At 67.3% G+C, this 112,562-nt stretch carries 117 protein-coding genes and 1 pseudogene (1 of these 118 running past the window's edge); 83 read left to right on the top strand and 35 right to left on the bottom strand.

Features of this window, described 5'->3' with window-relative positions:
* From rplC to VXD91_RS29830, 17 genes and pseudogenes are all read left to right on the top strand, one after another.
* Positions 1-351 carry the 3' portion of a 50S ribosomal protein L3 gene (gene rplC, locus VXD91_RS29910; protein WP_064858253.1) on the top strand. Its footprint begins 303 nt before the window's first position, so only the last 351 of its 654 coding nucleotides appear in the window; its start codon lies beyond the left edge, outside the window; it ends in the stop codon at positions 349-351.
* Positions 351-1,004, top strand: a complete 654-nt coding sequence (gene rplD / locus VXD91_RS29905) for a 50S ribosomal protein L4 (protein ID WP_064858252.1) — start codon at positions 351-353, stop codon at positions 1,002-1,004. Before rplC ends, rplD begins: the two co-directional genes overlap by 1 nt.
* Positions 1,004-1,306, top strand: a complete 303-nt coding sequence (rplW, locus tag VXD91_RS29900) for a 50S ribosomal protein L23 (RefSeq protein ID WP_029119743.1) — start codon at positions 1,004-1,006, stop codon at positions 1,304-1,306. Before rplD ends, rplW begins: the two co-directional genes overlap by 1 nt.
* Positions 1,307-1,335: 29 nt before the next feature.
* Positions 1,336-2,172, top strand: coding sequence for a 50S ribosomal protein L2 (gene rplB, locus VXD91_RS29895; protein WP_061002785.1), 837 nt, complete (start codon positions 1,336-1,338; stop codon positions 2,170-2,172).
* Between the two features lie 18 nt (positions 2,173-2,190).
* Entirely contained in the window at positions 2,191-2,472 is a 282-nt protein-coding gene (gene rpsS, locus VXD91_RS29890) for a 30S ribosomal protein S19 (protein WP_020101403.1), read from the top strand.
* Positions 2,472-2,936, top strand: a complete 465-nt coding sequence (gene rplV / locus VXD91_RS29885; RefSeq protein WP_293017231.1) for a 50S ribosomal protein L22 — start codon at positions 2,472-2,474, stop codon at positions 2,934-2,936. The genes rpsS and rplV overlap by 1 nt, the downstream gene beginning before the upstream one ends.
* Positions 2,936-3,751, top strand: coding sequence for a 30S ribosomal protein S3 (gene rpsC / locus VXD91_RS29880; RefSeq protein ID WP_061002779.1), 816 nt, complete (start codon positions 2,936-2,938; stop codon positions 3,749-3,751). Before rplV ends, rpsC begins: the two co-directional genes overlap by 1 nt.
* 2 nt (positions 3,752-3,753) lie before the next feature.
* Complete coding sequence (gene rplP, locus VXD91_RS29875) at positions 3,754-4,170, top strand: 50S ribosomal protein L16 (protein WP_020101406.1); 417 nt, start codon at positions 3,754-3,756, stop codon at positions 4,168-4,170.
* Entirely contained in the window at positions 4,170-4,400 is a 231-nt protein-coding gene (gene rpmC / locus VXD91_RS29870) for a 50S ribosomal protein L29 (protein WP_020101407.1), read from the top strand. Before rplP ends, rpmC begins: the two co-directional genes overlap by 1 nt.
* A 2-nt stretch (positions 4,401-4,402) precedes the next feature.
* Positions 4,403-4,699, top strand: coding sequence for a 30S ribosomal protein S17 (rpsQ, locus tag VXD91_RS29865; RefSeq protein ID WP_212806911.1), 297 nt, complete (start codon positions 4,403-4,405; stop codon positions 4,697-4,699).
* Positions 4,700-4,828: 129 nt separating this feature from the next.
* A pseudogene (locus VXD91_RS29860) lies at positions 4,829-6,001 on the top strand (cytochrome c biogenesis protein/redoxin); the annotation flags it as partial.
* Positions 6,002-6,031: 30 nt separating this feature from the next.
* Positions 6,032-6,595, top strand: a complete 564-nt coding sequence (sigK, locus tag VXD91_RS29855; RefSeq protein WP_346417090.1) for an ECF RNA polymerase sigma factor SigK — start codon at positions 6,032-6,034, stop codon at positions 6,593-6,595.
* Positions 6,592-7,278, top strand: a complete 687-nt coding sequence (locus VXD91_RS29850; protein ID WP_346417089.1) for an anti-sigma factor — start codon at positions 6,592-6,594, stop codon at positions 7,276-7,278. Before sigK ends, VXD91_RS29850 begins: the two co-directional genes overlap by 4 nt.
* 313 nt (positions 7,279-7,591) lie before the next feature.
* Positions 7,592-9,439 (top strand): hypothetical protein, encoded by a 1,848-nt coding sequence (locus VXD91_RS29845; protein WP_346417088.1) that lies wholly within the window; start codon positions 7,592-7,594, stop codon positions 9,437-9,439.
* 1 nt (position 9,440) lies between these two features.
* Positions 9,441-10,943: a hypothetical protein gene (locus VXD91_RS29840; RefSeq protein ID WP_346417087.1), complete on the top strand. Its 1,503-nt coding sequence runs from the start codon at positions 9,441-9,443 to the stop codon at positions 10,941-10,943.
* Entirely contained in the window at positions 10,940-12,421 is a 1,482-nt protein-coding gene (locus VXD91_RS29835) for a glycosyltransferase (RefSeq protein WP_346417086.1), read from the top strand. The genes VXD91_RS29840 and VXD91_RS29835 overlap by 4 nt, the downstream gene beginning before the upstream one ends.
* On the top strand, positions 12,418-14,097 hold the full coding sequence (locus VXD91_RS29830; protein WP_346417085.1) for an ABC transporter: 1,680 nt from the start codon (positions 12,418-12,420) through the stop codon (positions 14,095-14,097). Before VXD91_RS29835 ends, VXD91_RS29830 begins: the two co-directional genes overlap by 4 nt.
* A gap of 4 nt (positions 14,098-14,101) precedes the next feature.
* Here the strand turns inward: VXD91_RS29830 and VXD91_RS29825 are convergent, their stop codons facing one another.
* Genes VXD91_RS29825 through VXD91_RS29815 form a run of 3 tightly spaced genes read right to left on the bottom strand, consistent with a single transcriptional unit; the run spans position 14,102 to position 17,531 of the window.
* On the bottom strand, positions 14,102-14,998 hold the full coding sequence (locus tag VXD91_RS29825; RefSeq protein WP_293017224.1) for a DMT family transporter: 897 nt from the start codon (positions 14,996-14,998) through the stop codon (positions 14,102-14,104).
* A 2-nt stretch (positions 14,999-15,000) separates the two neighbouring features.
* Positions 15,001-16,356 carry an alpha/beta hydrolase-fold protein gene (locus VXD91_RS29820; protein WP_346417084.1) on the bottom strand — a complete coding sequence of 452 codons (1,356 nt, stop codon included), beginning with the start codon at positions 16,354-16,356 and terminating at the stop codon, positions 15,001-15,003.
* Positions 16,356-17,531, bottom strand: a complete 1,176-nt coding sequence (locus VXD91_RS29815) for a lipase family protein (protein ID WP_346417083.1) — start codon at positions 17,529-17,531, stop codon at positions 16,356-16,358. The genes VXD91_RS29820 and VXD91_RS29815 overlap by 1 nt, the downstream gene beginning before the upstream one ends.
* Before the next feature lie 320 nt (positions 17,532-17,851).
* Between VXD91_RS29815 and VXD91_RS29810 the strand changes: the two genes are divergently transcribed.
* On the top strand, positions 17,852-19,399 hold the full coding sequence (locus VXD91_RS29810) for a DUF1254 domain-containing protein (RefSeq protein WP_346417082.1): 1,548 nt from the start codon (positions 17,852-17,854) through the stop codon (positions 19,397-19,399).
* 46 nt (positions 19,400-19,445) lie between these two features.
* Entirely contained in the window at positions 19,446-20,981 is a 1,536-nt protein-coding gene (locus tag VXD91_RS29805) for a DUF1254 domain-containing protein (RefSeq protein ID WP_346417081.1), read from the top strand.
* Between the two features lie 48 nt (positions 20,982-21,029).
* Here VXD91_RS29805 and VXD91_RS29800 read toward each other — a convergent pair whose 3' ends face one another.
* A complete protein-coding gene (locus VXD91_RS29800) occupies positions 21,030-23,540 on the bottom strand; it encodes an arylsulfatase (protein ID WP_346417080.1) in 2,511 nt (836 codons plus the stop codon).
* A gap of 238 nt (positions 23,541-23,778) precedes the next feature.
* Between VXD91_RS29800 and VXD91_RS29795 the strand changes: the two genes are divergently transcribed.
* The 16 genes from VXD91_RS29795 to rplO all read left to right on the top strand — a co-directional run bounded on the left by VXD91_RS29795 (position 23,779) and on the right by rplO (position 35,957).
* Entirely contained in the window at positions 23,779-26,355 is a 2,577-nt protein-coding gene (locus VXD91_RS29795; protein WP_346417079.1) for a LuxR C-terminal-related transcriptional regulator, read from the top strand.
* Between the two features lie 119 nt (positions 26,356-26,474).
* Positions 26,475-28,826, top strand: coding sequence for an arylsulfatase (locus VXD91_RS29790; protein WP_346417078.1), 2,352 nt, complete (start codon positions 26,475-26,477; stop codon positions 28,824-28,826).
* 9 nt (positions 28,827-28,835) lie between these two features.
* Complete coding sequence (locus VXD91_RS29785; RefSeq protein ID WP_346417077.1) at positions 28,836-29,075, top strand: hypothetical protein; 240 nt, start codon at positions 28,836-28,838, stop codon at positions 29,073-29,075.
* Between the two features lie 36 nt (positions 29,076-29,111).
* Positions 29,112-29,558 (top strand): hypothetical protein, encoded by a 447-nt coding sequence (locus VXD91_RS29780; protein ID WP_346417076.1) that lies wholly within the window; start codon positions 29,112-29,114, stop codon positions 29,556-29,558.
* A gap of 214 nt (positions 29,559-29,772) precedes the next feature.
* Complete coding sequence (locus VXD91_RS29775) at positions 29,773-29,898, top strand: hypothetical protein (protein ID WP_346417075.1); 126 nt, start codon at positions 29,773-29,775, stop codon at positions 29,896-29,898.
* Between the two features lie 4 nt (positions 29,899-29,902).
* Entirely contained in the window at positions 29,903-31,030 is a 1,128-nt protein-coding gene (locus tag VXD91_RS29770; protein ID WP_346417074.1) for a YeiH family protein, read from the top strand.
* 293 nt (positions 31,031-31,323) lie between these two features.
* Positions 31,324-31,692: a 50S ribosomal protein L14 gene (gene rplN / locus VXD91_RS29765; protein ID WP_020101420.1), complete on the top strand. Its 369-nt coding sequence runs from the start codon at positions 31,324-31,326 to the stop codon at positions 31,690-31,692.
* A complete protein-coding gene (gene rplX / locus VXD91_RS29760) occupies positions 31,692-32,009 on the top strand; it encodes a 50S ribosomal protein L24 (RefSeq protein ID WP_020101421.1) in 318 nt (105 codons plus the stop codon). The genes rplN and rplX overlap by 1 nt, the downstream gene beginning before the upstream one ends.
* 1 nt (position 32,010) lies before the next feature.
* A complete protein-coding gene (gene rplE, locus VXD91_RS29755; protein ID WP_020101422.1) occupies positions 32,011-32,574 on the top strand; it encodes a 50S ribosomal protein L5 in 564 nt (187 codons plus the stop codon).
* A 2-nt stretch (positions 32,575-32,576) separates the two neighbouring features.
* Entirely contained in the window at positions 32,577-32,762 is a 186-nt protein-coding gene (locus VXD91_RS29750; protein ID WP_005197641.1) for a type Z 30S ribosomal protein S14, read from the top strand.
* A 511-nt stretch (positions 32,763-33,273) separates the two neighbouring features.
* Positions 33,274-33,672 carry a 30S ribosomal protein S8 gene (rpsH, locus tag VXD91_RS29745; protein WP_020101424.1) on the top strand — a complete coding sequence of 133 codons (399 nt, stop codon included), beginning with the start codon at positions 33,274-33,276 and terminating at the stop codon, positions 33,670-33,672.
* A 12-nt stretch (positions 33,673-33,684) separates the two neighbouring features.
* Positions 33,685-34,224 (top strand): 50S ribosomal protein L6, encoded by a 540-nt coding sequence (gene rplF, locus VXD91_RS29740; protein ID WP_138250446.1) that lies wholly within the window; start codon positions 33,685-33,687, stop codon positions 34,222-34,224.
* A gap of 35 nt (positions 34,225-34,259) precedes the next feature.
* Complete coding sequence (gene rplR, locus VXD91_RS29735) at positions 34,260-34,628, top strand: 50S ribosomal protein L18 (RefSeq protein ID WP_177127377.1); 369 nt, start codon at positions 34,260-34,262, stop codon at positions 34,626-34,628.
* A gap of 34 nt (positions 34,629-34,662) precedes the next feature.
* Positions 34,663-35,331 carry a 30S ribosomal protein S5 gene (rpsE, locus tag VXD91_RS29730; protein ID WP_029105211.1) on the top strand — a complete coding sequence of 223 codons (669 nt, stop codon included), beginning with the start codon at positions 34,663-34,665 and terminating at the stop codon, positions 35,329-35,331.
* 2 nt (positions 35,332-35,333) lie between these two features.
* Positions 35,334-35,513, top strand: a complete 180-nt coding sequence (gene rpmD, locus VXD91_RS29725; RefSeq protein WP_020101428.1) for a 50S ribosomal protein L30 — start codon at positions 35,334-35,336, stop codon at positions 35,511-35,513.
* Positions 35,514-35,957, top strand: a complete 444-nt coding sequence (rplO, locus tag VXD91_RS29720; protein WP_020101429.1) for a 50S ribosomal protein L15 — start codon at positions 35,514-35,516, stop codon at positions 35,955-35,957.
* 132 nt (positions 35,958-36,089) lie between these two features.
* Here rplO and VXD91_RS29715 read toward each other — a convergent pair whose 3' ends face one another.
* On the bottom strand, positions 36,090-37,316 hold the full coding sequence (locus VXD91_RS29715; protein ID WP_346417168.1) for a serine hydrolase domain-containing protein: 1,227 nt from the start codon (positions 37,314-37,316) through the stop codon (positions 36,090-36,092).
* Positions 37,317-37,423: 107 nt separating this feature from the next.
* Between VXD91_RS29715 and sppA the strand changes: the two genes are divergently transcribed.
* Positions 37,424-39,211: a signal peptide peptidase SppA gene (gene sppA, locus VXD91_RS29710; RefSeq protein WP_346417073.1), complete on the top strand. Its 1,788-nt coding sequence runs from the start codon at positions 37,424-37,426 to the stop codon at positions 39,209-39,211.
* A 4-nt stretch (positions 39,212-39,215) separates the two neighbouring features.
* On the opposite strand, the gene VXD91_RS29705 is transcribed toward sppA, so the two are convergent.
* From VXD91_RS29705 to VXD91_RS29690, 4 genes are read right to left on the bottom strand one after another with little or no spacing between them, the layout of a single operon-like run.
* Positions 39,216-40,136: a class I SAM-dependent methyltransferase gene (locus VXD91_RS29705; protein ID WP_346417072.1), complete on the bottom strand. Its 921-nt coding sequence runs from the start codon at positions 40,134-40,136 to the stop codon at positions 39,216-39,218.
* A gap of 5 nt (positions 40,137-40,141) precedes the next feature.
* Positions 40,142-41,053: a class I SAM-dependent methyltransferase gene (locus VXD91_RS29700; protein ID WP_346417071.1), complete on the bottom strand. Its 912-nt coding sequence runs from the start codon at positions 41,051-41,053 to the stop codon at positions 40,142-40,144.
* Positions 41,054-41,066: 13 nt separating this feature from the next.
* Positions 41,067-41,969, bottom strand: a complete 903-nt coding sequence (locus VXD91_RS29695) for a class I SAM-dependent methyltransferase (protein WP_064858376.1) — start codon at positions 41,967-41,969, stop codon at positions 41,067-41,069.
* A 37-nt stretch (positions 41,970-42,006) separates the two neighbouring features.
* Entirely contained in the window at positions 42,007-42,933 is a 927-nt protein-coding gene (locus VXD91_RS29690; RefSeq protein WP_346417070.1) for a class I SAM-dependent methyltransferase, read from the bottom strand.
* Positions 42,934-43,260: 327 nt separating this feature from the next.
* On the opposite strand from VXD91_RS29690, the gene secY reads away from it, so the two are divergent.
* The 10 genes from secY to VXD91_RS29640 all read left to right on the top strand — a co-directional run bounded on the left by secY (position 43,261) and on the right by VXD91_RS29640 (position 52,274).
* Positions 43,261-44,586, top strand: coding sequence for a preprotein translocase subunit SecY (secY, locus tag VXD91_RS29685; RefSeq protein ID WP_346417069.1), 1,326 nt, complete (start codon positions 43,261-43,263; stop codon positions 44,584-44,586).
* Positions 44,583-45,128 carry an adenylate kinase gene (locus tag VXD91_RS29680; protein ID WP_061001786.1) on the top strand — a complete coding sequence of 182 codons (546 nt, stop codon included), beginning with the start codon at positions 44,583-44,585 and terminating at the stop codon, positions 45,126-45,128. Before secY ends, VXD91_RS29680 begins: the two co-directional genes overlap by 4 nt.
* A 28-nt stretch (positions 45,129-45,156) precedes the next feature.
* Positions 45,157-45,960 (top strand): type I methionyl aminopeptidase, encoded by an 804-nt coding sequence (gene map, locus VXD91_RS29675; RefSeq protein ID WP_061001785.1) that lies wholly within the window; start codon positions 45,157-45,159, stop codon positions 45,958-45,960.
* 51 nt (positions 45,961-46,011) lie between these two features.
* A complete protein-coding gene (locus tag VXD91_RS29670) occupies positions 46,012-46,536 on the top strand; it encodes a sigma-70 family RNA polymerase sigma factor (protein WP_061001784.1) in 525 nt (174 codons plus the stop codon).
* On the top strand, positions 46,533-47,261 hold the full coding sequence (locus VXD91_RS29665; RefSeq protein WP_110767128.1) for a zf-HC2 domain-containing protein: 729 nt from the start codon (positions 46,533-46,535) through the stop codon (positions 47,259-47,261). The genes VXD91_RS29670 and VXD91_RS29665 overlap by 4 nt, the downstream gene beginning before the upstream one ends.
* A 74-nt stretch (positions 47,262-47,335) precedes the next feature.
* Positions 47,336-49,051 carry a thiamine pyrophosphate-dependent enzyme gene (locus VXD91_RS29660; protein WP_346417068.1) on the top strand — a complete coding sequence of 572 codons (1,716 nt, stop codon included), beginning with the start codon at positions 47,336-47,338 and terminating at the stop codon, positions 49,049-49,051.
* Positions 49,032-49,679 (top strand): SRPBCC family protein, encoded by a 648-nt coding sequence (locus tag VXD91_RS29655; protein ID WP_346417067.1) that lies wholly within the window; start codon positions 49,032-49,034, stop codon positions 49,677-49,679. Before VXD91_RS29660 ends, VXD91_RS29655 begins: the two co-directional genes overlap by 20 nt.
* A 7-nt stretch (positions 49,680-49,686) precedes the next feature.
* Positions 49,687-50,706: a 3-oxoacyl-[acyl-carrier-protein] synthase III C-terminal domain-containing protein gene (locus VXD91_RS29650; protein ID WP_346417066.1), complete on the top strand. Its 1,020-nt coding sequence runs from the start codon at positions 49,687-49,689 to the stop codon at positions 50,704-50,706.
* The gene (locus VXD91_RS29645; RefSeq protein ID WP_346417065.1) at positions 50,703-51,746 is read left to right on the top strand and encodes an aminotransferase class I/II-fold pyridoxal phosphate-dependent enzyme; all 1,044 of its coding nucleotides are present in this window, start codon (positions 50,703-50,705) and stop codon (positions 51,744-51,746) included. The genes VXD91_RS29650 and VXD91_RS29645 overlap by 4 nt, the downstream gene beginning before the upstream one ends.
* Before the next feature lie 39 nt (positions 51,747-51,785).
* Entirely contained in the window at positions 51,786-52,274 is a 489-nt protein-coding gene (locus VXD91_RS29640; RefSeq protein ID WP_133425300.1) for a MarR family transcriptional regulator, read from the top strand.
* A 4-nt stretch (positions 52,275-52,278) separates the two neighbouring features.
* Here the strand turns inward: VXD91_RS29640 and VXD91_RS29635 are convergent, their stop codons facing one another.
* The 3 genes from VXD91_RS29635 to VXD91_RS29625 all read right to left on the bottom strand — a co-directional run bounded on the left by VXD91_RS29635 (position 52,279) and on the right by VXD91_RS29625 (position 56,595).
* Positions 52,279-54,603: an EAL domain-containing protein gene (locus tag VXD91_RS29635; RefSeq protein WP_346417064.1), complete on the bottom strand. Its 2,325-nt coding sequence runs from the start codon at positions 54,601-54,603 to the stop codon at positions 52,279-52,281.
* Between the two features lie 118 nt (positions 54,604-54,721).
* The gene (locus VXD91_RS29630; protein ID WP_212806903.1) at positions 54,722-55,918 is read right to left on the bottom strand and encodes a GAF domain-containing sensor histidine kinase; all 1,197 of its coding nucleotides are present in this window, start codon (positions 55,916-55,918) and stop codon (positions 54,722-54,724) included.
* Entirely contained in the window at positions 55,915-56,595 is a 681-nt protein-coding gene (locus VXD91_RS29625; protein WP_346417063.1) for a response regulator transcription factor, read from the bottom strand. Before VXD91_RS29625 ends, VXD91_RS29630 begins: the two co-directional genes overlap by 4 nt.
* A gap of 164 nt (positions 56,596-56,759) precedes the next feature.
* Between VXD91_RS29625 and VXD91_RS29620 the strand changes: the two genes are divergently transcribed.
* Complete coding sequence (locus VXD91_RS29620; protein ID WP_346417062.1) at positions 56,760-57,530, top strand: HAD family hydrolase; 771 nt, start codon at positions 56,760-56,762, stop codon at positions 57,528-57,530.
* Positions 57,531-57,595: 65 nt separating this feature from the next.
* On the opposite strand, the gene VXD91_RS29615 is transcribed toward VXD91_RS29620, so the two are convergent.
* From VXD91_RS29615 to VXD91_RS29600, 4 genes are all read right to left on the bottom strand, one after another.
* Positions 57,596-58,582 (bottom strand): hypothetical protein, encoded by a 987-nt coding sequence (locus VXD91_RS29615; protein ID WP_346417061.1) that lies wholly within the window; start codon positions 58,580-58,582, stop codon positions 57,596-57,598.
* A gap of 108 nt (positions 58,583-58,690) precedes the next feature.
* Positions 58,691-59,563, bottom strand: a complete 873-nt coding sequence (mmsB, locus tag VXD91_RS29610) for a 3-hydroxyisobutyrate dehydrogenase (protein WP_346417060.1) — start codon at positions 59,561-59,563, stop codon at positions 58,691-58,693.
* Positions 59,564-59,639: 76 nt separating this feature from the next.
* Positions 59,640-60,800: an acyl-CoA dehydrogenase family protein gene (locus VXD91_RS29605; protein ID WP_346417167.1), complete on the bottom strand. Its 1,161-nt coding sequence runs from the start codon at positions 60,798-60,800 to the stop codon at positions 59,640-59,642.
* A gap of 15 nt (positions 60,801-60,815) precedes the next feature.
* Positions 60,816-62,336: a CoA-acylating methylmalonate-semialdehyde dehydrogenase gene (locus VXD91_RS29600; RefSeq protein ID WP_346417059.1), complete on the bottom strand. Its 1,521-nt coding sequence runs from the start codon at positions 62,334-62,336 to the stop codon at positions 60,816-60,818.
* A 274-nt stretch (positions 62,337-62,610) separates the two neighbouring features.
* Between VXD91_RS29600 and VXD91_RS29595 the strand changes: the two genes are divergently transcribed.
* Positions 62,611-62,937, top strand: a complete 327-nt coding sequence (locus VXD91_RS29595; RefSeq protein ID WP_346417058.1) for a hypothetical protein — start codon at positions 62,611-62,613, stop codon at positions 62,935-62,937.
* A gap of 22 nt (positions 62,938-62,959) precedes the next feature.
* A complete protein-coding gene (locus VXD91_RS29590) occupies positions 62,960-64,291 on the top strand; it encodes a sigma-70 family RNA polymerase sigma factor (protein ID WP_346417057.1) in 1,332 nt (443 codons plus the stop codon).
* A gap of 217 nt (positions 64,292-64,508) precedes the next feature.
* Here the strand turns inward: VXD91_RS29590 and VXD91_RS29585 are convergent, their stop codons facing one another.
* Positions 64,509-65,222 (bottom strand): hypothetical protein, encoded by a 714-nt coding sequence (locus VXD91_RS29585; protein WP_346417056.1) that lies wholly within the window; start codon positions 65,220-65,222, stop codon positions 64,509-64,511.
* 154 nt (positions 65,223-65,376) lie between these two features.
* On the opposite strand from VXD91_RS29585, the gene VXD91_RS29580 reads away from it, so the two are divergent.
* The 3 genes from VXD91_RS29580 to VXD91_RS29570 all read left to right on the top strand — a co-directional run bounded on the left by VXD91_RS29580 (position 65,377) and on the right by VXD91_RS29570 (position 67,976).
* On the top strand, positions 65,377-65,631 hold the full coding sequence (locus tag VXD91_RS29580) for a hypothetical protein (RefSeq protein WP_073696978.1): 255 nt from the start codon (positions 65,377-65,379) through the stop codon (positions 65,629-65,631).
* Between the two features lie 190 nt (positions 65,632-65,821).
* Positions 65,822-67,276 carry a sigma-70 family RNA polymerase sigma factor gene (locus VXD91_RS29575; RefSeq protein ID WP_346417055.1) on the top strand — a complete coding sequence of 485 codons (1,455 nt, stop codon included), beginning with the start codon at positions 65,822-65,824 and terminating at the stop codon, positions 67,274-67,276.
* A 121-nt stretch (positions 67,277-67,397) separates the two neighbouring features.
* The gene (locus VXD91_RS29570; RefSeq protein WP_346417054.1) at positions 67,398-67,976 is read left to right on the top strand and encodes a hypothetical protein; all 579 of its coding nucleotides are present in this window, start codon (positions 67,398-67,400) and stop codon (positions 67,974-67,976) included.
* Between the two features lie 8 nt (positions 67,977-67,984).
* Here the strand turns inward: VXD91_RS29570 and VXD91_RS29565 are convergent, their stop codons facing one another.
* Genes VXD91_RS29565 through VXD91_RS29550 form a run of 4 tightly spaced genes read right to left on the bottom strand, consistent with a single transcriptional unit; the run spans position 67,985 to position 72,925 of the window.
* On the bottom strand, positions 67,985-68,833 hold the full coding sequence (locus VXD91_RS29565) for an LLM class F420-dependent oxidoreductase (protein WP_060998928.1): 849 nt from the start codon (positions 68,831-68,833) through the stop codon (positions 67,985-67,987).
* Positions 68,834-68,848: 15 nt separating this feature from the next.
* The gene (locus VXD91_RS29560; RefSeq protein WP_064858361.1) at positions 68,849-69,679 is read right to left on the bottom strand and encodes an LLM class F420-dependent oxidoreductase; all 831 of its coding nucleotides are present in this window, start codon (positions 69,677-69,679) and stop codon (positions 68,849-68,851) included.
* A 57-nt stretch (positions 69,680-69,736) separates the two neighbouring features.
* Entirely contained in the window at positions 69,737-71,212 is a 1,476-nt protein-coding gene (locus VXD91_RS29555) for an ATP-binding protein (RefSeq protein ID WP_060998925.1), read from the bottom strand.
* 12 nt (positions 71,213-71,224) lie between these two features.
* Positions 71,225-72,925 (bottom strand): FAD-dependent oxidoreductase, encoded by a 1,701-nt coding sequence (locus VXD91_RS29550; RefSeq protein ID WP_064858360.1) that lies wholly within the window; start codon positions 72,923-72,925, stop codon positions 71,225-71,227.
* 265 nt (positions 72,926-73,190) lie between these two features.
* Between VXD91_RS29550 and infA the strand changes: the two genes are divergently transcribed.
* The 8 genes from infA to truA all read left to right on the top strand — a co-directional run bounded on the left by infA (position 73,191) and on the right by truA (position 77,810).
* Entirely contained in the window at positions 73,191-73,412 is a 222-nt protein-coding gene (infA, locus tag VXD91_RS29545) for a translation initiation factor IF-1 (RefSeq protein ID WP_003886926.1), read from the top strand.
* A gap of 48 nt (positions 73,413-73,460) precedes the next feature.
* A complete protein-coding gene (gene rpmJ, locus VXD91_RS29540; RefSeq protein WP_003879483.1) occupies positions 73,461-73,574 on the top strand; it encodes a 50S ribosomal protein L36 in 114 nt (37 codons plus the stop codon).
* A gap of 155 nt (positions 73,575-73,729) precedes the next feature.
* Positions 73,730-74,104 carry a 30S ribosomal protein S13 gene (rpsM, locus tag VXD91_RS29535; RefSeq protein WP_060998921.1) on the top strand — a complete coding sequence of 125 codons (375 nt, stop codon included), beginning with the start codon at positions 73,730-73,732 and terminating at the stop codon, positions 74,102-74,104.
* 4 nt (positions 74,105-74,108) lie between these two features.
* Complete coding sequence (gene rpsK, locus VXD91_RS29530; RefSeq protein WP_020101461.1) at positions 74,109-74,525, top strand: 30S ribosomal protein S11; 417 nt, start codon at positions 74,109-74,111, stop codon at positions 74,523-74,525.
* A gap of 14 nt (positions 74,526-74,539) precedes the next feature.
* Positions 74,540-75,145: a 30S ribosomal protein S4 gene (gene rpsD, locus VXD91_RS29525; protein ID WP_060998918.1), complete on the top strand. Its 606-nt coding sequence runs from the start codon at positions 74,540-74,542 to the stop codon at positions 75,143-75,145.
* A gap of 85 nt (positions 75,146-75,230) precedes the next feature.
* Positions 75,231-76,283: a DNA-directed RNA polymerase subunit alpha gene (locus tag VXD91_RS29520; protein WP_060998916.1), complete on the top strand. Its 1,053-nt coding sequence runs from the start codon at positions 75,231-75,233 to the stop codon at positions 76,281-76,283.
* A 62-nt stretch (positions 76,284-76,345) separates the two neighbouring features.
* Positions 76,346-76,897 (top strand): 50S ribosomal protein L17, encoded by a 552-nt coding sequence (gene rplQ, locus VXD91_RS29515; RefSeq protein ID WP_020101464.1) that lies wholly within the window; start codon positions 76,346-76,348, stop codon positions 76,895-76,897.
* A 7-nt stretch (positions 76,898-76,904) separates the two neighbouring features.
* Positions 76,905-77,810 (top strand): tRNA pseudouridine(38-40) synthase TruA, encoded by a 906-nt coding sequence (gene truA / locus VXD91_RS29510; protein ID WP_346417053.1) that lies wholly within the window; start codon positions 76,905-76,907, stop codon positions 77,808-77,810.
* A 1-nt stretch (position 77,811) separates the two neighbouring features.
* Here truA and VXD91_RS29505 read toward each other — a convergent pair whose 3' ends face one another.
* The 5 genes from VXD91_RS29505 to VXD91_RS29485 form a co-directional block, all read right to left on the bottom strand.
* Positions 77,812-78,540 (bottom strand): cutinase family protein, encoded by a 729-nt coding sequence (locus VXD91_RS29505; RefSeq protein WP_318987021.1) that lies wholly within the window; start codon positions 78,538-78,540, stop codon positions 77,812-77,814.
* A 20-nt stretch (positions 78,541-78,560) separates the two neighbouring features.
* Complete coding sequence (locus VXD91_RS29500; protein WP_318987043.1) at positions 78,561-79,166, bottom strand: cutinase family protein; 606 nt, start codon at positions 79,164-79,166, stop codon at positions 78,561-78,563.
* Between the two features lie 114 nt (positions 79,167-79,280).
* On the bottom strand, positions 79,281-79,892 hold the full coding sequence (locus VXD91_RS29495; protein ID WP_318987044.1) for a cutinase family protein: 612 nt from the start codon (positions 79,890-79,892) through the stop codon (positions 79,281-79,283).
* Between the two features lie 110 nt (positions 79,893-80,002).
* On the bottom strand, positions 80,003-80,671 hold the full coding sequence (locus tag VXD91_RS29490; RefSeq protein WP_318987022.1) for a cutinase family protein: 669 nt from the start codon (positions 80,669-80,671) through the stop codon (positions 80,003-80,005).
* A gap of 15 nt (positions 80,672-80,686) precedes the next feature.
* On the bottom strand, positions 80,687-81,664 hold the full coding sequence (locus tag VXD91_RS29485) for an EamA family transporter (RefSeq protein ID WP_318987045.1): 978 nt from the start codon (positions 81,662-81,664) through the stop codon (positions 80,687-80,689).
* Between the two features lie 120 nt (positions 81,665-81,784).
* Here VXD91_RS29485 and VXD91_RS29480 point away from each other — a divergent pair, with 120 nt between their 5' ends.
* From VXD91_RS29480 to VXD91_RS29445, 8 genes are all read left to right on the top strand, one after another.
* Positions 81,785-82,339: a CGNR zinc finger domain-containing protein gene (locus VXD91_RS29480; RefSeq protein WP_318987023.1), complete on the top strand. Its 555-nt coding sequence runs from the start codon at positions 81,785-81,787 to the stop codon at positions 82,337-82,339.
* Positions 82,340-82,470: 131 nt separating this feature from the next.
* Positions 82,471-83,988: a glycerol kinase GlpK gene (gene glpK, locus VXD91_RS29475; protein ID WP_318987024.1), complete on the top strand. Its 1,518-nt coding sequence runs from the start codon at positions 82,471-82,473 to the stop codon at positions 83,986-83,988.
* A gap of 115 nt (positions 83,989-84,103) precedes the next feature.
* Positions 84,104-85,453, top strand: a complete 1,350-nt coding sequence (gene eccB / locus VXD91_RS29470) for a type VII secretion protein EccB (protein ID WP_318987025.1) — start codon at positions 84,104-84,106, stop codon at positions 85,451-85,453.
* A 45-nt stretch (positions 85,454-85,498) separates the two neighbouring features.
* Positions 85,499-86,605 (top strand): glutamate--cysteine ligase, encoded by a 1,107-nt coding sequence (locus VXD91_RS29465; RefSeq protein ID WP_346417052.1) that lies wholly within the window; start codon positions 85,499-85,501, stop codon positions 86,603-86,605.
* Positions 86,606-86,809: 204 nt separating this feature from the next.
* Positions 86,810-87,880 carry an oxygenase MpaB family protein gene (locus VXD91_RS29460; protein ID WP_318987027.1) on the top strand — a complete coding sequence of 357 codons (1,071 nt, stop codon included), beginning with the start codon at positions 86,810-86,812 and terminating at the stop codon, positions 87,878-87,880.
* A gap of 6 nt (positions 87,881-87,886) precedes the next feature.
* A complete protein-coding gene (locus VXD91_RS29455) occupies positions 87,887-88,099 on the top strand; it encodes a hypothetical protein (protein ID WP_318987028.1) in 213 nt (70 codons plus the stop codon).
* 10 nt (positions 88,100-88,109) lie between these two features.
* Positions 88,110-88,739, top strand: a complete 630-nt coding sequence (locus VXD91_RS29450; protein WP_318987029.1) for a TetR/AcrR family transcriptional regulator — start codon at positions 88,110-88,112, stop codon at positions 88,737-88,739.
* A 134-nt stretch (positions 88,740-88,873) separates the two neighbouring features.
* A complete protein-coding gene (locus tag VXD91_RS29445) occupies positions 88,874-89,545 on the top strand; it encodes a Crp/Fnr family transcriptional regulator (protein WP_318987046.1) in 672 nt (223 codons plus the stop codon).
* Between the two features lie 93 nt (positions 89,546-89,638).
* Here the strand turns inward: VXD91_RS29445 and VXD91_RS29440 are convergent, their stop codons facing one another.
* From VXD91_RS29440 to VXD91_RS29410, 7 genes are all read right to left on the bottom strand, one after another.
* On the bottom strand, positions 89,639-89,851 hold the full coding sequence (locus VXD91_RS29440) for a CsbD family protein (RefSeq protein ID WP_318987030.1): 213 nt from the start codon (positions 89,849-89,851) through the stop codon (positions 89,639-89,641).
* A 94-nt stretch (positions 89,852-89,945) separates the two neighbouring features.
* Positions 89,946-90,500, bottom strand: a complete 555-nt coding sequence (locus VXD91_RS29435) for a hypothetical protein (protein WP_318987031.1) — start codon at positions 90,498-90,500, stop codon at positions 89,946-89,948.
* Positions 90,497-91,279 (bottom strand): hypothetical protein, encoded by a 783-nt coding sequence (locus tag VXD91_RS29430; protein WP_318987032.1) that lies wholly within the window; start codon positions 91,277-91,279, stop codon positions 90,497-90,499. Before VXD91_RS29430 ends, VXD91_RS29435 begins: the two co-directional genes overlap by 4 nt.
* Positions 91,276-91,464 (bottom strand): DUF2273 domain-containing protein, encoded by a 189-nt coding sequence (locus tag VXD91_RS29425; protein WP_318987033.1) that lies wholly within the window; start codon positions 91,462-91,464, stop codon positions 91,276-91,278. Before VXD91_RS29425 ends, VXD91_RS29430 begins: the two co-directional genes overlap by 4 nt.
* The gene (locus VXD91_RS29420; protein WP_318987034.1) at positions 91,461-91,685 is read right to left on the bottom strand and encodes a hypothetical protein; all 225 of its coding nucleotides are present in this window, start codon (positions 91,683-91,685) and stop codon (positions 91,461-91,463) included. Before VXD91_RS29420 ends, VXD91_RS29425 begins: the two co-directional genes overlap by 4 nt.
* Positions 91,682-91,978: a hypothetical protein gene (locus VXD91_RS29415; protein WP_318987035.1), complete on the bottom strand. Its 297-nt coding sequence runs from the start codon at positions 91,976-91,978 to the stop codon at positions 91,682-91,684. The genes VXD91_RS29420 and VXD91_RS29415 overlap by 4 nt, the downstream gene beginning before the upstream one ends.
* A complete protein-coding gene (locus tag VXD91_RS29410; protein WP_318987036.1) occupies positions 91,975-92,442 on the bottom strand; it encodes an Asp23/Gls24 family envelope stress response protein in 468 nt (155 codons plus the stop codon). The genes VXD91_RS29415 and VXD91_RS29410 overlap by 4 nt, the downstream gene beginning before the upstream one ends.
* Before the next feature lie 136 nt (positions 92,443-92,578).
* Here VXD91_RS29410 and VXD91_RS29405 point away from each other — a divergent pair, with 136 nt between their 5' ends.
* Positions 92,579-93,139, top strand: a complete 561-nt coding sequence (locus tag VXD91_RS29405) for a sigma-70 family RNA polymerase sigma factor (protein ID WP_318987047.1) — start codon at positions 92,579-92,581, stop codon at positions 93,137-93,139.
* 71 nt (positions 93,140-93,210) lie between these two features.
* Positions 93,211-93,738 carry a hypothetical protein gene (locus VXD91_RS29400; RefSeq protein WP_318987037.1) on the top strand — a complete coding sequence of 176 codons (528 nt, stop codon included), beginning with the start codon at positions 93,211-93,213 and terminating at the stop codon, positions 93,736-93,738.
* A 22-nt stretch (positions 93,739-93,760) separates the two neighbouring features.
* On the opposite strand, the gene mycP is transcribed toward VXD91_RS29400, so the two are convergent.
* Together mycP and eccD are read right to left on the bottom strand one after the other, a co-directional pair.
* Positions 93,761-95,032, bottom strand: coding sequence for a type VII secretion-associated serine protease mycosin (mycP, locus tag VXD91_RS29395; RefSeq protein WP_318987048.1), 1,272 nt, complete (start codon positions 95,030-95,032; stop codon positions 93,761-93,763).
* Between the two features lie 29 nt (positions 95,033-95,061).
* Positions 95,062-96,330: a type VII secretion integral membrane protein EccD gene (gene eccD / locus VXD91_RS29390; RefSeq protein WP_318987038.1), complete on the bottom strand. Its 1,269-nt coding sequence runs from the start codon at positions 96,328-96,330 to the stop codon at positions 95,062-95,064.
* Between the two features lie 237 nt (positions 96,331-96,567).
* Between eccD and eccCb the strand changes: the two genes are divergently transcribed.
* From eccCb to glmM, 13 genes are all read left to right on the top strand, one after another.
* Complete coding sequence (gene eccCb / locus VXD91_RS29385; RefSeq protein ID WP_318987049.1) at positions 96,568-99,996, top strand: type VII secretion protein EccCb; 3,429 nt, start codon at positions 96,568-96,570, stop codon at positions 99,994-99,996.
* A complete protein-coding gene (locus tag VXD91_RS29380) occupies positions 99,993-101,135 on the top strand; it encodes a type VII secretion-associated protein (RefSeq protein ID WP_318987039.1) in 1,143 nt (380 codons plus the stop codon). The genes eccCb and VXD91_RS29380 overlap by 4 nt, the downstream gene beginning before the upstream one ends.
* Before the next feature lie 74 nt (positions 101,136-101,209).
* Entirely contained in the window at positions 101,210-101,533 is a 324-nt protein-coding gene (locus VXD91_RS29375) for a WXG100 family type VII secretion target (protein WP_318987040.1), read from the top strand.
* Positions 101,534-101,546: 13 nt separating this feature from the next.
* Complete coding sequence (locus tag VXD91_RS29370) at positions 101,547-101,843, top strand: WXG100 family type VII secretion target (RefSeq protein ID WP_020101486.1); 297 nt, start codon at positions 101,547-101,549, stop codon at positions 101,841-101,843.
* A 161-nt stretch (positions 101,844-102,004) separates the two neighbouring features.
* The gene (locus VXD91_RS29365) at positions 102,005-103,297 is read left to right on the top strand and encodes a GAF domain-containing protein (RefSeq protein WP_318987041.1); all 1,293 of its coding nucleotides are present in this window, start codon (positions 102,005-102,007) and stop codon (positions 103,295-103,297) included.
* 112 nt (positions 103,298-103,409) lie between these two features.
* Entirely contained in the window at positions 103,410-104,933 is a 1,524-nt protein-coding gene (adh, locus tag VXD91_RS29360; RefSeq protein WP_020101488.1) for an aldehyde dehydrogenase, read from the top strand.
* A gap of 203 nt (positions 104,934-105,136) precedes the next feature.
* On the top strand, positions 105,137-106,582 hold the full coding sequence (gene eat / locus VXD91_RS29355; protein ID WP_226519435.1) for an ethanolamine permease: 1,446 nt from the start codon (positions 105,137-105,139) through the stop codon (positions 106,580-106,582).
* Entirely contained in the window at positions 106,579-107,988 is a 1,410-nt protein-coding gene (locus VXD91_RS29350) for an ethanolamine ammonia-lyase subunit EutB (protein ID WP_029119809.1), read from the top strand. Before eat ends, VXD91_RS29350 begins: the two co-directional genes overlap by 4 nt.
* Positions 107,985-108,761: an ethanolamine ammonia-lyase subunit EutC gene (gene eutC, locus VXD91_RS29345; protein ID WP_226519434.1), complete on the top strand. Its 777-nt coding sequence runs from the start codon at positions 107,985-107,987 to the stop codon at positions 108,759-108,761. Before VXD91_RS29350 ends, eutC begins: the two co-directional genes overlap by 4 nt.
* A gap of 24 nt (positions 108,762-108,785) precedes the next feature.
* Entirely contained in the window at positions 108,786-110,060 is a 1,275-nt protein-coding gene (locus VXD91_RS29340; protein ID WP_226519433.1) for a haloacid dehalogenase-like hydrolase, read from the top strand.
* 177 nt (positions 110,061-110,237) lie between these two features.
* Positions 110,238-110,681 carry a 50S ribosomal protein L13 gene (gene rplM, locus VXD91_RS29335; RefSeq protein WP_061007206.1) on the top strand — a complete coding sequence of 148 codons (444 nt, stop codon included), beginning with the start codon at positions 110,238-110,240 and terminating at the stop codon, positions 110,679-110,681.
* 11 nt (positions 110,682-110,692) lie between these two features.
* Positions 110,693-111,142: a 30S ribosomal protein S9 gene (rpsI, locus tag VXD91_RS29330; RefSeq protein WP_212814639.1), complete on the top strand. Its 450-nt coding sequence runs from the start codon at positions 110,693-110,695 to the stop codon at positions 111,140-111,142.
* 89 nt (positions 111,143-111,231) lie between these two features.
* A partial coding sequence (gene glmM / locus VXD91_RS29325; RefSeq protein WP_346417051.1) for a phosphoglucosamine mutase occupies positions 111,232-112,562 on the top strand: 1,331 nt, incomplete at its 3' end.

Genomic DNA, 112,562 nt, shown 5'->3' with positions numbered 1-112,562 from the left:
ACCGCCGAGATCTTCGCCGACGGCGCGTACGTCGACGTGACCGGCACCAGCAAGGGCAAGGGCTTCGCCGGCACCATGAAGCGTCACGGCTTCAAGGGCCAGGGCGCCGCGCACGGTGCCCAGGCTGTGCACCGTCGTCCCGGTTCGATCGGTGGCTGCGCCACCCCGGGCCGTGTCTTCAAGGGCACCCGCATGTCCGGCCGTATGGGTAGCGACCGCGTCACCACCCAGAACCTGAAGGTTCACAAGGTCGACGCCGAGAACGGTGTGTTGCTCATCAAGGGCGCCATCCCGGGCCGCAACGGTGGACTGGTGGTTGTCCGCACCGCAGTTAAGCGAGGCGAGAAGTAATGACTTCTGTAAAGGCTATCGAAGTTAAGACCCCGGACGGCAAGAAGGACGGCTCTGTCGAGCTGCCCGCCGAGCTGTTCGACGTCGAGCCCAACATCGCGCTGATGCACCAGGTGGTGACGGCCCAGCTGGCAGCCGCGCGCCAGGGCACGCACGCCACCAAGACCCGGGCCATGGTGTCCGGTGGTGGCAAGAAGCCGTACCGCCAGAAGGGCACCGGCCGCGCCCGTCAGGGTTCGACCCGCGCCCCGCAGTTCACCGGTGGTGGCACCGTCCACGGCCCGCAGCCGCGTGACTACAGCCAGCGGACTCCGAAGAAGATGATCGCTGCTGCCCTGCGCAGCGCGCTGTCGGACCGGGCTCGCAACGAGCGCATCCACGCGATCACCGAACTGGTGGCCGGTCAGAACCCGTCGACCAAGAGCGCCAAGTCGTTCCTGTCGTCGCTGACCGACAACAAGAAGGTGCTCGTCGTGATCGGCCGCAGCGATGTGGTCGGCGCCAAGAGCGTCCGCAACCTGCCTGGCGTGCACGTGATCTCGCCGGATCAGCTGAACACCTACGACGTGCTCAACGCCGACGACCTGGTGTTCTCGGTGGAGGCGCTCAACGCCTACATCACCGCCAACACGAAAGAGGAGGTGTCGGCCTGATGGCTACCGTGACTGATCCTCGCGACATCATCCTGGCCCCGGTCATCTCGGAGAAGTCCTACGGACTCATCGAGGACAACACGTACACGTTCATCGTGGCGCCGGAGTCCAACAAGACGCAGATCAAGATCGCTATCGAGAAGATCTTCGACGTGAAGGTCGACTCGGTGAACACCGCGAACCGGAAGGGCAAGCGCAAGCGCACCCGCACCGGTTACGGCCAGCGCAAGAGCACCAAGCGCGCGATCGTGACCCTGTCCGCCGGCAGCAAGCCGATCGAACTGTTCGGAGCTCCGGCCTGATCGGCCGGGAGTTAAGGGATTAACTGATAATGGGAATTCGCAAGTACAAGCCGACGACCCCGGGTCGTCGCGGTTCGAGCGTCTCCGACTTCGCCGAGATCACTCGTTCGACTCCGGAGAAGTCGCTGATCCGTCCGCTGCACGGCACTGGTGGTCGTAACGCGCACGGCCGCATCACGACTCGTCACAAGGGTGGCGGTCACAAGCGTGCCTACCGCGTCATCGACTTCCGTCGCCATGACAAGGACGGCGTCAACGCCAAGGTCGCGCACATCGAGTACGACCCGAACCGCACCGCCAACATCGCGCTGCTCCACTTCGTGGACGGCGAGAAGCGCTACATCATCGCCCCCAAGGACCTCAAGCAGGGCGACGTTGTCGAGTCGGGCCCCAACGCCGACATCAAGCCGGGCAACAACCTGCCGATGCGCAATATCCCGGCCGGTACCGTCATCCACGCCGTGGAGCTGCGTCCGGGCGGCGGCGCCAAGCTGGCCCGCTCGGCCGGTGTCAGCATCCAGCTGCTCGGTAAGGAAGGCGCCTACGCCACGCTGCGTATGCCGTCGGGTGAAATCCGCCGCGTCGACGTGCGCTGCCGCGCCACCGTCGGCGAGGTCGGCAACGCCGAGCAGGCGAACATCAACTGGGGTAAGGCCGGCCGTATGCGGTGGAAGGGCAAGCGCCCGACCGTCCGTGGTGTCGTGATGAACCCGGTTGACCACCCGCACGGTGGTGGTGAGGGTAAGACCTCCGGTGGTCGTCACCCGGTGAGCCCGTGGGGCAAGCCCGAGGGCCGCACCCGCAAGCCGAACAAGCCGAGCGACAAGCTCATCGTCCGCCGCCGGCGCACCGGCAAGAAGCGCTAGGCCGGAAAGGAATAGACGATGCCTCGTAGCCTCAAGAAGGGTCCGTTCGTCGACGACCATCTGTTGAAGAAGGTCGACGCGCAGAACGAGAAGAACACCAAGCAGGTCATCAAGACCTGGTCCCGTCGGTCGACCATCATCCCCGACTTCATCGGTCACACCTTCGCCGTCCACGACGGTCGCAAGCACGTGCCGGTGTTCGTCAGCGAGGCGATGGTCGGGCACAAGCTCGGCGAGTTCGCCCCGACGCGGACCTTCAAGGGTCACATCAAGGACGACCGGAAGAGCAAGCGCCGCTAATGACTACCGTTACTGAATACCCGTCCGCGAGCGCCAAAGCGCGCTTCGTGCGTGTGTCGGCGAGCAAGGCCCGTCGGGTCATCGACCTGGTCCGTGGCAAGAGCGTCGAAGAAGCGCTCGACATCCTGCGGTGGGCACCGCAGGCTGCCAGCGAGCCGGTCGCCAAGGTGATCGCCAGCGCTGCTGCCAACGCACAGAACAACGAGGGCCTGGACCCGACGACCCTCGTGGTCGCCACGGTCTTCGCCGACGAGGGCCCGACCGCCAAGCGGATCCGGCCGCGCGCCCAGGGGCGTGCGTACCGAATCCGTAAGCGCACCAGCCACATCACCGTGGTCGTCGAGAGCCGTCCCGCGAAGGACAAGGGCTCGAAGGGCGCATCGGCCGGTGCCGCGCGCGCTCGTCGTGCGCAGGGCAGCAAGGCCGCCGCTGCCAAGACCGAGACGAAGGGAGGCTCGGAGTAGTGGGCCAGAAAATCAACCCCCACGGCTTCCGCCTCGGCATCACCACCGAATGGAAGTCCCGTTGGTACGCCGACAAGCAGTACGCGGACTACGTCAAGGAAGACGTCGCCATCCGCAAGCTGCTGGCCACCGGCCTGGAGCGCGCCGGCATCGCCGACGTGCAGATCGAGCGCACGCGTGACCGCGTCCGGGTGGACATCCACACCGCACGTCCGGGCATCGTCATCGGTCGCCGTGGCACCGAGGCCGACCGCATCCGCGCCGACCTGGAGAAGCTGACCGGCAAGCAGGTTCAGCTGAACATCCTCGAGGTCAAGAGCCCCGAGGGCGTCGCGCAGCTGGTGGCGCAGGGCGTCGCCGAGCAGCTGAGCAACCGTGTCGCGTTCCGTCGTGCCATGCGCAAGGCCATCCAGTCGGCCATGCGTCAGCCCAACGTCAAGGGCATCCGGGTGCAGTGCTCGGGCCGCCTCGGCGGTGCTGAGATGAGCCGCTCGGAGTTCTACCGCGAAGGTCGCGTGCCGCTTCACACGCTGCGCGCCGACATCGATTACGGCCTGTACGAGGCCAAGACCACATTCGGCCGTATCGGCGTGAAGGTGTGGATCTACAAGGGCGACATCGTCGGTGGCAAGCGTGAGCTCGCCGCCGCCGCTCCCGCCGCCGACCGTCCCCGTCGGGATCGTCCGTCCGGTACCCGTCCGCGTCGCAGCGGTTCGTCGGGCACCACGGCGACCAGCACCGAGGCCGGCCGCGCTGTGGACGTCGCTGTTGAGGCCCCCGCCGGCGATGCGCCGTCGGAAGCAACGGAGAGCTAAGCATGCTGATTCCCCGCAAGGTCAAGCACCGCAAGCAGCACCACCCGGAGCAGCGCGGTATCGCTAGCGGCGGCACCTCGGTCAGCTTCGGTGACTACGGCATCCAGGCCCTGGGCCACGCCTACATCACCAACCGGCAGATCGAGTCCGCTCGTATCGCCATCAACCGGCACATCAAGCGTGGCGGCAAGGTCTGGATCAACATCTTCCCGGACCGCCCGCTGACCAAGAAGCCTGCCGAAACCCGCATGGGTTCCGGTAAGGGTTCGCCGGAGTGGTGGGTCGCCAACGTCAAGCCGGGTCGCGTGCTCTTCGAGCTCAGCTACCCCGACGAGAAGATCGCCCGGGAGGCGCTGACCCGCGCCATCCACAAGCTGCCGATCAAGGCACGCATCGTGACTCGAGAGGAGCAGTTCTGATGGCAGTTGGAGTTACGCCTGGTGAACTGCGTGAGCTCACCGAGGAAGAGCTGACCACGCGTCTGCGCGAGTCGAAGGAAGAGCTGTTCAACCTTCGCTTCCAGATGGCCACCGGTCAGCTGTCGAACAACCGCCGGCTGCGTACCGTGCGGCAGGAGATCGCGCGGGTCTACACCGTCCTGCGTGAACGCGAGTTGGGCCTGGCGTCCGGGCCGGTTGGTAAGGATTAGTCATGGCAGAAACTAAGGGCCCCAAGCACACGCCGGCCACCGAGACCGAGCGCGGCAGCCGCAAGACCGCCATCGGCTACGTGGTGTCGGACAAGATGCAGAAGACCATCGTGGTCGAGCTGGAAGATCGCAAGATGCACCCGCTCTACGGGAAGATCATCCGGACCACCAAGAAGGTCAAGGCGCACGACGAGAACGGCGATGCCGGTATCGGCGACCGCGTCTCGCTGATGGAGACCCGTCCGCTGTCGGCCAGCAAGCGCTGGCGGCTGGTCGAGGTGCTCGAGAAGGCCAAGTAAGGCTTTCGACAGACATCGGAACTGCCCCTCTTCTTCGGAAGAGGGGCAGTTTTGTATTCGGTGCCCGTTCGGCGGGAAGTTTCTGCGTCGCAATCCAATCCGGATCGGCGTCGGCTCCGAATACGGGGCATGCACACACTCGTTCTCATCGGATTCCTCGGCGGACTGATCACCGGCATCTCGCCGTGCATCCTGCCGGTCCTGCCCGTGGTCCTGTTTTCCGGCACCAGTCGCCGCCCCTACCGGGTGATCGCCGGTCTGGTCCTGAGTTTCAGCGTGGTGACTCTCGTCGGCACCGTCGTGCTGCAGCAATTGCACCTGCCAGCCGACATCATCCGCTGGGTCGGCCTGGTTGCCCTCACGGCCATCGGGGTCGGTCTGATCTTCCCGCGCGTCGAACGCCTGCTGGAAGCACCGTTCGCGCGCCTGCCGCAACGTGACATCGCCGGCGGCCGTAAGGGTTTCGGCCTCGGTCTGGCGTTGGGTGTGCTGTACGCGCCCTGTGCGGGGCCCGTGCTGGCAGCGATCGTGGTTGCCGGGGCGACCGGCCGCATCGGGCTGGACACCGTCGCGCTGACCGCCTCGTTCGCAGTGGGTACCGCACTGCCGTTGCTGTTGTTCGCCGTGGGCGGGCAGCGAGTTGCCGAGCGGGTCAAGGCATTTCAGCAGCGCCAGCGGCAGGTCCGGGTGGCGGCCGGCGTGGTCATGTTGGTCGCCGCGGTGGCGTTGGCGCTGAATCTTCCTGCCACAGTGCAACGGAAGATTCCGGACTACACCGCGACGTTGCAGGCGCGTATCGCGCCGGCCGGCGTTGACTTGTCGAATTGCGCGGAGGGCGCGAGCGTCCTGCAGAGCTGCGGTACCGCGCCGGACATCGTCGGCATCGACAGCTGGTTCAACACCCCCGGCGACGCACCGCTCGACCTGAAAACCTTGCGCGGCAAGGTGGTTCTCGTCGACTTCTGGACCTATACGTGCATCAACTGCCAGCGCGCCATCGAGCACGTCACCGGTTGGTACGACCGCTACAAGGACCAGGGCTTCACCGTGATCGGCGTGCACACGCCGGAATACCAGTTCGAACACGACCGCGCCGGCGTCATCAAGGGTGCGGCAGATCTGCATATCAAGTATCCGGTCGCCCTGGACAACTCGTACGACACGTGGAACAACTACCAGAACCAGTACTGGCCGGCGAGCTATCTGATCGACGCCGCCGGCGTCGTCCGGCATATCAAGTTCGGCGAGGGCGACTACGACGTCACCGAAGGCATGATCCGTGAGCTGCTGGCGCAGGCGAAGCACTGACGGGTGAGGTTAGGCTGCTCGACGATGGCCGCGTCGTCTGAGCACACCCCCGATCTCGGTGCCTTGCTGCAGCGTGTCGCGGACGGAGATGCCGACGCGTTCGCGTCGTTCTACGACGCGACCTGCTCCCGGGTCTTCGGTCTGGTCCTACGGGTGCTGCGGGACCGCGGCTACAGCGAGGAGGCGACGCAGGAGGTGTACGCACAGGTGTGGCGCGCGGCGGCCGGTTACGACCCCGCGGAGGGCTCGGCGCTGGCCTGGGTCATGACGCTGGCGCACCGCCGGGCGGTTGATCGGGTACGCGCGGAGGCCGCGAGCCGCCGGCGTGAATGGGACTACGGGACAACGCATCTCGACCGGCCGTCGGACGAGGTGACGGAGGCGGCGGTGCGGGGTGAGGATCGTCGTCGGGTGGTGGGCTGCCTCGGCACTCTCACCGACGCGCAGCGTGCGGCAATCGAGTTGGCCTATTACGACGGGCTGACCTACGTGGAGGTCTCCGAACGCCTGGCCACCAGTCTCGGCACGGTGAAATCGCGGATGCGCGACGGGCTGCGCAAGCTGCGTGATTGTCTGGGGGAGTCATGAGCGAGCCGGCCGAGTTCGAACTGCTGGAGCTGGCGATGCCGTATGCGCTTGATGCCGTCACCGATGCCGAGCGCGCCGACATCGAGCAGCGGTTGGCCGCGGCGCCGGGGCCTGTCGCGGAGGCATTCCGCATTCAGGTGGTCGAGGCCCGCGAGACTCTCGGGACACTGGCGGACGCGACGGCCGTGCCGCCGCCTGCGGCGCTGAGAGACGCTGTTCTGCACGGCAACCGGAGTCGGATCAGCGAACACCGTTGGCGCAATGCGGTTCTCGCGGCGGCCGCCGTGCTGGCTGTCGGCGGCAGTGCCTTCGCGGCGGGCTGGCTGCTGCGGCCACCGCCCGCACCGCCGGTGGCCGAACAGGTGATGACCGCGCCCGACGTCCGCAGCGTCTCCACGTCGTTGCGGTCCGGCGGAACCGCGACCGTCGTCTACTCGCGGGAGCGCGGGGACGGATTGGTGATGTTCGACGGTGTTGCGCCGCCTCCGCCGGGGATGGCCTATCAGGTGTGGTTGATGAAGGACGGGGTCCCGGTCTCGTCGGGGCCGGCGATGCGGGATGCGCGCACCGTGATGGTGCCGGACATCGGACGTGCCACGGCACTGGGTGTGACGGTTGAGCCGGTGAGCCGCGCCAGGGATGCGCTGCCCGGCGACATGGTGGGGCGGGTCGTGCTGCCCTGAGGCGCAAGTCTCAGCCCAGTTATTTTCCCGACGGTCGCGAAACTGTCCGTCAGCTGCCGAAAATGGTCCGTATTGCGGCTGGCCGCGAAGGAAATGGATCTCTCACCCAATTCGGGTGAGTTCGTCGAATTGTTCTCGGCGAATTTCGGTTTGGGTGGCGATTACACCGGATCGTCCGTATTCGGCTGCGCCCAACGAATACTCTCCAGTCATGAATTCGTTGCGGATTCGTTTGTCGGGAGTTCTGGTAAGCGGCTTATCGGTATTGGCTCTGGGTTTCGGTGGGGTAGGAGCTGTCCAGGCTGCTCCGGACGTGGCGCCTGTCAGCACCGCGGGCTCCGGAAGTTTGAGCCTCGAGTCACTCGGTCTGGGTTCGTCACTGGGTTTCTACGGCCTGCAGGCCGAGACGACTCTGTCGATCCCGGTTCCCGTGGGATTGGCGCCCACGGCGCTGACGGCGACGGTGGACGTGCCGCCCTATATCCAGCGCGGTGCGGTCACCGTGATCCAGGACGACAGGACGATATCTCGTACCGACCTGCCGCCGGACCGGGGCACCATCACGATTCCCCTCGCCGGTGCGCAGATCGTCGACAACGCGCTGACCGTTCGGTTGCGCGTCAACCTCATCCCGGTTCTCGACAACTGCGTCTACGACCCGGCAAATCCGTTGCGGCTCAGCGCGGTCGCGGTGTCGTTCAGCGGTGTCGAATCGGCTCCTGCCACCGTGGCCGAGTTCCTGCCGCCGGTCCTGCACCGGCTGACCATCTTCCTGCCGGGGACTCCGTCGCCCACCGAGTCCGATGCCGCCGTCAAGCTGGCGACTTCCGTTGTGGCGCACTACGGCTCGCAGAATACCGCCGTCGCGGTCGCCGCACTCGACGGTGCCGCCGTTCCGCCGGCGCCCGCAGCGGCCTTCGAGCGGCAAGTGGTGATCCGGGAGAGCCAGGCTCCTGCGGTGGCGCTGCAGCCCGCGGCGGGCAGGCCGTCACTGCTGATCACCGGGCCCGCCGGAGCGATCGCCGATCAAGTGCGGCTGCTCAGCAGCAACCTCTCGCGATTGGCACTGGCCTCGAAAGCTGTTGCCGGACCGCTGGCCACGGTCGCACAACTGCCGACGAACCTCACCACCATCCGGGACCTCGGGCAGCCGGGGGTGAACGCGACAGCGCTGACCAACCCCAGGGTGACCATCCCGCTGGATCAGACTCGGCTCGGCCGCGTCGCGCGCGGCCTCCGGGTGCACTTGGAGGGCTCCTACACACCGTTGCCGTCGACGGTCGGCGGGCAGGTCACGGTGAAGGTGGGCGACGACACGTTGACGCGGTGGCCCACCGATTCCTCCGGCGCGATCGACCGCTGGGTCGACGTGCCGGACCGGTTGGTGACCAGGTTCACCAACCTCGACGTCGCCGTCGAAGCTGCCGGAAATACCGGGCGCTGTGGCGAATTCCAGCCGATCACCCTGACCATCGACGGCGCCACCGAGGTGCAGAGCCAGTTGGCCGATCCGCCGTCTCCGCTCGGGTTTCAGTCACTGCCGCAAGCGCTGATGCCGAAGGTGCTCATCGGGATGAAGGGGCCCAACGCATTTGCCGACACGGCACGCGCGGTTGGCATCATGACCGGGCTGCAGCATATGAGCCAGCGCCCGCTGGACTCCGACGTGGTGCCGTTCGACCGTGCGGCCGGCGCACAGTTGCCCGCCGTCCTGATCTCCGCCGACGGTTGGGATCGTAAGGACCTCACCTTGCCGGTCTCGGCCGGTGCGACCGGCCCACTGACCGTCGCCGGCAGCGACGGCAAGGGCGGTGCCGCCACGCTGACGCTCGACCCGGCGCAGCAGTTCGGATCGCTGCAGACGCTGTACAGCGGCGGTCGCACGGTACTCGTCGCCACGTCGAACGGTAGTGCAGCCCAACTGGATTCGTTGCTCAACTGGCTCGGCACCGATGTGCGGAACTGGCGGGACCTGGACGGTACCGCAGTGGTGGCCATGGCCGGCCACCCGCCGGTCGTGCTCAACACCGATACCGGTCCGGTGGTGACCAGATCGGATGATCTGCCGAGCTGGGTGCCGTGGCTCGGTGGCGGCGTGGTCGTCGTGCTCGTCGGTGCGGCGGCGTTGACGGTATTGCGTCGACGCCGGGCGGACCGCTGACGTGCCGGAAGGCGCGCCGTCGGTCATCGATTCGCCGGAGCCGGCACCGGCCGCACTGGTGTGGTTTCGCAGCACCACCGGGCGGTTGTTCCTGCGCTGGGGCTACATCGCGCTCTTGACCGTCGTCGCATTCCACCGCAGCCTGGCGGTCCTGGTTCAGGCGACGGTCGGCGACACGCTCAACGGCTATATCTGGATGGTGCTGGTGGCGGGCCTGCTGGCGACCATCGGCATCGCGAGCCGCGAGCGCCGCGAACTACCGATCCACGACCGGGAGACGGACATCATCGTGGGCGCGATGGTGCTGGGCGTGGCGCTGCTGCTGCACGGCGTCCTACTGGCGCGCTACACGGTCTATTTCAGCTTGTTGCGGCTCGATCTGGTGGCGATGGGCTGGTTCGTCCTCGGGTGCACCATCGTGTTGTTCGGGCTGCGCCCGGTGATCCGGTACGCGCCGGTGTGGGTCATCCTCCTGCTGCTCTTCCCGTTGCCGTATCACGTGCTGGTCGTCGCCCTCGGCAGCAACCGGGCGGCCGCCGCCTTGGCGACGCTCGTGGTGCCGGTGTGGGCGGCGGGGATATGCGTGGGCAGCACCCGCCGGCGCGCACTCATCGGCGCGGCAATGGCGTTGGGTGTGGGGCTGGGCGTGGTTGCGGTGATGGTGGCAGCCACCCCGGAGGCGCCGCTGTTTGCCTACCAGGTGGTCCCGTCGCTGACGGCTGTCCTGGTGACAGTGGCCGTCAGGTTCCGGCGCGGCTCGATTCAGAGGCCGCCCCCGCGTGAATTGGCCCCGCTGGCAACCAAACAGGTGTGGTCGGCCGTACCGATGGTCGCGGTGGTGGCGGTACTCCTGGCCTTGGTGCCGCTGCCGCGGATGTCGGTCCCGAGCGACGTCGCGGTATCCGGCGCGGGATTCTGGAAGCCGCTGCAGGTGCCGCCCGGCTGGCATGAGGAGCGGGAGACCGAATACCCGAGGGTGGCACGCCTCTATGGCGCGGATGCATCCTTCATCCGTCAACAGATCCGAGCGGATGTCGGCAACCCGAAGTGGGACAAGCTGTCTCAGCCGCGCCTCGTCGTGATCGACTCCATCTCGACGCGCAATCCGTTCGCCTTCGACGTGTATCCGAGCATCACGCTGTATCCGTTGCCCCGATCACGGGTCAGCCCGCCGCGGGCGGTCGATCTCGGCGCCGGTGTCGTCGCCCAATTGTTTTCGGCGACCGATGACCAGTTGCTGGTCACCTGGAACGTCATGGTGTGGACCTGGCACCACCGATCGGTGGCACAGCGAATCCTGATGTTCTCGGTTGATTTTCACGAAGACGGGGCGCCCATACCCGAGCCCGGACACTCGGTGCCCAGCGTGCTGAATTCGCTCCTGGTGGTGTTGTTCCGGGGCAACGCCGCGGTCTCCAATCAGGCTGCACAATTCAAGGACGCAGACATGCTGGCCGAGGTCGGCCGCAAAGTGGTTGCGGCGCAAATCGAGTCGCGCCCATGAGAGTCGAGTACGAGCACCGTGACCGGCTGCTGTCGGTGGATTCGGCCACCGAGGCCCAGAAGCAGCGGGCGCTGCACCGCGCTGTCGATGGTCTGCGCGAGGACGACCCGCTCCGTTCGGCGTCGGTGCCGGTACTCGGCTGGCAACGCGCCGCGCTGTGGGGTCTGCTGGCGGCGACCGTGGTGTGCGCGGCGCTGTGGCCGAAGATCACCGCCGTGACCTTCGTCGGGTTGTGCACGCTGGCCTACGTGGTGTCGATGGTCGACCGCATCTTGACCTTTCGGACCGGCCTGGCGGCCCGCGCGATCGTCATCTCCGACGACGCGGCGCGCGCCATCCCCGATGCCGACCTGCCGGACTACACGATTCTGGTGCCCGCGTACAACGAGCCGGAAGTCGTGGCAAATCTGGTCGGCTCGATGGCAGCCCTCGAGTACCCGCGGGAAAAGCTGCAGGTGCTGTTACTGCTGGAGGCGGACGACGATGTCACCATCGCCGCCGCAAAAGACTGCGCGAACATCGATTACGTGAGCATCCTGCTGGTGCCGCCGGCCGAGCCGCGCACCAAACCCAAGGCGTGCAACTACGGGCTGCAGTTCGCCACCGGCGAGATCGTCACCATCTACGACGCCGAGGACGTGCCCGAACCTCTGCAGCTTCGCAGGGTGGTGGCGGCGTTCCGTCAGCTGCCGGACAACACCGCATGCGTCCAGGCCAAGCTGGCCTACTACAACGGTCACCAGAATGTGCTCACCGGTTGGTTCACCGCCGAGTACGGCCTATGGTTCGGCTACCTGTTGCCCGGCCTGATGCGCAGCAATTCCCCGATTCCGTTGGGCGGCACCTCGAATCATCTGCTGCATCCGGTGCTGGACAAGATCGGCGCCTGGGACCCGCACAACGTCACCGAGGACGCCGACCTGGGCCTGCGCATCGCCGCGTCGGGATATCAGACCGCCATCGTGGACTCGGTGACGCTCGAAGAAGCGAACAGTGATCCGATCAACTGGGTGCGTCAGCGCTCGCGCTGGTTGAAGGGGTACCTGCAGACGTGGCTGGTCCAGATGCGGCGTCCGCGGCAGTTGTTGCGCACGTTGGGTTTCCGGAACTTCGTCCGGTTCAACGTGGTGTTGTTCGGGACGCCGATCATCGCGGTGATGAACCTGCTGTTCTGGCTCATCACGGTGCTGTGGTTCCTCGGGCAGCCGTCCGCCATCGAGGCCGTGTTCCCCTGGTACATCTACTTTCCCTCGCTCGCTGCGCTGTCCATCGGCAACATCGCGACCATCTACATGAGTCTCATCGCGCTGCGCGAGGACGACCGCGCCGACCTGTTGTGGCCGGCGCTGAGCGTGCCGCTCTTCTGGTTGATGATGAGCGTCGCCGCGGCGAAGGGCACCTACCAGCTGATCCACAAACCGTCATACTGGGAGAAGACATTCCACGGACTGGCGGATCAACCGGAGCCGACGACGTGAAGCTGCGCTCACTGACCGACAGCCGGGTGCGGTGGCTCGCGTTCGCGGTCGCCTTTGTGTGCTATGCGTCGGTCGGGTACTGGCTGCAGGTGCGGCACGGCTTCATCATCGGCGATGCGCTGGCCCGGGTGGCAGCCGCACAGAGTGTGCTGTTCAGCCGGTCCCCGCACGTGGCCGCCATCGGATTCATCTTCACTCCGCTGACGGCGGCGGTCCAGATCCCGCTCGTCGCCCTCGCTCCGCTGTGGCCGGACGCGGTGGCCCGGGCGTTCACCGGGTCTCTGATGTCGGCTGCTTTCATGGCGGGCGCCGTGTATCAGATTCTCGGCATCGGAATGGATCGCGGTGTGCCGCGCAGCTTCACGCTGACCATCGCCGCGTTGTTCGCGCTGAACCCGATGATCATCTTCTACGGTTCCAACGGCATGAGTGAGGCGCCGTTCATCTTCTTCATCGTGTGGTCTGCCCGGCGGCTGATCATGTGGATGGTCGACGACGACGTGCATCACCTCGTCGTGGCCGGAGGCGTCGCGATGGGGCTGGCCTATCTGACGCGGTACGACGCGGCGGCGGTGATCGCGGCGGCCGGGTTCCTGGTTGCCATCACCACTTTCGTGCGAGCCGCGAAGTCGCCGCGGTTCAAGCGAGCCCTGATGGACATGGTCTTGGTGAGTGGGCCGGGGTTCCTGTCGTTCATCGGCTGGGCGGTAGCCAGCTGGCTCATCACGGGACTGGCGTTCGCGCAATTCAGTTCGCAGTACGGCAACAGCGCGATCCTGGCGCAGGAGGGCGGTGCCCCCAAATCGTCGATGTGGGACGGGATCGTCTACTCGGTGGCATCGTTCTCGCTGCTCGCGGTGACATTGGCGCCGTTGATCGGGTGGGCGGTGGTGGCCCGCTGGCGCAGGCCCGGGTGGCCCATGCTGGTCGCCCCGCTGGCGATCTTCGGCGCCGTACTGGCCTTCCAGGTCTATACCTTTTCGAAGGGCGCGACGTTTCCATTCCTGCGGTACTACATCATCGCGATCCCGTTCGCGGCAGCGGTCACCTTCTTCTGCGTCCCCAACGGACCGCTGCGGGAGCCCACCCGACGCGGCAATTACGCTGTGCCGGAGGCTGACCCGCCGCAGCGGCCGCGGCGCTGGGCGTACGCGGTGCCCGTCCTGATCCTCGCCGTGTGCGCGCCGGTCGCGGGATTCGGCATGTCGTCACAGAAGTATGCGCCGCAGGAGTATGGGCTGGGCGCACTGCTCGCGTCTCCGGACGCGACCGGGCAACGAAACCTGGACCAGCGCAGGTTGGCCGCGGCGTTCTCGACGGAGCGGGAGATCGCCGCATACCTCGACCGGATGCAGCTGCCCGACGGGTCGATCCTGGCGGACCCGGTATACGCCTTCTCGATCATCGTCGCGTCGCGGCACCCAAGAATGTTCGTGGTGCCGTCCGACCCCGATTTCGTCGCGATCCTCAACGACCCGACGGCGAACAAGATTCGGTACATGCTGGCGGTGCCGAACAAGGGCCGCGGTACCTCGGACGCGCTCAACCTGCGTTACCCGACGCTCTACGAAACCGGCGGCAATGTTGCCACTTTGGAGTTGGAAGCGCCCAATGACGGGAAAGACCAACCGGTTTGGCGTCTCTATCGGGTCCACGAGGCGCTGCCGGCGTCCTGAACGACTACTCGGTGAGGTATTCGCGCGTGCTGTCGGCGGTCGCCAGCCCGATGATGCCTACCGCGATGATGACGGCGGAGGCGGCGATCTGGGCCAGCAGAAGCGGTTCCCTCGGGAACACCTCGAAAGCGAACAAGGCGAATGCCAAGCTGGCCACCGGATTGGTGACGCTCATCGCCGCTACCGCGGGAGGCAGGGTGCCTGACGCAAAAGCCAACTGGCCCAACACCACACCACCGAGTACCGAGATGGGAACCGCGTAAAGCGGCCAGTCGGTCAGCATGTCGGCCAGGCCGCGGTGCGCGTAGTCGCGCAGCGCCAGCTTCATGAAGCCCGCGCTCATCGCCTGGAACAGCCCGGTGCCGGTGCCGAGCAACATGCCGGCCAGCCAACTTGGGGACCGGCGGCTCACCGCCACCAGCACAACGATGACGCCCAGCACGCACACCAGGGTGAGGATGATGCGCGGGCGGTCGGGATGCCCGGCCAATCCCATCCGGCCCTCGGTGGACAGCAGCAGCGCGATTCCGCCGCATACCGCCACTGCAGACAGTCCATCGCGGACGGCAGGCCACCGGTGGCGCTGTAGCGAGGCCAGCGCCAGCACGAACAGCAACTGCGTCGCAATCAGGGGCTGCACGGTTGCGACGGTGCCGACGGCAAGCGCCGCGGCCTGGAATCCGAACGCACCGAAGTTGGCGAGGACTCCCCATTGCCAGGTCCGGTTCGCAGGCAGGCCCTGCAGCAGGTGCTTGGCGCCCGCCGATTCCTGCACCGACGTCCGGGCGCCGGCCATGACCTCCTGGGAGCCGCGCCGCTGCAGATGCGCGGCGAGCGCGAACAGGTACGCGGCGACGAGCGCCAGGGCGATGACGAGACCCATCTGCGGCAGTTCGCCCATGCTCAGCTGCCCGGCATCGATTTCGCACGGACCGCGGGCGTCCCGAGTCGGTAGGCCAGCCATGGCAGCGCTGCCGCGAAACCTGCTCCAGCGGATTGAAAGTCGTGTTGTCCGCCATATCCGACGACCGCGCATTCGATATTGTGTCCGCTCAGCAGCACGCACAACTTGTCGGCGTTGGCTTCGTGGTCATCCTTGTAAGCATCCCAGTCGGCAGCAGGAGCCGACGGAGAATTTGTGCCCGGGCGATGGACAGTCGGGATATCGCCCGATACGCCCATCCAGGCGGCCATCGTGTCGTACCGGCCGTGCGCGAGCACCACGGATCGGGGATCGAAAGCGGCCCATGCGTCCGCATCTCCGCCGAACAGTCGCCCGACGGTCTGCGGTTTGGTGCCGGCATTGGGCCCCAACTGACCGTCGAGAGCGACGAAGACGCTGAACTTGTCCGGGTTGCGTACCGCGGTGGTCAGCGCGCAGGTGCCGCCCGATGACCAACCGACCAGCCCCCAGTTGGCGGCTTTCGGGCTCACGTTGAAGTGTGAGACCAGGTACGGCAACACATCTTTGGTGAGATGGTCGGCGGCATTACCGCGGGGACCGTTGACGCACTCGGTGTCATTGTCAAATTTGCCTGTGGTGTCGGGAAACACGACGACCGGGGTGTTGCCGTAGTGCAGGGCGGCAAACCTGTCGAGAATCTTGAGCGCGTCGCCGGATTCCAGCCAGTCGTTGGGATGGCTGAACTCGGCCCCCACCATCATGACCGCGGGCAACGTCGGGGGCGGGCTGCTCCTGAACCAGGCAGGTGGCAGGTAGACCAATTCCGTGCGATGCGCGAATCCCGATTCGTCACCGGGGATGGTCACTGCAACGACGGTGCCGCGGCTGGGCTGCTCACCGCGCGCGAGCATCGCGGCGAGTTGATCTTGGTCGATCCACTGATCGGGCTGCGCTTGCGTGAAGCGGTGCCAGGCCGCCTTCACGGTGGGCAGGTAGCCGGTTGCGGTGTTGAGGGCCGCGAACGCGCATAGCACCGCAAGCGGAATGGCCAGTATGGACACGACTCGTTGCCACCATGAGCCGCTTCGCCAGCCGAAAACCAGAATCGCCGTGGCGAAGCCGACCATGAAATCCCAGAACACGGTGCCGAACGAGACGGCATCGGCGGACCAGCCCTGGTTGTTGACGACCAGTCGCACTGCGGCCGCGAGCCCGGTTCCGGTCAGCACCGCTGCCGGGACCCAGTGCCGGAGCCATGTTGCGGGCCGGTGCCGTCCGACCGCGACGGCGATCGCCGCGATGGCGAGCACCTGCAACGCTATGGGGATCAAGCCGCTGGTCAGTGACAGGTTCATCATGTGCGCCCTGCGCAATCGTTGGTGGCGGGAACAGATTTGAATCTGTCATTGATCCACGCCAGCGCGGTGGTGAGGTCGGCTTGTGGGTCGGGACGCTGCTGAATGGTGATGGTGTCTGCCATCTTGCACGCCGCGGCCAGTGCGCGATCGGTCCACTCGAACGGGGGTACCTGATCAGCGGTGTTGTAGCTGACCAGCATGGGCGCCAGCGCGGGCCCCTGCGGCAGGTTCGTTTTCCGGAGGTACCCGCGCAAGGTGGACAGTGCCTCGGGTCCGGACGGTTTGAGGTCCGCGGGCGCGATCGTCGATGCGATGACTTCCGGTTTGTCGGATCGGCAACCCATCAACGCATCCCATTGCTGTTGGGCGGTGCCACGCCTGAAGTCATCCAGTTCCACGTCGTACTGATACTCACGATGCATTGCCGCCAGATACCGGGCGAACACCACCTTCTGGCCGTCGCTGAGGGTGCCCGCCTGCGCGGCGTCGGCCAACCCCATGACGTCAGAAATCGGTGAAATACTGGCCACACCAACGAGTTTCATGCCCCATCCGTAGCCATCGGCCAGTTCGTTCGCGGCCCACGCGGCTTGTCCGCCTTCGCGCACGCCTAGTGCGGCCCATGATGTCGACGACTGCGGCACCATGGTGTGCGTGGCCCGGGCTGCATCGATCATGTTGTAGCCGGCGGTGGTTGAATCCAGGTACGGGTAGTAGTGGTTGTAGTCGTCGTCGGTGACGGCCGGCTTGCCGAGGCCCTGATAGTCCGGAACGGCCACCACGTAACCGGCTCGCAGCAATGTGGCGACGGTCGGAGCCAGGCCGAGCAACGTCGGAGACTGCGATGGTGCGCAATCAGGAGTGATGCCGGTGACCGGGTGTCCCAGCGCGGCGATGGGGAAGCCGTCAACCGGCGGTGTGCTTTTCGGCACCAACACGACCGCGCTCACATGGGTGCCGCCATCGTTGACGCCCGAACGTGAGACGTAGGTGACGGTGTCGATGGATGCGGCGACGTCGCGCAGTGTGGGGTCGACATCGGTGACCGGGACAGCTGTCGGCCGCTCGTCGGCGCTATCCGCTGTCGGTTTGCTGGCGTTGTCGGTGGCCGTGCCGCTGCAGCCGGCGAGCAAAACCATCGCGACCGACAGCGTCGCCAACGTCCGAATCATCAACCGGTCCCCTTAGCCGACATCCCAATTCGATCGTAGGCGGCGACCGTGCCCAAGCCGTGGAAACGGGCAAACGGGTCCATCCGCTCGTGCATTCACCCCGGTCGAACCGCCGTCAACTCCTCTCACCCCAAATGGGTGAGAAACAAAGCCTCAAGGGCAGCAATCCAATTCGATTCCGCTGGACCGGCCCGGAGCCGCGGGACTGGCGGTAGTTTGTGAATCAAGTGGAAATGTTTGCAGCCGAGACTTTGATGCGACGATGGGAATGCTGCACTGTGAGTGACTTGAACCGTAGGCAGCTTCTTCAGGCGACCGGCGTGACCGCGGCGACCGTCACTGCTGCAATCGGAGTGGCGGCGTGCGGAACAAAAGAGGGCGCCCCGCCACCTGCGGCGAACTCGCTCGACCGTTTCAGGACGCTGGCCGATGCTGAATTCCAGGGTGGGTACCCCACGGAGCAGGCCGCCGGTCTCCTCAGTGACGAGTTGTACTTCCAGCGGGCGGTGCAGGCCTACCTGTGGGCGCTGCCGGCCGTGAACATGTACGCCATGAAGAAGGGTCTCGGGGCGGTCGCCGGTACCGGCTACAACGTGATGTCGGTGTACGAGAAGCGACTCAAGCCCAACACCGTCATCACCACGCCGAACTCGGATGTCATCTACTGCATGGGTTTTGCGGATCTGAGTCAAACCGGGCCGTTGGTGCTGGAGGCGCCCCCGAAGATCCAGGGCCTGATGGACGACTTCTGGCACCGACCGCTGACCGGACCGAACATCAACGGTGTGCAATATCTGGGCGACATCGGTATCCCCGGCCCGGACCGGGGCAACGGTGGCAAATACCTGGTGGTTCCGGCCGGTCAGAAGGTCGAAGACCTCGGAGTCGACCTGAAGGACTACTACCTCTATGAGTGCCCGACCAACGGGGTGTTCATTTTCCAGCGCGGCTTCTTCCAATCTGTCGACGACCTGTCGCCCGGTGTCAAGGCGGTTGAAGGACTGGTTGTCCGACCGCTGAAGGGCCCCGCCGAGCCCATGAAGTTCCAGCACGTTTCCGATCTGCCGGCCGACGCGCTGTTCGCGCATGACGCCAGTTACTTCGACATGCTCAACGAGCTGATCCAGAGTGAGCGGCTGGATTCCGTCGATCCGTATATGCACGGCACTCTTGCCGCCCTGGGAATCGCCAAGGGCGGCAAGTTCGAACCCAGCGCGCGGCAGCATGAATTGCTCGATCTCGGTGCGCACACCGCGTGGAAGATGGCGAAAAACATTGCCGCGCACTTCGATCAGGAAACCAATGCACTGTGGTGGTCCGACCGGCACTGGGTGGCGCACGCCAAGACGGAACTCGACGACTTCTGGCACACCTTGCTCGATGAGCAGTTCCGCGATCGGAAGACCGGCTATACCGACGTCAATGCCAAAGCGCACATGTTCATCAACGCGTATTCCATCAGCACCGGCATGATGTCGTCGATCGTCGGTTTCGGCGCCAAATATGGTGCGGCCTACAAGGACAGCAAGGGCGAGTACCTGCGGGGCGAGAACACGTACACCATCGATCTGCCCGCCAATCCACCGGCGAACATCCTGTGGTCGGTCACGGTGTATGACGCCGACACGGCGTCCGGTGTCGACGTGCCGGGACAGACCTACCCGTCACTCAACTCGATGAACAATCTGAAGTTCAATCCGGACGGATCGGTCACTTTCCATATCGGACCCAATCCGCCCGATGGAGCCACCAACTGGCTCAAGACGGTACCCGGCAAGGGGTGGTTCAGCCTGATCCGTTGGTATGGGCCGAAACAAGAGTTCTTCGATCACAAGTACAAGCCCGGCGATTTCGTGAAGGTGTCCTGAGGGTCGTCTCTCGGCCGAATCATTTTGCAGAAAGGCATTTTTGGTCATGACCAACGAATTGTCCCGCCGATCGGCGTTGCGGGCCGCAGGCATGGCAGCAGTCTCGGTCGGTGCGGTCGCGGCTGTTGCCGCCTGCACCAAGCCGGAGCAGCAGCCGGGTCCACCGGCGCCCGGCACGTCGTCACCCACGCCAGTGCCCGGCGCGAACGGCTCTCAGCCACAGGTGACGCAGCCGGCCACGGGCATTTCGATGACGCCCGGTTACGCCAGGACCGTCGCGCAGATGGCCTACCTGTGGGGCTGGCCGATGGTCAACATGATCAACCGGCACGACAAGATCACCGCGGCACCGCAGCCGGGACTGCTGGGTGGCATTCTGCCGGTGGCGCCCCAGGGGCGATTGGCCATGCTGTCGAACTACATCGAGCCCAGTGAAACGTTCGTCACGTGTCCCAACCAGGACGTCGTGTACGGCCTGGCCTACATGTCGCTCGACGAGCAGCCGGTGATCGTTCAGGTCCCTGACTTCGGCGACCGCTTCTGGGTGTACGCCCTCAGCGACGCGCGCACCGACCAGTTCGGTGAACTGGGCAAGCCGTATTCGACCAAACCGGGCTTCTATCTACTCGCCGGCCCGAATTGGAAGGGGGACAAGCCGAACGGCGTGGAAGCGGTGATTCGCTCCTCGACTGCGCTGGCGATCGGGTTGCCGCGGATCTTCATGGACGACACGCCTGAGGACCGCGCGGCGATCCAGTCGGTGATCAACCAGGTGAACATCTATCCGTTGTCCGAATTCGACGGCAAGATGAAGACTGTCGATTGGGCGAAGCTCCCCACGATTCCCGCGCCTCCGTCAGATGCCGGTGCGGGGGAGACCAAATGGGTTGTGCCGGAGAAGTTCTTCGATCAGTTCCCGCAGGTGCTCGACACGGTTCCGCCGCTGCCTGGAGAAGAAGCGCTGTATGCCCAGTTCCGATCGCTGATGGATGCGGCCAAACAGGATCCCGCCATTCACCAGGTTCTGGTCGACACTGCGGTGGCGAGCGAGCGCGACGTCATCCTTCCGTTCTTCCAATGGGTGCACAACGGGCGGCCGGCAGGAAACGGCTGGAACCGCTCGACCAACAATGCCCAGTGGGGCATCGACTATTTCAACCGCACCGGCACCGCCAAGTCGAACATGTTCGACAACCGGCCCACCGAGACGCAGTACTTCTATACCGATAACGACGGCAGCGGCGCTCCGCTCGAGGGCGGTCGCAACTACAAGGTGACCTTCCCGGCCGGACAGGAGCCGCCGGTCGACGGCTTCTGGTCGCTGACGCTGTACAACGACAAGCACCTGTTCAATCCCAACCCGCTCAAGCGGTATTCGTTGGGAACCAAGAACAAGAACCTGGTGAAGGGACCGGACGGCTCTCTGACCATCTATGCCGGCGCGAAATCACCTGGGCCGGACAAGGAATCGAATTGGCTGCCGGCACCCGACGGACACTTCTCGCTCTACATTCGGGCTTACTGGGGCAAGCAAGCGGTCCTCGACGGCAGCTGGAAACCGCCTACGGTGGAAGCGATCTGAACATGAATCAGGGGCGCCGGCTCGGTCGACGCCCCTGATTCACCACCATCAGTCGCGGGCGAACGCGCCCTGTGCTTCCTTCTCCAGATCGATGTACGCCTTGCCGCTCACGTCCACCGCGACCACGTTGATGGTGCCGCCGGTGAACCGGCCCGGGTTCTGGTAGAGGCCCGAAACGTTGTCGCCGCTGTCGAAGCCGATGCACAGGCCGTCACCGGCGAGGGTGAACTTACCGATCTGCGCGCGCATCGGGCCCTGGGTGACGACGTTGCCATCAACGTAAAGCTTTGTGGTGCCGATGGACTCGCCATGTTCGCCGCTGCGCTCGCGGATGAACTCCATGCCGAGGTCGTGCTTGCCGGGGGCCAGGGGTGGCGAGGTGAACACCTGCTCGGGCGGGATACCGAGGAAGTTGTACACGTAGAACAGCTTGTTGTCCTTGATGAACAGCGCATGACCGCCGAACCGGGAACCGTGCGCGAAGATCACACCCTGCGCCTGCGGGGTGAGGTCGGTGTTGGCGATGATCTTGTAGGACTTCCCGCGGATATTGACCGCGACTGCCTCGGGCACCGGGGACGCGTCCGGGTAATAGAGGTACCGCTCGCGCGGTGGCTCGAACTGCGGCCGTTGCAGGGTGAGCAGCTCGGTGGCGGTGCGATCGTCCAGTGGCAGCACGAAGTTCTTCTTGGCCTCGTCGAACCAGGCGTCCTGCAGTTCCTTGAGCTTGTCCGGGTACTTGTCCGCGACATTCGTCGATTCCGAGCGATCTTCGTCGACGTGGAACAATTCCCACTTGTCCTGGTCGAAGTGCCCCTTGCCGCTGATCGGCGCGTGTAGCGCGGCGGCCTTCCACCCGTCCTGCCAGATACCACGGGTGCCGAGCATGGCGTAGTACTGGCGCTTCTTGGTGGTGGGCGCATCCTTCGTGTCGAAGGTGTACTTCATCGAAACCCCATTGACCGGGAATTGTGGTGTGCCTCGATAGGTTTCGGGCATCTTGATGCCGATGACATCAAGGATCGTCGGCACGATGTCGGTCGCGTGGTGGTACTGATGCCTGACTTCGCCCTTGGCCTTGATGCCCCTTGGCCAGTGGATGACCATTGGGTCGCAGGTGCCGCCGGAGAACTGCGAGTAACGCTTGAACATCTGGAACGGCGTGGAGAACGCAGTCGCCCAACCGGTCGGAAAGTGGTTGTAGGTAGCTGGAGTGCCGAGCTTGTCGATCATGGCCATGTTCTCGGCCAGGTCGTCAGGATATCCGTTGAAGAACTTGTTCTCGTTGACCGAGCCGTTCGGGGAACCCTCGCCGGAGGCACCGTTGTCGGCGCAGTAGAAGATCAGGGTGTTGTCCAGTTGGCCTGTCTGCTGCAGGTAGTCGACGATGCGGCCGACCTGGGCGTCGGTGTACTCGGAGAACCCGGCGTACACCTCGGCCATCCGGCTGAACAGTCGCTTCTCGTCAGGGTTGAGGGTGTTCCACGGCCGGACCATATCTGCTTCCGCCGCAACATCTTTCGGCAGCGGATTGATCGGCGTCATCTTCGTGTCAGCCGGCATGATGCCCTTGTCCTTCATCCGCTGCAGCACCCACTCGCGGTAGGCCTCATAGCCGTCGTCGAACTGGCCCTTGTACTTGGCCGCATACTCGGCCGGGCTGTGGTGCGGGGCGTGATTGGCGCCCGGGCAGAACCACATGTACCAGGGCTTCGACGGATTGGTGGCCCGCTGATCGCGGAGCATCCGAAGGGCTTGATCAGCAAGGTCTTTCGACAGGTGATAGCCCTGCTCAGGAGAGTAGGGCTGCTCGATGTAGCGGTTGTCCTCGACCAGGTCCGGGTACCAGTTGTTGGTCTCGCCGCCCAGGAAACCATAGAACCGGTCGAAGCCTTTCTGAACCGGCCATTGCGACTTGCTGCCGCCGCTGGCGAGGTCTTCCTCGGGGACGTTGTGGTCCTTGCCGAGCCAAAAGGTGCTGTAGCCATTCTCCTGCAGCACCTGGCCGATCGTCGCGCATTCGTCGGGCAACCGGCCCGATGCGCCGGGGAATCCCTCGGAACCTTCAGCGATCGACGCGAAGTTGTTCACGTGGTGATTGCGGCCGGTCAGCATGCAGGACCGGGTGGGGGAGCAGAGGGCGGTGGTGTGCCACTGCGAGTAGATGAGGCCGTTGTCGGCGAGCTTCTGCAGCGTCGGCATGTTGATCCGCCCGCCGTAGGGAGACCACGACGCCATTCCGGTGTCGTCGTAGAGCACTACCAGTACATTGGGCGCGCCCTCAGGGGCGTGCTTGAGCTCCCACTGGCTCCAGTCCTCCTTGGAGTCCCGCACGTCGAGTTTGACCTCGCCGTGGAACTTGTCCATGACTTCCTTGGCCGCGGCGCCGCCGTCGCCCTCACCGGGTGTCGCGCCCTTGTCGTCGCACCCGGCGATGAACGACGACCCGGCCGCGACACCCGCGGCGGCCGCGAGGCCGCCGATCATCGAGCGTCGGGACAGTCTCGGACCGGAATGATCGGGAGCAGGCTCGGACGGTGAATCAGTAGTAGGTGCCATGGCGCCATTATTGGGACGATCAAGTGCGTGCGCAGCCATTCGGCAGATCGCAATGGCGTGTCGAAAGGTCGACGCCCGCGGTGCATCAGCGGAAATTCGTCGTCGGCTGCACTTTCAGCGAATCTCGTTGGGGTAGAACATCAGTGACTCGTCATTGTTCTCATCCTTTTCGGGTGAGAGGAATGGCCGTCGGCGGTTCCTGTAGTTTTGGCCAGTGGCGCCGAATGGGACTTCCGCAATGCGGGCGGTGCCATGGTTTCTGGCCACCATTCCGATGGTTCGGGGCGACATGCTGGCTCGCCCGGCGGCGATCGCAGCGCTCAACAGCGAATGTGAACGGAAACGGGCAATCCTCGTGGCGGCGCCGTCGGGCTACGGCAAGACGATCGCCTTGTCGCAGTGGGCTGCGCTCCGCGCCGCCACTGCTCCGGGGTCGGTCGCCTGGCTGACCCTGACTGTGCGAGTTGCCGATCGGGCCGACGTGCTCCGTGGACTGCTGACCGCGTTGAGCAACGCCGCACGGATCGGCGGCGACGACGGACTGTGCCGGCAACTCACCGAGGTCGCCGAGGTGCTGCAGGCATCGTCGTATCAAGCCGCGGTGGGGGCGCTGATGCAGATCGATCCGCTGACGCCCCTCACGGTCGTGATCGACGACTTTCAGCAGGCCCGGGCCGCGTGGCGCGAGGTCGACGTGCTGGAACTGATCGAGCACGGGCCGCAATGGCTCAACTACGTCTTGGCGACCACTGACCCGGTCGGCTCCGAGTGGTCTCGCTTGCGGGTCCACGACCAGGTTGCGGTGATCGGTTCGTACGAATTGGCGTTCAATCGTGACGAGGTCGGGGAACTGGCTGATCGTTTCGGCAAATCGTTGTCCCGTGACGACATCGACCGGGTCGTACAGGCCACGGGCGGCTGGCCGGCGGCCGTGAGATTGATGGTGGTGTCCGGTGGCACGCCGCTGTCCGTGTCTGATGCGGACCTCACCGACTACCTCGAGACCGCGGTGCTGTCCCGGCTCCGGCCGGACCTGTCGGACTTCGTCCTGCGGACGACGGTGTGCGCGCGCCTCGACGAGCAGCTCGCCGTCGCGTTGTCGGGCCGGCCTGACGCTGCCTCCGTGTTGCGTGAGTGCGTCGCGTCCGGCCTCTTTCTCGAACAGTTCGGGGCTGGAGAAAGCGCTTCCTACCAATGGCATTCGATCTTCCTTCGGCATTGCCGAGACGTGTTGCGGCGCACGCAGCCCGGTGAGTGGCAGCGCCTGAACCGCATCGCTGCCGTCGAACTCGCAGCCACCTACCCGTTGGAGGCGGTCGAGTGCGCGATTCGCGGCGACGATCGGCAGGCGGGATTCGACATCATCGCTGACCACTGGCTGGAATTGCTCCTGCAGTCGCGCACCGGCGCGCTCGACGACGCCTGCGCGCGTCTGACAACAGCTTTCGATGAGAACACCGAAGTGTTGATGGTCCGGGCTTGCTGTCGGGCAATGGCAGGGGACAGCGTCACTGCTGCACTGCTTTTCGAACGCGCGGCGAATCGGACATCCGAATCGGGACCGTCCCGGAGGCTGGAGTTCATCGCCGATCTGTCGACACTCCTGGTCTCCGACGATCGCGCGTCGATGGCCCGCGCCGCAGCCAGCGCCGAGGAACTGCTGGCCGACCGAGCCGTGGTGCCGCCGCGGATCTACGCGTGCGCGCTCTTCGTCATCGGTTGGGCGAACTCGCGACTGCGCCGCGGGCGCTCCCGTGGTGCCGACATGCTGCAGGCGTCGGTGCACGAGTGCACCAAGCTGGGATTGATCGAAGTCGCGCATCGGGGCAGGCAGAACCTGGCGTTCGCGGCCGCGCATGCGGGCGAGTTCAACCGAGCACTCGTGTCGCTGCCCGAATCGCAAGCAGCCAGCGCTGCGTCCCCGGAACTGTGGTTGTCCCACGACGGCGACGGTATCGAGCGTTTCACCGCCGGCTGGATCGGATTCTGGCGCGGCGAGTTGGACATTGCCGTCGACTGTTTGGTCTCGGTGAGTGCCAGCGTCGGTGTCGGCTACCCCGACATGGGGCGTATGACGCTGGCGTTCCTCGCCTCGACCGTGGGTACCGACGAAGTGCTGCGGGTGGCGGAAGCCGCTGTGGCCCGAATGCCCGACGTCGACACCCACGGGGTGCCCTGGAACAGCTACAAACTCGCCGGCACGGCCAGGCTGTACGAGGCGCGCGGTCGTTCGGGGGATGCTCTGGCCATCGCATCGGAAATTGTTGGGCGAGAATATGTTCCGATGGTTTCGGCGGTGATGGCAGGGATGTGTCGACGCCTTGGTGCGGCGGAATTGGCGGCGACGCTGGCCGCGCAGGCGCTGACACCCGACGCGCCCCGTTACGTGGTGGCCTATGCGGAGTTCGTCCTCGCTCTGCTCGCATGGCATGCGGGTGACCTTCCGCTGGCGCACCAGCATGTGGAGCGCACGTTGGCCGCTGCGCACGTCGAACAGGTGCGTTATCAATTCGTTGACAATGCCGACGCAGCCTGCCGCGAGCTGCTGGCGGCCCATGTGCCGACGACGTCGTATGGGGAGTTTCTCGCCGAGGCGCTGATTCTGTGCGAGCAGCCGAAGCCGGCCGGAACCGCGTCGCGCCTGACGGCGCGCGAACTTGAGGTGCTCGCCTACCTGCGGACCGCGATGACGTCACAGGAGATCGCAGACCGGCTCGACGTGTCGGTGAACACGTTGAAGACCCACCAACGATCGATCTACCGCAAGCTCGCCGTCGCGAATCGGCGCGAGGCCATCCGCGCGGTGCAGCCTTGACCGATTGACCAGCGGCCCGCCGTCGGCGCCGACGTCAATATCGGGGGCGCGGCTCAGCTCCCGGGTGTAATCTCCGGGCGACCGCCGAGATCGGCGCGCGCAGACCGGGACGAGGCGTCATGGCAACTGAATTCCAGGGCAAGATCAAACTCGACATCCGCGACTCGGAGCCCGACTGGACTCCGTACGCCGCGCCGACCGCTCCGGCAGATGCGCCCAACGTGCTGTACCTGGTCTGGGACGACACCGGCATCGCGACCTGGGACTGCTTCGGCGGCCTCGTCGACATGCCGGCCATGCGCCGGATCGCGGACAAGGGGGTGCGGCTGTCGCAGTTCCACACCACCGCCCTGTGTTCGCCGACGCGGGCGTCGCTGCTGACGGGCCGCAATGCCACCTCGGTCGGTATGGCCACCATCGAGGAGTTCACCGACGGCTTCCCGAACTGCCACGGCCGCATACCTTTTGAGACGGCATTGCTGTCCGAGGTGTTGGCCGAGCGGGGCTGGAACACCTACTGCGTCGGCAAATGGCACCTGACGCCGCTGGAAGAGTCGAACCTCGCGTCCACCAAGCGGCATTGGCCGCTGTCGCGCGGCTTCGAACGCTTCTACGGATTCATGGGCGGCGAGACCGACCAGTGGTACCCCGAACTGGTCTACGACAACCATCCGGTCGCCCCGCCGGCCACGCCCGAAGAGGGGTACCACCTGTCAAAAGACCTGGCGGACAAAACCATCGAGTTCATCCGGGACGCCAAGGTCATCGCCCCGGACAAGCCGTGGTTCTCGTACGTGTGCCCGGGCGCCGGGCATGCCCCGCATCACGTCTTCAAGGAGTGGGCCGACAAGTACGCCGGCACGTTCGACATGGGCTACGAGGCCTACCGCGACCTGGTGCTCGAAAATCAGAAGCGCATCGGCATCGTGCCGCCGGATACCGAGCTCTCGCCCATGAATCCGTATCTGGATGTCAAGGGGCCCAATGGTGAGCCGTGGCCGCTGCAGGACACCGTACGCCCGTGGGATGGGCTGAGCGACGATGAGAAGCGACTTTTCGCCCGCATGGCCGAGGTGTTCGCCGGCTTCCTGTCGTACACCGATGCGCAGATCGGGCGGATTCTCGACTATCTGGAGGAGTCGGGCCAGCTGGACAACACCCTCATCGTCGTCATCTCCGACAACGGGGCCAGCGGCGAAGGCGGCCCCAACGGCTCGGTCAACGAGAACAAGTTCTTCAACGGCTACATCGACACCGTCGAAGAGAGCATGCGGTACTTCGACACCCTGGGTTCGCCGGACACCTACAACCACTATCCGATCGGCTGGGCGATGGCCTTCAACACGCCCTACAAGCTGTTCAAGCGCTATGCCTCCCACGAGGGCGGCATCGCGGACACCGCAATCATCAGCTGGCCCAACGGAATCGCCGCACATGGCGAGGTGCGCGACAACTACGTCAACGTCGCCGACATCACCCCGACGGTCTACGACCTACTGGATATCGAACCACCCACCGAGGTGCGCGGCGTGCCGCAGCGGCCGCTCGAAGGCGTGAGTTTCAAGGCTGCCCTGGAAGATTCGGCCGCCGGCACGGGCAAGACGACGCAGTTCTACGCGATGCTGGGCACGCGGGGCATCTGGCACGACGGCTGGTTCGCCAACACGGTGCACGCCGCCACCCCGTCGGGGTGGTCGCACTTCGACAAGGACCGCTGGGAGCTGTTCCACATCGAATCAGACCGCAGCCAATGTCATGACCTCGCCGCGGAGGATCCCGCGAAACTGGCTGAAATGCAGGAACTCTGGTTCACCGAGGCAGCCAAGTACAACGGCCTGCCGCTGGCGGACCTCAACGTCTTCGAGACGCTGCTGCGCGACCGCCCCTACCTGATGCGGGATCGGCAGACCTTCACCTATTATCCGGGCACCGCCGAGGTGGGTATCGGCGCCGGCGTCGAGCTGCGGGGGCAGTCGTTCTCGGTGCTGGCGGAGGTCGACGTCGAATCGGCGGCCGCCGAAGGGGTCCTCTTCAAGCAGGGCGCGGGCCACGGTGGACATGTGCTGTTCGTCCAGGACGGCCGGCTGCAGTACGTCTACAACTTCATGGGCGAGGACGAGCAGGTGGTGTCCGCGCTCGATCCGTTGCCCTTGGGACGGCACGTTTTCGGCGTCCACTACGACCGCACCGGCACCGTGGCAGGCAGCCACACGCCGCTCGGCACCGTCGAACTTCGAATCGACGACGCGGTGGTGGCAACCCGCCCGGATATCCGCGCCCACCCCGGCACCTTCGGTCTCGCCGGGGGCGGCGTCGCCGTCGGGCGCAACGCGGGCCAGCCGGTGTCGAACCGCTACCGGGCCCCGTTTCCGTTTGTCGGCGGCACCATCGCCAAAGTCGTCGTCGACATCTCGGGTACGCCGTACATTGACGTCGAACAGGAACTGGCCAAGGCGTTCTGCAAGGACTAGGGGACTGAGATGAGCGGACCGATCATCCGGTGCGTCGCCGCGGTGTCGGCGGCCGTGCTGTTGGGAGCCTGCGGCGGTAAGACCGACGAGAAGCCCACCACTGCAACCAAATCCGACGGCACCACGACCACGGCCACCAGTACGTCTGCTCCGTCGTCGTCGACGACGACGGCGTCCGGATCGAAGATGCCCGACCTGCCGACGTACGGGGTCGTCGAAACCACCAAACGCCCTGTCGCGGCAGGGTAGCAGGTCTGCGATCCGCCGAGCCCGCCCGCACAGACGATGACCGCGACCACCGGAGCGCCCGGCTCGCCGACCGTCGTCGTCGCGGTGCCCGACGGATTCGGTCAGGGGGCGCCGCCGTCCGGTGATGTCGCGCTGAACCTGACCGGCCCCGACGGCCTGACCGGCACCGTGAAAATCACGCCCACGCCGCAGGATGCCGCCGCGGCGTTCCAGGGATATGCCGACGCGCGCACGGCGGGCCATGAATTCAACAGCGTCAGCATCCTGCCCGACGAATTGTGCGGGTACAGCGGGCAGAAGCTGATGGGCGTGCTCGCCGAGAAGCCTGGCTCTGGTAGCGACTACGTCGACCGCATCGTGCACGTGTGGACCAACAACGGGGATTACCTCATCGCGCTGCAGTTGCAGGGACCCGCCGGTTCGAAGGGCATCGATGCGGCCAAGTCGGTCCTGCTGGGGGACTTCGGTATTCGGCTGGGCTGAGCGGGGCTGCCACTCACTGCTCAAGATTGGTCAAGCGCCAACACAATTCCGCCGACGATCATCGATAAGGCCACCGCTCGGCCGCTGTTCAGCCGATTCGCACGCGATTCTCGGCTGACCTGCGGTTCCATTCAGATTCAGCGCGAGCAGATCCCTGTGCAGGCGGCCCGGCGCCCGCCACCATGAGCCCAACATCGGTGACGGGAGAGGCGTGATGACTGAGAACGACGCGACGCAAGGCTGGCTGAGCCGCGTCGGAACTGACTGGTGGGCAACAATTCTGGGTCTCGCCGTGACGGCACTGGCGGTGGCCGGCGTGCTGCCGAAGATCGGCTGGTGACGCGATGACTGTCGATGCGGCTGATACCGACCACGTCGAATCGGGCGATCACACCGAAGCCACGGGCGCTCGCAGATTCCTCGACTACGTGCCCGGCCTGCTGCTGCTGATCGCGGTGGGCCTGGCCGGCAAGTACGCCCAGATCGGCTGGCTGGCGCTGGCCAAGCACCAGCACTGGCACGTGCCCGACATCGAATATGTGCTGTGGGCCATCGTTTTCGGGTTGATCATCACCAATACCGTTGGCCTGCACCGTATTTTTCGTCCCGGCGTCGGCACCTACGAGTTCTGGCTGAAGGTCGGCATCGTCCTATTGGGTGCGCGGTTCGTCCTCGGCGACGTCCTCAAGCTCGGCGCCACCAGCCTGGTGCAGATCCTGATCGATATGACCGTCGCGGGCGCAATCATTCTCGCCGCGGCCCGGTGGTTCGGACTGTCCGGCAAGCTCGGCTCGCTGCTGGCCATCGGGACATCGATCTGCGGGGTCTCGGCGATCATCGCGGCCAAGGGCGCCATCCGGGCGCGTAACTCCGACGTCAGCTACGCCATCGCCTCGATCCTGGCGCTCGGCGCCGTCGCGCTGTTCGTGCTGCCGCCGCTGGGCCACGCCATCGGGCTGACCGACCACGAATTCGGACTGTGGGCCGGACTCGCGGTCGACAACACCGCCGAAACCACGGCCACGGGGTACCTCTTCTCCGACGAAGCGGGCAAGACCGCCGTCCTGGTGAAGTCGGTGCGCAACGCACTCATCGGCTTCGTCGTCCTCGGCTTCGCCTTCTATTGGGCCGCCAAGGGCGAGGCCGACGCCGTCGCCTCCGGTGTGCGTGCCAAGGCCGCGTTCGTGTGGCAGAAGTTCCCGAAGTTCGTGCTCGGTTTCCTCGCGGTCTCGGCCGTCGTCACCGCGGGGCTGTTGAGCAAGGGACAGGTCGCGAACCTGGCTGCGGTGTCCAAGTGGGCGTTCCTGCTGACCTTCGCGGGCGTCGGGCTGTCCACCGACTTCCGGCAGATCGCGCGGACCGGCTGGCGCCCGCTCGTCGTCGCGGTGATCGGCCTCGTCGTGGTGGCGACGGTGTCGTTGGCGCTGGTGCTGCTGACGTCGCGCGTCCTGGGCTGGGGTGTCGTCGGCTGACGCAAGGTTTGGATAACTGGACGAGGGCGACGGAAACGTCGCCCTCGTCGCGTGTGAGGGGCCCCTGAACGCACGCTTGCCGCGGCGTGTTGCCGTACAAACACGGTCGCTCGCGGGAGAGATGAGCAGTCATTGGGCAGCGATTTGGAGCGTTCTGGCTGCTCGCCTAGTATGTAGGGGTTGCCCAGGGCAGACCCCGGTCACACGCTGACTCTGCGTGCCCTTGGACAACAAGACCGCGCACGTCCAGGTCGGTATCTGGCGTGCATACAAAACCCAGGTCAGGAGATCGAGTGATTCAGCAGGAATCGCGACTCAAGGTCGCCGACAACACGGGCGCAAAGGAAATCCTTTGCATCCGCGTGCTCGGTGGCTCGTCGCGGCGCTACGCCGGCATCGGCGACATCATCGTGGCGACCGTCAAGGACGCCATCCCGGGCGGCAACGTCAAGCGTGGTGACGTGGTCAAGGCCGTCGTCGTGCGCACCGTCAAGGAGCGCCGCCGGCCGGACGGCAGCTACATCAAGTTCGACGAGAACGCCGCCGTCATCATCAAGAACGACAATGACCCCCGCGGTACCCGCATCTTCGGGCCGGTCGGTCGCGAACTGCGCGAGAAGAAGTTCATGAAGATCGTCTCGCTGGCCCCGGAGGTTTTGTGATGAAGGTGCACAAGGGCGACACCGTGCTGGTCATCGCCGGCAAGGACAAGGGTGCCAAGGGCAAGGTCATCGAGGCCTACCCGACCCGCAACAAGGTGCTCGTTGAGGGCGTCAACCGGATCAAGAAGCACACTGCGCAGTCGCAGAACGAGCGCGGTGCATCGTCGGGTGGCATCGTCACCCAGGAGGCGCCGATCCACGTTTCCAACGTGATGGTGGTCGACTCCGACGGCAACGCGACCCGCATCGGCTACCGCGTCGATGAGGAGAGCGGCAAGAAGGTCCGTATCTCTAAGCGCAATGGCAAGGACATCTGAGATGACCACTGTGGAAAACACTCAGCCCCGGCTGAAGACGCGTTACCGCGAAGAGATCCGCGACGCGCTCAACAACGAATTCAACTACGCCAACGTCATGCAGATCCCCGGCGTGGTCAAGGTTGTCGTCAACATGGGTGTCGGTGACGCCGCCCGCGACGCCAAGCTGATCAACGGCGCGGTCAACGACCTGACGCTGATCACCGGCCAGAAGCCGGAAATCCGCAAGGCCCGTAAGTCCATCGCGCAGTTCAAGCTGCGTGAGGGCATGCCGATCGGCTGCCGCGTCACCCTGCGTGGCGACCGCATGTGGGAGTTCCTGGACCGCCTGATCTCCATCGCTCTGCCCCGTATCCGCGACTTCCGCGGTCTGTCGGCCAAGCAGTTCGACGGCAGCGGCAACTACACCTTCGGCCTCAACGAGCAGTCGATGTTCCACGAGATCGACGTCGACTCGATCGACCGCCCCCGCGGCATGGACATCACGGTCGTCACCTCGGCCACCACTGACGACGAAGGCCGTGCGTTGCTGCGGGCCCTGGGCTTCCCGTTCAAGGAGAACTGACAATGGCAAAGAAGGCTCTGGTCAACAAGGCCAACAAGAAGCCGAAGTTCGCGGTGCGTGGCTACACCCGCTGCAACAAGTGCGGTCGCCCGCACTCGGTGTTCCGCAAGTTCGGCCTGTGCCGAATCTGCCTGCGGGAGATGGCCCACGCCGGCGAGCTGCCCGGCGTGCAGAAGTCCAGCTGGTGACTCTGCCCGTCTCATGACGCTGTAGAAAGCCGCCCCGGTCCTGGTGACCGGGGCGGCTTTTGCGTTCTGCGGGGCGCGCGGCTCGTCGAGCGTGCACACAGATCGTCCAGAACGGCGGATCCGCGGTCTCTGTGCACATTCGCCGCGCCACGTGGTGAGGCGACTTCGTGAATGTGCGCAGGGATCGCGAAAAGTGTGGATCCGGTGATCTGGATGCACATTCGTGGCACGAACTGGCTCCGCGAGCCCGGGAAAGCACGGATTTGGCCCTGAGCTGCGCATTGTCTACACTGGGCAGGTTGCCATGGGCGTTTTCGTCCAATGGCCGATCGGCATGTGCCTTCTGAAGCTGGATTGCACTACTGATGCACGACCCCTGACCGACCTCGGTCAGATAAGGGAAAACACTTCGTAGCAGGCCCACGATGTGACGTGCCAAGCCACCGCAAGGTGGAACCGGCACGGGCGTGATGTATGGGAACCGCAGCGAGAAAGGTTGATCAACGCTGTCATGACAATGACGGATCCGATCGCAGACTTCTTGACACGTCTGCGCAACGCCAACTCGGCGTACCACGACGAGGTGACCCTGCCCCACTCGAAGATCAAGGCGAACATCGCCGAGATCCTCAAGAAGGAGGGTTACATCACTGACTACCGCACCGAGGACGCCCGCGTGGGCAAGAGCCTCGTTGTGTCCCTCAAGTACGGCCCGAGCCGCGAGCGCAGCATCGCCGGCCTCCGCCGGGTGTCCAAGCCCGGTCTGCGGGTGTACGCGAAATCCACCAACCTGCCGCGGGTTCTGGGTGGCCTGGGCGTGGCGATCATCTCCACGTCCTCCGGCCTGCTCACCGACCGCCAGGCAGCTCGACAGGGCGTGGGCGGCGAAGTCCTCGCTTACGTCTGGTAGGGGGCAGAAAACATGTCGCGTATTGGTAAGCAGCCGGTCGTTGTGCCGGCCGGTGTCGATGTGACCATCGACGGCCAGAACGTCGCGGTCAAGGGCCCCAAGGGCACCCTGACGCTGGATGTCGCTGAGCCGCTCGAGGTGTCGCGCAATGACGAAGGTGCCATCGTGGTCACCCGTCCGAACGACGAGCGTCGCAACCGCTCGCTGCACGGACTGTCCCGCACCCTGATCGCCAACCTGGTGACCGGTGTGACGCAGGGCTACACCACCAAGATGGAAATCTTCGGCGTCGGTTACCGCGTGCAGGCCAAGGGCTCGAACCTGGAGTTCGCGCTCGGCTACAGCCACCCGGTGCTGATCGAGGCCCCCGAGGGCATCACGTTCGCAGTCGAGACCCCGACGAAGTTCTCGGTGTCCGGCATCGACAAGCAGAAAGTCGGCCAGATCTCGGCAGTCATCCGCCGCCTGCGTCGCCCCGACCCGTACAAGGGCAAGGGCATTCGCTACGAGGGTGAGCAGATCCGCCGCAAGGTCGGAAAGACAGGTAAGTAGCAATGGCCAACACTGAGACTGACAAGCGTAAGCCGTTGGGCCAGAACATCTCTGAGACCCGTCGGGTGGCGCGTCTGCGTCGTCACGCCCGTCTGCGCAAGAAGGTCGCCGGCACCGCCGAGCGTCCGCGCCTGATGGTCAACCGCTCCTCGCGGCACATCCACGTCCAGGTGATCGACGACCTGACCGGCACCACGCTGGCCGCCGCGTCGTCCATCGAGGCCGACGTGCGTGCCGTCGACGGTGACAAGAAGGCCGTCAGCACCCGCGTGGGTCAGCTGATCGCCGAGCGCGCCAAGGCTGCCGGCATCTCCGAGGTCGTTTTCGACCGCGGTGGCTACAGCTACGGCGGCCGGATCGCCGCGCTCGCCGACGCCGCTCGTGAAAGCGGGTTGACGTTCTAATGACTTACTTGAAGATGACCGGAAGGACTGCATGATGGCCGACCAGGCTGGCGCCGGTTCGGCGCAGGACAACCGTGGTGGCCGCGGCGACCGTGACGGCCGTGGCCGTCGCGACGACCGTGGTGGCCGTGGCCGTGGCGATGACCGCGGTGAGAAGAGCAACTACATCGAGCGCGTTGTCACCATCAACCGCGTTTCGAAGGTGGTCAAGGGTGGTCGGCGCTTCAGCTTCACCGCGCTGGTGATCGTCGGTGACGGCCATGGCATGGTGGGCGTCGGCTACGGCAAGGCCAAGGAAGTTCCGGCCGCCATCGCCAAGGGTGTCGAGGAGGCTCGCAAGGGCTTCTTCCGCGTCCCGCTGATCGGTGGCACCATCGTGCACCCGGTTCAGGGCGAGGCCGCTGCCGGTGTCGTGATGCTGCGTCCGGCCAGCCCGGGTACCGGTGTGATCGCCGGTGGTGCGGCGCGTGCGGTGCTGGAATGCGCCGGCGTGCACGACATCCTGGCCAAGTCGCTGGGCAGCGACAACGCGATCAACGTGGTGCACGCCACCGTTGCCGCGCTGAAGCAGCTGCAGCGTCCGGAGGAAGTGGCGGCCCGTCGTGGCCTGCCCATCGAAGATGTTGCGCCGGCCGGCATGCTGCGGGCCCGGCGTGAGGCAGAAGCGCTCGCCGCCTCGGCAGCGCGTGAAGGATCGGCATAATCATGGCTGAACTGAAGATCACCCAGGTGCGTGGCACCGTGGGTGCCCGGTGGAAGCAGCGCGAGAGCCTGCGGACGCTGGGATTGCGCAAGATCCGCCAGTCCGTCGTTCGCGAGGACAACGCGCAGACCCGTGGTCTGCTCGCGGTGGTCAACCACCTCGTCACGGTTGAGGAGGCGTAAATGAGCGTCATCAAGCTGCACGACCTCAAGCCGGCCGCGGGGTCCAAGAAGGCCAAGACCCGCGTCGGTCGTGGTGAGGGCTCCAAGGGTAAGACCGCTGGTCGTGGTACCAAGGGCACCAAGGCCCGCAAGAACGTCCCCGTGACGTTCGAGGGTGGCCAGATGCCGATCCACATGCGTCTGCCGAAGCTCAAGGGCTTCCGCAACCGCTTCCGCACGGAGTACGCGGTGGTGAACGTCGGCGACCTCGCCAAGGCGTTCCCGCAGGGCGGCACCGTCGGTGTGGACGAGCTGGTGGCCGCGGGCCTGGTTCGCAAGAACACCCTGGTCAAGGTGCTCGGCGACGGCAAGCTGGCCGTCAAGGTCGACGTCACCGCCAACAAGTTCAGCGGTAGCGCCCGTGAGGCGATCACCGCTGCCGGTGGTAGCGCGACCGAGCTGTAACTGTTTCGCAAAAAAGGGAGTCTCGGCCTTCGGCCGGGGCTCCCTTTTTGTGTCCGCCGAGACTGAGCTTGTGTGCCAAGTTCGTCGCGGAATTGGCACACAAGCTCAGTTTGGGCGGCCCTGGTCCGGCAGCTAGCTCTGCGACCGGGCACCCAGGACGTCGTGGAAGAGGGCCTGGCGCACCGCGAGTTCGCGGGGATCGCTGACCAGATGGAAGCCGAGCCGGTTCATCACGTAGCCGAATCCGACGCCGGTGTCGGGGTCGGCGAAGCCGAACGAGCCACCGAAGCCGGGGGTGCCGAACGCCTTTCCGGACGAGCCGAACGCGAACGTCGGGATCGGCTTGCAGAAGCCGAGTGCGTAGGCGATCTCGGCGCGCATCACCTTGTCCCGGGTGCCGCCCGACGGATTGCGCGGCGGGGCGATCAATGCATCGAAAGTCTCTGGGGTGAAACCTATTTCGCTCCCGCCGGTCGCCGCGGCGCCGTAGAGGCCGGCCAGTGCGCGCGCCGTGCCGGTGCCGTTGGCGGACGGGATCTCGACGCGGCGCACCTTGTCGGTGTTGTAGTCGCCGGCGTAGGGGTCGATGTCGGCGGGGATGGCGGCGGTTCTGGCCAGCAAGCCGCGCGGGTTGAGGCTGCCGATCAGGAACCCGGCCGGCATGACGTCGAGGTGCCGCAAGGACTCGTATCGCTGCCAATGGTGCAGCGTGGCAATGCGGTTGCGGTCGACCGAGTCCGGCAGACCGATGTACAGGTCGAGGCCCGCCGGCCCGGTGATCTCCTCGGCGAGATAGCGGCCGAGTGTACGGCCGTCGGTGCGACGGATCAGCTCGGACTCGTACCAGCCGATGGTGATGGCGTGATACCCGTGCCGGGTGCCGGGCGTCCATGCGGGTTTCTGCGCGGCGAGGATGGCGGAGAGTCGCACCGGGTCGGCGATGTCGGACAGCAGCGGGTTGGGAGTCAGGACGCACAGGCCCGCCTGGTGCGCCAGCAGCTGACGCACGGTGACGTCGCCCTTGTCCTGCGCGGCGAACTCGGGCCAGTACGTGCTGACCCGCTCGTCGTAATCGAAGAGCCCTTTCGACACCGCGTGCGCAACGGCTAGGGCGGCAACACCTTTCGTTGACGAGAACATGTTGACCATGGTGTCGGCCTGCCACGGCGCCCGGCTGATGCCGTCGCGGTAGCCGCCCCACATGTCGACGACCTTGCGGCCGTCGCGGTAGACGCACAGCGCGGCGCCGACCTCGCCCCCGGCCGCGAAGTTGGCCCGGAACGCGTCGGCGACCTTGCCGTAGCCGTCGTCGGCATCGCCGTGGACCAGATCAGGGGAGACGGAGACCTTGAGCACCATGGCGTCGATCATCACCCGCGAGGAGACGCAAAACTGTCGAAACCGGGCACGAAATGGACAGTTTTGCGTCGGCTCGGCATGCGACGGCGAATCGGTAGGCTCGGAACATGTTTGCTTTCCGGCCAAGCCTGCCCGGTCTTCCCGGCCCCGATGAGTTGCGTGCCCTGGTCCGTAAAGTCGACACGGCGCGTCACCACGGCGTGCCCAACGGCTGCGTACTGGAACTCGACTTGCAGGCCGTGCCGCCGGAGACCGCCGGCTTCGACCCGATCGCCTTCGTCATGGGCAACGCGCGGCCGCTCGTGCTGCGCGACGCCGTGGCCGCCATCCACCGCGCAGCCGACGACAAGCGGGTGGCCGGACTGATCGCCCGGGTTCAATTGCCCGCTGCCGCAGCGGGTCCGGTGCAGGAGCTGCGTGACGCCATCGCCGCGTTCAGCGCCATCAAGCCGTCGATCGCATGGGCCGAGACCTACCCGGGGACCATGTCGTACTACCTGGCCTCGGCGTTCCGGGAAGTGTGGATGCAGCCGTCGGGCACCGTCGGGTTGGTGGGTTTCGCGACCAATGCGCTGTTCCTGCGCGACGCGTTCGACAAGGCCGGTATCGAGGCGCAGTTCGTGGCGCGCGGTGAGTACAAGTCGGCGGCCAACATGTTCACGCAGGACCGCTACACCGAGCCGCACCGCGAGGCCGACGGTCGGCTCATCGAGAGCCTGCACGCCCAGGTGCTGACCGCCATCGCGGCGTCCCGCGGTGTCGACGCCGGCGAGCTCGACGCCCTGGTCGACCGGGCGCCGCTGCTGCGCGACGCCGCGCTCGCGGCCAAGCTGGTCGACCGCATCGGTTTCCGCGACGAAGCGTACGCCCGGGTCGGCGAATTGACCGGTGGCACAGCGGAATCCGACGGCGAGGACGCGCCACCGCGGTTGTTCCTGTCCCGGTACGCCAAGGCCACCGCCGGCCACACGCTGCCCGAGGTGCCGCCGCTGCCGGGCCGCAAACACAAGCCGACCATTGCCGTGGTCACCATGGCGGGCCCCATCGTCAGTGGCCGGGGCGGCCCGAGCGCCTTCCCTCCCGGACCGTCGAGCGTCGGCGGCGACACCATCGCCGCCGCCCTGCGGGAAGCCGCCGCGGACGACGACGTCGCAGCCGTCGTGCTGCGTGTGGACAGTCCGGGTGGCGCGGTCACGGGTTCGGAGACCATCTGGCGCGAGGTGGCGCGGCTGCGCGAGGCGGGTAAGCCGGTCGTCGCGTCGATGGGTGCGGTCGCCGCGTCGGGCGGTTACTACGTGTCGATGGCGGCCGACCACATCGTCGCCAACGCCGGCACCATTACCGGATCGATCGGTGTGGTCACCGGAAAGCTCGTCACCAAGGGGCTCAAGGAACGGCTCGGTGTCGGGTCGGATGCCGTGCGTACCAACGAGAATGCCGATGCCTGGTCGGCTAATCAGCCCTTCACCGAGGCCCAGCATGCGCACGTGGTGGCCGAGGCGGACCTCTTCTACACCGACTTCGTGGCACGCGTCGCCGAGGGCCGCAGCCTGCCGGTCGAGGCCGTCGAGCAGGTGGCGCGCGGCCGCATCTGGACCGGCGCCGACGCGCTGGAACACGGCCTGGTCGACGAACTCGGTGGGCTGCGGACCGCGATTCGCCGGGCCAAGGTGCTGGCCGGGCTCGATCCCGACACGACGGCCAAGGTCGTCAACTACCCGGGCTCGTCACTGCTGGATCACGTGCGGCCCAAGGCCTCCTCACAGCCCGCCGCGGCGTCGCTGCCGGAAGCGGTCGCGGCACTGCTCGGCCGGTCGCTGGTCGGTGCCCTCGGCCAGGCCGAGCGGTCGATGACCGGGGTCAGCGCTCTCTGGCTGGGGGACTACCGCTTTTAGCCGCTCAGCCGAGAGTGCCGCTGATGTAGATGATCTCGCGCATCGGGTCGTCGTCGCCGAGGACCGTTGCCGTCAGGCCGTGCCGGGCATGCAGATCCACCCGGCCGATGCCGGTCGTCTGCCAGCCCTTGGCCGCCAGATAGTCTGCGGCGGAGTGCCTTTCGCCGTGGTAGACCAGCGACGGCATATCCATGTTCAAGCCGAGCTGCTGGAATCCCGCGGCGGCCTCGCGCGCCTTGTCGGCGTCGAAAGCCTTGAGGCCCGGCACGAATTCGGTGGCCACGGCGCTGCCGGGAGCGCTGAGCTCGTGGATGGTGTCGAAGAGCTTGTCCTGGGCTTCCGGCGGCAGATAGATCAGCAGCCCTTCGGCCAACCATGCCGTCGCGAGGCTGGGATCAAAACCGGCTGCCCGCAACGCCGCAGGCCAGTCCTCCCGCAGATCGATCGAAACGGTCCGGCGCTGCGCAGTCGGCTCCGCGCCGAGGCCGGCCAGGGTCCGGGTCTTGAACTCGATGACGTCGGGCTGGTCGATCTCGTAGACCACGGTGCCGTCGGGCCACGGCAGTCGGTACGCGCGCGCGTCCAGGCCCGAGGCCAGGATCACCGCCTGCCGGATGCCGCGTTCGGAGGATGCGATGAAGTAGTCGTCGAAAAACCTTGTTCGCACGGCCATTTCATCGATGTTGGCCCGCGCCCGTGTCGCTGCATCCGGGGCGACAGCATCCAGGACGGCCAGGTCCAGTTCGCCGTCGACCATCTTGGTGAACGCCTCGATCCCGACGGCGCGCACCAGCGGCGCCGCGAACGGATCGTCGATCAGACCGTGGTCGTGGGTGCTGGCGATCGCGCGCCCCGTCGCGACCAGCGTCGCCGTCGCGCCCACACTCGATGCCAGGTCCCAGCTGTCTCCGTGTGTCCGTGCCATCGCGGTCAGGCCTTCCGGTTCAGGACCGCGCGGACATACTTGAGCTGAGTCCAGGCCCGGGACAACTCGTCGTCCGGGTACTGGAAACCGTTGTCGGCGTGCGCCTCTTCGACCGTCCGCGCGGTGACGTCCCAGCCGAGGCTCGTCAGGTAGTCGGTGACATGGTTGCGGTCGCCCTGGTAGATGAGGTCGGCCATCTCGATGTTCGAACCCAGGGCCTTCATCCGATCGCGCATCTGCTGCATGCGCTCGTCGTCGAACGCGGAGCTCAGATCGCCGACCTGCTCGGTAGCCACGAAACTGCCGGGCGCCGACAGCGCGGTGATGTTGTCGAACAACCGGTCCTGGGCTTCCGGCGGCAGGTAGATCAACAGCCCTTCGGCGATCCACGCCGTTGGCGCTTCGGGGTCAAAACCGTTGTCCCGCAATGCCTGCATCCAGTCGTCGCGCAGGTCGACGGCGACGGTGCGGCGGGTTGCGGTGGGGGTGGCGCCGAGGCCGGCGAGCGTCGTCGACTTGAACTCGATGACCTCGGGCTGGTCCACCTCGAAGACGACCGTGCCGTCGGGCCAGGGCAGCCGGTAGGCGCGCGCGTCCAGACCGGCGGCCAGGATCACGGCCTGTCGGACGCCGGCCGCGGCCGCGTCGAGGAACAGCTGGTCGAACCAGCGGGTGCGTACCGTCATGCCCTCCGCCGCGCGCCGCGGCGTGAACGCCGGGTTGACGGCGCTGAGGTCGATGTCGCCGTCCAGCGCCTTGGTGAAGAAGTCCAGCCCGACGGCGCGCACCAGCGGCTCGGCGTACGGGTCGTTGATCAGTTGCTCGCGGTGGGCGAAGGCACGTTGCCCGGCGACCATGGTCGCGGTGGCCCCCACGCTGGACGCCAGGTCCCAGGAATCTCCGTCGGTTCGTGTCATTGGTTGCCAGCTCCTAGTTCTTGGTGGCCGTCACGGACAGGGAATTACGCAGTGCCGCAGTGTCTTCTGTCTCGGCGAGGGGACGGCCGTACTCCGCGAAAACTTCAAGGCGCGGGCGGGCCGTGGTATTCCAGCCGCTGGCGTCCAGGTGCTCGACCACCGAGGTGCGCTCGCCCTGGTACCAGAGGTCGGTCAGGTTGAGGTCGAGACCGGCGCCGCGCCACCGCTCGCTCATGGCGGCACCGCGCTCACGCATGCCGGCGCCGTGGTCGGTGTGGAACTCCGTGGCCAGGCGGCTGCCCGGCGCCGACAGTGCGGTGATGTTGTCGAACAGCTTGTCCTGCGCCTCGGGCGGCAGATAGATCAGCAGCCCCTCGGCGATCCAGGCCGTCGGTGCCGACGGGTCGAATCCGGCGGCGCGCAGTGCGGCCGGCCAGTCCTCGCGCAGGTCGATCGCCACGGTGCGGCGTTCGCACGTCGGGGTGGCCCCGATCTGTGCCATGGTCCCGGTCTTGGCGGCGATCACCTCGGGCTGGTCGATCTCGTAGACGACGGTGCCGGCCGGCCAGTCCAACCGGTAGGCGCGCGAGTCCAGTCCGGCGGCGAGGATGACGGCCTGCCGGATGCCGGCGTCACCCGCGGTGGTGAAGAAGTCGTCGAAGAACTTCGTCCGCACCGCCATCAGGTTGGTCATCATGGCGGCGGCCGTCCCGACCTCGCCGCTGAGATCGACCTGCCCGTCGAGCAGCTTGATGAAGAACTCGACGCCGACGGCCCGCACCAGCGGATCGGCGTACGGATCGCGAATGAGCGGTTCGGCTTCCTTCGTCGCCAGGGCGCGGGCGGTCGCCACCATCGTGGCGGTCGCGCCCACGCTCGAGGCCAGGTCCCAGGTGTCGCTGTCGGTACGGGTCATCGGGTGGGTCCTGTCCGTCGGTAGTAATAACTGGAGATCAGCGCACGGCGGTGACGTAGTTGACCTCGCCCATTGAGGGCTGGCCGTTCGGGTCGGCCGCGACGGCCGGCAGGCCGTTGCGGACCAGCAGTTCGTTGGAGGTGACGGCGGTGGTCTGCCAACCGTGGCCCTGCAGATAGGTGTCCACGTCGGCGCGGTCACCGAGATAGACCAGATCGCTGAAGTCGAGTTCGAAGCCCTGGTCGCGCCAGTGTTCCGACGCGGCCTTCATCCGCTCGCGCACGGCGTCCTCGTCGAGGTCCGGTGTGGCCGGCACACCTTCGGCGCCCATCCGGCTGCCCGGTGCGGACAGTTCGGAGATCTGGTCGAGCAGCCGGTCCTGTGCTTCGGGCGGCAGGTAGCCGAACAGGCCCTCGGCGATCCATGCGGTGGGCTTGGTGGGGTCCAGGCCAGCGGCGCGCAGTGCGGCAGGCCAGTCGTCGCGCAGGTCGATCGCCACCGTGCGCCGTTCGGTGGTCGGCGCCGCGCCGAGATCCGACAGGGTCTTGGACTTGAACTCGATGACGTCGGGCTGGTCGATCTCGAAGACGACGGTGCCCGCCGGCCAGACCAGGCGGTAGGCCCGCGAGTCGAGGCCCGCGGCCAGGATGACGGCCTGCCGGATACCGGCCTTGCCGGCGTCCCGGAAGAAGTCGTCGAAGAATCTGGTGCGCGCCGCCATCCCGTTGGTCAGCTGCGACATGGTCGGGCCGTAGCCGGCGCCGAACTGGGCGGGATCGGTGGCGCCGTCGACCAGCTTGGTGAAGAACTCGACCCCGACGGCGCGGACCAGGGGAGCGGCGAACGGGTCGTCGATGATCGGGTCTTCGGAATTGGTGGCGAGGGCGCGGGCGGCGGCGACCAGGGTCGCGGTCGCTCCTACGCTCGATGCCAGGTCCCACGTGTCGTTGTCAGTGCGTGCCATCGCGTCGTTCCTGTCGTCGAGTACCCGTTGAGCGGGCTGGTAGTTAGCTCATGTAACAACCTGTCGGCGACTGTACGCGCCGTTCCTGAACGCGGCAGAAATGCCGGGTGGCGGCACGTTTCGCCGCGTCCCGGCTGGGTAGGAAGGGTTCGGCGCCGAGCGGATGCAGGTCGCGGGGACGGCAACTGTTATTCTCGGAGACTGATTTGACGGCGCGTCCAGGCAGGTCGGGTACCTGCTGTGTTCGCGCACGGAATTAACCAAACGCTGGACCTGACCAGCCCCATCAGCACGCCGCGGCCCGAGCTCGGCTGCGCAGGAGGAAGAGTGCTTTCGGCTTTTATCTCGTCCCTGCGGACGGCCGATCTGCGACGCAAGATCCTCTTCACGCTGGGTGTAGTCGTCCTGTATCGGGCCGGTGCCGCGTTGCCGTCCCCCGGGGTGAACTACCCGAACGTGCAGAAGTGCATCGAGCAGGTCAGTGGCGGTGACGCCGCACAGGTCTACTCGCTGATCAACCTGTTCTCCGGCGGTGCGCTGCTGCACCTGTCGGTGCTGGCGGTCGGCGTGATGCCCTACATCACCGCCAGCATCATCGTGCAGCTGCTGGTCGTGGTCATCCCGCGCTTCGAACAGCTGCAGAAGGAAGGCCAGTCCGGTCAGGCCAAGATGACGCAGTACACGCGTTATCTCGCGATCGCGCTGGCAGTTCTGCAGGGCACCTCGATCGTCGCGATGGCCGCGAGCGGCAACCTGCTGCAGGGCTGCACCCTGAACATCATCCAGGACCAGAGCATCTTCACCCTGGTCGTGATCGTGCTGGTCATGACCGCGGGCGCCGCCCTGGTCATGTGGATGGGCGAGCTCGTCACCGAGCGTGGCATCGGTAACGGCATGTCGCTGATGATCTTCGCCGGCATCGCCGCCCGCATCCCGTCCGAAGGCCAGTCCATCCTGGAGAGCCGTGGCGGCGTGGTCTTCGCCTCGGTCGTGGTCGCGACGCTCGTGATCATCGTCGGTGTCGTCTTCGTCGAGCAGGGCCAGCGCCGTATCCCGGTGCAGTACGCCAAGCGCATGGTGGGCCGCCGGATGTACGGCGGTACCTCGACCTATCTGCCCCTCAAGGTCAACCAGGCCGGCGTCATCCCCGTCATCTTCGCGTCGTCGCTGATCTATATCCCGCACCTGATCACCCAGCTGGTCACCGCCGGTGATCCGAACGCATCCAACGGCTGGTGGTCCAAGGCGATCGCCAAGTACCTGACCAACCCGGCCGACCCGGTCTACATCGCGATCTACTTCGGGCTGATCATCTTCTTCACCTACTTCTACGTGTCCATCACGTTCAACCCCGATGAGCGGGCGGACGAGATGAAGAAGTTCGGTGGCTTCATCCCCGGCATCCGGCCCGGCAAGCCGACGGCGGACTACCTGCGGTACGTCCTGAGCCGGATCACCCTGCCCGGCTCGATCTACCTGGGCATCATCGCCGTGCTGCCCAATCTGTTCCTCGAGATCGGCAACTCCGGTAGCGTGCAGAACTTGCCGTTCGGCGGTACGGCCGTGCTGATCATGATCGGTGTGGGTCTGGACACGGTGAAGCAAATCGAGAGCCAGCTCATGCAGCGCAACTACGAAGGGTTCCTCAAATGAGAATGGTTCTGCTGGGACCGCCGGGAGCAGGCAAGGGCACTCAGGCCGAGAAGCTGGCCGAGAAGTTCGGCATCCCGCAGATCTCCACGGGTGATCTGTTTCGTAGCAACATCAGCAAGGGCACCCCGCTCGGTGTCGAGGCCAAGAAGTACCTCGACGCGGGCGACCTGGTCCCGGCCGAGCTGACCAACGCGCTGGTCGACGACCGTCTCGACGCCGACGACACCGCCGCCGGGTTCATCCTCGACGGCTTCCCCCGCTCGGTCGAGCAGGCTGTCGCGCTGCGCGACATGCTGGCCAAGCGCAACCTGAAGCTGGACGCCGTGCTGGAGTTCCGCGTGTCGGAGTCCGAGCTGCTGACCCGGCTGAAAAGCCGTGGCCGCGCGGACGACACCGAAGAGGTCATCCTCAACCGGATGAAGGTGTACCGGGACGAGACCGCCCCGCTGCTGGACTACTACCGGGACGAGCTCGTGTCGGTCGACGCCGTCGGCAGCCTGGATGAGGTTTTCGCCCGCGCCCTGCAGGCGCTCGGCAGCTGAAGCCGCCGACCGGCCGAAGTAGTCATCGATGATTGGTCTACCCCGACGCGGCCGCAAGGTCGTCCCGCAGCGGACTCCCGGTGAATTGGACGCCATGGCGGCTGCCGGCTCGCTGGTGGCGGCGGCGCTGAAGGCGGTCCGTGAAGCGGCCGCGCCTGGGATGTCCACTCTCGAGCTGGACCAGATCGCCGAGTCCGTCATCCGCGAGGGTGGCGGTATCCCGTCGTTCCTGGGTTACCACGGCTTCCCGGCGACCATCTGCGCGTCGGTCAACGACCGCGTGGTGCATGGCATTCCGACCGCCGACGAGGTGCTCGCCAGCGGTGACCTGGTCTCGATCGACTGCGGCGCCATCCTGGACGACTGGCACGGCGACTCGGCCGTGACGTTCGGTGTCGGCCCGCTGATCGACGCCGACCAGAAGCTGTCCGACGCCACCCGTGAGTCCATGGAGGCCGGCATCGCCGCCATGGTCCCCGGTAACCGGCTGACCGACGTCTCGCATGCCATCGAGCGGGGGACCCACGCGGCGTCCGCCCGCTACGACCGCAAGTTCGGCATCGTCGCCGGCTACGGCGGCCACGGTATCGGGCAAGAGATGCACATGGACCCGTTCCTGCCCAATGAGGGATCGCCAGGTCGGGGTCCGTTCCTCGAGCCTGGTTCGGTGCTGGCAATCGAGCCGATGCTGACGCTGGGCACGTCGAAGACGGTCATTCTCGAAGACGAGTGGACGGTGGTTACCAAGGACGGCTCTCGTGCCGCACACTGGGAGCACACCGTTGCTGTCACCGAGGACGGACCCCGAATCTTGACGCTGCTTCGCGACTGATCAGGTGAACCGGATCGCCCCTGATCTCGTGTCAATGACGGAGGTTGGTGCATGAGCGATCCGGAGGCCGCCATGATGCGGGTGCTTTACGACGAGCACGCAGGCGCCCTTTGGCGCTATGCCCTGCGTCTGACACAGGACTCGGCGCGTGCCGAGGACGTGGTGCAGGAGACGTTGCTGCGGGCGTGGCGCCACCCCGATGTCGTATCCGACGCCAACCAGTCCCCGCGGGCCTGGCTCTACGCCGTCGCCCGCAACCTCATCATCGATGAGCAGCGCAGCGCCCGGCGCCGGCACGAAACGACGTCGTCAGAGGTGGTGGAGGCCGAGGACCGGACGGACCCGGCCGCCACCGACGAGGTGGATACCGCCCTGGATCGGATGTTGCTCGGGGGTGCCCTGAGTCAGCTCTCCGTCGACCATCGCGCAGTGATCGAGCGCGCGTACTACCGGCAGTTGAGCGTCGCCCAGATCGCGGCGGAGCTTCAGATCGCCGAGGGCACAGTGAAATCGAGGCTGCATTATGCGGTCCGGGCGCTGCGCCTGAATCTGCAGGAAATGGGGGTGACCCGGTGAGCATTCACATTGTCGAACCTCTCGGACCCTTCGATGGCGACCGGTACGCAACCTGGGACGCCGCCTACGTGCTGGGCTCGCTGTCCAGCGCCGAACGCCGTGAGTACGAAGCGCACCTACAGACCTGCTCCCGGTGCCGCGACGCGGTCGGTGAGCTCAGCGGTATGCCGGCCCTGTTGGGTCTACTGGATTTGGCCGACGTGCAGGAGATCGGCGCCGAGCAGCCCGAGCCGCCGTTGCGGCCCGAGGTGCTCGACTCGGTACTGGCCAAGGTGCGCTGGCGCCGGCGCCGGACCCGCTGGGTGACGACGGCGGTGGCCGGCCTGGCCGCGGCGGTACTGGCAGTCGGTGCGGTGGCCGTCGTCCGGCCCGAGTTCTTCGGTGGGGGCCAGAGCCAGGAGCAGGTCGCGCAGTTGCCCATGCAGCACGTGGCACCCACACCGTTCAACGCCACCATCGCGCTGAGCAGCTTCGGCTGGGGCACGCGGATCGACATGGCCTGCAGCTACGGCGACTGGTCCAGCGGACCGGCCGCGCCACCGACCAACCTGGGTATGGTGGTGGTGGGCCGCGATGGCAGCCGTAACCAGATCGCCACATGGTTCGGCATGTCCGGTGCCACCGCGTTGCCGAGTGGTAACACGCCGATGCAGGTTTCGGAAATTGCTGCGGTACAACTGGTTTCCGCCGACAACGGCAAGGTTTTACTGGAGCGCAATCTCTAAAAATTTCCACTGGCGTTGAACCATTCGCCCATCCGCCTCGTGTCTGTGGTTAGACGAGCGGAAGCAGGTGGCAGATGGTCAGCAGGCATCGGGTGGTGGACCACATCATCACGCAACTTGCGGCGTCGGGTGTCGAGTATTTCTTCGGCGTCGACGGGGCCAACATCGAGGACCTGTTCGACGCGGCGTTCCTCGCCGACGACGTCACCGCGATCCTGGCCAAGCATGAGTTCTCCGCGGCCACCATGGCCGACGGCTACAGCCGCGCGGTGTCCCGGATCGGGGTGGTGGCCGCGACGTCGGGCGGCGGATCGCTGAATCTTGTTGCGGGACTAGGTGAATCACTGGCCAGCCGAGTGCCGGTGCTGGCTCTGGTGGGGCAGGCGCCGACCGGCATGGACGGCCGCGGCAGCTTCCAGGACACCAGTGGCCGGTCCGGATCGCTGGACGCGGTGGCGTTGTTCTCGGCGGTGTCGGTGTACTGCCGTCGCGTGACGGAGCCGGAGGACATCGTGCCGGCGCTGGCGGAGGCGCTGACCGCGGCGGCCGGTGGCGGCCCGGCGGTACTGCTGCTGCCGAAGGACGTCCAGCAGGCGATGATCGATGTGGTCAATCCGGTTGCTGCTGTGCAGGATTCGTTGCTGGCAGACCCGGGTCCCATCGCCGAGGTGCTGCGCCGGGCGCTGGGGCCGGTCACGATCATCGCCGGCGAGCAGGTGGCCCGCGACGACGCCCGCCGTGAGCTCGAGGAATTGCGCTCGGTGCTGCGGGCCTGGGTCGCCACGGTGCCTGACGGCAAGGACGTCAGCGGCTCACCCGGGCTGGGGCAGTCGTCATGGCTGGGCGTCACCGGCGTGATGGGCCATCCGCGGGTCGTCGACGCGATCTCCCGCAGCGCGGTGTGTCTGGTGATCGGGACGCGCCTGGCGGTGACGGCGCGCGCCGGCCTCGACAGCGCGCTGGCCGGGGTGCAGACGGTCTCGCTCGGCGCGGAAGGTCCGTATGTGCCGAGCACACACGTGAATTCGACCAACCTGCGGGCATCGCTGACGGCGCTGACCCGATCGTTGACCGGAGCCGGCCGGCCCCACGGGCTACGGGTCCTCGACCCGCTGCCGCACACCGAACTTCAGCCGCCGCCGCACGACGGCCCCGGCATCCGGTACCGCGACACCGTCGCCCTGCTCGACGACCTGCTGCCCGACGGCGCCGACATTGTGGTCGACGCCGGCAACACCGGTGCCTCGACGGTGCACGGGCTGCCGGTGCGCCGGGCCGGCCGCTTCGTGGTGGCGCTCGGGATGGGCGGTATGGGGTACAGCTTCGGCGCCGGCATCGGCATGTGCTTCGCCCGGGCGAAAACAGCTGGACCGCAATACCGGACCGTGGTGGTGGCCGGCGACGGCTCGTTCTTCATGCACGGCATGGAGCTGCACACGGCGCTGGAGTACCGGCTCCCGATCACCTTCGTGTTGTTCAACAACAACGCCCACGCCATGTGCGTCACCCGCGAGCAGTTGTTCTACGGCGACCGCTACAGCTACAACCGCTTCACCCCGGCCCGGCTCGGTGCCGGTCTGGCCGCGATGTTCCCCGGCCTGCACGCGACGGATGTCACCGAGCTGCCGCAGCTGGCCGGGGCGCTGAGCGAAGCACTCAGCCGGCACGGACCATCGGTGGTCAGCATCGAATGCTCCGCCGACGAAATCCCCCCGTTCGCACCATTTCTCGACTCAGCCACACAACAGACGCAGAAAGAGAGTTCCCAGCATGTCGCTGCCCGCGCTTGAAGACATCGCCCTACCCATCGACGGAGTGACCCGCATCGAGAACGCGCCCCGGGAGAAGGCCACGCCCATCATCATGGAGATGATGCGGTCGGTGTACCCGCACGACGTGGTGTTCGGTGACTACTGCACCGTCAACGACTACATCGACTGCCCGCCGCAGGAACTCTTCGAGTATCTGGCGGACACCCGCAGCCTCGAAGAGTGGACCTACAGCCTGCGTGGATTCACCGAGACCGAGGAACCGGGCCTCTGGCTGGCCTACGACCGGCTGGGCTCGGAGACCGAAATCTACACGCGCACAGTGGCGAACCGCGAGGCGATGACCGTCGACTACCACTGCGCCTGGGACCAGGGCCGGCACCTCTGGATGATCTACCTGATGCGCGTCGTCGACGCCCAGGTCGTGCTCAACAAGCCCGGCTCGGTGGTGCTGTGGACCAACTGCCACCACCCCTTCTACGACCACAACCCGTACCCGGAGACCGCGCCCGCGCAGCGACCCGTGTGGGTCGGGGACTTCTGGGACATGTTCGGGGCGGGCCACCGCCTGGAGCTGGACAACCTCAAGGCGATCGCCGAATACCGGCATCGCAACGGCCTGCCGATCACCCCGGCCTGGATGAAGTGAGTCACGCATGAGCCAACCAGTTGTGAGCCTGCTCGATGTCTCGACCTATCTTCCGGGCGAGCCGATCAGCGCCGACTACTACGCGCAGTTCGCCGATTCCGACGATCTGCGGGACAACCTGATGTTCCGGGCGCCGAAGTTCCGCCACCACGTGGCCCCCGACGAGACGGCCATCGACATGGTCGAGCGGGCCGCCGCGGGCCTCGTCGACCGGCACGGCTCCGACGCCCTCGCCGACGTCGACATCCTGATCACCCACACCCAGCTGCCCGACATGCCGTTCTACGGCGGCGGCGGCGGCATGGCCAATCGCCTTGGCATGAAGCCGAACTGGGTGGTCGACCTGCACAACGGCGGGTGCGCGGCCTTCATCCTGGGCCTCAAGCTGGCCAAACAGTTGATCGCGTCAGGGGAGGGGCGTACCGCGTTGGTGGCGGTCGCGCAGAACGCGGCGGGCCAGGTCTTCGACCAGGTCACCATCCGGCCCAAGGCGCAGGCCGCGGTGCCCGGTGACGGCGCCGCGGTGGGACTCGTTGCGGCGTCGGACGTTTCGCCGATCCTCGACGTCGAATGCCGCACCTACGGCGAATACGCCGGTGACATGACGATGTCGGTCGACCCGCCGCGCAAATGGTGGCAGGCGGGACCGGGTGAGGGCTGCATCGGCTTCACCGAGAGCAAGATCACCAAGGTGCTGGCCCGGGGTAACCGTCAGGTGCCTGAGGTGGCGTACGCGGTGTGCGACCGGATCGGGCTGGCGCCCAAGGACATCGGCCTGCTGGTCACCAATCAGCCGAACCGCGTGTTCCTGCGGAACTGGCGCGAGGCCCTGGAGCTGCCCGAGTCGAAGCACCGCGACACCTTCGACGAGTGCGGCAACCTTTTCGCCGCCGGCGTGCCCGTCAACCTGGACCGGGCGATCATCGACGGACAGGTCGCCGAGGGCGACGTGGTGATGATGGCGGCCTTCGCGCACGCCGGTGACTTCGCCGGCGCGGCCGCGGTGCGCTGGGGCGGACAGCGATGACACCCACGTGCGCGCTGGCCGACGCGGTCGGTTCGCTGCCCGCCGCGGACGACCCGTTGGCGTTGGCGCTCAACGAGAATCCGTTCCCGCCGCTGCCGGCGGTCCGGGCCGCGCTCACCGCGTCGATCGGCGTGGTGAACCGGTACCCGGAGTTCCTGCCGCAGCGGCTGCGGTCGCTGATCGCCGGGCACGTGGGCGTCGCCGATGAGCAGGTACTGGTCGGCGCGGGCGCCACCGGCGTCATCCTGCAGGTGCTGCAGGCCGTCACCCACCCCGGTGACGTGCTGGTGACGGCGTCGCCCACCTTCGACGGTTATCCGATCTTCGCGCAGATGGCGCGATTGCGGTCGGTGACCGTGCCGCTGGACCGGCACGGTCACCACGACCTCGACGCCATGGCGTCCGCCGCGGCGCGCGCCCGCGTGGTGGTGATCTGCCGTCCGCACAACCCGACCGGGACGGTCGAGTCGGCCGCCGACCTGTACCGGTTCCTGGACCGGGTGCCGTCGGGCACCGTCGTCCTGCTGGACGAGGCGTACGTCGAGTTCCTGGCCCCCGAGCTGTGCCTGGACATCCCGTCGCTGGTGGTGCGGTACCCCAATCTGGTTGTGGTGCGCACCTTTTCGAAGGCCTACGGGCTCGCCGGCCTGCGCATCGGCTACGGCGTGTGTGCGCCGTCGCTGGCGCGCGAGCTGTGGGGGATGCAGTTGCCGTTCGGGATCGGGATCACCGGCCTGGTCGCCGTCGCCGCGTCCTACGACGCGGAAGATCAACTGCGGCAACGTATCCGGATGATCGCCTCGGAGGGGGCGTTCCTGCGGGCGCGGTTGCGGTCGATGGGCGTGTACTGCACCGACAGCCACGCCAACTTCGTCTATCTGCCGAGCGGGGCGCGGGCCTGGAAATTCGGCGATGACGGCCCGCGGGTCCGCAGCTATGCCGACGGCGGCGTCCGGATCACCGTCGGGGACCGCAGATCGTCGCGCGCGGTGCTGGCGGCTATCCGGAAGACGGTGGACGGGACGGAAGTCGGGGCCTGACTGCATCGGGCGAGGGGTCCGGTGCGGTATGAATGAGCGGTGAGCAGTGACCCCATCGCCCGGGCCCGGGCCAACTGGGAGCGGGCCGGCTGGGGCGACGTCGCCGACGGCATGGTCGCGGTGACCTCGGTGATGCGGGCCCACCAGATTCTGCTGGCCCGCGTGGAGACTGCGCTACGGCCCTATGACCTCAGCTTTTCCCGCTACGAACTGCTGCGGCTGCTGGCCTTCAGCGGTAGTGGCGCACTGCCGATCACCAAGGCGTCCGACCGGCTGCAGGTGCACGTCACGAGTGTCACCCATGCCATCCGGCGGCTCGAGGCCGACGGCCTCGTCGAGCGGGTGCCGCATCCCACGGACGGGCGGACCACCCTGGTGCGGCTGACCGAGCTCGGCCGCTCGACGGTCGAGGACGCCACGGTGACCCTCAACAAGGAGGTTTTCGCCGACGTCGGGATGTCCGACGAGCAGTCCGCGGCGCTGGTCGACGCGATCGAGACCCTGCGCCGCACCGCCGGCGACTTCTGAGGGCTCAGCGGCGTAAGGGGTTCCGCGCTTCGATCAGGGGACGCAGCGATTCGGCGAACATCGGTTTGGCGAAGTAGTAGCCCTGGCCGATATCGCACCCGTACGCCGAGAGCTGCTCGGCGGTCGCGGCGTCTTCGACTCCTTCTGCGACACTCGTGATGTCGAGGGCATGGGTCAGGTTGATCACCGATCGCACGATGGCGGCGGCTCGGGGATTATGCGTCATCGGCAGCACGAATTCCCGGTCCAGTTTGAGCTCATCGACCGGCAGGTCCCGCAGGTAGCTCATGGTCGAGTAGCCGGACCCGAAGTCGTCGATCGAGACCCGCAGCCCCGACTTCCGCAGCCGGTCGATCACCACTTCCGTCCGGCTCATGTTCGACAGCAGCATCTGCTCGGTGATCTCCACCGTGAGGGCGCTCGCCGGCAGTGCGTGCTGGGCGAGGATGGCCCCGATCCGGTCGGCCAGATCGACGTCGGTCAGTGACGGCGCGAAGAGGTTGATGGCGACCGGCACATTGCGATGGCCCGTCCCGAACCATGTCGAGGCGTCCAGGACCGCTTGCTTGAGCACCGTGTCGGTGACCGAGCCGATCAGGCCGTTGCGCCGGATCAACGGCAGGAACTCGGACGGGGTCAGCAGGCCGAGCTCGGGGTGGGGCCAGCGGAGCAACGCCTCCACGCCGACGATCTCGCCGGTGGCCAGCAGCACTTTCGGCTGGTACACCAGTTTCAACTCGGAGTCGCCGATGGCGCGGCGCAGTTGCCCCAGCAGCTGCACCCCGGCATGGGCCGGCGGCCGGATCCGGCCGCTGTCGCTCCATCGCTGCGGCAGGTCGAGCGGCGAGACCTGGCGCATGTCCGCGGAGAAGGTCTGGACGCCGCCGATGCCGGTCCGCTTGGCGGCGTACAGCGCAACGTCGGCCTGTTGCATCAGATCGTCGGCGGTGACGTCTGGTTCGTCGGCGGGGGCGATCGCCAGCCCGACACTCGGATGGATGAAGACCTTCTCGCTGTTGAGCGAGAACGGGGCATCGAACGCCTCGATGATGCGCTCGGCGATGATGGTGGCCGAATTCGGTGCCGACCGGATGAGAACGGCGAATTCGTCGCCGCCCAGCCGGGCGACGGTGTGCTCGGCCGGCACCGTGCTCTTCAGCCGGCTCGCGACGTCGACCAACAGCTCGTCACCGCTCGGGTGCCCCAGGTTGTCGTTCACCATCTTGAAGTCGTCCAGGTCGAGCGCGAGCACGGCGACGGGAATCCGATCGTCTCCGCGGGACCGGATGGCCGCATCGAGGTGATCGTTGAACATCAACCGATTTCCCAGACCCGTCAACGGATCGCGCCTGGTCTGCTCGGCCAGGTCGAACAACAGCCGCCGATTCTGGATCAGCACGATGAGCTGCCGGACCAGCGCCGTCATCACGAGCACCGAGGCGGCGATCAGCACCGGTTTGTCGTTGGTCACCGGCCAGAGGTCGAAGAGCCCGACGACCACCGCGGCCACCATCGGCGAATACGGTAGCCAGAGCAGCGGATCGGACAGCGGCTGCCGTTTCCGCCGGGTCGCCGACGGTGGTGTGCGCGCATCGATCAGCCCGCCGGCGCTGAACAGCACCAGGCCCGCCGCCCAGCAGACGACCGCCACCGGACTGGTCGAATTCGATTGCGCCAGAACGTATATCCAGATGCTGTCGGCCACCGCGACGATGATCAGTCCCGTGCAGACCAGGACGATGGCCTGGCGTTTGCCCGGCACCGTCGAACTCACCGTCAACACCGCCAGCGTGATCATGACGACGTCCGAGATCGGGAACGCCACCGACACCGCGGTCGCGATCCAGCTCGAATGCGCGGAGGTGAACAGATCCTCCAGGACCAGCACCCAGCACACGAGGAACAACGCGGAGGCGACGATGACGCCGTCCAGCACGGGGCGCAGGGCCGACATGCGGTCGGGCCGCACCTTCCCCACGGATGCGACCACCACGGTGCACGGCAGCAGCAGGAACGCGGCGTCGGCGACCGACGGAAACGCGGGCGGCGATCCGAGCACGGCGTGGTGATAGAGCAGGATCAGGTTGCCGACGACCCAGCCCGCCATCCCGATTGCCAGTGCCAGCCACGCGCGCCGACGCCGGCCACGGTTGGCCCGGTAGGCGGCGACAGCGGCCAGGCAGGCAAGGCTGCTGAAGACTGTCAGTCCGATGTCGTTGGTGAGACGTGCCGCCGCCGTGTCATGGTCACCGGTGATCACCAGATAGGCGAACACAGCGAAGGTGACCGCAGCAGTGCCGATGATCGCGTTTGTGTTGCCTGTGCGCACCTACACCCCCATGTCAGCCTCGATGGTTCGGCATTCTGTGGGCGTTGTCAAAATTTGCCGAGATGACCGCATGATGCACGGCAAGTGAAACCTAGCAACCCTGAGGGGAGAGTCGTCGTCAGTTCGTCGACGGCAGCGGGATGGTGGCGGTGACGATGGTCCCCGAGCCGGGTCGGGACCGGATGTTCAGCCGGCCGCCGACGATCTCGGCGCGCTCGGCCATCGACAGCAAGCCGTAGCCGCCGGTCTCGTCGGCGCCCAGCGGGCGCTCGAAGGTGTCGAAGCCGATGCCGTTGTCGATGATCTCGAGCCGGGCGTGCTCCGCGTCGGCGGCGAACTTCAGCAGCGCATTGCTGGCGTGGGCGTGCTTCACGACGTTCTGCAGGCATTCCTGCGCGATGCGGTACAGCGCCAGCTCGATGTGGTCGGGGAGGCGGACGTCGGTCAGCTCGACGTCGACGTCGAGCTGACCGATGGAGCGCGCGAGGCTGGCCAGTCCGCCGGCCAGCCCCAGATCGTCGAGCACGGGCGGGCGCAGATTCCCGATGGCGGCGCGGGCCTCGCCGAGCGTCAGGTCCACCAGTTCCCGGGCCAGCGTCAGCTGTTCGGCCGCGACGGCGGCGTCGGTCCCGACCGCGCGGCTGGCCGCGTCGAGCCGGTACGACAGCGTGACCAGCCGCTGCGAGATGCCGTCGTGGATGTCGCCGGCCAGTCGGCGGCGCTCGATCTCCTGGGCCTCGATGACCTGCTCGACGAAGTTCTCGTGGGCCCGTTCGCGGGCGACGAGCTGGCGGTGCAGCCGGGCTTGATGCATGGCCCCGGCGATGAGCCGGCCGATGACCAGCAGCAGCTCCACGTCGCGGGCGGTGAACTCCCGGCGCTCCACGGTGTGCACGTTGAGCACGCCGACCAGCCCGCCCGGGTCGGTCTCCATCGGCACCGACACCATTGACGCGAAGTCACTGCCGCGCAGCGATTCGAACGGCCGGTACCGGGGGTCGGATTCCTTGTCGTGGCTGATGACCACCGGTTCGCGGTTGCTGGCCACCCACCCGGAGACGCCTTCGCCGAGCGGGAGCCGGATCTTGCCCACCTCCTGGTCGAACGGCGGGGTCGCACCCGTCAACGTCAGCGATCGCTCGGTGTCGTCGAGGACGTGGACGAAGCAGACGTCGGTGCCGGTGGCCGCGGTGATCATCCGGGCCGCCGCCGCGGCCAGCGGCTCGACGCCGGGTCCGCTCGAGGCGGCCTGGATCAGCTCGCGCAGCAGGGCCAGCTCGCGGTCGGCGGTCAGCACTTCGTTGCGCGGTGTCATCGGTAGATGCCCTCCCGTAGCGCGGTGGCCACCGCGCCGGCCCGGTCGCTGACGTCGAGCTTGCGGTAGATGGATCGCAGGTGGCTCTTGACGGTCTCCTCGCCGATCACCAGCCGGGTGGCGATACCGCGGTTGGACAGGCCGTCGACGACGAACGACAGGATTTCGCTCTCGCGCTGCGTGAGGCCCTGCCGGGCGCCGGGCCAGAACTCGTCGCGCTGCATGCGGGCGGCGGTATCGGCGGCCCGCGCGGCCATGCTCGGGTCGATGGCCGTCGCCCCGCCGTGCACCAATTCGAGCTGACGGACCAGATCGTCGCTGCTGATGCTCTTGAGGAGATAGCCCGCCGCGCCGACCCGCAGCGCCTGGTACAGGTACTGCTCGTCGTCGTACACCGACAGCATGACCACTTTGCGGTCCGGATCGCGCTCGCGCAGTTCACGGCAGAGGTCCAGGCCGCTGGCGCCCTGCATCCGCACATCGCACAGCACGATGTCGGGCTGCAGCTCGTCGACCACCGCGGCGGCACGTTCGGCGCCGACGGCCTGGCCGACCACCCGCACCCGGTCGCTGAACGCGGCCAGCATGGCCTTGAGTCCCTCGATGACCATTTCGTGGTCGTCGACCAGGATCAGCCGTACCGGCGCGCCGGCCTCGGCGTCGGGCTCGGCGGTCATGCGCGATCCGCCTTCGGCTTCTCGCTGGTGCTCATGGCATCACCTTAGAGCCGTGATTCGGCGCTGGTCGGCAGGACCGGCTGGACGGTCCCGGAGTGTTACCCCGGTCCAATCCCCCGTTGGGGGGAGGCCCGGGATGTGTGACGTGGGACACCCTTGTACGCATGTCGGTGAGTTGTGTGGAGCGCACGTTCTGGTGGGATGTGGCGCGCCCGGCCCATGCCGTGATCGACCCGCTGCGCGCGGTGATCTTCGACCTGGACGGTGCGCTGGCCGATGTCGAGCGCGACGGGCACCGCGTGGCATTCAACGCCGCCTTCGCCGAACACGGGCTCGATATCTCCTGGTCGGTGGCCGAGTACGGCCGGCTGGTCCGCATCGCCGACGAACAGCGGCGCGTCGCCTCGGCGCTGCGCCGGCGCGGATACGGGCGGGTCAGCAACGAGATCGCGGCCCACGTGTACCGCACCAAGACCGACCTGTTCGAGGCGTCGGTCCTCGATGGTGACGTGAGCCCGCGCGACGGCCTCGCCGACCTGGCGGCCGGATTGTTCGGCGCCGGGGTGGCGGTGGCTGTGGTCAGCACCGGCAGCCGGTCGTGGGTGGAGCCGCTGGTCCGTCAGCTGCTGGGTGACGGCATCGCCGAGACCATCGTGACGCCCGACGATCTGCCGCGTCCGACCCGGGAGCCGGATCTGCACGGCCACGCCCTGTGGGAGTTGGGCCTGGGACCCGAGAGTGCACTGGCGGTCGCGGGCGGTGCCCGCGGTTTTCGCGCGGCACGGGCCGCCAAGCTGGCGACGCTGGTCGTCACCACCGGCTACTCGGCCGGCCACGAATTCCCCGGGGCGGTCCAGGTGCGCGCCGAGTACGACGGCCTGCTGGTCGCCGGGTGCGAGCGCCTACACAAGAACTGGTGGTCAGCCCAGGGCTGACCACCAGTTCTTCACAACTTTTCACTTGTCGAGGCGGGGCGCCGAGCCCCGCCTCTTTCAGCGGCTCAGAACCACGGAAGGCTGACCTTCGGCAGGCCGATCTTCGGGAAGATCCGCGGGTGCGGCGGGAAGCCGATCTGCGGGTGCGGGATGTCCGACATGTCGGGCAGGCCGACCTTCGGGGCCTTCGGCAGACCGATCTCCGGGTGGGGCAGGTCTTCCGGCTTGGGCAGCTTGGGGGTGCCCAGCTTGGTGAAGTCCGGCATCTCCGGCAGGCCGGCGGACGGGAGCTTCGGCAGACCGATGCCGGGCAGCTTCGGTGCGGCCAGCGCGCCGAGCGAGCCGATGGCCGGTGCGCCGATGGCCGGCAGGCCGCCGAGGCTCGGGGCAGCCACCGCCGGAGCCGCCATGGCGGGGACCGACAGGGCCGGAGCGGCGGCCGCCGAGGAGACCTTGGCGATGTCGCCGACGGTGGACAGGGTGCCGAAGGTGGCGGCAGTCGCGGCCGGAGCTGCGGCAGCGGCGACCGGGGCGCCCAGCGTCGCGGTCGCAGGCACGGCGGAGAGGCTGGTGATCTGGCCGAGTGCGAGGCCGCCCAGTGCCGTCACCAGACCGCCGAGACCGGCGTCGAGCACCAGGCTGGGCAGGCTCAGGCCGGGCAGGCCGAGGGACAGCGGCACGGCGACGGTGGCCTCCGGCGGCTGCATGCTCGACAGGTTGATCGGCGGGAAGCCACCAAGGCTCCAGTCGTCACCCCACTCGAGGCCGTTGTCGTTGTTACGGGCCGTCTTGCCGGTGTGGCCGGCGGTCGAACTCGAGGTCGAGTTGGAGACGGTCTTGCTGCTGGCCGTACCGAGGTCACTCGACGGCGTCGTGGCCGACTCGTTGTTCTTGCTGGCCTGCTGCGTCTGCGTCGGCTGAGCCGGGTCGGTGCCCGGGTTGCTCGGGCTCGACGGGCCGGGCGATGCGAAGGCGACGCCCGCCCCGAAAAACGCCACAGCAATCGCGGTAGCCGAGGCGGTGGCCCCCTTGGCGGAATATTTGAAAGTCATGCGGCGCGAATCCTCCCTGTGCGACCCACGCATCCTATGCCCTAACGCGCGCGATGTCACAGTTAACTAACGAATACCACTGTGACGTGCGGTGATGGTGATGCGACCTCATTGACGCAGCAGGTTGATTACCGCGCTGAAGTCGAGATCGGGATGCTCGGCGGCAAACTTTGCGTAGATGTCCGCGGCATGGCTACCGAGGGGTGCCGACGACCCCGTCGAGCGCACCGCAGCCATCGCCAGACCGAGGTCCTTGTTCATCAGGGCGGTGGCGAAACCGGGCTGGAATCCGTTGTTGGCCGGGGAGCTGGGGACCGGTCCGGGGACCGGACAGTTCACCTGCACGGCCCAGCAGTTGCCGGTCGCACCGGTGATCACGTCGAACAGCGACTGCTTGTCCAGGCCGAGGTGCTCGGCGAGCACGAACGCCTCACCGATCGCGATCTGCTGGACGGCGAGCACCATGTTGTTGCACACCTTGGCGGCCTGGCCGGCCCCCGAGTCGCCGCAGTGGATGATCTTGCCGGCCATCGGCTCGAGCACCGCGCGTCCGCGTTCGAAGGCCTCGGGCTCGCCGCCGACCATGAACGCCAGCGTGCCGGCCGTCGCGCCCTTCACGCCGCCGGACACCGGGGCGTCCAATTGGGCGAAGCCGTGCTCGCCGGCCAGGCGGTGCACCTCGCGGGCGTCGTCGACCGAGATGGTGGACGAATCGATGAACAGCGCGCCGGGGGCCGCGGCGGGCAGGACCTCGGCGTAGCAGCTCTTCACCAGGTCGCCGTTGGGCAGCATGGTGATGACGACGTCGGCGTCGGCCACCGCCTCGGGGCCGCTGTCGAAGGTCGTCGCGCCGTGCTCGCGGGCCGCCTGCGCCGCGGCCGGGACCGGGTCGAAGCCGTGCACGGTGTGCCCCGCCGCGATGAGGTTCGCCGCCATCGGGCCGCCCATGTGGCCCAGGCCCAGGAATGCAATCGTCGCCATCAGTCTGTCCTCCCTAGTTCTCCGCGATTTGTGCACGATTTCTCGCGCTCACCGCGGATTTTCGTGCACAAATCGCTTAATTACGTGCGGCAGCCGAGGCTGCCCGGCCGATGACCACGCGCATGATCTCGTTCGTCCCCTCCAGGATGCGGTGCACCCGGAGGTCGCGGACGATCTTTTCCAGCCCGTACTCGCGCAGGTAGCCGTAGCCGCCGTGCAACTGCAACGCCTGGTCGGCCACCGTGTAGCAGGCCTCGGTCACATGGAGCTTGGCCATGGCGCACAGTTCGACCTTGCGCGGATTGTTGGTGTCGAGCGCGGTTGCCGCCCGCCACAACATGTTTCGCGAGGTCTCGAGCGCGGTGGCCATCTCGGCGAGGGTGAACCGGATGGTCGGCTCGTCGATCAGCGCCCCACCGAAGGCCTCGCGCGATGCCAGATAGCCCAGCGCCTTGTCGTAGGCGGCCTGCGCGCCGCCCAGGGAGCAGGCGGCGATGTTGATGCGGCCACCGTTGAGGCCGTTCATCGCGATGGAGAAACCGGTGCCCTCGCCGTCCGAGCCGCCCAGCATGGCCTCGGCGGGCACTCGCACACCTTCCAGGATCACCTGGGCGGTGGGCTGGGCGTGCCAGCCCATCTTCTCCTCGTTGGCGCCGAAACTCAGTCCCGGCGTGTCCTTTTCGACGATGAAGGCCGAGATGCCGCGCGGTCCGTCGGCCCCGGTGCGGGCCATCACGACGTAGACGTCCGAGACGCCCGCACCGGAGATGAACTGTTTGACGCCGTCGAGCACATAGTGGTCGCCATCGCGAACGGCCTTGGTGCGCAAGGCCGCTGCGTCACTGCCGGCACCCGGCTCGGTGAGGCAGTAACTGGCAATGGCCTCCATCGAGGCCAGCTTCGGCAGCCAGGTCTTGCGCTGCTCCGGCGTGCCGTAGCTGTCCACCATCCACGCGCACATGTTGTGGATCGACAAGAACGCCGCGATGGTCGGATCGGCGGCGGCCAGTTGCTCGAAGATGCGCACGCCGTCCAACCGGCGCAGTCCGCTGCCGCCCACGTCGTCATTGCAGTAGATGGCCGCCATGCCCAGCTCGGCCGCTTCCCGCAGGACATCGGTGGGGAAGTGGTCGTCGGCGTCCCACGCCAAAGCATTTGGGGCCAGCCGCTTTTCGGCGAACGCGGCCGCCGTTTCGGCGATCACGCGTTCGTCGTCGTCCAGTCCGAAAAGGTCGATGCTCAACGCAGGCCCTTACTTGAAGGTCGGGATCGAGAACTCGGCCCCGTCCTTGATGCCCGACGGCCAGCGCTCGGTGACGGTCTTGACCTTGGTGTAGAACTGGATCGACGCCGTGCCGTACTGGTTGAGGTCGCCGAAGCCGGACCGCTTCCAGCCGCCAAAGCTGTGGTAGGACACCGGAACCGGGATCGGCACATTGACGCCGACCATGCCGACCTGCACGCGCGAGACGAAATCGCGGGCGGTGTCGCCATCGCGGGTGAACACCGCGACGCCGTTGCCGTACTCGTGCTCCGACGGCAGCCGCAGCGCCTCCTCGTAGTCGTGGGCGCGGACGATCACCAGCACCGGACCGAAGATTTCGTCGGTGTAGATCGACATGTCGGGGGTGACGTGGTCGAACAGGGTGGGGCCGAGGAAGAAGCCGCCGGACAGATCGGCATCGTCGAACGTCAGGTCGTCGCTGGCGCGTTCGCGGCCGTCGACCACGAGCTCGGCGCCGGCCTCGACACCCTGGGCGATGTAGCCCCGCACCCGCTCGAGGGCCGCTCCGGTGACCAGCGGGCCGTAGTCGGCCTTCGGGTCCAGGCTGTGCCCGACCCGCAGCTGGTTGACACGCTCGACGAGCTTGTTACGCAAGCGATTTGCGGTCTCTTCGCCGACGGGAACGGCGACGCTGATCGCCATGCACCGCTCACCCGCGCTGCCGTAACCGGCACCGATCAACGCGTCGACGGCCTGGTCCAGGTCGGCGTCGGGCATCACGATCATGTGGTTCTTGGCGCCGCCGAAGCACTGCGCGCGCTTACCGTTGGCGGCGGCGTTCGAGTAGATGTACTGCGCGATGTCGGTGCTGCCGACGAAGCCGACGGCCTTGATGTCGGGGTGCTGCAGGATCGCGTCGACGGCCTCCTTGTCGCCGTTGACCACCTGCAGGACACCGGCCGGCAGGCCTGCCTCGATGAACAGTTCGGCGAGGCGCAGCGGCACCGAGGGGTCGCGCTCGGACGGCTTGATGATGATGGCGTTGCCGCAGGCCAGCGCGGGCCCGGCCTTCCACAGCGGGATCATGGCGGGGAAGTTGAACGGCGTGATGCCGGCGACGACACCGAGCGGCTGGCGCATCGAGTAGACGTCGATGCCGGCGCCGGCGCCCTCGGTGAACTCACCCTTCATCAGGTGGGGGATGCCGACGGCGAACTCGATGACCTCGACGCCGCGCTGGATGTCACCGAGCGAGTCCTCGAAGGTCTTGCCGTGTTCGAGCGACAGCAGGCGGGCCAGTTCGTCCTTGTTCTGGTTCACCAGGTCGATGAACTTCATCAGCACGCGCGACCGGCGCTGCGGGTTCCACGACGCCCATTCCCGTTGCGCGACAACGGCACCCGCCACAGCGGCGTCGACGTCGGCGGCCGACGCCAGGAGCACCTGGGCCTGGGTCTGGCCGGTGCTGGGGTTGAGCACGTCGGCGGTGCGGGTCGATTCGCCGGTGGTGCGCCGGCCGTTGATGAAGTGCGGAATCTGGGTGGTCATGACGTCCGTCCAAAGTTATGGAGAGTTCAGGATTCTCGACTCGAGCGCCGAGATACTTGCATATCCTAGTAATTCGGTCGGGGTGTTGGCAAGGGGTTTGCCGGCCCGGCGCGCAGCGTGGTTGACACTGCGGTTGCTCCGGGGTCTGCGCGAGGTTCAGAACTTCTTTGCGGATGCCTGACCAAATTCGGAAAAACTTGTCAGGATTGATGCGGCGAGATGCTCCTACATGCAAGCGAGGCCAACCGGGCCGAGCAGAGGAAAGGCGGAGCACATGGCTACCAAGCTGAAAAAGTTCGTTGCTGGAATTGCTGCGGCAGCGGCGGTCCCGGTAGCTCTGATGGGTGCCGGAACCGCGCACGCGAACCCCTTGGGCGTGAATCCGGTACCGCACTACGGCGGCATCTGGATCGGTTGGAGCGGTGGCAGCGGGGGCACGTGGTGCACCTACACCTCGGACTGGTTCACCACCAGGGCCTACCAGAATTCTGCCGGCGAGGCGGGCTTCTTCGTTCCGGGCGTCCCGCTCAACCGGTTCTGGGACATCAACGTCAACTGCGACAACGGCGATACCGGCTTCTACCCGGCCTACTACTACTGATGATCAGGGGAGAACCCCGCCGATGAGCGCGCTTGTCGATTGGGACGAAGTACCCGACGAGGAACTTGCCCGCGCGGCCGCCTCGGGCGACCGCGCGGCGTTCGCCGCGATCTACGACCGCTACGCCGACCGGCTCAACGACTTCGTCGTGCGCATGGTCCGTGACAGTGACGCCGCTGCCGACTGTGTGCACGAGGCGTTCTGCACCGCGGCGACCGGGCTGTCGAAGCTGCGCCAGCCCGAGAAGCTGCGGCCGTGGTTGTACGCGGTGTCGCGCTCTCAGGCCCTGCGGCACATTCAGCGCCGACAGCGCGAGCAACCGGCCGACGACGAGTACCTCGACAGCGCATCGGGCGATGCCGGTCCCGATGCCCTGGCCGAGCAGGACGACCTGGCCCAATTGATCCGGGAGGCCTGCGGTGGCCTCTCGGATCGCGACCGCGAGGTCATCGAATTGAGTTACCGCCACGGCCTCGACGGCCCGGAGCTCGGCAAGGCACTCGGCGTCAGCCCGGCCACCGCCAACACCCTGACGCATCGGGCGCGGGAGATGGTCGGCCGCTCGCTCGGTGCGCTGCTGGTGGCCCGGCAGACGCGGCAGGATCCGGCGCGCTGCCCGGAGCTTGCCGCGGTGCTCGATGGCTGGGACGGTGCGATGACGGTGCTGATGCGCAAGCGCATCGCCCGCCACATCGAGTCGTGCCCCGAGTGTGAATCCGAACGGCGCCGCCGGGTGAGTCCGGCAGCGCTACTGGGCGCCATGCCCTTCATCCCGGCGCCGAAGGAGCTTCGGGATACGACGCTCAGGGACATTCAGTTGGTCTGTCGGACAACCGATCTGGTCGACGGTGCCGATTTCGGTTCGGCCGCCGGCGCCGGTTCTGCCGCGGGCGCCGGTACCGCGCCGGCGGAGGAACGGCGCCGCCGGCTCGCACTGCCGATCAGTCTGGCCGCGTGCGCGCTGGTGCTACTGGTGGCGGGTCTGGTCTGGACGTTGGCCGGGCCGGGCCGGCACGGCGGGGAACCGCTCGACAGCGGCATCACAGCTCCACTGGAAACGCCTGCGACAACACCGCTTTCCGCGCCGCCGAGCGCACCGCCGGCGTCGAGTACGTCGATGCCCGGGGTCTCGACCAAATCCGTCGCACCGCCGGTGGTGGCGCCGAGTCAGCAACCGCAGCCTCAGCAGGAATCCCCGGCTGCCGGATCCGCGCCGGCACCGCACCCATCGCTGCCCGATCACACCGTCAGCAGGCCCGGACCGGTGACGCGTCCGCCGATGTCGGTTGCGCCGCCGTCGTTCGAAGCGCCACCGCCGCCGACCGGTGATGCGGGTTCGGGCGGCCGGCGATGACGCTGGGCCGAGTCGTTGATCCTGACGTGCGGGCGTCGTCCACTCGAACAACCGCGCCGTGAATACAGCGTCAACGTGGTTGCGTCGCGCAGAGTCGTTGATCCTGACGTGCGGGCGTAGTCCACTCGAACAACCGCGCCTTGAATACAGGGTCAACCCGAAAAAGCCCGCCACAGTGGGGATACCAACCGTGGCGGGCTTGTGCGTGGGCCGGATGTCAGCCGGCATCTAGAGGCAGATTCGGGTTGACGGGCGGGGTCTTTCCGGGGCTCGGAATGGCGAGCGGGCCCTTCAGCGCCGGCGGTTCAGGCTTGGTGGGCGGTTCCTTGGGCGGCGCGACCGGCGGCGCCGGCAGGTTGATGACGATGGGCGGGAACGTGGGCAGTGGTTGCGCGGGCGGTTCCGGGATCGCCTCTGGTGCGGGAGCCGGTGGCACGACCTCGGGGGCGGGACCGGCTGCGGGTGCCGCGGTGACGACCGGTGCGGCCGGTCGCTGAGGCGCGGCCGCCGGCACGTGGTCGGGAACTACCGGAACGGCCGGTGCCGCCTGCGGGGCAGAGGGCGCCGGAAGTGCCGCCGGCGGCTGCACCAGAACGGTGGGCGCGGCCGCGGGAACGGCAGTCGAGCCGCCGGCGGCCGCCACAGAGGTCCCCGCGTCGAGTGAACTGATCGCGGTGAACGCCACGGCGGCCGACGCCACGATCACACTGGCCGCACCGCCCAGGGCAAGCGCCACGCGGCGCCGGGCCCAGCGGCCGTCGTCGGTGCCGACGGCGACGGTGAGTTCGTCCTCCGGCGCATCGGGTATGTCGAGTTGGTCGCTGTACGCGAGCCGGGAGAAGGTCGCCGAACGCGGGCCGGCGTCTATGGCGTCAGCCGCGATGGTGTTGTCGGTGTCGGGGTTCCACGGGGTCGGTGAATGGTTGCTCATGCTGGTATGAGCACTGCCGGCAGCAGAGTCTGACAAGTTTTTTCGTGGCAATTCGGATTCTTCCGAAAAAAGTGTCCCCGGCGTCCGGGGGTCGCGCTCCTACCTATGACAGAGCCCGCACGGGGCGTCTGCAACACCGAACAAGGAGCGCGAAATGACCAACAACACCCCTGCCAAGCGGCAGTCTCTTGCGAAGCGGGCTGCCGCGGCAGCGCTGCTGTCCGGCAGCATGGCCCTGGCCGGCATGGGCCTGACGGCGGGCACCGCACAAGCCCAGCCGTCCATCCCTGCTCCGCAGACCTGGGGCCACGACTACTGCTCGTGGGCCCGGTGGGACTGGGAGCACTGCCACTACTACTGGCACTGGTACGACTGGGACTGGAAGCACTCCGACCACAAGAAGCACTGACTGGCCGTGATGGCACCCCGCCTGCGCGGATTCGAGACGCAGCCGGGTCCGGTGTTGAACCGGGTCCGGGCTGCTCTCGTTCTCCTCAATGAAGCCAACGCCGATGCTCGTTGATTCGGCAAACCATCTCGCCTTCGCCGGATTAGCATCAGTGCATACCGGCGATCGATCCGGTACGGGAGCCCGTCTCATGACCGCAGTGCCAGATTGGGACATTGTCAGCGACGCCGACTTGGTCGGCGCCGCGCTCTCCGGAGACCGCATGGCATTTGCCGGTATTTATGACCGCTATGCCGACCGGCTCCACGACTTCTGCGTCGGCATGGTCCGGGACCGCGATGCTGCCGCGGACTGCGTCCAGGACGTGTTCTGCACTGCCGCAACAGCTTTGGACAAGTTGCGGGAGCCCGACAAGCTGCGCCCCTGGCTGTACGCGATCGCCAGGAACGAGGCGCTGCGCCGGATCCGGCAGCGGCGCCGCGAAGAACCGTCAGAAGAACTGCCCGACGAGGCGTCCGGGGACGCCGGGCCCGACACGCTGGCAGCCCGCAACGAACTGGCCAAACTGGTCGCCGAAGCGGCCGGCGGGTTGTCCGACCGCGACCGCGCGGTGCTGGAGCTGGGCTACCGCCACGGACTGGAGGGGCCTGAACTTGCCGAGGCCCTCGGCGTCAGTACCGCCAGCGCCAAGAAGATCATGCAGCGGTTGCGCGACACCATGGAACGCTCGCTGGGCGCGCTGTTGGTCGCCCGACGCGGACAGAGTGGTAACAGCTGTGCGGAGTTGGGCGCGATCCTCGCCGGGTGGGACGGGACTTTCACCATCCTGATGCGCAAGCGGATCGCCCGTCACATCGAAAGTTGCCTGACGTGCGATCAGGACCGTCGCCGGATGGTCAACCCGGTCGCGCTGCTCGGCGGCACGCCGCTGTTCATCCCCGCGCCGACCTGGCTGCGCGACCGCACACTGAATCGGATTCAGCTGACCTCGGCGTCCGCCGATCTGGACAGCGCACCCACCGCGGCACAGAGTGCGCTGCCGGATGCGCCGACCGAGCAGTTCGCCGCGGCCGACGGGCTCGCCGCGGAACCGGCCACCAGGCAGCCGAATGGCCGCGTGATGCTGACGATGTCGCTGCTGATCGGCATTCCACTGATCGTGCTGGCGCTGACCATCGCCTGGCGGTACGAAACCAACGCCCCGGTCGCCCCGAAAGGCGTCACTACCTCCGTCACCCCGCCACCGAGCACGACGCCGGAGAACCCGGTGACCACGACCGTCGCACCTCCTCCCAGCCCGACCGCCGTCGTCACCGCGCCTATCGAGCCGACGACGGTCCTTCCGCCACGGGCGGTCCCGCCGCCGCAGCAGTCGCCGGTGCCGCTGCCGCCGGCCGCGCCGGTCGTGACGCCGCCGCCGTCGCCGCGGCCGTTGCCGACGCACCATCCGCGGCCGCCCGTCGTCTCCGAGCAGCCGTCGCCCAGCCAGACGCCGCCCATCATCGCCGAGCCGCTGCCATCGCCAACTCCGACGACACCGACCGGCACGCCCAAGCCGCCCCGCCCGCGGCCGTTGCCCACGGGCCCGATCGGGCCCGTTGAGCCGGCACCGGTGACGACGACGCAGGGACCAATCATCTACTAGCCCGGCCGATGTCGAGCCGAGAAGCAAAGCCCGCCAAAAGTTGTCCCGTCGTGGGTGCCGCGCGACTCCTACCTGTGAGAGCCGCCCATCCGGGACCGCGAGAACGACACAGGAGCACGCCATGTCCACTGCCATGACCGCCACACTGCCGAACCTGGAGTACTCATCCGACCCGGCCAGTGGAAGCCTCCACGGGCTCCCGACGATGCCGTTCGGGGCGCTGGCCTGGTCGCTGGCCGAGTCGGGAGACGCCGAAGAACCTTTGGCGCCGAACCTGATTCCCGCCGCACCGCTCGCGTCGACGCGGCCACCGAAAAGCACACGGGGCGCGCTCGTCGCGGTGGTGTTCGGCGGGGTCACCGTCGCTGCCGCGCTCGGCGCGATCCTCCTCGGCGGCAGCGATGAGCCGTCGACTCCGCTGGCCGTCGTCGACCACACGCGGTCGACTCCGTACGTCGCGCCGGCCGCGGCCCCGATGGCGACCGCCAATCATGTGGCAGGTCCGGCACCGGCGCCGGTGGCCGGCGTGGTGAGCGCGCCCGTCGTCGTCCCGCCGAAGGCCGTCGTGCCGCCGCAGCCGGTTGCCGCGCCGCCCATCGCCGAGGCCCCGAAGCCGACGCAGCGCCGGCCGCACTGGGACTGGCTGCGCCGCATCTGGCAGCACCACGACCAGCAGGACGGTCAAGGCCAAAAGCGCTGAGCGCCAGGCTATCCGCGTAAGCCGAGCGGACCCGCCAGCGCCGTCAGCGTCGGCACCAGCTTGTCCCAGCCGCCCAGCACCTGGACGGTCACGTGATCGGCGCCGGCGTCGAGATGCTCGGTGAGCCGTGCGGCGATGGCATCGGGTGTTCCGTGCGCGACCACCGCGTCGATCAACGCGTCGCTGCCCGGCTTGGCGATGTCGTCTTCGGAGAAGCCGAGCCGGCGCCAATTGTTCAGGTAGTTACTGAGATTCAGGTAGAAGTCGACGGTCTGCCGGCCGATGGCCCGTGCCTCCGCGGTGGCCTCGGCCGATCCGTCGGTCAGCACGACCTTGTGCTCGGGTGCCAGGAACGCGTCCGGCCCGATGAGCTGGCGCGCTTCTGCCGTGTGCTCAGGGGTGGTGAGGTACGGGTGCGCACCGGCGCTGCGGTCGGCCGCCAGCCGCAACACCTTCGGGCCGAGGGCCGCGACCACCCGGCGCGCGACCGGAACGCCCGCGGCGTCCAGCTCGTCCAGGTACTCGACGAGGACGTCGTAGGGCTTGCGGTACTCCTTGGTGTGCTCGGGGTGGCCGATGCCGACGCCCAGCACGAACCGTCCCGGGTAGGCCGCCTCGATCCGGTGGTACGACTCGGCGACCTGCCCGGCCGGGGCCGTCCACACGTTGACGATGCCGGTGGCCACCTGCAATTTCTCCGTCGCGGCCAGGATCGGCTCGACGAACGCCAGGTCGCCGGCGGGGGAGCCGCCCGGCCACACCGCGCCGTACCCCAACTTCTCGATCTCGGCGGCCTGCTCGGGCGTAGGGGCGCCGAACGTCCACACCCCGACGCGGCCCAGATCCAGCTTGCTCATGCGCGATCCTTCCAGTTACCGCAGGCCCAGCGGGCCGGCGAGTTCGGTCAGTGCGGGTACCAGTTTCTCGGGCGACGTCAGCACCTGAACCGGTACGTGGTCGGCGCCGGCGTCGAGGTGCTGCTTGAGCCGGGCGGCGATCGCGTCGACGGTGCCGTACGCGACCACCGCGTCGACGAGCCCGTCACCGCCGGGCTTGGCGACGTCAGAGTCAGTGAACCCCAACCGTTTCCAGCTGTTGAGGTAATTGTTCAGATTGAGGTAAATCTCCAGGGCCTGGCGTCCGACCGCGCGAGCCTTCTCCGCATCGGTCGTGAGGATCGCCTTGTGCTCGGGCGCGAGGAACGCGTCCGGCCCGATCAATTCACGCGCCTCGGCGGTGTGCTCCGGGGTGGTCAGATACGGGTGTGCGCCGGCGCTGCGGCGGGCCGAGAGCTTGAGCACCTGCGGGCCGAGCGCGGCCACGACGCGGTGTTCCTTCGGGACGCCGTACTCGTCGAGTTTGTCGAGATACTCGTTCAGCGCATCGATCGGCTTCTTGTACTCGGTGATGGCCTCCGGGTGCCCGACGCCGATGCCCAGCAGGAACCGGCCCGGATACGCAGTGTTTATGCGGTGGAACGACTCGGCCACCGGTCCCGCTGCCGCCGTCCAGATGTTGACGATGCCGGTCGCGACCTTCAGCCGCTCCGTCGCGCCGAGCAGTGGCTCGACCCAGTCGAGTTCCGCGGGCGGGGATCCCCCGACCCAGATCGCGCCGTAGCCCAGCGCTTCGATTTCTGCTGCCTGTTGCGGCGTCGCGCCGCGCCCGAATACGCCGTAGCGCCCAAGGTCTGGTTTGGTCACCTTTGCGGCAACTATGGGGCGCGGGCGGCTATTCCGTTCGGCGCGCGGTGATTCGAACTATCCCGTTGTCCCAGCCAGAATTTCTTCTGGCGCGGGTGCGTGCACGGGCAGCGTGACGATGAACGTGGTGTCGCCCGGCTTGGATTCGACGTAGATGTTGCCGTGGTGCTTCTCGCAGATGATGCGCCACGCCAGATCGAGCCCCAGGCCGGTGCCCTCGCCGAACGGCTTGGTCGTGAAGAACGGGGTGAAGATGCGCTCGATGACGTCGGGCGGAATGCCCGGGCCGTTGTCGTTGATCTCGATCCGGACGGTGTCGTCGCCGGCGCGCTTGGTGCGGATCGTCAGCACTCCACAGCCCTTCATGGCCTGCAGTGCGTTGTCGATGATGTTCGTCCACACCTGGTTCAGATCTGCTGGGTAGCACTGCAATTCGGGCAGCGCCGGGTCGTACTCCTTGACGACCTTGACGCAGGTGGTGCCGTCCTTGCCGATGCGGTCACCGAACATCATCAGCGTGCTGCGCAGGAGGTCGTGCACGTTGGCGTTCTGATAGGGGGCCCGGTCCATCTGGGAGTACTGCTTGGCACCGGCCAGCAGCGTCGAAATCCGCTTGCTCGCTTCGGAAATCTCACACATCAGCAGCTCGGTGTCGATGGTGTACTTCAGCCAGCCCAGCGCGCCCTGCAACGTCGCGGACGAGTCGGCGCTCCCGATGGATGACGAAATGCCTTCCAGCCAAGCGACATCCAGGCCGGCGTCGACGAAGGTGGGGGCGTAGTCCCACGCGGACGCGATGTCGTGGTCCTCCAGCCATTCGCCGATCTGGTCTTCACGGTCGGACGCCTCGATGGCCGACAGTTCCTGGGTCCTGGCCTTGGCCACCTGCTCGGCGATGCCCTCCTGGATGCCGACCAGCACCCGCAGCGACTGCGGGCTGACCTGGCCGTCGGCCAGCATGGCGAGCTTGTGGCGCATCTTGCCGATCCGGTCGTGCAGGTCGGCGACGGCGCGGGCGGTCGCGGCAGCCGGGTTGTTGAGCTGGTGGGTCAGCCCTGCCGAGAGCTGGCCGAGCGCGAGGAGCTTCTCGCGCTGGCCGACGATCTGCCGCCCGCGGCGGCCGCCGACCTTGTGGCCCTCCAGCAGGTGCACCGCCATCGGGAATTCCTTGCGCATGAAGTCGGCGTAGGCGTTGGCGTCCAGGACGAAGAACCGCGACGGCTTGGTCACCCGCACCGACGCCTCGTAGACCGGCTGCTCGTCGGGGATGTACGCGGACCAGGCGCCGCAGTACACGCCGCGCATCGAGGTGCGGTTGGTCTCGATGTCGATGCCGCCCGACTTCATCGACATCACCAGCTCGCCGTCGAGCATGACGTAGAAGCAGGTGGCCGGTTCGCCTTCGGTGCAGACGGGGCCGGGCTCGAACGTCGCGATGTGACCGTTGGCGCACAGCGTGTCCAGCTGCTCGTCGGTCAACGCCTCGAAAAGGAACAGCGTTTTCAGTTCACTTCGCGCGCACGTTTCGCCCATACCGGTCTCCTCCTACGTCTCGGCCAGATACCGGTGCACCAGCATCACTGCCATCGAGCCTTCGCCAACCGCGGCTGCGACCCGTTTGGCCGATTCAGCGCGGACATCTCCTGCAACAAACACACCGGGCACACTTGTTTCCAAGTGGTGCGGCGGCCGGTCCAGGTTCCAGCCGCAGACGTCCTTGAGATCCGGGCCGGTGAGGATGAAGCCGTGGTCGTCGCGGGCGATGCCGGCGTTCTCCAGCCACTGGGTGCGCGGGGTGGCGCCGATGAAACAGCACAGGCGCGTCGACTCGACGTGCTCGCGCTCGCAGGTGGCGTTGTTGACCAGCCACAGCCCGGTCAGGTGCCCGTCCTCGCCGCAGGTGTCGACCACCTCGGTGCAGGTCCGGACGCTGATGTTCGGGGTGTTCTCGATCTGCTGGATCAGGTAGTAGGACATCGACGCCTCGAGCGACTTGCCGCGTACCAGCAGCGTCACCGACTTGGCCTGCTGCGACATGAACATCGCGGCCTGGCCGGCGGAGTTCGCGCCGCCGACGATGTAGACGTCCTCGCCGGCGCATTCGGAGGCCTGCGACACCGAGGCGCCGTAGAAGACGCCGTTGCCGACATAGCTGTTGCCGACGCTGTCGGGGTCCTCCCAGCACCCGGCGACCTGCAGATGCCGGTAGTCGACGCCGGTGGCCAGGATGACCGACCGCGCGGTGATACTCCGGCCGTCGTCGAAGGTCAGCGTCTTGCTGGCCAGCGACGAGACGTCCAGCCCGACGACCTCACGGGTGGTGATGACCTCGGCGGCGAAGCGCTCGGCCTGCCGCCGCGCCGAGGTCGTCAGCTCGGCGCCCGAGATGCCGGTCTCGAAGCCCAAATAGTTCTCGATGCGCGAGCTGCGGCCCGCCTGCCCGCCGGTGGTGGTGCGCTCGATCAGGACCGTGCGCAGCCCCTCGGACGCGCCGTACACCGCGGCCGCCAGGCCGGCCGGTCCGCCGCCGATGACGGCCAGGTCGTACATCTCCAACGACGGTGTGGTCGACAGGCCGAGCATTCCGGCCAGCTGCGCGTCCGTCGGCTGGACCAGCGTCTCGCCCTGCTCGGAGATCACCACCGGCAGCTCCAGCCCGTCCAGGCCGGCGGCGGTCAGCAGCTGCTTGCCCTTGGGCTCGTCCGACGCGTACGCGCGGTAGTAGTGCTGGTTGCGGGCCAGGAACTGGCGGACCTCCCACGAGCGGGGATTCCACCGGTGGCCGATCACCTTGGTGTGGGGGACGGCGCGGTCGCCGACCTCATGCCAGGCCTCCAGCAGGCCGTCGATGATCGGGTACAGCTTCTCCTCGGGCGGGTCCCACGGCTTGAGCAGGTAGTGGTCCAGGTCGACCAGGTTGATGGCGTTGATCGCGGCATGGGTGTCCGCGTACGCGGTCAGCAGCACGCGGCGGGCCAGCGGGAACACGTCCATGGCCAGTTCCAGGAAGTCGATGCCGTTCATCTCCGGCATCTGGTAGTCCGCGATGAACATCGCCACGGTGTCGCCCCGTAGCTGCAGCTCGTTGATCGCGACCAGCGCGTCCTGTCCAGATTCGGCGCGTACGATCCGATAGCGCTCACCGTAGTGTTTGCGCAGGTCGCGGGCGACGGCCCGGGACACTGCGGGATCATCGTCAACGGTGAGAATCACCGGATTGCGAGCCGGGGAAGCGGGTCCAGTCATCGCTGTTCATCATGCGCCCTGACTTGCGAAGACGATGCGCCTACCTGGCCTCTGCCGGGGTGCTCCGCGGATTTTGGTCCCTGGGGTCCGAGCGGGTATCGTGGACCAACGGTGCAGCTTCTGCGCCGGCTCTTTGCGTGCTCTGTTCTGAAGTTCCCCGGAATTTCCTGGCATTAAGTCCACGTTCTTGTAGCCGGGGTGGGCTCTGCGCCAAGCACGGGCGTATGAGATACGAAACCGAAGAACCAGAGGATTACCAAAGAGTATGGCCAAGAAAGACGGCGCCATCGAGGTCGAGGGTCGCGTGATCGAGCCCCTGCCCAATGCGATGTTCCGCATTGAGCTGGAGAACGGTCACAAGGTGCTCGCCCACATCAGCGGCAAGATGCGGCAGCACTACATCCGCATCCTGCCGGAGGACCGTGTCGTAGTGGAGCTCTCTCCGTACGACCTGTCCCGTGGCCGCATCGTGTACCGCTACAAGTAACTCGCCCGAGCACCATCAATTCAGAACCGAGAAAAGGATCGCTAAGTCGTGAAGGTGAACCCGAGCGTCAAGCCGATCTGCGACAAGTGCAGGGTGATCCGCCGCCACGGCCGGGTCATGGTGATCTGCTCTGACCCGCGGCACAAGCAGCGGCAGGGCTAAACACCAGCTCAAGCAGCACCCAAAACTGAATGCAGACCTCCCAGTACCACTGAGGGCAGACGGCCCTCAACCACGTCCGGCACGGAGGCCGGACCCCGACCAAGACGGGGAACGGACTGGGATCAGACCTCCGCAATGAAAAGGAACACTGCCTGATGGCACGCCTCATGGGCGTTGATCTCCCGCGCGACAAGCGCATGGAGATCGCGCTGACCTACATCTACGGCATCGGCCGTACCCGCAGCCAGGAAATCCTGGCCGCCACCGGCATCGACCGGGACCTGCGCACCAAGGACCTCACCGACGACCAGGTGACCCAGCTGCGCGACTACATCGAAGGCAACCTCAAGGTCGAGGGTGACCTGCGCCGCGAGGTGCAGGCCGACATCCGTCGCAAGATCGAGATCGGTTGCTACCAGGGCCTGCGCCACCGTCGTGGCCTGCCCGTGCGTGGCCAGCGCACCAAGACCAACGCGCGTACCCGCAAGGGCCCGAAGCGCACCATCGCCGGCAAGAAGAAGGCCAGGTAAGTAAATGGCACCCACCAAGAAAGCCGGCGCTGCTTCCAAGCGCGGCAAGCCCACTCGTCGCCGGGAAAAGAAGAACGTCCCGCACGGCGCCGCTCACATCAAGAGCACGTTCAACAACACCATCGTCTCGATCACGGATCCCCAGGGCAACGTCATCGCCTGGGCCTCGTCGGGTCACGTCGGCTTCAAGGGTTCGCGCAAGAGCACCCCGTTCGCCGCGCAGCTCGCCGCCGAGAACGCTGCCCGCAAGGCGCAGGAGCACGGTGTCAAGAAGGTCGACGTTTTCGTGAAGGGGCCGGGTTCGGGCCGCGAGACCGCGATCCGTTCGCTGCAGGCCGCCGGCCTCGAGGTTGGCGCGATTTCCGACGTCACGCCGCAGCCGCACAACGGCTGCCGTCCGCCCAAGCGGCGCCGGGTCTAGGGAGGATCTGAAAAATGGCTCGTTATACCGGACCCGCCACCCGCAAGTCGCGCCGCCTCGGCGTCGACCTCGTCGGTGACGATCAGTCGTTCGAAAAGCGCCCCTACCCGCCCGGCCAGCACGGCCGCGCGCGGATCAAGGAGAGCGAATACCGCACCCAGCTGCAGGAGAAGCAGAAGGCCCGCTTCACCTACGGCGTCATGGAGAAGCAGTTCCGCAAGTACTACGAGGAAGCCAACCGCAAGGCTGGCAAGACCGGTGAGAACCTGCTGCAGATCCTCGAAAGCCGTCTGGACAACGTCGTGTACCGCGCCGGTCTGGCCCGTACCCGCCGCATGGCCCGTCAGCTGGTCAGCCACGGCCACTTCACCGTCAACGGTGTCAAGGTGAACATCCCGAGCTACCGGGTGTCGCAGTACGACATCATCGACATCAAGCCGAAGTCGCTGAACACCCTGCCGTTCCAGATCGCCCGTGAGGTCGCCGGCGAGCGTCCGGTGCCGTCGTGGCTGCAGGTTGTCGGCGAGCGTCAGCGCATCCTCGTGCACCAGCTGCCCGAGCGTGCCCAGATCGTCGTGCCGCTCACCGAGCAGCTGATCGTCGAGTTCTACTCGAAGTAATTCGAGTCCTGGTGGCCCGCCCAATCCCGGGCGGGCACCAACCAAACCGGCATCAAATAGCGGGTGCCGAGAAGGAGATAGAAAAATGCTGATCTCTCAGCGACCCACCCTGTCCGAGGACGTGCTGGCCGACAACCGGTCGCGGTTCACCATCGAGCCGCTGGAGCCGGGCTTCGGCTACACCCTGGGCAACTCGCTGCGGCGCACGCTGCTGTCGTCCATCCCGGGCGCGGCGGTCACCAGCATCCGCATCGACGGTGTCCTGCACGAGTTCACCACCGTCCCCGGGGTCAAGGAAGACGTCACCGACATCATCCTGAACCTCAAGGGCCTGGTCGTCTCCTCGGAAGAGGACGAGCCGGTCACCATGTACCTGCGCAAGCAGGGCCCGGGTGCCGTCACCGCCGGTGACATCGTGCCCCCGGCCGGCGTGACGGTCCACAACCCGGACATGCACATCGCCACCCTGAACGACAAGGGCAAGCTGGAGGTCGAGCTCGTCGTCGAGCGCGGCCGCGGTTACGTCCCGGCCGTGCAGAACAAGGCTTCGGGTGCCGAGATCGGCCGTATCCCGGTCGACTCGATCTACTCGCCGGTGCTGAAGGTCACCTACAAGGTGGAGGCCACCCGCGTCGAGCAGCGCACCGACTTCGACAAGCTGATCCTGGATGTCGAGACCAAGAACTCGATCGCCCCGCGTGACGCCCTGGCTTCGGCCGGCAAGACGCTGGTCGAGCTGTTCGGTCTGGCCCGGGAGCTCAACGTCGAGGCCGAGGGCATCGAGATCGGCCCGTCGCCGGCCGAGGCAGACCACATCGCCTCGTTCGCGCTGCCGATCGACGACCTGGAGCTGACCGTGCGGTCGTACAACTGCCTCAAGCGCGAGGGTGTGCACACCGTCGGCGAGCTGGTCTCGCGTACCGAGTCGGACCTGCTGGACATCCGTAACTTCGGCCAGAAGTCCATCGACGAGGTCAAGATCAAGCTGCACCAGCTGGGTCTCTCGCTCAAGGACAGCCCCGCCACGTTCGACCCGTCGCAGGTCGCCGGCTACGACGTGGCCACCGGCACCTGGAACAGCGATGCCAGCTATGACCTGGACGCCGACCAGGACTACGCCGAAACCGAACAGCTGTAATAAAGAAGTTCCGTCCCGGCCCTACCTGATACGGGGGCCGGCCCCAATTAGGAGAAGTTGCAATGCCCAAACCCACTAAGGGTGCTCGCCTCGGCGGGTCGTCGTCGCACCAGAAGGCGATCCTGGCCAACCTGGCCACCTCGCTGTTCGAGCACGGCCGCATCAAGACCACTGATGCCAAGGCCCGGGCGTTGCGTCCGTACGCCGAGAAGCTCATCACCCACGCCAAGAAGGGCGCGCTGCACAACCGGCGCGAGGTGATGAAGAAGATCCGCGACAAGGACGTGGTGCACACCCTGTTCGCCGAGATCGCACCGCACTTCGCGGACCGCGAGGGCGGCTACACCCGCATCATCAAGGTCGAGAACCGCAAGGGCGACAACGCCCCCATGGCCGTGATCGAGCTGGTTCGGGAGAAGACCGTCGTCTCCGAGGCCGACCGCGCCCGTCGTGCGGCCGCCGCTCAGGCGAAGGCTGCCGAGGCCGAGGCTCCCGCTGAAGAAGCCGCTGTCGAGGCTCCGGTTGCCGAGGTCGAGGCTGCTGACGAGGGCATCGCCGACGCTCAGACCGCTGAGGCCGAGGCTGAGGCGACCGAGGATGAGGCCAAGTCCTAATCACGCTGTGAACGACGTGCCCGCCATTCAGTCGAATGGCGGGCTTGTTTCTTCATCCCGTCGCTCCGCTCGCCCAGAAACTCGTTTACGGCTGGATATCTCATACGACGGCACCGAATTTGCCGGTTGGGCACCGCAGGCCGGGCAGCGCACGGTCGCGGGCGTCATCGAGGAGACGTTGTCGACGGTGTTCCGGGAGCCGGTGCGCCTGGTCACCGCGGGCCGGACCGATACCGGCGTGCATGCCACCGGGCAGGTCGCACACGTTGACGTGCCTTCTGCCGCACTGAGATTCGCTTATCCGCGCACACCCCGTCCGGACGATCCGGAGTTCTTGCCGCTGGTGCGCCGGCTCGCCCGGTTCCTGCCCGCCGATGTGCGGGTGCGCCAGATCGCCCGGGCCGCAGCGGGTTTCGACGCCCGGTTCTCGGCGTTGCGGCGGCACTACGAATACCGGTTGTCGTTGGCGCCCTACGGCGTTGAGCCACAACAGGCCCGGTTCATCACGCCGTGGCCGCGGCCGCTCGATCTGGACGCGATGACGGCCGCCTCGCAGGAGTTGTTGGGGCTGCAGGATTTTGCCGCGTTCTGCCGATTCCGGGAGGGCGCGACGACCATCCGGGATCTGCAGCGTCTGGACTGGCGGCGCTCGGGTGACCTGGTCACCGCTCACGTGACGGCCGACGCCTTCTGCTGGAACATGGTGCGGTCGCTGGTCGGCGCGTTGCTCGCCGTGGGGGAAGGTCGTCGCGAACCCGGTTGGATCGCAGGCCTTTTGGCGGCCGACAGCCGGTCCAGTGAGTACGCCGCCGCTCCGGCGCGGGGCCTGACGCTGGTGTCGGTGGACTACCCGCCCGACGATCAGCTGGCATCCCGGATCACTGTCACCCGGGATCTACGCACGCTCGACTAGCTCACGGGGCCGGCGCCGGCGGGGGCGGTGCCAAGCGGGCGGCGACGAAGTCGGCGGCCTGATCGACCATGCCGGACCCGATGTAGCCGTCCTGCAGGTGGTTCTGCCAGTCGCCCTGCAGTTGGGTGATGGTCTGCGGAAGTCCGGCCATGCACACGGGATCGGCGCCGTTGCACTGATCGATGGTGCGATCCAGGTAGGCCGCGCCGATGTTGGAGCCGACCATGCGGTGGGTGACGTTGCCGAACAGTGCGACGGCCGCGATGTGGGTGTCCATCCCGGGCGGCAGCGGGCGGTTGAATCCGAATCCCTTGCCGTCGGACGACAATGCCACGGCCGCCGACGCCGCGCCCAGCGAGTAACCGCCGATGATCAACCTGGTGTCGGGACACCGCGCGGCCATGTCCTGGATACGCGAGCTGATGTCGTTGGCGCCCTGGGCGATCTCGACGTTGGCGGGGTAGTTCACCGCGTAGACCCCCACGTTCAGCGGTGTCTTGGCGCGCAGCGCATCGACGAATGCGCCGCCCACCCGGCCGACGCCCGGTCGCTCATTGCGGCCGCGGGCGAAGATCACCTCCGCTTGCGGGCACGGGTCCGCCGCTGCGGCGCCGATGACATCAGCGGGGGCGGCGGCCGTGGCCGCCACCAGCCCGGTGGCAACCGACGCTGCCACGCCGGCCAGGGCGACGGCAGACCGGACGGACGTCAACACGGAGCGGGGGGTCATGGCTGGAGTCTAGCGGCGCGTCACAGCCGCGCCGCTACGAACTTCGCGGCCTGGTTCACCATGCCAGACTTGATGTAGCCCGGAGCGAGGTGATCCTGCCACTCCGAACGCCACTTGTAGGGGCTGCTCGGATTACAGACCGGGTCGTCGGAATGGCAGAGATCGATGGTCCGATTCTGGTACGTCGGGCTCAACGCGGTGATGGGCAGCGCCCAGTTGGCGCCATTGCCGAAGAGCGCGACGGCCGCGATGTGCTGATCGGCGCCACGGGGCAGGGGACTGTTGAAGGTGAAGGCCGAAATGGGCACGGCGATAACCAGATCGGTGGCGGCTGCGCCCAATGAGTAACCGCCGAGCACGATTTTGGTCGCAGGGCAGTTGCGGGCGAGCCATTGCACACGCCGGCTCATGTCATTGGCGCCAACGTCGACCTGGGTGTCCGCGGGGTAATTCACCGGGTACAGACCGATATTCGGGCCGCGGAGCTGACGCAGCGCGGTGACGAATGCGGCGCCGACCTGTCCGGGTCCGGGCGGTTCCATCCGGCCGCGCGCGAACACGACCTCCGCGGGTGCGCAGGTGGCAGCGGCGTTCGCCACGCCAATGTCCGTGAGCAACACGGACATTGGCGCGACGCCGACAGTCAGAGCGGTGATCAGCACACAGAGCGTCCGGCGGCCAATCACAAATCCGATGGTATCCCGACGAATTGACGGTCTCGTCGAGAAATGATGCCAGCCTTACAACAATCCGGCGACGAAGTTGGCCGCTTCGTTGGTCGGGCCGCCCGCATAGCTCTTGTGCGCGGGCACGCTCTGACCGTCGGTCTGGCAGATCGGATCGCCCGCGTTGCACAGGTCGATGACCTTGCCGCCCCACACCGGGCTTGCCGTCAACGGCAGGCCCAACTTGGCGGACGGGTTGCCGAACACCGCGATCCCCGCGACGTGGCCGGCGGCCTCCGGCGGCAGCGGGTTGTTGAAACCGATGCCCGGAACCGGGATGGCGCCGATGACGTCCATCACCGCGGCGCCCTGCGAGTAGCCGCCGAGCACCTGCCGGGTGTTCGGGCAGTTCTCGGCCATCCACTGGACGTGGGCGCTGGCGTCGTTGGCGCCGTCAGCGGCGGCAAGGAAGTCGTACGACGCCGGGTAGACGACGGCGTAGGCCCCGACCGAGCGGCCACCGACCTTGTTGCGCAACTGATTCACGAACGCCCCGCCGACCCGGCCCAGACCGGGGTCTTCGGACGTACCGCGGGCGAACGTCACCTCGATGTCGGGGCAGTTGGCTGCGGCGGCGGTGCCGACGGCACCCAGCGACGGCGGCGTCAGCACTGTGATGCCGGCCATGATTACGGTGGTTGCGGTGCCGGCGAAGGCCCGGCGCAGTGCACTGATGATCACACCGAATCCTAACCGTGAGTCCGGATGTGGTTCGGCGACAGGCGCTTAGCGGCCGGTCAGACGCGCGAGGCGATGAACTGCGCGGCCTGCCCGATGTACTCGGACGACTCATAGCGCGAGTGCGCGAACGGGTTTCGGCCACGCGAGCAGATCGGGTCGCCCCACAGACACAGGTCGACCGAGCGGTTCGAGAACAGGCCCATGGAGTCCAGCGGATGGCTGAATTTCGCTGACGGGTTGCCGAATACGGCGGCAGCCGCGACCCGGTTCGCGAGCTCTGCGGGCAGCGGCGGTGCCGAGCCGACATCGCCGATGCGGTCACCGAGCGGCGGAACGCCGGCCAGCATGTCGACGACCGCGGCGCCCTGCGAGTACCCACCGAGCACGATCTTGGTGCTGGGGCACTGCTGCGCCATCAAGGCGATGCGGTTCTGCGCGTCTGCCGCGCCGTCCTGTGCGGTGAGGAAGTCGTAGGACGCCGGGTACTCGACGGCGTAGCCGGTGACCGTGCGGCTGCCGACCAGGGGCTGGATGGCGTCGACCAGGACCGAGCCGACGCGGCCCATGCCGGGGTCGTCGTGCGTGCCGCGGGCGAAGATCACCTCGATGTTCGGGCAGGGGTCTGCCTGGGCGGGTGCCGACGGCAGCAGCGCGGTTCCGGAGATGACGGTGGCGGCGATTGCGGCCACTCGGACCGACATGCTGAGCAAGGTCACGCGGGCCATCTTCACATATGGGGCTCAACTACGGCCAATTGTTTGACCTGCTGGCAAACCCTCCGGGCTGTCGGGCCAGTCGTCGTGCCAGGTCGCTTCGCCGCGGTCGCCCTGGCGGGCAAGCGCCAGACCGGCCAGCACCACCGCGCCGCCCAGCAATTGGATTCCGGTGATGGCCTCACCCAGCAGTGCCCACGCCGCCAGCACGGCGAACATCACCTCGGACAGGCCGACCAGCGAGGCGAACCGGGGCTGCAGGCGGGCGATGCCCATGATGCCGAAGGTGTAGGCCAGCGCGGTCGGCACGATGGCCAGGGCGATGACGGGGACCAGCCAGGACGTCGTCAGGCCGGCCAGCGTGGTGGCGTGGCTGGTGAAGGCCAGCGGCATGACGCCCGAGACGCCCAGCAGTGCCACCGCCGCGGCGCCGACGATCAGGCCGCCGGTGGCCAGGGTGATGGAGTGCAGGCCGGTGCCGTCGGCGCTGGCCTTGTCGGACATGACGAAGTAGCAGGCGGCGCAGATGGCGGCGCCCATGCCCCAGGCGATGCCGGCGAGGCTGATCTGGGTTCCGGTGTGGCTGCCGGGTCCGACCAGGCCGAGCACCAGCGTGATGCCGGCGATGGCGATCGCGACGCCGGCGAGCGTGAGGGTGCTGGGGCGGCGCCGGGTCGTGGCCCATACCCAGCCGACCACCAGCAGGGGTGCGGCGTACTCGAGCAGCAGGGCCACGCCGACCGGCAAATAGGTGACGGCGTTGAAGTAGCACAGCTGGGCGCCCGCGATCGGGATGGCGCCGTAGGCGACGACGGTCCCTTTGTGGCTCAGGGCTTCGCGCACCCAGCCCCGGCGCAGGATGGTCGCGACGACGGCCATGATGAGCGCGCCGCCGGTCAGCCGGGCGACCACCGCGGCGGTGGGGCTCCAGCCGGCCTCGATCAGGGACTTGCCGAGCGCGCCGGCCATGCCGAAGGTGAACGCCGATGCGACGGCGAAGATCATGCCGGTCCGGAAGTGGCCGGCCGTGGTGCCGTTCGACGCAGTCACGGGCCACCTCCGATGATGTAATGAGTGAAGTTGGGATTGGTCATGACGCTACGGAGGGCGGGTGTAACGAGTCAAATGAATTTCAGTCATGACACGGAACTCACGCTGCGCGCCGCGTGCGTGTTGATCAACAGTGATCGGGTCGACGGTGACCAGCTGGCCGATCTGGCGGCTCTCGACGGGTATCTGAACGACTTCGGCTGGACGGGCCGGCGCGACCGCGACACCGCGGAGCTGGCCGCGGTGCAGGCGCTCCGCGAGCGCCTCGGTGAGTTGTGGGCCGTGGTTGGGGACGAGGAGGCGGTAGTCGACCGTGTCAACGCCCTGCTCCGCGACACCCGCGCCAACCCATGGCTGACGCGGCACCCCGAGATGCCGGAATGGCACCTGCACCTGGCGGCCGACCGGGACCCACTGGCCCAGCGGATGGGCGCCGAGATGGCGATGGCCCTCGCCGACCTGATCCGCGCCGGTGAACTGCGCCGGCTCAAGACGTGCGCGGCGTCGGACTGCACCGCGGTGCTGATCGACATGTCGCGCAACCGATCCCGCATCTTCTGCGACACCGGGAACTGCGGGAACCGGCAGCACGTCGCGGCGTACCGCGAACGTCGCGCCCGCGAGAACTGACCGTCGGCGCCCGACGCGCCCGGCGCCGGATACCGCAATGCATCGCGTGAGGAGCCCGCGTCTCCTACCGTGATGTCCGACAGCGGACGCAGCGTCTGCGCGACAGGACGTTCGAGCGGAAGGACGGGCCATTGGCCGAATTCGTGGCGGCCATCGACCAGGGCACCACCAGCACCCGGGCGATGATCTTCGATCACTCAGGTCGCGAGGTCGGACGCCACCAGCTCGAACACGAGCAGATCCTGCCGCGGGCCGGGTGGGTCGAGCACAATCCCGTCGAGATCTGGGAGCGCACCGGCTCGGTGCTGCAGACCGCGCTGAACAAGACCCGGCTGTCGGCGTCCGATCTCGTCGCGCTCGGCATCACCAACCAGCGTGAGACGACGATGGTGTGGAACAAGCGCACCGGGCGCCCGTACCACCACGCGATCGTCTGGCAGGACACCCGCACCGACCGCATCGCCTCCGCGCTGGACCGCGACGGCCACGGCGACGTCATCCGCCGCAAGGCCGGCCTGCCGCCGGCGACCTACTTCTCCGGCGGCAAGATCCAGTGGATCCTCGAGAACGTCGACGGCGTGCGCGAAGCCGCCGAACGTGGTGACGCGATCTTCGGCACCTGCGACACCTGGGTGCTGTGGAACCTGACCGGCGGCACCCGCGGCGGCGTGCACATCACCGACGTCACCAACGCCAGCCGCACCATGCTGATGAACCTCGAGACCCTCGACTGGGACGACGAACTGTTGTCGTTCTTCGGGATTCCGCGCCAGATGCTGCCGACCATCGCGTCGTCGTCGGTGTCGGAGCCCTACGGACTGACCGCGGCCGACGGCCCCCTGGGTGCGCCGGTGCCCGTCACCGGCATCCTCGGCGACCAGCAGGCCGCCATGGTCGGGCAGGTGTGCCTGTCGGCGGGCGAGGCCAAGAACACCTATGGCACAGGCAATTTCCTGCTGCTCAACACCGGCGAGAAGATCGTGCGCTCCGAGCACGGGCTGCTGACGACGGTGTGCTACCGGTTCGGTGATGCGAAACCCGTTTACGCCCTTGAAGGTTCGATCGCCGTCACCGGATCGGCCGTGCAGTGGCTGCGGGACCAGCTGGGCATCATCGCGGGTGCCTCGGACAGTGAGACACTGGCCCGCCAGGTCGAGGACAACGGTGGCGTCTACTTCGTGCCGGCGTTCTCGGGACTCTTTGCGCCGTACTGGCGTTCGGACGCGCGCGGGGCGATCGTCGGGCTGTCGCGGTTCAACACCAACGCCCACATCGCCCGGGCCACACTCGAGGCCATCTGCTACCAGAGCCGCGACGTCGTCGACGCCATGGCCGCGGACTCCGGCGTGCACCTCGAGGTGCTCAAGGTCGACGGCGGCATCACCGCCAACGAACTGTGCATGCAGATCCAGGCCGATGTGCTGGGCGTCGAAGTGGTGAAACCCGTTGTCGCCGAGACCACGGCGCTCGGCGCGGCCTACGCCGCCGGGCTCGGTGTCGGGTTCTGGTCGAACCCCGACGAGCTGCGCGCCAACTGGCATGAGCACAAGCGCTGGGCCCCGTCGTGGGACGACGGCCAGCGCTCCGCCGGATACGCCGGCTGGCAGAAGGCCGTCGGCCGCACCCTGGACTGGGTCGACGTCTCCTAGGGATTTGTGCACGATTTTCCGCGGTCAGCGCGGAAAATCGTGCACAAATCCCTGGCGAGAATTGGCGTCGGGGCGTGCCGTTGCCCGCGGTTAGGCTGCTAGCCGGGGGATGGACATGGCTCGGGGGCAGGGCGCGCGGCTGGAAGCCAGCGGGCGGCGTTTTCAGACGCAGCGGTTGATCCACGCGCTGGTGCGCGGCGACGCGGCGATGGTCGACGAACCGGTTCGTGCGCAATCGATTTCGTACGCGTCGGGATGGCTCGCCGGGCTGTTGGCGGTGGCGGTCTGCGCGGTGATCGCGATCGCATCACCGGCGGGCCGGCTGGGGGACGCGCCGATCGTCATGGTCCGGGACACCGGCGCGCTGTATGTGCGGATCGGGTCGACGTGGCATCCCGCGCTGAATCTCGCGTCGGCCCGGTTGGTCGCCAGGTCCGCGGCCAACCCGGTGGCGGTCGACGCCGACGCGATCGCCGGCGCGGCGCGCGGGCCTCTCGTCGGAATCCCCGGTGCGCCGGCAGAATTGGGCCGGCCGCTCGCGACGGCGTCGTGGCAGGTGTGCGACAGCGGACGGACGACACTGATCGCCGGTGTGGACGCCGTGGGACCGGATGGCGCGCGGCCGATCCTGGCGACGGCGGCGGGGGAGCACCTGGCCACCGCGTATCTGCTGTACGACGGTAAGCGCGCCGCGGTGGACCTGCGTGACCTCGCGGTGGTCCGGGCGCTGCGGCTCGACGGCGCGACGCCCCGGCCGGTGTCGCGATCATTTCTCGACCTGCTGCCCGAAGCGCCCGCGATCACCGCGCCGCCGATCCCGGGTCTCGGCAGGACGGGGCCGGGCGGTTTCGTCGTCGGCCAGGTATTGCGGGTGAGCCGCGCCGACGCGCCGGAACATCACGTGGTCCTGAGCGGCGGTCTGCAGCGCGTCGGCGACGTCGCGGCCGACGTCATCCGGTTCACCCACGGGGTGGCCGACGGTGACCTGCGCACCGTGGCGCCAGCGGCCATCGCCGCAATATCCGCTGTCGACGACCTTGCGGTGTCGACCTTTCCGGACGAGGCGCGACCGCCCCTGCCGCACGAAGTACCGGTCTGCGCGCGCTGGCGAGCCGACGATGACCGTGCGGAAACCGTTGTCGTGCAGGGGAAACCGGGTGCGGCCGCGGTGACGCTCGCGCAAGACGACGGCGACGGTCCGAACATCGACGCAGTGGCATTACCGCCGGGCCGGTATGCGTACGTGCACGCGACCGGGGTCACCGGCGGGTCGGTGACCGGGCCGCTGTACCTGGTGACGGACAGTGGCGTGCGGTACGGCATCCACGACACCGAGACGGCGAAGTATCTCGGGTTAGAGGGTGCGCCGCTGCCCGCGCCGTGGCCGGTGCTGGCGCGGTTGCCCGGCGGGCCGGAGCTGAGCGTGGCGGCGGCCGAGGTGCTGCGCGACGGCCTGTCGCCGTAGCCGCGGCAGGTTTGCCCTGGCGGCCTCGGGGGCATTCCGGGTGCCATGACCGACCTGCCGACTTTCGGGGTCGAGGAAGAGTTTCTCCTCGTCGATCACCGTGATGGTGCGCCCGTGCCACGCAATCAGGCGGTCGCGGAGTATGCCGCCGCGCGCGGTGTCGATCTGCAGCTCGAGTTGACCCGGTGCCAGGTCGAGACCACCACTGCCGTGATGAGCAGCAGCGGTGATCTGCGTACGGAACTGACGCGGCTGCGTCGCGTGGCCACCGAGTCGGCCGAGGCGGAGCGGGCGCGGCTGCTGGCTGTCGCGCTGCCGCCGACGGTGCCGCACGCGTTCCCGGTGACGACGAAAGAGCGGTATGCCCGCATCGCCGATCGGTTCGGCATGATCGCCCATGAACAGGGGATTTGCGGGTGTCACGTGCACGTCGAAGTGCCCAGCCGGGAGGCCGCGGTCGACGTCAGCAACCGGCTCCGGCCCTACCTGCACCTGCTCCTTGCCTTGAGTGCGAACTCGGCGATCTACCGCAACACCGACAGCGGCTATGCCAGCTTCCGCGGCGTGTTGTGGACCCGCTGGCCGAGCGCCGGGCCCCCGCCGTATTTCGAATCGCCTGAGGACTACGACGCTGTCACCCGCACCCTGTCGCGGGCCGGCGCGGTGCTCGACGACGGCATGCTCTATTGGGATGTGCGGCCGTCGGCCAACTTTCCGACCGTGGAGGTGCGGGTGGCCGACGTGCCGGCAACCGTGGCCGAGACGGTGTTGCTGGCCACGCTCATCCGCGCCGCGGTGATGATGGCGCTGGACGCGAAGGAGCGCGGGGAATCGGTACCGCGCCTTGCGGATTGGACGCTGCGCGCCGCGCACTGGAAGGCGGCCCATGATGGCCTCGACGGTGAGGCGATCGATTTGGCGGGTGACTGCTCGATGGCGCCGGCCCGGGTGCTGCTGGCCGGATTCATCGAGCACCTCCGCCCGGCCCTGGAAGCGCTGGGCGACTATGACATGGCGCGCGACGAGTTGACCCGCATCGCCGAGCAGGGCAACGGAGCCATGCGGCAACGCCGGGCCTGGCGCCGCCGCAAAGAGGTCGCGGATGTCATCTCCGAATTGGCCGCGGCGACAACGGCATTCGAACCGCTGTAGTCGTGGCCGACGGAGCCGGCCGTGAGCACGTACGAGCCTGCTCGGTCGATCATTGGTCAGCGCATCGGGCGCCGGGCAGGGCTGGGCGGCGCCGCCAGACGCGACATACTCCGCCCGTCCTCCGGCAGGTGGGGCCAACGAGACCTTGACCGCATTTCCTACAAGGCGTAGCTTTTTCCTACATCGTGTAAGAAAAGGGGGAACATGGCCATCCGTGATTGGTTAGCGCGGCCCGAAACCGAACCTGGGGAGGACTACGGTTTCTTCGGCCCCGATTCGGTGACCTGGAAGGTTTGGAGTTACCCGACATCTCTGTCGATCGGGTTCCAGCGTGCCGTCGTAATCGAAGAACTCGATCCAGCTCTCGTCGCAGCGGTCGACAAGACCCATGAGATCTATTCGCGGCCGCGTACCCGCTACGACCGGACGCTCCGCTACTTTGCGATGGTGGCGTTCGACGACAGTCGCTCGACCACAAAGGCCGCCGATGTTCTGGTCAAGATCCATTCGAAGGCCATCGGTACCGATCAGGTCACCGGAAAGGCCTACGACGCCAACGATCCCGATTCGCAACTGTGGATCCATTTGACCGCATGGCACTCAATCCTCGTGGCCTACGAGAAGTACGGCCCCGGCCCGCTGTCACCCGAAGAGGAATCGCAGTACTGGCGGGAATGTGCGATTGCCGCCGAACTGCAGACCTGCGATCCATCCGATGTCCCGTTGAGTCGCGAGGGCGTCCGGGAGTACTTCGAGAAGATGCGGCCTCAACTGATCGGCTCAGACATCGCCCGACAGGCGATGAACCACCTACTGGGCGCCGAGGTGATGCTGCCGAAGATGCCGCTGCTGCTGCGTCCTGGCACATCCGTGATCACTGCGTTCCTGCGCCGCGGGACCTTGGCGACGATGCCGCGCTGGATGCGAGAGATGTCCGGGCTCAGTACATCCCGGGTTCTCGACGCGCTGGTGGTGCCGCCGCTGAGTGCTGCATTCACGGTGATCGCCATGAGCAAACGGCTCCAGCTGATCCTGCTGCGACTGTTGTCGCCGGCGACCCTGCCGCTCGGTGCACGGGTGCTCTTGTCGGTTCCGCCGCGGAATCCGGTGACCACGACGCCGCGCGAGGCCCAGCGCCGCTTCGGCTACGACGTGCCGAGCCAAGCACACGTCTCACTCCGCGAACGTCAGCGAGTCCGGGTGTTCGGCGACGGCATCGCGCCGAGCGACGAAGGCATCATCGAGTCGCAGCCGATTCTCGGCGGGATCGGTTGACCTGTGATGAAGAAACTTCTCAATTACCAGTTGAGTATCCGGCAACTCGTCTATCTCGCACTTGTGCTCGGAGTTCCATATGTCGTAATCGGGATGGCATGGGCGGTGGCCCACGTCGACCACATCGTTCCGTTAGAGGGACTGGACAAGGTGTTTTCATTGTTGGGTGAGATCGTCGCGTGGCCGGTGCTGATCATTGCGAACGTCTACCTGACATGAGAGAAGCGAAGTGAACGAAGCCGTCACTGCCAACCGGGCCCGAGCTGAGCATCTGGGTCCGGAACGGCGCCGGCCGCAGGTGCTTGACACCGCGTTGGAGATCGCAGCGCACCAGGGACTGGCCGAAGTGACGATGGGAGCCATCGCACGACGCCTGGGGGTCACCCGGCCCGTGGTCTACGCCTGTTACCCCGGTCGCGGGGAAGTCCTTGCCGCGCTGTTGGATCGGGAAAACGAAGTAGTGCTGGCAAGCCTGCTGGAGCTCTTGCCCCCGCAGCGCACCGGCTCGATCGAGCAGTTGTTCGTCGACGGGTTCCGCGCGCTGTGCAGTACCGTGCGCGAGCGTCCCGCATCATGGCGCATCATGTTCGCCGCGGATCCGGACCCGGTGCTGACCGCCGCGATCATCGGCGGCCGTGAACGCATCCGCGGGCAGCTGGCCACCGCGATGCGCCCACTGCTGGAGCGGTGGCAGGTCGCCGATGTCGATACCGCACTACCAATGCTGGTCGAGGTGTTTCTGGCGATCTGTGAGGTGGCCGTCCACAAGATGCTCGACACCGACGATCACGATGACCCGGAGTTGGTGGCCGAAACCCTGGGCAAGGCGGCGTATCGCGCGATGCGCGCAAAACCCTAGTGCGACAACCGCACCCACAACCCGCTCCAGCACACGCAGAAGAACTGCCGACGAAATGGCCGGCGCCGGTGTTCGGTTCCAATTCAGTCGGGAGGGTTGTGGAGTTCGGCCGCGCTGACCAGGAGCGCCCTGCGGTGGATGCGGCGTTGGCACGCGCCGGCACCTTTCAGGGCGTCAGTCCAAGCGCTTTCGCCGCCATGGCTGCCCACTTTGAGTTGGTGTCATTCCCGGAGCGGCACACCGTGTTTCGCGAAGGCGATGCCGGTGACCGCTGCTACATCATCACTGCGGGCAGAGTAAAAGTCGCCTGCACGACCAGACGCCCTGACACCCTCATTGCCGTCCTCGGGCCAGCTGAGGTGTTCGGCGAAATCGCACTGCTCGAACAGAGTCCGCGCACATCCACTGTCACCACGATCACCGCGGTGCGCGCCGCCGCGATGACCGGCGCCATACTGCGATCCTTGATGCGCGAGGAACCCGAAGCTGCTGAACAAATGCTTCGAGCGCTGGCACGCCGTTTACGTCACGCCGACGACAGACTGTGGGATCAGACCGTCAACGACGTCCCCGGACGCGTCGCGAAACTGCTTCTGGACCTCGGCAACCGATTCGGCGAATGCGACAACGGAACACTGCGCGTCGACCATCGACTCAACCAGAACGAGCTCGCCCAGCTTGCGGGCTCCACCCGCGAATCGGTCAACAAGGCTCTGACCCTGTTTACCGTCCGAGGTTGGATCCATATGCAGGGCAGCACGATAGATATCGCTGAACCAGCAGCACTGGCCAACCTAGCGAGATGATGCCCAGTATCCGGCGACATCTCGTGTGCGCCGCGGCTCAACAGGCGCCGGTCCCGCCCGGGATAAAAGCCCGGGCGGGACACCGCATTTCGGTTAGTCGTTGCCGGTGAGGCGGTCCTTGATCGCCTCGACACCGTCTTTCACCTTGTCGGCGGCGTCGGCGATCTTCTGCTTGGCTGCCGCGATCCCCTGATCGGCCTGTCCCTCGGCCCTGAGGTCGTCGTTGCCGATGGCGGCCCCGGCCGCTTCCTTCGCGCGGCCCTTGAGATCATCAACCTTGTTGCGCGCGTCGTCTGCGATTCCCATGTCGTACATTTCCTTTCATATCGGGATGACCGCTGTGGCCACCAGTTTCATCTCATCCAGTACAGACCGTTCTCCACTGGATAGCTATCGCCGGTCACATGACCTGCGGGCGAGACTGTTCCGGTCGCGCTGATCTGACCAGGAGCTGAAATTCGAAGTCGGCGCCCGCCGCGCGCCGGGCATCGTTGGCGCATCCGCGGGCCAGTCGGTGGACCTCAGCGGCCGAAGTGTGTGGCGTCAGCTGCGCGGTGATCCGCATGACGGGCCGGCCGCGTTCGATACGGGTGCTGGCCTTGGCGCTCTGGAGAGCGGGGTGGCGCTCCACATCTTCGGCAATGGCTTGGGCGATCCGGTCCAGATCTACTGCGCCGCTCTCACCGGATACATTGCGTGCCTTCGGGACTCGCAAGTGCAACAGAAGTAACCACACTCCGAGCAGGGTCGCGACAATGCTGGCGCCGCCCAGGGCCACCGCCCACCACGACCACTCGGTGGCGCGGGGCAATGCCTGGGGCTGGATGTGTGCAGCCCAATCTCGTGCCACCCGCAGGTTCACGCGGTACGCGATAGCCCATCCGCCCGCAGCGAGCAGAACCAGGGCCACCGCGGCGGTCACGACGCGGTCGATGCCACGGGCAACCGGTGTCATGTTTCATCGCCTCCCTTATCGGCCGGCTCGCGCGTCAACTCCGAGCGCCAGTCGGCGACGGCCTGCCGTTGCACCCAAACACCGTCGCCGACTGGGTGATACGCCCATCGGCGTGGTTTCACCGCGGCGATGAGTAGCGCGAACCCCGCGAGCACTGCCACCACCGCTACCGGCCAGGTCCACCATTGCCAGTGGGCATCACCGGCCCGGCCGACCGCATGCGTGATCCACGCATCTCCACCGACCAAGTGGAAAGAGATGAGGGCATCGCGCACGCCGAGGACACCGACGGTGGTGACCGCCAAGGCAATGACAACGCCCGTGAACGTCGCAGCTGCAATGCGGCGCGGCGCGAATTTCCGCTGCCGCCCTGCTGGTTTCGCGTCACTTGGCGCGACGTCATCGGCATATGCGTCGAAGACCTGCGCCGGCGTCCGGTCACTGATGATCCGGCCGATCCGTACCCCCACGTGACGTGGCTGTTCGTCGAGGGACCGCGACAACTCGCCGGCCACCGCGGCCTCGACCTTGGTGCGGACCTCTGCGCCGTCGACCGGCCACGTCGCTGCGATCTCGACTTCGACAGCCGGTGAATGCGCTCTGTCATCGGTGTGCACAGCGGGCAACGTTCGTCCCGGCACGACAGTCCGGTGGCGGGCGACGCCGGGCACCGATAGAGCCGCGTGCTCGATCAGCCGATGCCGCACCCGATCGGCGATCACCGTCTGCCCGCGTTTGGGTTGTGCCACAGGCTCGATCGCACGCGGTTCAGCTGTCACCCTCGGCTCCCTGGACGGCGTGTGAGGGCCGCGAGATTGATCGTCCCGTCCAAGTGGGCGCCGATCGCAGCGCCGGCACCGGCGAGGGTCACTGCCAACAGAAACCCGAGCACCCCGCCGGACAGCGTGGCGACGGCGAGCAGCAGGCCTGCGAAAAGACCGACAAAAACGTAGTTTTGGTTCATCGTTGACCTTTCTTGAAAGGATCGGCGCGACGCTTGCGCCGGCGTTTGGCGAGGTAAGCCTTCAACCGTCCCCGGCAGGTGCGCCGGATCTGGATCACGGTTCCGGTGTCGCCGGACTCGAGTGCGGCGAGCGCCTCGATCAATGCCTCGGCCGATCCGCCGACATCAGGATGGTGGCGACGGATGGCCTCGCGGCGAGCGCGACGGTCGGTTGCCGTCACTGCATCTGGTCGTCAGTCACCGCGATGTCGGCCACCACAACGGTGAACGGCACCGCGGCGGCCTCACCAGCGGCGTGCCGCACGCGCTCGGCAACCTCGAGCAGGTGCGCCGGCAGCTGGACTACTACGTGGACTTCACCGCTGTCGGTGCCGAGCCGTACTCCCCGAACGGTCCGGCCCGGCAGGTGCGTCTGCGGTACACCCGGCCCGGAGTGCAGGCCGACCACGCCATCGACGCCCGTCACTGCGCCGACGACGCGGTCGACGCGCTCGGCGATGGACGACACACTCATACGACGCGCGGCTCGCCGGCGGCCGGGCTGTCTGTCGCGTCATCGTCGAAGTGGACGTCATGGACGGTGATGTTCACCTCGGTGACCTCGAGTCCGGTCATGTTCTCGACCGCGGTGATGACGTTGTTGCGGATGCCGTCGGCCAAATCGTGGACGGCGACGCCGTATTCGGCCACGATCCCGATGTCCACGGCCGTCTGGCGTTCGCCCACTTCGACACTCACGCCCTGCGTGAGATTGGGCGAACCCGGGAGGGTCTCCCGAAGCTTGCCGACAACACGTGCCGCCTGGCCCCCGAGGTCGTGCACGACATCGATTTCGCGGGTCGCGATACCGGCGATCTTGGAGACGACGATGTCGGCGATCGTTGTGGCACCACGGCTTGCCACCGTGTCGACGTACTTGCCCCCGCGCTCGGCGGGTCCGCCCGAGCTAACGTCCGTCGGCTGCGTTGCTGTGGTCATCAGTTTCTCCTTTCGGCCCTGCCGCCCAAACGTTTTGTTCGGGCACAATCGGTTAGTCGCTCCGGAGTGCGCGGAGCGCACGCAAATGCGACGTAGACCACAGTGGTGGCCGGACGCAAACGGGGTGGGAATGGTACTGAGCAGGGATGGATTGTTGGAGCGGCTCTCCGACGATGCGCTCGCCCGCCGCGCTCAGCGCGGCGACACGGAAGCGTTCGACATTCTGGTGGTGCGCCATGCGCCGGCGCTGCACCGGTTTGTCGCAAACACATACCCGGATCGCGACGAGTGTGACGACATCGTTCAGGAGACGTTCATCGCCGCGTGGAAGGCGCTGCCCACATTCGGCTTTCGGTCGCAATTCCGCACCTGGTTGTTCTCGTTGGCGTCGCGCAAGACGGTCGACGCCCTCAGGCGCAGGCGCCCCCAGAGCGATCTCGACTCGGCTCCCGACATCCCGGAGTTCGCGCCGGGGCCGGGCCAGCGCGCGCTGTCCAGAGAATTCTTGACTGCGCTCACTCGCGAACTGAACCTCCTGCCCTATCCGGCTCGCGTGACGTGGTGGCTGCGGGAGGTATATGACATGCCACTCGCGGAAATCGCTACGGTGTTGCACACCACCGAGGGCTCCGTGCGTGGACACCTGCAACGCACCCGGCTGCGGCTGGCCGCGGCACTGGAGGAATTCCGCCCATGAGCGCGCCACGGCAATGGATTTGGCCCGACGACCGCGCATCGGGGGCCGTGTCACATCAAACTGGAGGTTCGATGCCCAGCAATGCCACGGATGACGACGACGCCACCGCACAGTCGACGGCGTGGATCGCCGATGCCACGCGCGCGCTGGCTGGACTGCAAACCTCACCCGGCGATACCGAGAACCACGCGGTTGACCCGCGCTGGGGCCAAGGCACCGCAGCACTCGACCGGCTGCGCGCCAGCATCGCTCAGCACATCGCCGGCCTGCCGCGCCAAGGACGGCCGATTCGTACCTCACTCAGGGGCATCAGCATCACGCACCTGGTCTTGGCCAAATTGCTGACCTGGCAATTGGCCGAACCCGCGGCAGCCGTCTCGGCTGCAGTCGCCGACGTCGAGGTCATCGTCGACCGGCATTCGGTCGAGGAGGTTCATATTCACCTCGTCGCGGTCGGAACAGAGCCACGCGATACGACGTACCTGCACGACGGCGACAGTCTTCGCGAGTACGCGGCTGTCGTCATCGCGGAACTCATCGGCACCGCACCGCGTATCACCCTGACATGGGAAGACGTTGCGCTACCGCCCGACGCTTAGTTGGCCGCTCGACGGACCTCGACTATCGCCGTGACCGTCGCCGCCCGGTCACGGCGACAGCTGCCACCATGATGCACAGGGCGGTGCCGAGGAAGGCGATGCGGCGCGATGGTCGGTGGTTGGGACCGGGCGTGGGCGCTGTCTGCGCGGTCGACACCCGTGCTGGGGCAGGTGTCGGTACACCGCCGCTCACCGCGGCGAGTGGGTCGATGACGCCACGCCCGATCTGGGGGTTCCAGCCGTCGGCCGGATGGCGCGCGGTCTCTTCGATGCGGGCCATCACCTGGCGGGCCGACAGCTGCGGCAGTCGCGAACGCACCAGTGCGACAACACCACTGACGACGGGCGCGGCGTAGCTGCTGCCCGACAGCGGGCGCCCGTCGGGCCGGCTGTCGACCAGTCCGTCGCCCTGCGCGTTCAGTGACACCACCGCCTCTCCGGGCGCGGCGACGTCGACCCACGGTCCGGCCAGGCTGAATTGTGACGGCGTCCCGTTCGGGGTGACCGATCCGACGGTGAGCACGTAGTCGTCGTACCAACCCGGGCTGACGACTGTGTGCACGGTGTCCCAGTCCGGCGCGCCCGGACGTTTGGGATCCGACAGCGGATTCTGCTCCGCGCAGTCGCCGCTCGCGTTGCCGGCCGCGGCGACGACCACGACGTTGCGGACATCGACCGCATAGGCGAGGGCGGCGCCCAACGACCGGTCATCGAGCGGGTCCGCGGCGGGCATGCAGGCGACCGACGAGATGTTGATGACGGTGGCGCCCGCGTCGGCGGCCGAGCGCACCGCACGGGCGAGCGTCTCGACATCGCCGACACCCGATATCTCATGATCGTCGGTGAGCCGGAACTTGTTGCTGGACTGGCGGATTGCCATGATCGTGGCCTCGGGTGCCACTCCGCCGAAGGTCCCGGTGTCCGACGCGGTGGCGCCGATCAGGCCGGCGATCGCCGTACCGTGACCGTCACAGTCCTGCGTACCGTCGCCGGACGAGACGTAGTCACCGCCGGCGACCAGGTGGGGGAGCAGTCGGTGCCGGGCCACGCCTGTGTCGATCACCGCCACCAGCTGTCCGCTGCCACGGGAAAGCGGCCACACCGCAGCAAGATTGAGCATGTCGGGTTGGTGTGCAGGACGGGCGCCGGCCGGTTTGGTCGTCGCACACCGGTCCGATTGTTCGGTCCTGCCGGGCGGCGCCGGGGCTGCGGGCCCGGGAAGTTGGCCGTGATCAACAGGTTTCGGCGCGATGGCGTGGGCGCACGGTGCGGCCGCCGCGATCGTGATCGTCATGGTGACGGCGACGATCTGTCGCAGGGTGCTCACAGACCACACGCCAGATGAAAGATGTCTGCGGCCCAGAGCGCGCACGGTGGCACGGCGACCAGTGCCACGTATTCGAGATGCACCAGGCGCCGGCCCACCGAGGCGCTCACCCGCCCGATTCGCTGGGCGCCAAGGACCACCGCGATGACGCCGCCGCCGAGCCAAGCGGCCCAGCCGGGGAATGCCATTGCGGTGACGGCCAAAGTCGCAGCGGTACAGACCATTCCGGCGACGATTACCGCCCATCGCCGTGTCGGATGCCGATAGGACGGTGCCCGCAGCGCAATCGCGGCCGTTGCCACCCAGATGAACACGACCGTCGGGGTCCGGGACGCGTGGACGGCGCCCGCTGCAACCACGACGGCGCCGGCCGCCGCGGCACCGGCCGCGCCCACGACCATCGCCGTGAGCACCCGCTGTGCCAACTCGATGCGTGGCGGATCACCATCGGTGACCGTCGCCGAGCGCGGCGTGAGTCCGGCGACGGTGACGGCGCACCGCGGCGCGGCCGACAGCACCACCAATGCCGCCACGGTGGTGGCCACCCCGGTACTGGCCAGCGGCACCGCCCACGCGCTCGCGGCAGCGGACGCCACCATCACCGGTGCCGTAAAGGCCACGGCTGCAACGGATACGTACAGCACACCGAACCGGAGGAGGACGAGGGCCACCGCGAATGCCGTCGCCGATCCGAGCAGGATGTTGGGCGCCGCCGGGGTACCCGGTACCGCCGAGAATCCCGCCACGAAAGCGAGCACGACGGTGGCGGCCGGCCACGCGGCACGGCCGGACCGCCATGACATCGTCAACGCGGCCACCACGCCACCACAACCGACAGCGGCTGCCGTGAAGGAGTCGCCGCGCGCAGCAGACCAGAGCAGCAGCGCGGACGCGACAGTCACCGCCCACAGACACAGCACTGGCCCGAGCCGATGGTCAGTGGGGTCGGACGGCGCCTGGTCGGCGGCCATCGCCGCCGTGTGCCTACTCAGCGCGCCCAGTTCGGGAGTCGTGTCGTGCTGCAGCTGCAGGATGTCACCGTCGTGAACTTCGTTTTGCCGCAACGACAATGATCCGTCGACCGGATCGCCGGCAGTCCGGCTCAGGCGCCAACTGACGCCTTCCGGCGCTTGCGGATGTGTCAGCGCCACGATGTCAGGCAGTAGCGAGTCCACAGCGGCGCCCGCAGGCAGCACCAGATCGGTGGTGTCGCTGGTGCGTTCACCGTCGGACCGTACGGACAGCCGACACACTGATTCAGACATCGCGCCCCCCGGATCGACATGCCGATCTCACCGTAACCGCGCATCGGGCCCCTAACCGACACGAAAATCGATGGAACCGAACGATGCCGGGGGACGTCTGATAGTTCGATGGAATTCACCAGAGTCGCACGATCTCCCGTGGCCCAACCGGCTACGGAAGACATCGAGGTCCGCACGCCGCCACAGGTGCCGCGACTGCCGACGGGCAACGTCGTCACCCGCGTTGCACCTGTGCTCATGCTGCTGGCGATGGCCGGCATGATGGTGTTCTACTTCCGCTCGGGTCCGGCCACCGGCCGCAACCCGATGTTCCTGTTGTTCCCGGCCATGATGGTGTTGTCACTGGTCGCCAGCACGGTCCTCGGGTCGCGGGGTGCGCGCCGGGCCGGTGAGATCGACGCCGATCGGCGCGAGTACCTGGTGTATCTCGACGCGATCGGGGATTGTGCGGAGCGTACCGCCGTCGAGCAGCATCGCGCACTGCATCAGCACCATCCGCCGCCCGACACGCTGTGGACCTTCGCCGGATCCGGCCGGATGTGGCAACGCCGTTGGAGCGATGACGATTTCACCGAGATCCGCGTCGGCCTGGGACAGTGCCCGCTGCGCACCAGACTGGTGCCGGCGCCGGCGATCGGTGACGAGATGACTGATCCGCTGACCGCCTCGGCCCGCGATCGGCTGCTGCGAACTGCCGCGACCGTCCCCGATGTCCCTGTCACCGTCGTGGTCAGTCAGCTCCGGCGGGTGGATGTCGGCGGCGACGATCCACGCGGCCAGGCACGCGCCCTGGTGTGCCAGCTGGCGGTGTGGCATGGACCCGACCAGCTGAAGATCGCCGCGGTCACCGGATCGGCCGAGTGGGACTGGTTGAAATGGCTACCGCACCACTATCGCTCGGGCGTCCTCGGCGGGCAGCCATTGCGGTTTGCCGAACCCGCTGCCGTCACTGCTCTCGCCGGATGTCATCTGGTGGTGCTGGTCGACACTCCGGCGGCGGCTGGTTTCGTGGACACCGACGTGGTGACACTGGTGGTGATCGGCGCGCCGGGAACGGCGTCGACGTTGCCGCCGTGCTCGACCACCGACACGCTCACGGCTACGCAAGCGGAGACCTGCGCACGCCGGGTGGCGCGCTACCGCCTGGCCGGCGGTGCGGAGTCCACCCGCCGACATCATGATCGGACGGGCGGCGCGGACGGCAACTGGCCGACTCGTCCAGACCGTCAGCGGCTGCGCGTGCCGATCGGCACCGACGACACCGGGGCGACGGTCGACCTCGACCTCAAGGAACCCGCCGAGCACGGCATGGGTCCACACGGCTTGTGCATCGGCGCAACAGGTTCCGGCAAATCCGAATTCCTGCGCACACTGACGTTGCGCCTGATCAGCACCCACTCGCCGGACGAGCTGAATCTGATCCTCGTCGACTTCAAAGGCGGTGCAACGTTTCTCGGCTTCGAACAGGCCAACCACGTCGCGGCCGTCATCACCAACCTGGCGCAGGAAGCACATCTGGTCGCCCGGATGCACGACGCCCTCGCCGGCGAACTGACGCGGCGCCAAGGACTGTTAAGGGCGGCCGGCAACCTGTCCGGTATCGGCGACTATCGGCGGGCACGCGCGGCGGGTCCCGACCTGCCGCCGCTGCCCGCCCTGTTCATCGTGGTTGACGAGTTCTCCGAATTGCTGAGCCAGCATCCCGATTTCGCGGAGCTGTTCGTCGCCATCGGCCGCCTCGGCCGCTCATTGGGCGTTCATCTCCTGCTGGCCAGCCAGCGTCTCGACGAGGGCCGCCTGCGCGGACTGGACACCCATCTCTCGTACCGGGTCTGTCTCAAGACGTTCTCGGCGGCGGAGTCCCGCGCCGTCATCGGGGTCACCGACGCACATGAGCTGCCCGGAACGCCGGGTGCGGGGTTGCTGCGCACCGCGGACGGAAAGCTGGTGCGATTTCACGCCGACTTCGTCTCCCGGCCGGTGCCGCAGAGTCACGACGAGCCTGCCGTTCCGCGCCTGTTCACCGTCGAGGCCCCGGCGGTCACGCCTGACCGGCCGGCCGGTCCGACGTTGATGGATACGACCTTGCGCCGGCTGGCCGGTCGCGGTACGCGCGCTCACCCGGTCTGGCTGCCGCCGCTCGCTGGTTCGCCCGCGTTGTCCGAGCTGCTGGCGGCCGACACCGACAGCGGTCCGCTGCGGGTCCCGATCGGATTGGTGGACAATCCGTTTCAGCAGCGCCGCGAGCCGCTGGTGGCTGACCTCAACGGGTCCGGTGGGCATGTGGCCATCGTCGGCGGCCCGCGCTCGGGGAAATCTGTTGCGCTGCAGACGCTATTACTGGGCCTCGCTGTGACCACGCCTGCCGGCGGCCTCAGCGTCTACGGCCTCGATCTGGGTGACGGTGCGCTGATGGCGTTGCGGCGGCATCCTCACGTCGGCACCGTCGCCGGCCGGAACGAGCCGGAGTTGTTGCGGCGCATTGTTTCCCAGCTCGCCTCGCTGTGCCGCCGGCGTCAGGACTTCCGGCAGCAACACGGCCCCGAAGCGCCCTTTCCGGACAATTACGGTGAAGTCGTCCTGGCGGTCGACGGTTGGGCCACGCTGCGTCGGGAATTCGATGCGCTGGAGGAGCCCATCACGGCCATGGCGGCACAGGGCCTGTCGGTCGGGATTCACGTGGTGCTGACCGCGAATCGGTGGGCGGAACTGCGGCCGATGCTGAAAGACCACCTCGGCACCCGGATCGAATTGCGGCTCGGTGACCCGGCCGAGTCCGAAATGGACCGCCGCCGAGCCCATCTGCTCACCACCTGCCCGCCCGGCCGGGGCCTCACCAGAGACGGCAAGGAGTTCGTGATCGCGCGGCCCGAGCTCGACCGGGTCGCCACTCATCAGTCCCGGGCGCCCCGGATCGAATTGCTGCCGCAACGCGTGGACTACGCCGCGCTCGCGGCTACCGTCGAACGCCCGCCGCGGTACGTCATCGGCCTATCCGACGAGGACGTGCAACCGTTCGCACTGGATCTTGGTGCCGATCCGTACCTGATCGTGTTGGGCGACACGGCGTGCGGCAAGACCGCGGCGTTGCGGACGCTGTGCCGCGCGATCGTCGAACAGACCGATCCCGCGCGGGCTCAGCTGCTGATCGTCGATTTCCGGCGATCGTTGTTGGGGGTGGTGCAATCGCCGCACCTGTGCGGCTACGCGATGTCGGCCGTGACGACCGCCGCCGAGCTCGACGCGACGCTGTCCCTGCTCGCCGCCCGGCTACCGGGATCCGGCGTCACACAGCAGCAGTTGCGGGACCGGTCGTGGTGGTCGGGTCCCGACATCCACGTCGTGGTCGACGATTACGACCTCGTCGTAGGCGCCGCGGGAAATCCGTTGAGCCCCCTGCTCGACCTCTTGTCGCACGCCGCGGACATCGGGCTCCATCTCGTGGTCGCGCGCCGCTCCGGCGGTGCCGCACGCGCAATGTTCGACCCGCTGCTGTCGCGCATGCGCGACCTGGGTGCGACGGGCATCGTCATGAGCACCAGCCCGGACGAAGGGCCGCTGCTGGGCGCCGCACGGCCGATGACGCTGCCGCCCGGCCGGGCCGTCGTGGTGCGTCGCGGTCAACCTGACCAGCTGATCCAGATCGGCTGGACCGAGCCACCATGACGGTCGTGGTGGTCGGGCCGACGACGATCCTCGGTCCGGGAGACATTGACGCTGACCTCGTCTCGTCAGCGCTGGAGTGCATCGACGAGCCACTGGGCCTGCTCGGCGCGGACGTCCGCCCCGCCGAACGCATCTGGCGCGACGTCATGGCTGCGGCGGCAGGCGCCACCACGGCCATCACCGTGGTGTGTCCGACGTGGTGGTCGCGGTCGCGGCTCGAGCGAGTTCGGACGGCGTTGCCCACCAGCGCTTCTCACGTCGTCACAGAGCGCAGAACCGATGCCCTCCGAGCGGCCGGCGGCGAACCCGATTGCGCGGTCGTCGAACTGGGGGAGGACGTCGTGACGATCTCCCGCCCAGGGGCGTACGCCTCCGTCGTGCGGCGCACCGGGAGCGACACCGCGGAGGCGGTCATCGCACGAATCACCTGGGATACCCCGCTGGTGATCGACGCGCCCATCGGCGTTCCCGGCGCTGCACCCCTGGCCGCCGAAATACAAGCGCTGCTGCAGGATCAGGGCGTCCCCGCACAGATTCTGAGTTGCGCCGATCTGCTCGACCAGGCCGACGAGGACAGCACCCGCAGCGCAGCAGAGACCCGTTCACCGCGGGCGCGCATCGCGATTGCCTTCGCCGCGGCTGTCGCGGTCATCGGCGCTGGGGCACTGGGCCTGTCCAACAGAGACGCCCCAGCGCCGCCGGTCGCCGCTGTCGCTGACCCGGAGCTCACGTGGCTCGTGGAAGGCCGGGTGGCGGTACAGATCCCGGTGCGGTGGACGGTCGATCGGGCACTCGCGGGCGCGGGATCAGCCCGGCTGCAGATCATTTCGCCCGACGACCGCGGCCAGATCATCCACCTCACCCAATCGTTCGTACCCCGGGAGCAGACGCTCGACGCGGCGGCGCGATCGCTGCGGGAGGCGTCGGCGAAGCTGCCCGACGGGGTCATCGTGGATTTCCAGGAGGCCGGCGTCAGTGCCGGGCGCGCGGCGGTGCGGTACCGCGAGGTACGCGACGGGCGGACGGTCGAGTGGTCGGTGCTGCTCGATGGGCCGGTCCGGATCGCCGTGGGATGCCAGGGTGCGTCGGTCCGCTCGGCCTGTGACGCCGCGATCCGCTCGGCGCGCCGGACCGACTGAAAAAACTTGGGAGGCAAGGGAACCGAATGCTCGCCGCAAACGTCTGAACTATCAAACCAAATGGAGAGGAAATCATGACAGCTCCGGAAAGTGGCGCCCTGACTGCAGATTTCGATCTGATGACGGGGATCGCCGGCAAGGTCGAGGTCCGCAACGAGGAGATTCGGGCCATGCTCGGCAACTTCATCGGGCAGATGACGGCCATCCCGCCGACGGTGTGGGGCGGTGCCGCGGCGACCCGATTCCAGGACGTGGTGAACCGGTGGAACGGCGAATCGATGAAACTGCACGCGTCACTGCAACGGATCGCCGAAACCATCCGCTCGAACGCGGCGGTGCTGAGTCAGGCGGCCGACTCCCATGCCCAGCGCATCGGCGCCACCGGCCACGCGATCTGACGGGACAAGGCACATGCAACCGGCACTGTCGTACCACTTCGGCGAGATCGAATTCACCGTCCGCCAACAAATCCATGCCACGTCGGCGCGGATGAACACGTCGCTGGAAGAGCTCCGGCACCTCGTCGCGCCGCTGCAGCAGACGTGGACGCGCGAGGCGGCCGAAGCCTTCCAAGCCGAGCAGGCCCGCTGGAACCAGTCGGCGGCCGCGCTCAACGACATCCTGCACAGCCTCGGCAACGCCGTCCGTGACGGCGCCGACGACATCGCCGCCACCGACCGGCGTGCGGCGGGCGATTGGGTCTTCTAGCCCACCCAAGCCCTGTGCGGTCCTGCCCCTGGAAGGAGAGCCGGGGGCGGGGCCGCACAGTCGTAGCCGCGCCGGGGCCCAACGTGTGTCCTGGAACACCCTGGTCGACTACCCTGGCGGCCACGCAGGTGTGTATCCGACCTGCGAGGAGTGTGAGTGTCGTGGGAACCAGCCGCACCGAGGGGTCGCCGGCCGGCTCCACGCTGCGCGCAGTACACCAGCGTTTCGTCACCGGCGAGATCGACGCCCAGCACCTGGACCCTGCCGCCGTCCGTCCCGTCATCGCCGACAGTTGGCGCCGCAGCCTGGCCACGGGCGTGGACCCGGACCTCGGCGGCGCGCAGTTCACGCCCGTCGTGCCCAAGACCCTGGACCAGCTCCGCGCCGAACAACCCATCGCGGCCGCCCTGCCGGTGATCCGGAAACTCCTGGTGGAGGACGCCAAGGACAGCGGTGTCATGGTGGCGGTGGCCGCGGCCGACGGCACGCTGCTGTGGGTCGAGGGCGACAAGACGGCCCTGGGCCGCGGCGAGGCCATGAACTTCGTGCCGGGCGCCGACTGGAGCGAGCGCAGCGCCGGCACCAACGCCCCGGGCACCGCGCTGGCGCTGGACCGGGAACTGCAGATCCACGGCTCGGAGCACTTCGCCCGCCTGGTGCAGCCCTGGACGTGCACGGCGGTGCCGGTGCACGACCCGACGACGGGCGAGCTCATCGGCTGCGTCGACCTGACCGGTGACAGCCAGATCGCCTCGGCCCAGACCCTGGGCCTGGTGCGCGCGACGGTGATGGCCATCGAGAACCACCTGGCCCTGCAACGGCTGCTGCAGCCGGCGCCCAACCCGGTGACGAGGGCCCGCCTGACGGTGCTCGGCGGTGACCGCCCGCGCTGGGTCGCCACCGGCGACGACGGACAACCGCGCCAGCACACCCTCAGCGGCCGGCACGCCGACATCCTGGTCCTGCTGAGCCGTCATCCCGAGGGCCTGAGCGCCGATCATCTCGCAATGTTGTTGGACGACAACGATCTTGACTCAGTCACCATCCGCGTCGAGATGTCCCGTCTGCGCCGGGTCATCGGCGCGCAGTACGTGGCGTCACGGCCATACCGGCTGCTCACCCCGATCGATAGTGACGTCGCCGACGTCTTCGCTGCGCTGCACCGCGGCGATGTCGACGCCGCGCTGTCCCACTACTCGGGTGCGCTGCTGCCGCAGTCGGTGTCGCCGGCGATCGCCCGGTTGCGCACCGAGCTGGGGGAGAGCCTGCGCACCGCGGTGCTGTCGGCGTCCGCGGCCGGACACGTCGGCCTGTTGCGCCGGTGGCTGGCCCTGCCCGACGGCCGCGACGACCGGCACGGCTGGCAATTGCTGCGCAACCACCCATCCGCGGACGCCGTCGTGCGGGCGCAGGCGGTCGGGCACCTGGCGGGATTGGACGCCGACCTCGGCTGACGGGCTCCGGTTCCATCGCGTTCAACGATGCAACTGTGTTGCAACCCACTTCTGCGTACCGTTAGTGACCAGCAGCACACCTGTGTTTGTCACCCACTGGAGGAGTGAACCCATGACTGTTTACGCGCGTCCCGGTGCCGAGGGTTCGGTGATGACCTACCCGGCCCGCTACGACAACTTCATCGGCGGCGAGTGGGTGGCACCCGCTGCCGGTCGCTACTTCGAGAACCGTACCCCGGTCACGGGTGAGGTGTTCATCGAGATCGCCCGCTCGGACGAATCCGACATCGAGAAGGCGCTGGACGCCGCGCACGCCGCCGCGCCCGCCTGGGGCAAGACCTCGCCGGCCGCTCGCGCCCGGGTGCTGAACCTCATCGCCGACCGCATGGAGCAGAACCTCGAGGCCATCGCCGTCGCCGAGTCCTGGGACAACGGCAAGCCGGTCCGCGAGACCCTGAACGCCGACATCCCGCTGGCCGTCGACCACTTCCGCTACTTCGCGGGTGTGCTGCGGGCCCAGGAGGGCTCGATCTCCGAGATCGACGACGACACGGTCGCCTACCACTTCCACGAGCCGCTCGGCGTCGTCGGCCAGATCATCCCCTGGAACTTCCCGATCCTGATGGCCGTCTGGAAGCTGGCCCCCGCGCTGGCCGCCGGCAACGCCATCGTGCTCAAGCCCGCCGAGCAGACCCCGGCGTCGATCATGTACCTGTTCTCGCTCATCGGCGACTTGCTGCCGGCGGGTGTTGTCAACGTGGTCAACGGTTTTGGCGTCGAGGCCGGCAAGCCGCTCGCCTCGAGCAACCGCATCGCCAAGATCGCCTTCACCGGTGAGACCACCACGGGCCGGCTGATCATGCAGTACGCCAGCCAGAACCTGATCCCGGTCACCTTGGAGCTGGGCGGCAAGAGCCCCAACATCTTCTTCAACGACATCATGGCCGCCAACGACGACTTCCAGGACAAGGCGCTCGAAGGCTTCACCATGTTCGCGCTGAACCAGGGCGAGGTCTGCACCTGCCCGTCGCGCAGCCTGATCCAGGCCGACATCTTCGACGAGTTCCTGGCGCTGGCCGCGATCCGTACCAAGGCCGTCCGTCAGGGCGACCCGCTGGACACCGAGACCATGATCGGTGCGCAGGCCTCCAACGACCAGCTGGAGAAGATCCTGTCGTACATCGAGATCGGCAAGTCCGAAGGGGCACAGCTGATCACCGGTGGCGAGCGGGCCGAGCTGGGCGGGGACCTCAACGGCGGCTACTACGTGACGCCGACGGTGTTCTCCGGCCACAACGGCATGCGCATCTTCCAGGAGGAGATCTTCGGGCCGGTGCTGTCGGTGACGTCGTTCAAGGACTACGACGACGCCATCTCGATCGCCAACAACACCCTGTACGGCCTCGGCGCCGGTGTGTGGTCGCGCAACGGCAACGTCGCCTACCGGGCGGGCCGCGACATCAAGGCCGGCCGCGTGTGGACGAACTGCTACCACATGTACCCCGCGCACGCCGCGTTCGGCGGTTACAAGCAGTCGGGCATCGGCCGCGAGAACCACAAGATGATGCTGGACCACTACCAGCAGACGAAGAACCTGCTCGTCTCGTACTCGACGAAGGCCCAGGGATTCTTCTGATGAGTGCTCGCGCGAGGAAACGAAGCGCGTAGCTCCCACGAACCGCGAGCGCCCGCGTACCCCCCGAATGCGCGGGCGCTCGCTTCCTTTTTCGGTCGACGCTTTCCAAAAGCGTTCGGCGACACAATGATCAAGGCCGGCACCAGATGACTCCTGGGGGCAGGCCAGTTCGGCATCAGCCATCCCTCTTTCAGGAGTTCGCAGTGTCCATCACCAACCCACCCAGTGAGCACTCCGCTCGCGGTGTCGAAGAGCACGTCGAGAGCAACGAATACCTCGCGAAACGTCAGCTGAAGAAGGGCACGGCCGGCTGGCTGCTGCTCGCCGGCCTCGGCGTCAGCTACGTGGTGTCCGGGGACTACTCCGGCTGGAATTTCGGTCTGGCACACGGCGGTTTCGGTGGCCTCGCCATCGCCGCCGTGATCATCGCCGGCATGTACCTGGCTCTGGTGCTGGGCATGGCCGAGCTGTCCTCGGCGCTGCCGGCCGCCGGCGGTGGTTACACCTTCGCCCGTCGCGCCCTGGGCCCGTGGGGCGGTTTCGCCACCGGCACCGCGATCCTCATCGAGTACTCGATCGCCCCCGCCGCCATTGCGACGTTCATCGGCGCCTACGTGGAATCCTTGGGGCTCTTCGGGATTCACAACGGCTGGTGGGTGTATCTGGCGGCCTACGCCTTCTTCATCGGCATCCACCTGTCCGGCGTCGGTGAGGCGCTCAAGGTGATGTTCGTGATCACCGCCATCGCGCTGCTGGGCCTGGTGATCTTCGCGGTCTGTGCCATCGGCCAGTTCGATGTCTCCAACCTGACCACCATCGCGGTCGACGTCAACGCGGCCGGAGCGTCGGCGATCCTGCCGCACGGCTACCTCGGCATCTGGGCCGCAATCCCGTTCGCCATCTGGTTCTTCCTGGCGATCGAAGGCGTGCCGCTGGCCGCCGAGGAAACCGCGAACCCCGAGAAGAACGTGCCGCGCGGCATCATCGCGGCGATGACGGTCCTGCTGGTCACTTGCGCCATGGTGCTGGTGCTCACCACGGGTGTCGGTGGCGCGCAACAGATGTCGGCCTCGGGCAACCCGCTCGTCGAGGCGCTCGGTTCCGGCGTCGGCGCCAAGCTGGTCAACTACATCGGCCTGGCCGGCCTGATCGCGAGCTTCTTCTCGATCATCTACGCCTACTCGCGCCAGCTTTTCGCCCTGTCCCGCGCGGGCTACCTGCCGACCCAGCTGTCGGTGACCAACTCCCGCAAGGCGCCCACACTGGCGCTCATCGTCCCCGGCGTCATCGGCTTCCTGCTGTCGCTGACCGGCAAGGGTGACCTGCTGCTGAACATGGCGGTCTTCGGTGCCGCCATGAGTTACGTCCTGATGATGGTCAGCCACATCGTGCTGCGCCGCCGCGAGCCGAACATGCCGCGGCCCTACCGCACCCCGGGCGGCATCGCGACCACCGGCTTCGCGCTCGTCATCGCCGTCGTCGCGGTCATCGCCACCTTCCTCGTCGATCCGTTCGCCGTGGGCCTGTGTCTGGCGGTGTTCGCCGCCTTCATGCTCTACTTTGCGGTCTACAGCCGGCACCGTTTGGTGGCAAACTCTCCTGATGAAGAGTTCGCGATGCTCGCAGAAGCCGAGGACGAGCTGAAATGAAGTACCACCAGCGGATTTCGGGGGTGAACCACACCTTCGACGGGCTTGTGGATTTGATGGCCAAGGCCACGCCGCTGCGCTCCGGTGATGAACTCGCCGGGTGCGCGGCCCACAACGACGCCGAGCGGGCCGCCGCGGCGTGGGCACTGGCCGACCTTCCGCTGGACACCTTCCTCAATGAAGCGGTGGTGCCGTACGAGACCGACGAGGTCACCCGGCTCATCATGGATTCCCATGACCAGCAAGCCTTTTCGGAAGTCTCCCACTTGACGGTGGGAGGTTTCCGGGACTGGCTGCTGGACGCGGTGGCCGGTGACGACGCCGCCGCGAAGATCGCGGCCGTCGCCCCCGGCATCACGCCGGAGATGGCAGCCGCGGTCTCGAAGATCATGCGGAACCAGGATCTGATCGCCGTCACCGCGGCCACCCAGGTACACGCGGCCTTCCGCAGCACCATCGGGTTGCCGGGCACCCTGGCCACGCGACTGCAGCCCAATCACCCGACCGACGATCCGCGCGGCATCGCCGCAGCCGTGCTCGACGGACTGCTGATGGGATGCGGCGACGCCGTCATCGGTATCAACCCGGCCACCGACTCGCCGCAGGCCACCGCCGACCTGCTGCACCTGCTCGACAACATCCGCAGCCGCTACGACATCCCGGCGCAGTCCTGCGTGCTGTCGCACATCACCACCACCATCGGCCTCATCGAGGCCGGCGCTCCGGTGGACCTGGTGTTCCAGTCCGTGGCGGGCACCGAGGGTGCCAACAAGGCCTTCGGTGTCGACATGGCGCTGCTGCGCGAGGGCAACGAGGCCGGCCGGTCCCTGAACCGCGGCACCGTCGGCAACAACGTCATGTACCTGGAGACCGGCCAGGGCTCGGCGCTCAGTTCGGGCGCCCACCTCGGCACCGGCGGCCGGCCCGTCGATCAGCAGACGCTGGAGACCCGCGCCTACGGCGTCGCCCGCGCGCTGGATCCGCTGCTGGTCAACACCGTCGTCGGCTTCATCGGGCCCGAGTACCTCTACGACGGCCGGCAGATCATCCGGGCAGGGCTCGAGGATCACTTCTGCGGCAAGCTGCTCGGCCTGCCGATGGGCGTCGACGTCTGCTACACCAACCACGCCGAAGCCGACCAGAACGACATGGACACCCTGCTGACGCTGCTGGCCGCGGCGGGTTGCGCCTTCGTCATCACCGTCCCGGGCGCCGACGATGTCATGCTCGGCTACCAGAGCCTGTCGTTCCACGACGTCGTGGCGGTCCGCCGGACGCTCGGTTTGAAGCCGGCTCCGGAGTTCGACGCCTGGCTCAAGAAGGTGGGGATGACCGACGACTCCGGCAAGCTGACCAAGTTCGATCTGCAGCGCTCGGCGCTGCGGGCGCTCACCGCGGCGGGATGACGATGACCGAAGATCTCGCAATCCAGGAGTTCTGGGACGAGCTCCGCAAGACCACGCAGGCCCGCATCGGGCTGGGCCGCGCCGGCAACGCGCTGCCCACCCGGGAAGTCCTAGAGCTGGCCGCGGCGCACGCCGCCGCGCGGGACGCCGTGCACGAGCCCCTCGACGTCGAGGCCCTCGCGGCCCGAGTCCGGGAGATCGGCATCGGCGAACCGGCGGTGGTGCGCAGCCAGGCCGAGTCCCGCAGCGAGTACCTGCGCCGCCCCGACCTGGGCCGGCTGCCGGCCACGCCCATGGACGTCCCGGAAACCCCCGCCGACATCGGCTTCGTCCTGGCCGACGGGCTCTCGCCGTACGCGCTGGCCAAGCACGGTCCGGCGCTGCTCGCCGAGCTCGTGACGCGGCTGGGCGACCAGTACACCCTCGCGCCGCCGGTGATCGCCACGCAGGCCCGCGTGGCCCTCGGTGACCACGTCGGCGCGGCGCAAAAGGTGCGGACCCTGCTGGTGATCATCGGGGAGCGGCCTGGTCTGTCCGTGGCCGACAGCCTGGGCATCTACCTGACGCATCTGCCGATGCCGGGGCGCACCGACGCCGACCGCAACTGCATCTCGAACATCCACCCGCCCGAGGGACTCGGCTACGCCGAGGCCGCGCGCGTCGCGGCGGGGTTGGTGTCCGGTGCCCGCGCCCTGGGCCGCTCGGGCGTCGACCTCAAGGACACCTCCCGCGACACCTCGCTCGAAGCGCCGGGCGCCGCAGAACTGACGTGACACTCACCTGACACCAGGAGAACCGTGACCCGCATGACCCGACTGGCCTCCGCCGCTGCGCTGGCCGGCCTCCTCGCCATGTCCGGCTGTAGCAGCCACGACAGCACGCCGGCAGCGCAGTCGCCCGCCACCAGCACGGCGTCGTGCCGGACGCTGGCGCAGAACTCCGCTTGGTACGGCGACAACCGCGACCGGATCGACGCCATGCTGGCCAAGCTGGGCACGTGCGGCGCCGCCGGTTCGGTGACGAAGGGTGCGCCGCTGGCGTTGTTCGACTGGGACAACACCATCGTCAAGAACGACATCGGCGACGCCACGTTCTTCTGGATGGTGCGCAACGGCAAGCTCCGGGCACCGGCCGACGGCAACTGGGCGTCCACCAGCGCGTTCCTGACGCCGCCGGCCGTCGCGGCCCTGGCCCGCGCCTGCGCCGCGGCCAAGCCGGGCCAGCCGATGCCGACCGACACCGACACCGCCTGCGCCGACGAGCTGGTGTCGGTCTACACCGATGCCAAGACCAAGGCCGGGGAGCCGGCCTTCGCCGGGTTCAACGCGCGGCGCATGGAACCGGCGTACGCCTGGGCCGCACAGATGCAGGCCGGGTGGCGCGAAGCCGAGGTGGTCGAGTTCGCGAAGACCGCCCGCAAGGAGAACCTCGACGCCCCGGCGGGTACCGAGCAGAAGGTCGGCAGCAGCACGCAGACCGGCTGGGTGCGGTACTACCCGCAGATGCGCGACCTGGTGGAAACCTTGCACGCCAACGGTTTCGACGTGCGGATCATCTCGGCGTCGGCCGAACCGGTGGCCCGGGTGTGGGCGGAAGAGCTCGACATCCCGGCCGACCACGTCATGGGCGTGCGGACCGAACACGACGGCGATGTGCTGACGTCGCGCCTGGTGCCGTGCGGCGGCGAGCCCGCCATCACGTACATCGAGGGCAAGCGCTGCCGCGTCAACGAAGAGGTGTTCGGCGTGACCGGCCCCGCCGCGTTCACCCAACAGCCCGAGCCCAAGCGCGCGGCCTTCGCCGCCGGGGACTCCGACACCGACGTCACGTTCCTCACCGACGCCACCGCGCTGCGGCTGGTGCTCAACCGCAACAAGACCGAGCTGATGTGCACGGCCTACGACAATGCGGGCGGCAACTGGCTGGTGAACCCGATGTTCATCGATCCCAAGAAGCAGGCCGAACCGTACGCCTGCGCCACCAAGGGATACATCGAGCCGACGGGCGCCAAGGGGCCGCTGCACCGGCCGGACGGCAGCGTCGTGCCCGACCAGCAGGACCGGGTGTACTGACCAGCTCCGCGTTTTGACCTGCGGTGACGCACCCGGGTAAGCTCCCACGTTGGTGCGCTGCAGGCCGTCAGGCCAATGCTTCCCGGGTCACCGTCGGTCGCCGGGAATTCGCAGGTCGCGTACTTGACCGGCACCCGGATAGCACCGGGACTCAACCCGAGAAGAAGAGGTATAGCTGTGCCTACATTCACGCCGAAGGCGGGTGACACCACGCGTCAGTGGTACGTCATCGACGCCCAAGACGTGGTGCTCGGCCGGCTCGCCGTTGCAGCAGCCAACCTGCTGCGCGGCAAGCACAAGCCGACGTTCACGCCCAACTCCGATGAGGGTGACTTCGTCATCATCATCAACGCCGAGAAGATTGCCCTGTCGGGCAAGAAGCTCACCGACAAGTTTGCTTACCGTCACTCGGGTTTCCCGGGCGGTCTGAGCAAGCGCTCCATCGGCGAACAGCTGGTGAAGCACCCGACCCGCACCGTTGAGAACGCGATCGTCGGCATGCTCCCGCACAACAAGCTGTCGCGCCAGGTGCAGAAGAAGCTGAAGGTGTACGCGGGTCCTGATCATCCGCACGCCGCGCAGCAGCCGATTCCTTACGAGATCAAGCAGGTGGCCCAGTGACTGAAGTCGACGTGACTGAAGTGACCGAGTTCGAGGTGGCCGAAGAGTCGGCACCGCGCGAGCCCGTGTACATCGACCGTCCGATCCAGACCGTTGGCCGCCGCAAGGAAGCCGTCGTCCGCGTTCGTCTGGTGCCCGGCACCGGCAAGTTCAACCTGGACGGCCGCAGCCTGGAGGACTACTTCCCGAACAAGGTGCACCAGCAGCTGATCAAGGCCCCGCTGGTGACCGTCGACCGCGTCGACACGGTGGACATCTACGCCCACCTCGACGGTGGTGGCCCCTCGGGTCAGGCCGGCGCGCTGCGTCTGGCCATCGCCCGTGCGCTGATCCTGGTTCAGCCCGAGGATCGTCCGGCACTCAAGAAGGCCGGGTTCCTGACCCGTGACCCGCGTGCCATCGAGCGCAAGAAGTACGGCCTCAAGAAGGCCCGCAAGGCGCCTCAGTACAGCAAGCGCTGATCGTTTCTGCTCGTGGGCGGGCGTGTCGCAGTCTGGACACGCCCGCCTTCGGCGTTTCATGGGGTCATCTGAAGGACGAAAGAAGGTTCATGAGTCGGCTGTTCGGCACCGATGGCGTCCGTGGCGTCGCAAACCGTGATCTGACCGCGGAGTTGGCGTTGGCGCTGGGTTCAGCCGCCGCCCGCCGCCTCTGCTCGACCTCTGGCGCCGGTCGCTGCGTCGCGGTCGTCGGACGAGATCCCCGGGCCAGTGGCGAGATGCTGGAGGCCGCGGTCATCGCCGGCATCACGAGCGAGGGCGTCGACGTGCTGCGGGTCGGCGTGCTGCCGACCCCCGCGGTGGCGTACCTGACCGCGTCGTATGACGCGCAGCTCGGCGTGATGATCTCCGCCTCGCACAACCCCATGCCGGACAACGGCATCAAGATTTTCGGCACCGGCGGGCACAAGCTCGACGACGACACCGAGGACCGCATCGCGGAACTGGTCGCCGCCGGTCCGGGTACCCGGCCGACGGGCGCCGGCATCGGCCGCGTGCTCGAGGCCGCAGACGCCCTGGACCGCTACCTCACCCACGCCGCCAAGGCCGCCGTCGCGCCGCTGGCCGGGCTGACGGTCGTCGTCGACTGCGCGAACGGCGCCGCCTCGACGGCCGCCCCGCAGGCATATCGAGCGGCCGGCGCCACAGTTATAGCGATCAACGCCGAGCCGACGGGCCTCAACATCAACGACGGCTGCGGCTCCACCCACATGGCGCAGCTGCAGCAGGCCGTCATCGACCACGGCGCCGACCTGGGCCTGGCCCACGACGGCGACGCCGACCGCTGTCTGGCCGTCGACGCGTCGGGCGCCCTCGTCGACGGTGACGCGATCATGGTGGTGCTGGCGCTGGCCATGCGCGACGCCGGCGAGCTGGTGTCGAACACCTTGGTGGCGACCGTGATGAGCAACCTCGGCCTGCACCTGGCGATGCGGGAGGCCGGCATCGAGGTGCGCACGACGGGCGTGGGGGACCGGTACGTGCTCGAAGAGCTGCGCGCGGGACGGTTCTCGCTCGGCGGCGAGCAGTCCGGCCATATCGTGATGCCCGAGCTGGGCACCACGGGCGACGGCATCGTCACCGGACTGCGGCTCATGTCGCGCATGGCGCAGACCGGGTCGAACCTGGCGCAGCTGTGTGCGCCCATGAAGACGTTGCCGCAGGTGCTGATCAACGTCGAGGTGGCCGACAAGGCCACGGTCGCCCAGGCGCCGGCGGTGCAGACCGCGGTCGCCGAGGCCGAGGCCGAACTCGGCGACACCGGCCGAATCCTGTTGCGCCCCTCCGGAACCGAACAGGTGGTCCGGGTCATGGTGGAGGCCCCAGATGAAATCACGGCGAGGACCGTCGCGTTCCGCGTCGCCGAATCCGTCAGCGAGCA

Source organism: Mycobacterium sp. SM3041, from assembly GCF_039668335.1.
Lineage (GTDB): Bacteria > Actinomycetota > Actinomycetes > Mycobacteriales > Mycobacteriaceae > Mycobacterium.
Note: the sequence above shows the minus strand (reverse complement) of the source record. Positions and strands in the feature narration are given on the sequence as shown.

Bases quoted from the DNA above. Each gene is read 5' to 3' on its own strand.
- VXD91_RS29800 (WP_346417080.1), bottom strand. From the start codon at position 23,540: ATGGCACCTACTACTGATTCACCGTCCGAGCCTGCTCCCGATCATTCC.
- VXD91_RS29465 (WP_346417052.1), top strand. From the start codon at position 85,499: ATGACCGACCTGCCGACTTTCGGGGTCGAGGAAGAGTTTCTCCTCGTC.
- VXD91_RS29380 (WP_318987039.1), top strand. From the start codon at position 99,993: ATGACGGTCGTGGTGGTCGGGCCGACGACGATCCTCGGTCCGGGAGAC.
- VXD91_RS29480 (WP_318987023.1), top strand. From the start codon at position 81,785: ATGAATTTCAGTCATGACACGGAACTCACGCTGCGCGCCGCGTGCGTG.
- rpsH (WP_020101424.1), top strand. From the start codon at position 33,274: ATGACAATGACGGATCCGATCGCAGACTTCTTGACACGTCTGCGCAAC.
- VXD91_RS29590 (WP_346417057.1), top strand. From the start codon at position 62,960: ATGAGCGCGCTTGTCGATTGGGACGAAGTACCCGACGAGGAACTTGCC.
- mycP (WP_318987048.1), bottom strand. From the start codon at position 95,032: ATGACGATCACGATCGCGGCGGCCGCACCGTGCGCCCACGCCATCGCG.
- VXD91_RS29585 (WP_346417056.1), bottom strand. From the start codon at position 65,222: ATGAGCAACCATTCACCGACCCCGTGGAACCCCGACACCGACAACACC.
- infA (WP_003886926.1), top strand. From the start codon at position 73,191: ATGGCCAAGAAAGACGGCGCCATCGAGGTCGAGGGTCGCGTGATCGAG.
- VXD91_RS29500 (WP_318987043.1), bottom strand. From the start codon at position 79,166: ATGTCCGTGTTGCTCACGGACATTGGCGTGGCGAACGCCGCTGCCACC.
- rplW (WP_029119743.1), top strand. From the start codon at position 1,004: ATGGCTACCGTGACTGATCCTCGCGACATCATCCTGGCCCCGGTCATC.
- VXD91_RS29795 (WP_346417079.1), top strand. From the start codon at position 23,779: ATGCGGGCGGTGCCATGGTTTCTGGCCACCATTCCGATGGTTCGGGGC.
- VXD91_RS29600 (WP_346417059.1), bottom strand. From the start codon at position 62,336: ATGACCACCCAGATTCCGCACTTCATCAACGGCCGGCGCACCACCGGC.
- VXD91_RS29835 (WP_346417086.1), top strand. From the start codon at position 10,940: ATGAGAGTCGAGTACGAGCACCGTGACCGGCTGCTGTCGGTGGATTCG.
- VXD91_RS29820 (WP_346417084.1), bottom strand. From the start codon at position 16,356: ATGAACCTGTCACTGACCAGCGGCTTGATCCCCATAGCGTTGCAGGTG.
- VXD91_RS29505 (WP_318987021.1), bottom strand. From the start codon at position 78,540: ATGACCCCCCGCTCCGTGTTGACGTCCGTCCGGTCTGCCGTCGCCCTG.
- VXD91_RS29350 (WP_029119809.1), top strand. From the start codon at position 106,579: ATGAAGTACCACCAGCGGATTTCGGGGGTGAACCACACCTTCGACGGG.
- VXD91_RS29775 (WP_346417075.1), top strand. From the start codon at position 29,773: ATGACTGAGAACGACGCGACGCAAGGCTGGCTGAGCCGCGTCGGAACT.
- rplD (WP_064858252.1), top strand. From the start codon at position 351: ATGACTTCTGTAAAGGCTATCGAAGTTAAGACCCCGGACGGCAAGAAG.
- rpsE (WP_029105211.1), top strand. From the start codon at position 34,663: ATGGCCGACCAGGCTGGCGCCGGTTCGGCGCAGGACAACCGTGGTGGC.
- VXD91_RS29750 (WP_005197641.1), top strand. From the start codon at position 32,577: ATGGCAAAGAAGGCTCTGGTCAACAAGGCCAACAAGAAGCCGAAGTTC.
- VXD91_RS29495 (WP_318987044.1), bottom strand. From the start codon at position 79,892: ATGGCCGGCATCACAGTGCTGACGCCGCCGTCGCTGGGTGCCGTCGGC.
- VXD91_RS29815 (WP_346417083.1), bottom strand. From the start codon at position 17,531: ATGATTCGGACGTTGGCGACGCTGTCGGTCGCGATGGTTTTGCTCGCC.
- VXD91_RS29850 (WP_346417089.1), top strand. From the start codon at position 6,592: ATGAGCGAGCCGGCCGAGTTCGAACTGCTGGAGCTGGCGATGCCGTAT.
- rplE (WP_020101422.1), top strand. From the start codon at position 32,011: ATGACCACTGTGGAAAACACTCAGCCCCGGCTGAAGACGCGTTACCGC.
- VXD91_RS29490 (WP_318987022.1), bottom strand. From the start codon at position 80,671: ATGGCCCGCGTGACCTTGCTCAGCATGTCGGTCCGAGTGGCCGCAATC.
- sppA (WP_346417073.1), top strand. From the start codon at position 37,424: ATGTTTGCTTTCCGGCCAAGCCTGCCCGGTCTTCCCGGCCCCGATGAG.
- rplX (WP_020101421.1), top strand. From the start codon at position 31,692: ATGAAGGTGCACAAGGGCGACACCGTGCTGGTCATCGCCGGCAAGGAC.
- VXD91_RS29695 (WP_064858376.1), bottom strand. From the start codon at position 41,969: ATGACCCGTACCGACAGCGACACCTGGGACCTGGCCTCGAGCGTGGGC.
- rpsM (WP_060998921.1), top strand. From the start codon at position 73,730: ATGGCACGCCTCATGGGCGTTGATCTCCCGCGCGACAAGCGCATGGAG.
- VXD91_RS29790 (WP_346417078.1), top strand. From the start codon at position 26,475: ATGGCAACTGAATTCCAGGGCAAGATCAAACTCGACATCCGCGACTCG.
- VXD91_RS29680 (WP_061001786.1), top strand. From the start codon at position 44,583: ATGAGAATGGTTCTGCTGGGACCGCCGGGAGCAGGCAAGGGCACTCAG.
- map (WP_061001785.1), top strand. From the start codon at position 45,157: ATGATTGGTCTACCCCGACGCGGCCGCAAGGTCGTCCCGCAGCGGACT.
- eccB (WP_318987025.1), top strand. From the start codon at position 84,104: ATGGCTCGGGGGCAGGGCGCGCGGCTGGAAGCCAGCGGGCGGCGTTTT.
- VXD91_RS29575 (WP_346417055.1), top strand. From the start codon at position 65,822: ATGACCGCAGTGCCAGATTGGGACATTGTCAGCGACGCCGACTTGGTC.
- rplV (WP_293017231.1), top strand. From the start codon at position 2,472: ATGACTACCGTTACTGAATACCCGTCCGCGAGCGCCAAAGCGCGCTTC.
- VXD91_RS29440 (WP_318987030.1), bottom strand. From the start codon at position 89,851: ATGGGAATCGCAGACGACGCGCGCAACAAGGTTGATGATCTCAAGGGC.
- VXD91_RS29455 (WP_318987028.1), top strand. From the start codon at position 87,887: ATGAAGAAACTTCTCAATTACCAGTTGAGTATCCGGCAACTCGTCTAT.
- eccD (WP_318987038.1), bottom strand. From the start codon at position 96,330: ATGTCTGAATCAGTGTGTCGGCTGTCCGTACGGTCCGACGGTGAACGC.
- VXD91_RS29625 (WP_346417063.1), bottom strand. From the start codon at position 56,595: ATGACCGCCGAGCCCGACGCCGAGGCCGGCGCGCCGGTACGGCTGATC.
- VXD91_RS29670 (WP_061001784.1), top strand. From the start codon at position 46,012: ATGAGCGATCCGGAGGCCGCCATGATGCGGGTGCTTTACGACGAGCAC.
- VXD91_RS29580 (WP_073696978.1), top strand. From the start codon at position 65,377: ATGACCAACAACACCCCTGCCAAGCGGCAGTCTCTTGCGAAGCGGGCT.
- eutC (WP_226519434.1), top strand. From the start codon at position 107,985: ATGACGATGACCGAAGATCTCGCAATCCAGGAGTTCTGGGACGAGCTC.
- VXD91_RS29520 (WP_060998916.1), top strand. From the start codon at position 75,231: ATGCTGATCTCTCAGCGACCCACCCTGTCCGAGGACGTGCTGGCCGAC.
- rpmC (WP_020101407.1), top strand. From the start codon at position 4,170: ATGGCAGTTGGAGTTACGCCTGGTGAACTGCGTGAGCTCACCGAGGAA.
- rpsD (WP_060998918.1), top strand. From the start codon at position 74,540: ATGGCTCGTTATACCGGACCCGCCACCCGCAAGTCGCGCCGCCTCGGC.
- VXD91_RS29375 (WP_318987040.1), top strand. From the start codon at position 101,210: ATGACAGCTCCGGAAAGTGGCGCCCTGACTGCAGATTTCGATCTGATG.
- rplB (WP_061002785.1), top strand. From the start codon at position 1,336: ATGGGAATTCGCAAGTACAAGCCGACGACCCCGGGTCGTCGCGGTTCG.
- VXD91_RS29565 (WP_060998928.1), bottom strand. From the start codon at position 68,833: ATGAGCAAGCTGGATCTGGGCCGCGTCGGGGTGTGGACGTTCGGCGCC.
- VXD91_RS29650 (WP_346417066.1), top strand. From the start codon at position 49,687: ATGAGCCAACCAGTTGTGAGCCTGCTCGATGTCTCGACCTATCTTCCG.
- VXD91_RS29410 (WP_318987036.1), bottom strand. From the start codon at position 92,442: ATGACCACAGCAACGCAGCCGACGGACGTTAGCTCGGGCGGACCCGCC.
- VXD91_RS29805 (WP_346417081.1), top strand. From the start codon at position 19,446: ATGACCAACGAATTGTCCCGCCGATCGGCGTTGCGGGCCGCAGGCATG.
- rplP (WP_020101406.1), top strand. From the start codon at position 3,754: ATGCTGATTCCCCGCAAGGTCAAGCACCGCAAGCAGCACCACCCGGAG.
- VXD91_RS29550 (WP_064858360.1), bottom strand. From the start codon at position 72,925: ATGACTGGACCCGCTTCCCCGGCTCGCAATCCGGTGATTCTCACCGTT.
- rpsQ (WP_212806911.1), top strand. From the start codon at position 4,403: ATGGCAGAAACTAAGGGCCCCAAGCACACGCCGGCCACCGAGACCGAG.
- rplQ (WP_020101464.1), top strand. From the start codon at position 76,346: ATGCCCAAACCCACTAAGGGTGCTCGCCTCGGCGGGTCGTCGTCGCAC.
- VXD91_RS29645 (WP_346417065.1), top strand. From the start codon at position 50,703: ATGACACCCACGTGCGCGCTGGCCGACGCGGTCGGTTCGCTGCCCGCC.
- VXD91_RS29435 (WP_318987031.1), bottom strand. From the start codon at position 90,500: ATGACACCGGTTGCCCGTGGCATCGACCGCGTCGTGACCGCCGCGGTG.
- VXD91_RS29785 (WP_346417077.1), top strand. From the start codon at position 28,836: ATGAGCGGACCGATCATCCGGTGCGTCGCCGCGGTGTCGGCGGCCGTG.
- VXD91_RS29690 (WP_346417070.1), bottom strand. From the start codon at position 42,933: ATGGCACGCACTGACAACGACACGTGGGACCTGGCATCGAGCGTAGGA.
- VXD91_RS29715 (WP_346417168.1), bottom strand. From the start codon at position 37,316: ATGGTGCTCAAGGTCTCCGTCTCCCCTGATCTGGTCCACGGCGATGCC.
- VXD91_RS29460 (WP_318987027.1), top strand. From the start codon at position 86,810: ATGGCCATCCGTGATTGGTTAGCGCGGCCCGAAACCGAACCTGGGGAG.
- VXD91_RS29700 (WP_346417071.1), bottom strand. From the start codon at position 41,053: ATGACACGAACCGACGGAGATTCCTGGGACCTGGCGTCCAGCGTGGGG.
- rpmD (WP_020101428.1), top strand. From the start codon at position 35,334: ATGGCTGAACTGAAGATCACCCAGGTGCGTGGCACCGTGGGTGCCCGG.
- VXD91_RS29400 (WP_318987037.1), top strand. From the start codon at position 93,211: ATGCCCAGCAATGCCACGGATGACGACGACGCCACCGCACAGTCGACG.
- eccCb (WP_318987049.1), top strand. From the start codon at position 96,568: ATGCTGCTGGCGATGGCCGGCATGATGGTGTTCTACTTCCGCTCGGGT.
- VXD91_RS29620 (WP_346417062.1), top strand. From the start codon at position 56,760: ATGTCGGTGAGTTGTGTGGAGCGCACGTTCTGGTGGGATGTGGCGCGC.
- rplF (WP_138250446.1), top strand. From the start codon at position 33,685: ATGTCGCGTATTGGTAAGCAGCCGGTCGTTGTGCCGGCCGGTGTCGAT.
- VXD91_RS29570 (WP_346417054.1), top strand. From the start codon at position 67,398: ATGTCCACTGCCATGACCGCCACACTGCCGAACCTGGAGTACTCATCC.
- VXD91_RS29770 (WP_346417074.1), top strand. From the start codon at position 29,903: ATGACTGTCGATGCGGCTGATACCGACCACGTCGAATCGGGCGATCAC.
- sigK (WP_346417090.1), top strand. From the start codon at position 6,032: ATGGCCGCGTCGTCTGAGCACACCCCCGATCTCGGTGCCTTGCTGCAG.
- VXD91_RS29825 (WP_293017224.1), bottom strand. From the start codon at position 14,998: ATGGGCGAACTGCCGCAGATGGGTCTCGTCATCGCCCTGGCGCTCGTC.
- VXD91_RS29655 (WP_346417067.1), top strand. From the start codon at position 49,032: ATGTCGCTGCCCGCGCTTGAAGACATCGCCCTACCCATCGACGGAGTG.
- adh (WP_020101488.1), top strand. From the start codon at position 103,410: ATGACTGTTTACGCGCGTCCCGGTGCCGAGGGTTCGGTGATGACCTAC.
- rpsS (WP_020101403.1), top strand. From the start codon at position 2,191: ATGCCTCGTAGCCTCAAGAAGGGTCCGTTCGTCGACGACCATCTGTTG.
- VXD91_RS29615 (WP_346417061.1), bottom strand. From the start codon at position 58,582: ATGACTTTCAAATATTCCGCCAAGGGGGCCACCGCCTCGGCTACCGCG.
- VXD91_RS29780 (WP_346417076.1), top strand. From the start codon at position 29,112: ATGACCGCGACCACCGGAGCGCCCGGCTCGCCGACCGTCGTCGTCGCG.
- VXD91_RS29485 (WP_318987045.1), bottom strand. From the start codon at position 81,664: ATGATCTTCGCCGTCGCATCGGCGTTCACCTTCGGCATGGCCGGCGCG.
- VXD91_RS29425 (WP_318987033.1), bottom strand. From the start codon at position 91,464: ATGAACCAAAACTACGTTTTTGTCGGTCTTTTCGCAGGCCTGCTGCTC.
- VXD91_RS29630 (WP_212806903.1), bottom strand. From the start codon at position 55,918: ATGACACCGCGCAACGAAGTGCTGACCGCCGACCGCGAGCTGGCCCTG.
- VXD91_RS29415 (WP_318987035.1), bottom strand. From the start codon at position 91,978: ATGAGTGTGTCGTCCATCGCCGAGCGCGTCGACCGCGTCGTCGGCGCA.
- VXD91_RS29555 (WP_060998925.1), bottom strand. From the start codon at position 71,212: ATGGGCGAAACGTGCGCGCGAAGTGAACTGAAAACGCTGTTCCTTTTC.
- VXD91_RS29370 (WP_020101486.1), top strand. From the start codon at position 101,547: ATGCAACCGGCACTGTCGTACCACTTCGGCGAGATCGAATTCACCGTC.
- mmsB (WP_346417060.1), bottom strand. From the start codon at position 59,563: ATGGCGACGATTGCATTCCTGGGCCTGGGCCACATGGGCGGCCCGATG.
- VXD91_RS29705 (WP_346417072.1), bottom strand. From the start codon at position 40,136: ATGGCACGGACACACGGAGACAGCTGGGACCTGGCATCGAGTGTGGGC.
- VXD91_RS29660 (WP_346417068.1), top strand. From the start codon at position 47,336: ATGGTCAGCAGGCATCGGGTGGTGGACCACATCATCACGCAACTTGCG.
- rpsK (WP_020101461.1), top strand. From the start codon at position 74,109: ATGGCACCCACCAAGAAAGCCGGCGCTGCTTCCAAGCGCGGCAAGCCC.
- VXD91_RS29595 (WP_346417058.1), top strand. From the start codon at position 62,611: ATGGCTACCAAGCTGAAAAAGTTCGTTGCTGGAATTGCTGCGGCAGCG.
- rplO (WP_020101429.1), top strand. From the start codon at position 35,514: ATGAGCGTCATCAAGCTGCACGACCTCAAGCCGGCCGCGGGGTCCAAG.